The following is a 115,343-nucleotide window of genomic DNA, read 5'->3' on the forward strand; positions in this document are numbered from 1 at the left end:
AAAAAAGTAACTCAAGTAGAACTCGCTAAATTGCTCCATAAACCTAAACAAGAGATTACTCGTATTGTAGATCTACATCACTCAACAAAAATTGATACTGTTGTTGATGCATTAAAAGCCTTAGGCAAACAACCCCAGCTTATAATCTAAAAAAAGAAACCCGCCAACAAATGGCGGGTTTTTTGTACCACAATATGTATGGTTATTCACTTACTATAGTGAACGTGTCAAAAAACTCAGACACATTAATGTAATTCCCTTTAATCAATATCTTCAATTAAATCAATTGTATGGAGAAATAAATTAATTGATTATAAAAAGGCTTGCAATGCCACACTTTATGTTCAAAGTTTAAATCTCTTTGCGTAGGCGACGCCTCACTTTTCAGAGATGAAAAGTGACAAAAATCTTCTGTTTAACAGGGCTCTTGCGCTGCAAACAAAGCAGTGCTTTATTTTTGCTCATATACCCCCGCCCAACGGCGACATCCCTGTCGCCCCACGGTAGGAGCACCATCGATGATTCAAAAGTAAAAAAACGAATTGATAACCAATAGTTTCTAAACGTTCATACAAAATATAAGCTTCATTTATGATTAATGACTTGATGCAAATTAATTGTGTGAATAATGAGGTGGTTTCACTATATCTAATATATTAATAAATAAAAATATTTTAATTTTAACTTTTTTATACTGAAAAAATGGGTATTGTTTCCAATACCCATAAAACTTATGTCTTACTATTCAATTCAAATAGTGAAAACTATATCTAAACTAAGCTGCTGTTAATATTTAAATTTCACATTCAGACGAACCATCATAGGATCTCCCCAATTGACCAATTGTGCATTTGGTGTGGTCCCTGCCAGATACTCTCTATCAAATAAGTTTTTAATTGTTAAACCTGCGCCCCAATTCTTGGCTTCATAACCCGCATTTACATCAAATAAGGCATAACTTGGTAAGTAGACAAAATCTGTATTACGTTGCGCTGTTCGAGAACCTTGATAACGAATCCCTGCGCCAATATTCCAGCCTAATTTATCTGGGCTAAAATAGTACTGGGTGGATAATGAACTGGCATTTTTAGGTACATGATTGGTCCGTTTACCAATATCACTGGCAATCACACTTTCAGTGACTTTCGCTGTTGGGATATAGCTATAGGTTGCTGTTGCATTCCATTGATCAGTTAATGCCGCTGCGATTTCTGCTTCAAAACCTTTGGTGACTTGTTCACCTGTTTGGATTGAGAATTTCTGAGAGATATCTGTTTCAGTCACATTTTTACGGGTCAGATCATAATAGGCAATATAACCTTGTAGACGCTGATCCAGTGCTTGTAACTTGACCCCGACTTCGGCCTGTTTACCCTCTTCAGGATTCAGCAATTGACCATTTTCACCAGCATCTGTTACAGGCATAAATGAGGTTGAATAACTGATATATGGTGCAAACATATCATTGATACGGTACATCACCGATCCACTACCCGTAAATGCATTATCAGAGTTTTTGCTGTTGCTATTTTTTAATACATCGTCAATTTCAACCTGAGTCCAATCGTGTCGACCAGACAATCCAATAATCCAGTGATCATCTACTTTAATTGTATTGCGTAGATAGAGACCCGTAAATTGGCTATAGGTCAATTGCTGTGTTGGCGCGCCCAGTTTGGTACTGGTGATTCCATAGACTGGATGGTTAGCATTAAAAGAGTTGATAGTATCGTTTCTACGATAGTAATCACTACGCTCTCGCATCATATCGACACCCACCATCACATCATAGTTGATCTTTCCAAAATCAAAATTACGTTGCAGGTTGCTGTCCAAAGTATAGTTGGTATCTTGCTTATCTTGATTATTTACAGAACGTTTAATGTCTGGTAGAGGACTATTACCTGATGCCAATATCGGATTGCCTTGGGTATCAGTTTTGGTAACCGCAAAGTTTTGTTTAAACACCCAAGCATTATCAAAGTAGTGCGCATAATTTGCACCAAGACGATAAACATCGACATCATAACCATGATCAGGTTCACCAAAGAAGAGGCTTGAAGGGTATTTTTTATAATCGCCTTTGCTATAAGGAATGCCCTGTTGACGGATGTATTCACGGTGTTGATAGCTGGCAATGACGGATAAATCATCTTTATCGCCTAAATCAAAATTGTAAGATGGAGCAATATATTGATTTTTAAAATAAACATGGTCAGTCGGGTCATCTTGATCAGAGATCCGTCCTACTATACGAAAAGCGCCTTTTGCACGATTATCAGGGGCATAATTTAGGTCAAATGTACCTTCTTTTAAACCATAGCTTCCATAACTTAATGTGCCTTTGTAAGCGGTTTCTGCTTGTGGGCGTTTGGTGGTTAAATTGACTAAGCCGCCTGGCAGCGCCAAACCAAAACCAACTGAGGTGGGACCTTTGACCACTTCAATAGACTCTAAGCCTGAAATATCTTCCGCTCGTAAAACATTATCAGATGCTTGGATACGCAACCCATCAATATAAGTTTGTGAACTGGATATTTGTCCGCGAATAATAAAATCATCCCAGCCTCTTCGCCCATATTGACCAGAGGTCACGCCTGCCACACCTTCTAAAGCTTCTGCTACTGTTTTTGCTTGCTTTTGTTCAATTTGCTGATTGGTGATCGCACTAATCGACTGAGCTGTTTCAAATAAAGGCGCTTTAGATCGCAATACCGCGCTTGCTGTTTTTGCTGCATAGGCTTTTTTATCACTGTCTGCTTGTACGATAATCGTTGGCAGTTTATTGCTTACAGCATTTTGCGTTATATCTGATTCTGACTCAGCATGAGCGGTGGAGAGCATGATGGCAAAAACTGAAAATGCGAGGGAGGATTTATTAAACTGCATTAAACAATGACCTAAAAACTTGAAGCTTAATTATAATCATTTTCATTTAAATTTATCACTATTTTTTTACGCTTTCCTTTTAGTAACCTATGTATGAAAGGAATAACCCTTTAAATAAAACGTGCTTTATCTAATAATTCGACTGTATCAATCACATCACTGATAAGTTAGGCTTATTTTTTATAACGATTGGTCAAAAACAATAATGTATTTTATTTGGATGTTTTATTTTGCAGATGACTCATATATTGAGTCGGGCTTAAACCCAAAACGCGATGAAACATGGTGGTGAATGCAGCAGGATTTTTAAAGCCAAAATCATAAGCAATGTGCTGTATCGGCTGATTTTGAATTAATTTTTCCAGACTTAACAATACACAAGCATGTTGTCGCCATTTTGAAAAAGACATCCCAACTTCACTTTTAAACAACCGACTAAAATGCCGCTCGCTGATATAAAGTTGTGTCGAAATTTCTTCGGGTGATAAATGAATATTGGGCTGCTTTAAGAACTTTTGGCAAATTTCTAAAATGGCTTTATTTTCTGGCAAAGGTAAATGCAGTTCAATTTTTTCGGAAATAGCCAGCTCAGTTAAAATCAATTCTTGAATCAGCTCATCATGTCTTGAAAGCGGTTCATTTAACGCGGGTGCTTTTAAAAGTAATTGTCGAAGCAAAGGTGAAATTGACAGCACTTCGCAACATTCAATCTGCCTAGGGACATCTTCAGGAAGGATATACAAACTACAGGTTTTAACATTAAACAAAGTCAGTTGATGCGGAACTTGCGGTGGAATCCACACCGCCCTTTCAGGAGGAATGATCCAGTTTCCTTGTGGTGTTTCTACATGCATCACACCCTGAGCTGCATAGAGTAATTGTGCTCGTTTATGGCTGTGCATCTTTAACACATAATACTCAGCGTACTGCGTTTCTATCGCAATCATTTTATGGTTTAAATGCTCAACACTATGAATCGAGATTTGTTTCATACCCGTGTCTGATTTGAATAATTAAATGCGGAATATAACAAATTTTACCAATCGAGAAATCCTTAAACTGGTATTTATTTTCAAAGATCTCTGTGTATGGAACTCTATCTTATTTTATTGGCTGCAGGCTTTGTCAGTGGCATACTCACCATATTATTTGGTTTTGCCGGTGGCTTTGTTGTTGTTCCATTGGTTTATTCGACAATTCGTATGCAATATCCAATTCATTCTACCGCCTATGGTTTAGCTTTTAAAAGTGCAGTTGCCACCTCATTATTGTTGATGGTGATCAACTCTGGATTGGCAACTTATCAGCAATATAAACAGCGAAAAATACACAAACAATACCTCTTCCCAATTGCATATTGGATTGCTGCTGGCGCAATTTTAGGCACTCTACTCGCCCTAAATATTTCATCACACCTGTTAAAATGGGCTTTTGCGCTCTATTTGTGTATAACAATTTTTGATTGTCTGATTCGTCAATTTAAACAGCCCCACTCAAATCCTCAAGCCGTAAGATTACTCTCCAAAACAGAACAAGGTCTAGGCGGAATCTTTATCGGCGGAATTGCATCAGCGTTGGGTGTCGGAGGCAGTGTAATGACTGTCCCCCTATTCCGGCGCTGTGGTTTGGAGATGTCTTCAGCCGTTGCCCTTGCCAACCCTTTGAGTATGCCTGTTGCGATTGCAGGTTGTATCACCTTGATCATTGGGCAAATCATTCAGCCACAACATCTAGGCACGCATTTTATTGGCTATTTTTACTCCCCTGCTTTAATTGCGTTGATTATAGGCGGCTTTTTAGGTATGAAATTGGCAATACAATGGACCGGAAAATTATCTAATCAAATGCATGAACGAGGTTATATCCTATTACTCACGCTGGTTTTAATCAGTATTTTATTTCAATAAGGGAGACTGTGGCTTACAGACTTGAGGCTTATGTCTTGCGCCCAAGTGTTTTGGAGCTAGTGGGCGATTTAACAGACGCACAGCCAAGAAAAATGATTCAAATGAACAGAGCTTGCGTTGCCTAGAAATGAACAGTTAATCAACCTCTAATACATATAAATTAATCTGCGGTTTTGTTTGTATTGTTTAATCATACATGGTGGTTCTATCCTGTGGCGACATGGATGTCGCCGTTGAGCGGAGGTATATGAGCAAAAATAAAGCACTGCTTTGTTTGCAGCGCAAGGTTTGGCATCCCCTACGAAAAGTGAGGCATTGCCTACACAAATCTATTTAAACTTTAAATGTAAAGTGAGGCATTGCAAGCTTTATAATCATACAAATCCATTTTTATAGAACGCAGATACTTTTAAATTTGATCTATAGCTTAATCGAGAAACATTTAAAAAAACGCTAGCTAATTTTAAATATGACTATCCGTGAAGAAGTTTTGAGTTTTGGCACAATTGACATTAGTGTCGTGAGCATCAACCCCATTCGATGCCAACCTTTAAATTGATTAAACAAATAGGTCCGCACATGCTTAAGTTTGGGATGCCATGTTTCAATGTCTTTTTCATCATCCAAACCAAACTTAAATGTGGCTTTGGTTTTACTTACAGTATCGTGTAAAGCAGACTTAGTACTCATCCAAGCATTGAGCATGTCAAAATGAATTTCAGCACCTGAAAACCGTTCGGCTAAAGCGGTTAACACCTGTTGATTTTGTGCTTGATTGAAGTACATCAATACCCCTTCAATCACAAACATAAAATGACCATTGGGATGCGTTTCTTTTAATTGATCCATCCACGTGGTCGATAACATTGAACTTGCAATAAAGTGTTCATTTTTATGCGCGGGTATCAGTTGCTGACGTTGTTCAATCACTTCTGCAATATCCAATTGATAAAACTCAGCATGTTCAGCACTGTTACCGATACGTTGTATACGGCTATCTAAACCACAGCCTACAAATACAATAATCGGCTGATGATTAAGATAATGATGAAGTTGAATGAAGTCTTTAACCTTCTGATCAAAATGTGTTGAACGCAATGCAACACCAACAGACGTGGCCTTCTTGTTTTTATATTTTGAAAAATCATAATCAATTTTTTCCACCAACTCACAGGCTGTTTGATCATTGATTAAGGGATTTTTTTTCTGCGTTTCAACGGATTTGGCATATAAGGTAATCAATAGCGTGTCGGCAATGTCATCCTGTAAGTTAAGCGATATTTTTTTCATTACGCATTCCTCATGTCATTTAGATTTATTTTTTGCAAATAATGCTTTGGGTGATTTGCCATAATAACGAGTAAACGCAACTGTAAAATTATTGGGATATTGATAGCCCACCTGCCACGCCACTTGAGCCACGTGCAAACCTGACTCAAGGAGGCTGTGGGCTTGTTGCATCCTCAATTGCAATAAATATTCAGTCGGATTGACCCCATACAGCTTGATAAAACAGGCTTTGAATTTATATACATTCATACCGATCACACTGGCGATATACTGCATCGTCAATGCTTGATCTAATTGATTGATCATTAAAGCTTTGGCTTTTTCCAAATTTTGCACATCCTGCATACTCAAGTTTGCAGATGAGACTGCTGATTCATCAGGCGCAATGAACGGCAACTGTTCTGATAACAAACTCAGTGCATGAATATGTTGTTGTAAGCGATGTTGTGGTTGGTTGTCGCGCTGTACGAGTGAATGTGCCAATGCGCAAGCATGGACTTTACTGGTCCTTGAAACAGGCTGAAAAGCGATTGGGTTGATATGGTTTGGGAGAAATAATGCCTTGAGCTGTTGTGAGCTTAGATATTTACTCAAAAATTCCGAACTCATAATCAAGCGAAGTTGAGAAACCGTCTGTTGTTTTTGATAGTGACGTATTCCGTCAATAGATGGAAAAGTGTTAATACTGATATGGTCCGCTTTAAAACTGAGCTGCTCTGCATTCTTACTCTGATATTTTGAGCACCCTTGTAATCCAACCGTCAATACCATCACGGGGTTTGGGTGTGCTGCTTGGGTTTCTTCTTCTAATGCATATTGAGGACAATAGTGTAATTGGTTAAGTAGCAAGCCAGTTTCAATCTGCAAAGTGTCTGCATAGCAATGACCAAAATCTTCAGGCAAGCCAATACGGTGTTGCCGTGAAGAGATCTCTTGAACCGAACGCGCTACATCAACCCGCACACGATGATGTAATTGTGTCATCACTCAACACTCCATCTAGCTGAAAACTTCATTCCGCATACTATTTTCTATAATCCGCATATAATAAATAATAATCATTCTCATTTATTCTATCATCATATCGTATCTTTGGATCGAATGTCTAGACTGAATGTTCTCGGCATTCCCTATGTAATTTTAAAAGGTGCTTTTTAATGAATCTTTCTCTAAATCAAGCCGTACAAATACTGACTCAACCTCATCCTTTACATTTGATTTGGCAAATTTACCTGTCACAAATTCAGGCACAAGCCTTAGATTTTTCAATTGAAAAAAAGCTCTTTGCATCATTATTTCAATTTGAAGATGCCATAGCCCTAGCAAAGAAACATGCTTTGCATCCGCAAAATACCGAATATCTATTACAGCTCTTGGCAAGTTTACAGCTGTTAGATACCCAGTTTGACCCAACCAGACAGGCTATGCTTTATCGTATTAAGCCAGTACTTAAAGACTACTTTGATCCGACATCAGATCAATATTGTGCTGATGCGTTGTTATATCGCCAACAAGTGATTCAGTCTGTTGCTGGTCAACTTTCTGTGTCTTTTTCTCGTGATTTCCAAGCCCAATCTCGAACACCAGAAACAATCGGATCTGCATGGGCACAAGCGGCTCAAATACAAATTGCCCAAGAACAAAACGCTGTCACAGTTCACATTGCAGATGTGCTTTCTGATGTAGTCCGTGAATTTAAAACAGCAAGACATTTTCTTGATGTCGGTGCTGGCGCTGGACGGATCGCAATGCATTTGGCTGAAAAGTTTACTCAACTTGAATGCACCCTTTTAGAACTTCCGCATGTCATTGAGGCAATTCGTCCCACTTTAGCAAGTCATCCAGCACACCAACGCTTACATTGTTTAGCTGCGGACTTGCAAACGTTAGACTTTCAAACTTTAAAATCTCACCCTCAATACGACATTATTTGGTGCTCATCTGTACTACATTTTGTCGATGATTACGCGTTAATTTTAGAAAAACTGCTTGCAGCTCTATCATCAAATGGTGTATTGATTTGTTGTCATGCAGAAATTGCCCCATCTCAATATGATGCAGGCATTCAAAGCTATTATCTCAATATGCGTATGCAAGGCAATTACGTTCCACAAAAGGACGATATTTATCGCAGCTTAAAACAACTGGGTTGTCAGCACATTGAAACGATCGAGAATGTGCAGTTCCCGGTTGCGCCGGTTGATGTGCTGATTGCACGGAAATAGGTTATAAAAAAGCGAGAAGTAAAATTTAATCCTTAAATCAAATTTACTTCTCGCTATGTCAAATATTAAACACAGACCTATTAGAATTTCTGCGAAATACTCACCTTATAATCTCGACCTGTACCTGTCATATACTCCCCCAAATACATTTTGTAATCACGATTAAATAAATTATCAATCGAGAAATTCAGCGTTGGCCCTTTTGCACCAATTGGCTGCCAGTCGGCATAAACGCTATGTAGTGAATAGCCTTTGGTTTTAGGTAATGAAAATGAAGATGCCGCGATCGACTTATCATTATCTGAAAGGCTTCGGTCTTGCGCAGCCACAAATATCCCTCTCCACCCCATAGTTAAGTGATGTTCAGGCACATTCACCCCTAAAGTTGCAGTGGCTTTTTTCGGTGGGATATTGGTCATCCATGTTTTTTGATCAAACCATGGATTTACAGGAGAATTATCACGTTGCCCGCGAATATAGGAATAGGTTAAACCAGCAAACCAAGTCGGCTGATTATAGAAAGCTTCGGCTTCATAGGCTTTGATGGTGTAATCGGTCACATTACGATAAAAACCATGATCATAATTGCCTTTACAGTCTGCTACGCTACCTTTTCCAGTATTTGCATTGTTTTCTGCTTGTGCTTGACAAAATGTTGAGCGATTGCGGAATATCTCATCGCCCCCCCGATTATGATGATAGGTTAAACGCACTTGTAGATGATCTTCATCACTAAACACATCATCAAAATTCATCTCATTGCCGACACGAATCGCCAACATCTTTTCAGGAACTAAATAACGACTGGTCGAGGGAACAGTAGTTGCTGCGGATTGCACATAATATTGTTCATCAACGCGAGGCGCACGCCATGTTTTACTCACATTCGCAAACCATGTCATATAGTCGGCCTGTTTCCAAGACATTGCCAACCGTGGCGACCAGCCCGTATAGGTTTTACTGGAATAATCATGCCCTGCCGCTGGATCATTAAATCGTGATGCACGATTTGGCTTGCCGTTATTTTCAATATGATCATAACGGAGTGATGGGGTAATGACGAAATTGTTAATCTGATATTGATCTTCAATAAATGCACTCAGCATTTGCTGATCGCCAGCAGGCATATAGTTCGGTTCATAATAACCAAAATTATAATCTGGCTTTTTGGCATTGTTTTTGTCATAAATCAGCGAGTTTTGTTCCATTTTCTGGTATTGCGCGCCAACCTTTAATTTATGCGTGCCCAGTTTTGTTTCAATATCACTGATATTACTCATTTTTAATGCTGTATTGGTATAGGTTACCCAGCTTTCATTGCCTAACAGTGCCGCTGAACCCGTTACGCTTGGTAAGCGTAGATCATGTTGATAAGTCTTGGAATAGGATGCAACGGCTTTTAAATTTACATATGGGTTAGCATCAGGATTAAATTCATAACTTGCCGAGTAACTGGTATCTTCCTGATCACGGTCGACCAAACGGCGTTTCCAAGCTTCATCATAGCCATACTTAGCAATATCTGCCTCAGTCGGCACTGCATCTTGATCACGCATGGCTGCAAAAGGCTCCCAGCCTTCATGCCCACTGCGCATGGCATTTAAAGAAATTTTATGACCATCGGCAGGATAAAAGTTCAGTTTGGCTAAATAGGTTTCTTGCTCTTGCCCTGAATACAAAAACTCAGTTCCATCTGGTCGCTTTACATTGCCGCTGTCTCGGTTGGTATAGTAAAACAGCCCATCGACCAGCCCATTGTCGGCTTTACCATATACAGCGCCTGTATAGGTATTTTGACTGTTATTGGAAAAACGAGAATATTTTAAAAATGCGCCAATATTTTTACCATCATCCAGTAAATCTGTGGCATCTTTAGTTTCCAGTGTAACCTTACCACCAAAACCACCATTTCCGACTTCAACGTTATGTGGCCCTTTATCCACAGTGATTTTCTTTAAAATCTCAGGTTCAATAAAGACTGAACCCTGTCGATATTTATCAAAGGTTTTAACAGAATCGTCCAAGGTAATGGGTACATCGGCTACCCCGCCCATGCCGAGAATATTAATCGTTTGCCCTCCCGGACGTGGCGATCCTGCTGAACCGACACTGGGCATATGATCGAGTAATTGTGCAACATTATTGGCCTGATAACGATCAATCGCTTTTTGATTGAGTACACTCTGACCAAATTGTATGGTGTCTTTTTTTACCGCCTCGACCACAATCGGAGTCATTTGATAAATTTGGTTTTCAGCATTTGTGGTTGATGTTGCTGTTTTACCTGTTGCTGTTTTTCCCGTTGCAATATTTGCTGTATTGACTACAAGCGTTTGTGTAGCAACAGGCTTTTCAATAAGTAGATAACCTGCGGAAGTTTTTTGAATCTGGAATGGGGTATTCTGCACCAATAATGCAAAAGCCTGATCTAGGGTATATTTACCCTTCATCGTCTTTACCCGATAACGATTGGTTTTTGCTGGATCGAGTAACAACGATACATTGGCTTGCTGTGCCAAGCTATTTAAAGCTTGAGTCAATGAACCGCTTTGCACTTGATAAAAGCCAACAGGCGAAGCATTATTTGCATGCGTTTGAATACTGATTGCACTCATAGACAGTGCGATTGCAACAGCCATTGCAACTGGCTTTATTGCATTCTGATATAAAGATTGAGACATTCTCTACCCACCCAAGATTAAATGATAATCATTAACTTCACTCAGTTAAAATAATCTGTGTTTTCATGTGTTCTAAGTTATATGACGAAGCAGAAACGAAAAAACCGCAATGAAATGCAGTTTTTTTTAAATTTTAATTTTCTAAAGCAACAGCAAGTGCATGATTATCTACTTAGGCAACAGACAAAATTAATTATAGTGCATGGTATAGTTGACGACCGCATGCACATTTTGAGCATCGACAATGGCAGTCTTAGAAATATATGCTACATAATAACTTAAATATGCCACTGCATAAGCACCCTCAAAAACAGGACTTTTCGCCTGAGTTCCCCAAGGTGCTGAAAAATCTACAGGTATTCCATTTCTAGTCGTAATTTGAAAAAAAATAGGATTTGTAGTGGAAGCATCTAAGGCTTTGTTGACCAATAAAGTTTTATCCTCTGTATCCAAGTCAGTAGGTGGTGAACTTACACTCAAATGAATCCCTTTAAAGGCTCTAGATGTTGCTACATCACAAACACCCGTACCTGTAGCATTTAGTAACTCCATATAAATGAGTTTTTTACTTAACGGTACATTTGGATAAAATCCTGATTTAGGTACAGTGGGCAAGTTAAGCGTTAGATCTTTAGTACTGCTTGCATCACCGCCAGCACTATGTAATATACATGTTCCGTCAGTCACGACACCATTGACTGTAATGGTTCCATCTACAGCAAACGCGCGACTACATGTCAAACTTAAAGCCAAAGCACTCAATGTGGCTAAAGTCAGTTTCTGCATTCAATACATCTCATAAGATTTGAATAAGTTTTAATTTTCTCAACCCTCAATAAATCTAAACTTCATCAATAAAACCAACACACAAAATTTAATTATAGTGCAATGTATAATTTATCTTTGTCGTGAAATTTTGAGCATCAACAATCCCCGTTTTGGAAGCAACCGCGACTATGTAATATACATATGTTTCACCATCAGCACGGATACGTACTAAGCTTTTCTCCTGAGTTCCCCAAGCCGCAGAAAAATCTACAGGTTTACTGTTTTCAGTCTGCATTTGAAGAAAAATAGGATGTGCCTTAGAAGCACCACCTGCACCTGTGGCTTTATTCACGAGTAAAGTTTTATCTGTCTCATCCAAATCATCTGGTGAAATTGTACTCAGATGTATCCCCTGAAAGGCTTTACTTGTTGCCACATCACAGTGAGCTGTACCTGCTGCATTGGTTAACTGTAGCGTAAATCCATAACGCATTGGCACTGGAAGTGTAGGCGTAAACCACGATTTAGGTACAGTACCTAATGGAAAAACGATATCTTTTGAACCAATTGCATAACCACCATCACCTTGCAAGGTACAAGTTTGATCCGTGATAACACCATTAACGGTAATGGTGCCATCCACAGCGAAAACGTTTGTACATACTAACGTTAAAAGCAGAGTGCTGAATGTGGGTAAAATCAGTTTATTCATTGAATCAGCCTTATAAAGCTTTAATAAATACGATAATTTAACGATGCTGTTATTCACATTAAGAGACATGGTAATTTCAACGAAAATAGATAGATCTAAATATATAAACGCTGTTGTTGTTCACTTTAAAACTCTGCTTATTTCAAGCTGGAGTCTATTTTAATAGATGTTTTTATTTTAAATTTCCGCCAATTCAAAATAAAACTTCATGCTGACAAAAATATCTGCATATCACAATATTTTTAAGTTGACTTTTTATCATGCAAACTCATTACAAAAAATCATGTATAAATTTTATTGTTAAAATTCAACCATATAAGTAAAACAAATGATCAAAAATTTATTTTTATTTGAATTTTAAACACCATTTCCAACATATCAAAATATGACTAAACATCAATAAAATCATTTTCTCACTATAGATTTAATCCGACTAAAATAATATGTTTTATGATTTTGCAATCATATAAATGACCTCATCATCCAGCTTCCTTATTGAGATCTTTTATACGTATCCAAAGTGTTATCCATCAACATCATTGACTGAATATTCATTAAAGCACTTATGATTTTTATAAAATGATATTCAATCGATTTCGTTCATCAATCAAAAAATGATCGTATAGCGTAAATCATATTGCTATTCAAAGTGCCTTCTCTCTTTGTGAAAAAGCAAGGATGAGAGGATTTTTTATATTGATCTATGCTTTTAAAAAGACTTATACAACAAGCCAAGTGACAAAAAAACTGCAATAAATTGCAGTTTTTTTAAATTTTAACTTTCTAAAGTACCAGTAAATCTATACTTAGCAGCTAAAGTCCACATACCAAAGATTAATTATACATCAATGTATAATTGATCTTCGCATTTACATTTTGAGCATCGACTATCCCCGTTTTAGAGGCATACTGTACACGGTAATATACAAATGTATGATTACTAAGATGCTGCACTGTACTTTTTGCCTGATCTGCCCAAGACGCAGAAAAATCCACAGGTACTGAATCCACCGTATAAAATTGAATAAAAACAGGATTTGCAACAGAAGCGCCCGAGGTGTTGACCAATAAAGTTTTATCCTCTGCATCCAAGTGATCTGGTGAAATCGCACTGAGATGTATACCTCTAAATGCTCTTCTTGTTGCTATGTCGCAGAAGTCTGAACCCGTCGCATCTCTTAAATAGATATTAAAGCCCATAATAAATGGCTCTCGATTTGACGGTGTAAAGGTTGATTTAGGTAGCGTGGGTAAGCTAACCGTTAGATCTTTTAAACCACTTAGAATGCTATTTTCTTCTGCTCGTAAGGTACATGTTTGATCAGTGATAACGCCATTCACGGTAAGGGTTCCATCTACAGCAAATACGTTGGTAGACGCCAAAGTGAAAGCCAAAGTACTCAATGTTGCTAAAGTCAGTTTCTTCATTGGATTACACCCATAAAGTTTTAATTATTTTTAACTTGTTCAATCATCAGCTAAGCTATGTTTCTCTACAAAAACCAACAGACAAAAGTTAATTATAGTGGATGGTATAATTAACAGTTGCAGTGTAATTCTGAGCATCGACAATCCCTGTCGTCGAATAAACTAATGTCTGATAACTTACAAATACTTCATTACCATCTTTAATAGGGTTACTTCTTAACTGAGTTCCCCAAGGCGCAGAAAAATCGACAATTCTATTTGCCCCAACATGTATTTGAATAAAAACAGGATTTTTTTGCAGAAGCACCTTCGGCTTGATTCACTAATAAAGTTTTATTGGCTGTATCCAAGTGATCTGGCGAAATTGCACTGAGATGGATCCCTTTAAAGGCTTGAGTTGTTGCTGCATCACAAGGACCTGTATTGGTAGTATTTCTTAAGTTAAGAACCATTGGTACTGTTGCAAATTGATACATTGATTTGGGCATAGTAGGTAATTTAACCGTTATATCCTTCAAACCACTTACAAAACTACCACCACCCTGTAATGTACATGTTTGATCAGTGATAACACCATTTACGGTAATGGTTCCATCTAGCGCAAATACATTTGTGCACGCCAAAGTTAAAGCCAAAGTACTCAATGTTGCTAAAGTCAGTTTCTTCATTGGATTAACTCCATAAAGTTTTAATTATTTTTAACTTGCTCAATCATCAGTTAACCTATGTTTCTCTACAAAAACCAACACAAAAATTTAATTATAGTGGATGGTATAATTAACTTTTGCCGTGTAATTCTGAGCATCGACAATCCCTGTCTTCGAATAAACTGATACCAGATACAGTACGGATATATTACCACCGGCACTATTACGGATGGAACTTTTCGCCTGAGTTCCCCAAGGTGCAGAAAAATCTACGGGTTTACTTCCGTCCACTCCCGCACCTACAATATCAAAACCATCAGTTAAAAATAGTATAAAAACAGGATTTTTCGCAGAAGCACCACTGGCTTGATTCACTAATAAGGTCTTATCGGTTGCATCCAAGTGATCTGGTGATGCACTGAGATGGATCCCTTTAAAGGCTTTAGTTGTTGCTGCATCACAAGGAGCTGTACCCGAAGCATTTTTTAAAAAAAGACTCATACCCACGGCTATTGGTGGAACTGCAGGAGTAAACTTTGACTTAGGCCCTGTGGGCAAAGTAACTGTTATATCCTTCAAGCCAGTAGAAAAACCACCACCACCAATAGCTTGTAAAGTACAAGTCTGATCAGTGATAACCCCATTAACCGTAATAGTTCCATCTAGCGCAAATACGTTGGTAGACGCCAAAGTTAAAGCTAAAGTGCTCAATGTTGCTAAAGTTAGTTTCTTCATTGAATTACCCCTTTATAAAATTTTAATTATTTTTAACTTGCTCAATCATCATTAAATCTATGCCTCACCCATTAAGCCAACACACAAAAGTTAATTATAGTGCATGGTATAATTGACAGTTACCGTGTAATTTTGAGCATCTACAATTCCTGTCTTAGAAAACTTTCCTACACTATAATGTAGGTACGTTAAATTATTGACTGTATCTCTATAAACGTCACTTCTTAACTGAGTTCCCCAAGGCGCAGAAAAATCTACTATCCCATTAGAGCTAAACATTCGAAGGAAAACAGGATTTATACTAGAAGCACCACCTGCACCAGTGGCTTTGTTGACCAATAAAGTCTTATCACTGTCATCTAGGTCAGTTGCTGGTGAAGTTACACTGAGATGTATCCCTTTAAAAGCTTGAGTTGTTGCTGCATCACAAGGACCTGTAGCTGTAGCATTTTCTAAATGCAGATAAAAGTGTTCGTTCCATACTAATTGATTTGGAGTAAACCTTGATTTAGGCACAGGAATCAAACGAACGGTTATGTCTTTAAAACCACTTACTGCACTACCCACCGAAGGATAAACTTTTAATGTACACGTTCCATCCGTCACAGCGCCATTAACTGTAATGGTGCCATCTAGCGCAAATACACTTGTGCTTGCCAAAGTGAAAGCCAAAGTACTCAATGTCGCTAAAGTTAGTTTCTGCATTGAATTACCCCTTTATAAATTTTGTATCAAAAACATGCGATAAATATAATCTTATTCACATTATAGGAAAAAATTCCAATATAAATAAATGCAACTAAATATGGGTAAACTATGTTTATGATTATTTTAAGCCTATGCTGATTTAAAAAATTTAGCCACTCAATATCTATTTTTATTTTAAATTTAAGTTAATTTAAAATAAAACCTTATGCTGACAAAAATATATCTACACCACAATAGTTTCTAAGTTGACTTTTTATCATACGAACACATTACATAAAATCATGTATAAATTTTATTATTTAAATTCAATACTATAAATAAATTAAATGGTAAATTTCAAGTCATTATTTTAGTTTTAAACAGTATTTCCAACATATAAAAATGTGACTAAACATAAATAAATCGAATTTAATAAGATATTAAACCCAACCAAAATAACATTTATGTCATTTTGAAGTAATATAAATCACATTTTCACCAAGCTTGGTTATTTTAATCGGATATTGAGCTACCAGTAATCGTAGCGTTTGATCTAAATCCTGCTTCGCATTAATCACACCGCTGACTTTATAATCTTTTAAGCTCGAATAATTAAATATTAAATATTGATGATGATAACGCCCTAAGTTAGTCAGTAAATCAGCCAAAGGAAGTTGATCTGCCAATATCTGATGTTTGTCCCAAGCAAACTCGGTAGATGCAATATCCAACTCAGAAATCGGGCTTAAACCAAGTGAATCAGCGCTAATTTTTTCACCTTGCTTGACCACTTTTACTTGAGAATTTTTAGCCAATGAATGGGTTTCAACTTTTGAATGCAACATATTTAACACACTGCTGTTGGCGTACTGATAAACAATAAATCGTGTACCAAGCGCTTTAAAATCCGCTTGGGCTGTATGAACAATTAGAGGGCGTTGTGGGTCTTTGGCAACATCAATATAAATGTCCCCTTGGACTAAATTGATTTGTCTTTTTTCAGCGGTAAAATCGAGTTTAATGGCAGATTTTGCAGCTAAAGTCACTTTGGAACCATCCTCCAAGGTGATTGAATGCATTTGCCCAACCTCAGTTTTATAATCAGCCATGTAGTAAGACATCATTGTTGAATTCGCAGTGAAATAAACAACACCACCGATACTCACACAAAACAGCAAGACTTTGCTAAACAATTGTAAAATATGTTTTTTACTCTGCTGGCTGACTTTCATTGAGTTGCGAACGTTTTGGCTGGATATACCATGCGTTGTTGAAAACTGTTGCATCGTTTCAGAAAAATTAAGCATTTGATCAAGTTGATCATGATGTTCAGGATACTTGCTTCGCCATGCTTCAAACTCAATTTGGGCTTGTTGGCGCTCATGCAAATCATCGGTATTTAAACGAACAATCCATAAAGCCATTTCTTTCCGTAGCTGTTTAGCGTTCATCTAGCCCTAGCTCAAGCAAATTGTTTTTCGCCTCATAGCATAACTGTAAACATTCGGCTAAATAGAGCTGTGTCGTGCGTAATGATTTACCAATCTCAGTGGCAATTTCACTCTGACTATAGCCTTCAAAGTAATACATGATAAATGCTTTTCGAGTCAGCGCCGTCGTATTCTGTAAAGCGATAGTCAGAAAATCTAAAATAACTACAGCCTCTTCAATTTGATTTGAACTGATTAAAAGATCTTGATCATCTGCATGCTGTTTGAGTGTTTCTAAATAATTCTGCTCTAAAATATAGCGACGATGCTTATCAATCAGCACATGTTTTGCCACATTGACCAGATATGCACGCGGTTCCTGAATTGAAAAAAGCTGTTTGCTTTGCAGCAATTTAACAAACGTATCTTGAACCAGATCTGCGGCAGTAAAAGGATATCTGACACGCGAGTTGAGCCATTGTTTCAGCCAATCATGGTGATCCAAATACATCTCTTGCAGTATTTGTTGCCGCGACGGTGTGGGGAGAATTGGAATCATAGAATTAAATTAAAATTTATAAACAATAATAATTATCGTTTACATTTTGTGATTTGTAAATGCTATTCCTAAAGAACTTTTTTGTAGGCGCTGTTGCGGTTTTTATCCAGTTCATTCGTCATCTCTCATATAACCCATTTTTTCATAGACTTTTTTATAAGAGAATTACATGAATCAAGCACTGATCACTGAACCCAATGCCAATGCGCAACAAGAACTCAATTTAGCCATGCGCCTCAAATTACAGACCGCAGATGAGCATGAAAGAATGCACGCGCTAATGGCAAAGGCAGACGTATTTTCTAGTGTAGAAAAATACGCCTTATTCACCCTGTCTCAGTATTATTTTCAATTGGAAATCGAACATTTATTTCAACAGGATCAAGTGGCTTTACATATTACCGACCTTGATATTCGTGGTCGTTCTGCACAAGCACTGTTAGATCTACAGGATTTAGGTATTCACCCCCAAGGTCAAACTTTAGAAAGTTTAAATGTGACTTTCCCTGCTGCTTTAGGCTGGATTTACGTTTCAGAAGGGTCAACTTTAGGCGCGGCATTTTTATTTAAACAAGCGCAGCAACGTTTAGGCTTAAGTGCTGAAAATGGTGCGCGCAATTTGGCAGCTTATCCTGAAGGTCGAGCAAAGGTTTGGAAACGATTTGTTCAAGCTTTAGATCAAGCCGAACTCAGCCCTAGCCAGAAAGATGAAGTTATTCAAGGTGCACTGGATGCATTTAATTATTTTGGCAATGCCTTAATCAATTTAGAGCAGCTTAAGTAATTCTATTGCAGATAAGTTACTTCATCTGATGGTGAAGGCTTGCACAGCCACTTATTACAGTGAAAAGTTTTAATTCATTTGTGTAAGGAATAGACCTTTCATAAAGCAAAATATGATCATATGGCGTAAATCATTTTGCTATTGAAAGTCCCTTCTCCCACTGGGAGAAGGCTAGGATGAGGGGCTTTTATGTTGATTTATAATCTTAAAAAAGGGCTGATGAAAGAAGTCTAATGCCTCACTTTTGTAATGTCTTAATAAGGTTGTTGAGTATAGCGATTCATCATCTAACTATATGCTCATCGCATTCCATAAAATCAATTGATCTTCTATAAATCAAAAAATGATTATATGGCGTAAATCATATTGCTATTGAAAGTCCCTTCTCCCGCTGGGAGAAGGCTAGGATGAGGGGCTTTTATGTTGATTTATAGTCTTAAAAAGGACTGATGAAACAAGAGAACTGAGTCAATCTGTGCTCTTGTTTTATTTGGCTCTATTCGAGTCAGTGCGGTTGCACCATGCAAAGTGACAGTGAGAAAATTTAAATTGAGGCTTGTTTTTGGCTATACAGCATAAACAAAATAGACAGTAGAAAGAGTCCGCCCATCAACATGACTGTAGTATGGAAAGCCAGCAGTTCAGCAGATTGTAAGCTATTGCCCTGCTGTTGAGATAAAGTCGTCACAAAGGTCATCGCTGTACCTAATACTGCAATCCCAATTGTCATTCCCAATTGACGTAGTGTATTTAAAATGGCTGCGGCAAAGTTTGCATCTTGCACTTGTACACTGCCCATGATCAATGTACTTGAACCCGGCACGATCAATCCCATTCCTATGCCCATAAGCCCACTACAAAAGATAAATAGTGCAAAAGATGAATCGGTTTGAAAACTCATCATCGCCAACAAGGCTGTACCTGCAATTGCCAAGCCCAGCGTTAACAGACTTGCCACAGTAAAGCGTTGGTGTAGTTTAGAAAAAGCGATGGAAACAAATGCTTGCGTTAAAAATTGTGGTGCAATCAACCAGCCCGCCTGTGCTGCAGTTAACTCAATCTGATTTTGATAAAACAAGGCAAAGATAAATAAAGAACTATATCCTGCAAACCCCAAAATAAAAGAAATCGCGTTATAGGCTAAAAAGCGTTTATTTTTAAATAAATGATTGGGAATCAATGGATGGGTAGCATGTTTTTGTTGCCATACAAACGCCATACTTGCCATGATAAATAAGAAAATACTCAGCATAAACCAATGCGCTAAATGCACATGTTGTAATGCGATAATGCTATACGTTAATGTGACAATCGCTACAGCACTGTAGAGCAAACCTAAATAATCAAACGGTACAGGCACCGATTTCTGATCGGCCTCAATACCATAATAACCCAAGTAAATCGTTAGAATCCCAACTGGAAGATTGAGCCAGAAAATACTTTGCCAACCAAAATGATGTACCAGCAACCCACCCATCAATGGACCGACAATTAATGAAAACGCACTAAACGAACTCCAACGACCGATTTCACGTGCTTTGTCTTGCGGTTGATGAAAATGATGCACCATGATCGCCAATGCCAAAGGGATTAAAACTGCACCAGCCACCCCCTGAATCATTCGTCCAATAATCAATAAACTAAAATTGCTTGCCATTGCACAAATCAATGAACCCACAATAAAAATGATCACACCTAGCAACCATAATTTTTTACGCCCTATACGCTGGCTTAATGCCCCCACCGCTAACATTAAACTCGATAGACTTAAAGCATAGCTATCAATCACCCACTGTAGATCTGCCATGTCGCTATCAAATTCATTTTGAATGCTTCCAAGTGCAAGATTGACACTGCTTAAATCCACCAAACACAGAAAGGTACTGATATAGAGCGCTAAAATAAGATAAATCGGCTGGCGAGATGCATTCATACATCACCTAGATCTTTTAAATGAGAATCATTATATTATACATTGACCGACGGTCGGTCAATGTATAAAACCTACTCAAAACCCAAACCTTTCATTTTTTATAGACAGTCTTGAAAGCGCTTTTAAAGATCACTACTGATCACAACTTAAGCAGAATAGTTCGCTTTAAAATGCATCGTTTAGGGTTCTAATTAAAACTGATAATAAAAGAATATCAGACGAGAAGCGATTTATACGATTCAAGATAATGCTGAAAGTCAGCCTTCATGATGGAGCATTTTTAAATATTGCAGCGCAATTTGCTGAGAAAAATCTGTGCTATCGTGCAGTTGATTGGCAATTGCTTCATCTGCAACCCCATGCACACCAGAATAAATCAATAAAGCAGTCAATCTTGGCTGTTCTAAATGCCAAATACCCGCCTGCTGCCCCCCATTTAAGATTTGCAGCAATTGTTCCAATATCATATTTTTTTCATTATTTTTACGTTCATGGTGATGTGCACCAAAAACAATATCATGTATAGAATAACTTTCGAGGTAGGTTTGTATATTGGCAGAGACCCAAACCTTAAATTGACTGACCCAATCTTCAGCATCACATGTTGCAACTGCCCTATCTAAAGCCGCGATAAAAAAATCGATATAACGTTTTTTTAAGGCTTCAACAATATGCTGTTTCGATTCAAAATAATGATAAAAGGTCCCTTTAGCAACGCCCACACTGGCAATAATTTCACTAATCGTGGTAGCTTCCACACCTTTTTCTAAGAAAAGCGTTTGTGCAGCATTCATCAGCTCATCAATTCGGACTTCTGCTGGCTTGGTTTGCCTTTTTGTCACCTGAGTAGAAGCGACTTGAGATTGTGATGACATACTTCTCTATTTTCTACACACAAGAATTTAATTATAGAGGAGCCCTAGCTAATTCACAATTCAAGCCAATACGAGTCACTGATTACATCAATGTAGCTATAAGCATAGCGCAATATAAAATCCCCCTCATACTAAAATCGTCCACCCATACTAGCTTTATCTCAAAACGAGAAGGAATTTTTAATACCAATATGATTCACTGCACATCATCATTTTTGATTGATGAAACAAGAGCTTTTATTGAGATACTGATATAAAAAATGAGAGAACTTTGTCTATAAGTCCTCCCATTTTATTCAGCTCTATTGATTCAAGCCTAAACATTTAAGCTTCGTCATTTTCCCCTAACCATTTGGTCGAGTCACAATTGGGAAAATTGAATCTGGACGTTTAAACATTGCAAAGAATTTTCCAATTTTCAATGGATTACCTTTGACTTTACTGTCTTTAGAAAGCAGGACTTTTACCCCTTCTATTTGACCTGTAATCATTTTTAGATATAAGGGCTTGGTTACGGTTAATGTTGGGCAATCCGATGCCAAACCATTACTGTCATCATGACGTTTAAACTGCATGACTGAATTTTCTATCCATAATGAAAAATTCTCTTGGGTATCCGACAAAATCAGATTGATACACTGGTTTTCATTTTTTAAATTTTCCACATCTAAATTTGTCGCCATGGCTTCAAGAAATCTTTCAGTTGGTGTGTGAATCAATAAATCACTTGGATCAGATGTATTTTGTAGGGGTACATTATTTTGTAGCTCTTGAGCACCCACCAAAAAGAAATTACGCCAAGTCGAAGCCTCAGCAGCATAGCCCAATTGACGATACGTATTTGCCAATAAGTCTTTTGTTTGCTGGTTTTGAGGGTTATTCAACACAATATGTTTTAAAATCTCGGCCGCCCATCTATAGTCAGCTTGAGCATAAGCATCCTGCGCATTTTTCAATGCATTATTCTCCCCGCCTGCCAACTCAATATATTTTTTTGCAACAGCTTTAGGCGGTAATGGATCTAAATTGGAAGGATGAGCATCAAACCATCCCATATAGTATTGGTATACCGCTTTTACATTATGTTTAAGGGTTCCATAATAGCCATGCGCATATAGTTTTTGGTCAAGTGCCGCTGGAAGCTGAATTTTCTCGGCAATTTCAGCACCATTAAAACCAGAGTTCATATATCTCACCGTCTGATCATGCGTAAACTTATAAACATCTCGCTGGGTTTTAATAAAATCTTGAATATTGTCATTGCCCCAGACAGGCCAATGATGCTGTGCAATCAATACATCGGATGCTTTAGCATGCTGCATTGCTTGGTCTAAATAGCCCACCCATTTTAAGGCATCACGGACTTTAGCACCGCGGAGGGTATAAAGATTATGCATGGTATGCGAAAGAATTTCTGCGCCATTATAAAGTTTCAGTGATGGAATAGAGAATGTTAACTCTGCAGGCGCTTCTGATCCCGGCACGTTATAGAACACAAAATCCAAACCATCAATGCTCATTTTCTGTTCTGCTTGGGTGATCAGTTGTGTAGGCTCAAGGATGCCCATTTTCCCCACAGCAACAGCCTTACCTAAACCTGTATCCACCAATCCTTCCGCATTCTTTGGTAGAAAAGTTCCATACATATAAGTCGCACGACGTATCATGGCTGAACCTGCCATCACATTTTCACTGGTCGCTTCTTCCATAAAGCCTTGCGGCGCAATAATTGGAATTTTTCTAGCGTTAATTTCTTCTGTTGAAAGAACGCCTAGAGCCCCACCAAAATGATCGATATGGCTATGGGTAAAGATAATGGCTGAAATTTTTTGCTCACCTAAATGCTGTCTAGCAAATTTAAGTGCTGCTTCAGCCGTTTCTTTGGAGGTTAATGTATCCACAATAATCCAGCCAGTATCACCCTGAATAATGGTCATATTTGCCAAATCAAAACCACGAATTTGCCAAACTCGATCTGTCACTTTAAATAGACCAACATTATTGTTGAGCTTTGCTTGTCGCCATAGCGCAGGATTAACAGTATTTGGTGCTGGATCATTTAAAAAATTAAACGCATCAAAATCCCAGATCACATTGCCTTTTTCACTTTTAATTTGACCTGTTGGCTTGGCAATAAAGCCTTTTTGCGCATAATTAAACTCTGTCATATCGTCTAAATTATATTTGGTTTTATACGCATTATTTGATTCAATGACCGCTTTTTCGACTTGTCCATTTGCTGCAAAAACAGAAAATGGCAAAATAAACATCAATGAGACCGTTAAAAATTTAATTTTCATTGTCGTTCCTTCTTCAAAATATCCATAATTTTTGATTTTCTGATCTGTACTGTTCTTTTCATTCGGCATCTAATACGATGACTTAATCTCGCTATAAAAATCCTTTTTCCTCCATAAGTTCATTCATGATCGTTAATTAATTCATGATCGTCTTTAGCTCACATCATTTTTGACTTACATCGTTTTTAGTAGCAACATTTTTAATCAATGATCAGTTTAGACTAATCATAACGTTGATTTACCTTAAAACGGATTCCACCTTCAATATAGTCTTTTAAATATTTACCCAATAGCTTGTGATCTTTCACTTTGGTTGGCCAAAAATGCTCAAGACCAATATCACTGACCACATTGAGAATGGTATTGAAGGTAAACAGTACTTTTAATGCAATCGCATCAGGCTCAGCATCGGGCAAAGCCAGTTGTAATAAGTCGACCGCTTTATCTGAAATCGGTACTAGCGTTTTTACAACAATGATCCGCCCTTCATCTCCAGCACTAATGGTTTTAGAAAAGAACTTTAAATAATGTATGCCATTTTCCTGTAAAAGAATCTTCACCATCGGTTTCATCAAGGCATCGACCACATCAGACACTTGTACCTGTTCAGGTTGAATTGCATTTAATAGCGCTAGACTGTCTTTGACATAGGGTGTCATGACATGATCTAGTGCAGCTTCAACCAATCCCCATTTCGATTTGAAGTGGTAATATAAAGCTGATTTGTTGGCTACTTTTGCAGTTTCATTGATTTTCTGTACAGACAAAGTTTCGATATTGTTCTGAGAAAACAGAACAATCGCTGCCTCGATAAGCTTTTCTTTGGTTTGATTACTCATCACATTCCATAGAGAAAATAAAAAGAGAGGTCTCTTTTATATCAAAAATGATAAAAAATAAACCAATCCTGAATCAGATTGGCTTATTTTTAACGGATGAATTACGAACAACCTTTGGCTTCAAATTCCTCTTTAGATGTATAGTTAAGCTCTGGTAAATAATCACCCATCACTGTTTTTTCATCTCCCCAAACTTTCGTGTTCTGGATCGCTTGATTAAAGCTTGAATACGGTAATAAATTTCTCATAATCAAGAAACCGACATCATTATGCCCTTTCTCCACAGCATCTGGACCAGTATAACCATCACCACGCGGGCTTAAAGGCAAATAAGAAATTCCACATTCATCTGTAGCATTCTTTGGACGATCTTCGGGTAATGACACAACAAGGGTATAAAAACCATTTTTGTCTTTATGCTTCATTTGCTCGTCATAAATACAGAAGTTGGTTGCTGTCGAAATCAGCTCATTGGTACAAATCGACCAATAACGAATATCGCCTTTGGCTAAAGTGGTCTCGTTACCAGAGGTTGCCGCGATTTGTGGCAATTTGCCTTTTATCACGACCACCTTACCAAGTTTGCGGCTAATCACAGAGAAGGTATATTCGTTATCTGGCGTAGCCCACTGGTTTAGCTTACGTTCAGTTTTAAATCCTTCACACTGCTCTAAGTTATATTTATAAATACAACTAATATTCGCAGGTCCGTTATATGCGGTATACCATGTTGGCTTCAATTGTGCAGGGAAACCTACATAAGGTTGTTTATTGTATAAACTTAAAATGACGCTCAAAGGTGTTTGTACATTATCCAAAGCTTTTTCTTTGACTTTAAGGACTGTACAGACTTCTGGACCTGTTTTGATTTCACCATTGGCTAACTGTACTTTATAGCGTGGGAAATTGACGCCGCCTTTCTCATTAAAGCCTTTATTCGGCACATAAACACGATAGATTAACGCCACTTCATTGCTGTCTGTTTTAGGCGCATATAAGGTATTTTCTTTAGGCGATGCAGGTAGATCACCTAACACCAACTCAGCTTTAAATCCTCTTTCTTTATTTAAGCGGTTATTACCCACAATGAAGGGATTGGTCACACCTTGATTGGGTTTAATATTGACATCTACCAGAGAATTAACACGCTCTCCTTTGGCTGTATAGCTAACCAGAGAGGTGTGACGAGCGTAAGGATAATCACCATCGATGAAAACTTTTGCACCTTCTGGCACTGTAAATTCACTCGACCAGTAATTTACATTGGAGTCTGGAAGCGCATAATTCATTGGATTGGCACCACCTGTTCCATCCTTACTCGAAACAGCATTTTGCCACATACAATCCGTCAGTTCTGCTTTAGGCGGTTGAGTTACACGTTCTGAATCATCATTGTCGTTACAAGCACTTAAAGTGATTGAACCCATAACCGTCGTCAGCAGTATCCCTACTTTTAATTTATTCATCTTTTCCATAACTTATGTTTCCTATGTACCATGTCCTTCAATCCTAGAACCATGGCTGCTTCATTTTAATTTTAATTGATCACTTCAATGGACTGGCTTTTAATCCACTTAGATTAAATATAATAATCCACTTAGATTAATTTTCAAGCGGTTTTTTTCTGATCGATTCAAAAAGTGCTTTTTGACATGGATCAACAGCATTTCCTGTTGGTGTTTAAAGCGATTAAAAATGAGGAGAACCTAACAGCTACGATCTTTTAATTCTTCATCCATTGTTTAGACAGATGAAGGAAAACCCTTGATAAATTGATTAAAAATATCGGCTCTCTTGAATTCTTCATTTTAAAAGAAAAATAAAATAGGGAAAAATGGCGAGAAAGTTTCTTTAAATTAAAAAAGAATAAAAATATATTCGATCTTTTTCATGAATCACAAAATGATCATCTGGAGTAAATCATATGGGTATTGAAAGTCCCTTCTCCCGTTGGGAGAAGGCTAGGATGAGGGAATTTTATGTGAATTTATGCATATTCAGTTTAAAAATCATCCATCCAATATATTCACCATAGCGTACCCAATAACATGATTTTTACTGGATACTCTAAGTATAAACTGCCCTCAATTCAGGTTAATAAAATAAAATCGGATTAAAATATATTAAAATAAATAGGAAAAACCCCTAACAAGCGAAGCTCTTCAAACAGTTGTACAAACGCAGCAACCCAGAAAAACCAGATCACCTGTGTGAGGAACAACCTAAAATGTTTGGATGACACTTGGCAATATTGCGGTTCAGAATAGTTTTTAAAACTCGGCCAAAAGCGTGGTGTGGTTTGAGTATAATTCAAATACAATTGATCAAATTTTTTCCTCAAAAAACGCTCTTCTTGACGTATGACAAAGTAATAATAAACTAAAAACAACATGCTAAAAGCCACAGGAAAGAACAAGGTTTCGGTTAAAAACATAATCCCTAGCGCAGCTAAAAAACTAAAAAGATAGAGTGGATTTCGACAGATGGAATACGGACCATCCATAACTAACTTCGCGTTTTTATGGCCTAAAATATAGATACTGCACCATATCCGCCCCATCGCACCAATTCCCACTAAAAACCAACCGAGCAACCATAAAAGATGCTCAACCAGTGGGAAAGTGTCGTGCCATAGACCAAAACTACAGGCAATAATAAATGCCAATACAAAACCAATAACCCTTGAACCCATAGTCCTTATTCTGGAAGAAAATATAATGCTCATACTATTTTCTCCCACAATAAATTGAATGCTTATTTTCTTCTAAATAAAGTTCTAAGTGGTTGCGCATTAGAATTAAATAATGCGAAACACTTATTTTAAAAACAGAGTTTAAAGATAATAATTTCACAAAATAACATATATATTTTTTTTGACTAAACATTTAAATACTCCTCAGCATATACGAAAAATATAAAATAGTGGGAGCTGTTTTAGCTAGCCACCGTATAGCTGCTTGAATTTAGGAGGAGGAGATAAATTATTTAATTCAGGGGATTGATATAAATTCAACCATCTGTATCTCTGAAAAGTCAGAAGATTAAAAAATGGGTTGAATGTATTTTCAAATTTACGCTCAATTTTTAAATCAGCAAAGTTCGATATGAAATTACATTTATCATTTAAACAAATATTTTGACAAAACTGATTTATTTCATTGTTATATCTTATTTTTTCAATATTTCTTTCAACATCACTCATGGCTATAAGTAATTCTTTATCATTGATATTTTGTTTTATATGGGTTTGCGTTGAAATTTCATTAAGACATAAAGATTCAACAACATACCAGACATTCTGAAATGTAAATTGAAACACCAATAGCCAAACAAAAAACAGCTTCTTTCCCATTACAATTTTCTGTAAACAATATTCATAATATTTAAAAACTCAACCAAGTAAGTTACTGCTCTACAAAGATAAAATAGATTTCAATACATTAGTTTAAAATAATATTAAGGTGATTCAGTATCTGTATAAATTTTCACAATTCCACTCTTTTTAAAATTAATGATTAATTTTATATAATAGTTTTTTAAATTTACAATTACATTTACACAAAAAAGAAACAAGATATTGGTAAATGTTCGATAAAAGCATTTTTATTACAAAATTGTCATTAATTAAATGTTTGATTAGAACGCTTTTATAAATCAAAAAACAATCATATGGAGTGATTCATAGTCGTATTGAAAGTTCCTTCTCCCGCTGGGAGAAGACTAGGATGAGGGGAATTTTATGTTGATTTATGGTTTAAAAAAAGACTTCTGAAAGATGCCTATAGATCAAAACAAATTAGATTATCGATCTAAAATAAACACTAACCATTTTCTCGTTCATATTCTGCAATCGCTTCTTTGGCAATACGGAAGCTATCTACACCAGCAGGCACACCACAGTAAATTGTGACTTGCAATAGGACTTCTCGAATTTTGTCTTTTGGGACGCCATTACGTAACGCACCTTTCACATGTAGTTTCAGCTCATTTGGGCGGTTAAGTGCAGAAATCATAGCGAGATTAATCAGACTTCGTTCAGGTTTCGTCAGCCCTTCTCGCCCCCAAACCGCACCCCAACAATACTCAGTAGCTAACTCTAATAATGGCAAGTTAAAATCATCAGCATTGTTCATAGAATGATTGACATATTCTTCGCCAAGTACTTGTTTACGGATCGCCAGTCCTTTTTCAAATGTTTCATTACTCATTTGCTTAATCCTCACAATTAATTATTTGCTTAATCCAGCGAACAACACATATTTAATTTCCAAATAATCTTCTATTCCATATTTGGAGCCTTCGCGTCCCAATCCAGATTGCTTTATCCCACCAAACGGCGCCACTTCGTTGGATAATATTCCAGTATTCAGTGCCACCATGCCGTACGCTAAAGCATCAGATACACGCATTGCCCTACCTAAATCCTGAGTATAAAAATAAGATGCCAAACCGAACTCAGTATCATTGGCATAGGCGATAACCTCTTCCTCTGTTTCAAACTTAAATACAGGCGCTAATGGACCAAAGGTTTCTTCTTTGGCAACTTGCATTTCAGCCCTAACATCTTTGACAATGGTCGGTTCAAAGAACAGTGCCCCGCATGGATGAGGTTTTCCTCCCAACACAATCTGGGCACCTTTACTTACTGCATCGTCAATATGTTCTGTCACTTTGCGAATCGCTGCAGCATCAATGACCGGTCCAAAATCTACCCCAGCCTGCATACCATTACCGACCTTGAACTGTTTTACCGCCGCAACTAATTTTTCGATAAATACATCATAGACCGCTGATTGCACATAAATTCGATTGGCACAGACACAGGTCTGCCCTGCATTACGAAATTTACTTGCAATCGCACCTGTTACAGCCGCATCAAGATCTGCATCATTAAATACAATAAATGGAGCATTGCCACCCAGCTCCATCGACACTTTTTTTACTGTTGATGCACATTGCGCAATCAACTTTTTACCCACCTCAGTTGAACCGGTAAAACTAAACTTTTGCACACGTTCGTCTGTAGTCAGTACCTCACCGATTTCGCTAGAGCTTCCAGTGATAACATTGAATACCCCTGCTGGAATACCTGCGCGTTGTGCCAACTCAGCAATGGCAAAGGCAGATAATGGCGTTTGCGAGGCTGGACGGACAATTATGGTACAACCTGCCGCTAAGGCCGGTGCAACTTTACGGGTAATCATGGCATTGGGGAAATTCCATGGGGTAATTGCGGCACAGACCCCGATGGGTTGTTTGTTGACTAAAATTTTCTGATCCGTAGCATTTGACGGAATAATGTCGCCATAAATCCGTTTGGCTTCTTCTGCAAACCATTCAATATAAGCGGCACCATATGCAATTTCGCCCTTGGCTTCAGCAAAAGGTTTTCCTTGTTCCAAGGTTAAAATATAGGCCAGATCATCTTGATGCTGCATGATTAAATCAAACCATTGACGTAATATCTGACTGCGTTGTTTGGCAGTTTTTTTACGCCATAACGGTAAAGCCTGTTCAGCCGCTGTAATAGCATCCAAGGCTTCCTGCTGCCCCATTTTCGGTACGGTGCAAATAATTTCACCTGTAGCAGGATTGATCACATTAAGAGTTTGTTTCGTATCAGCATCTCGCCACTGACCATTGATCAATGCTTGTGATTTTAATAAACCCACATCGTTCAGTTGTGCCATTTTATTATTTTCCTATTTTTAAATTTTTTGCCAAACACCCAACTTTTTACATCGTCAACAATACTTTCCCGATTTAAATCACTTGCAACGAAAGCTTTTGCCCAAGCACTGAAAAATCATATTGCCCTATGTTTAAATCCATCGGACGAATGATGGAACCTGTTAAAATCACATCACCTGCGTTTAAACTTTTAGCCTGTTGCAAGAGGGTCCGAACCAACCAAAGATAGTTGCGGATTGGGTGATCTTCAGGTTGTGTGGTCACGATGATGTCTAGGTTGGTATGTTCAATAAGCGGGTGAATATCTAAATCAGCTATAGCGACCTCTATTTCATCACCCAGTATGTAAAACTGTGCCGCAGCATTGTCTGCCAAGAATTGAGCGAGATTAAATTGCCAGTTTTGCCAGCGCGTATCTGCGATTTCAATTGCTGGGCGTATTTGCCCAACTTTCGCCAACAACTCAGCATCAGTTAAATCCGTACTGCTAATGGCCTGTTTTAAAATAAACGCCAATTCAACTTCTAATTTCGGCTGGTACAGATTTGCCAGCGCTATACAACTTTCATTTTCCAATTGCATATCTGAGCAAAGATGACCATAAACAGGATGTTGCAAAGCATATTTGGCTTGAGCAGGCGCACCCGAAAGAGCCACTTTCCAACCTGAAACTGTAGTGTCAGTTTCCTGACAATAGTGTTGGATCATTTGAGCCTGACTAAGATAAGCCTGATCGGTTTCAAGAGATTCAAACTCATTGGCATCCAATACATGTCGCACAATACGCGCATCTAGTAAGCGATGTTGTAACTCGGTTAATTGATCAACTGACATGCCAATTTCTCCAGAGTTTCTTCAAGCTTTTCCAAAGCACAGGTGGCTGCAATAAAGCGGTCAGGACGTACAATCACTACTTCATCACGGGCAAAATCAAACCAGTCTTCTAGTTTACGTTCCACATCTTCTACACAGATCACCTGCTCAGAAGCATGTAAAGGTTGCTTACGATTTAAACCACTTTTAGCGCGATTAATCTGAATAAAACGCGTCTCACGACTTTGCCAAAATTGTCGCGTCTGCTCAGATAAATGTTTCAGTGGATCTTTTCGGAATGCAATCACGGCATACCATTGACCCAGAATCTCATCAAATTTCAGCTTAATGGCTTGAGCATCTTCGACATAGGGTTGAATAAATATTTTCCCAACCACATCGGTTTCTTTGATGTGCGGACGTGGATGATAGACCAAACCTTTATGAATAAAGGGTTTCGGTTTAAATTTAAATTCAACTAGATGGCTGCGTAAAGCATCGACATTGTTAAAAGCCTGAAATAACCAATCACGCACCCCTGCCATAAGTGGATTGGTCAAACCCAAAACCATGCCCATATTGTCTGCCAAGGCAACTAATTCTGTCGCATGAGTACGGCGCTCATCATCATAACTGGTGATGATTTTTTCCGAGGCGTAGTTTTTTAAGACCGCAGCCAATTTCCATGCGATGTTCCCTACATCTCGAATGCCTGAATTTAAGCCTTGCCCTGCCCAAGGTGGCGTAATATGTGCCGCATCTCCAATCAAGATAATTCGCCCTTGAATAAATCGGTTGGCAACCCGTGAATTATGGGTATAGGCACGAATTCGAATAATTTCCAGTTCATCTACAGCATCACCAATATGATTACGGATCAGTTGTCGAATGTTGTCTTCCTTACACATGCTTTCTTCGTCTTCACCATCAAACAGCATAAATTCCCAACGACGCTGCTGATAAGGCAAATATATACACACAAATGGACGGTTAGGATCGGCATGTAAGGCGGTATATGGTGCATCCAGAGAATCATGTGCAGCATCCACCACAATCCATTTATGTGGATGAGTTAAACCCTCAAGCTGAATCCCAGCTTTTTTACGCACACAGGAACGGCCACCATCTGCACCAATCACATATTTGGCTGAGATTTGGTAAATTTCACCATCGCTGTCTTTAACGTTGACCGTTGCCGATTCTTCGGTTTGGGAAACATCGAGCATTTCATGCCCAGAACGTAATTCGACCTGTGTATAGGGTTGCAACATTTCCCGCATGGATTTTTCTAAAAGCTGCTGCATAAAGATATTGCGCATCGGCCAACCATAATCAGCAACTGACGGTTTTACTTCAGCAAAACAAATTCCACGAGCATTGTAATAACGCAATGGCACATTTTGGATCATGTCTTTTACAACTTCATCAGCCACGCCTATAGTTTGCAAGACACGTAAGGCCTCATCATCCATGCCCACTGCACGAGGGTACGGTAAAATATCTGGACTCATTTCAAGCACAATGCTTTGAATTCCATACATTCCCATATAATGCGCCAGCGCAATTCCATTTGGCCCCCCACCAACAATAACAACCTGTGTGTGTTCCTGCTTCATCCCTATTGCTCCCTTGCTTTGACTTCCTACACCGCTAAGCAAACTGTTTTAAAAAATCCTGTACGGTCTGATTAAATTGCTCAGTTTGATCATCATGGACATAATGTGATGCCCCTGCAATTTCCACTGTTTTTACCAGTTTGTTGTTTTCCTTAATTTTTTCGAGTATCTCAGTGGTTAAGAAATCTGACAAGCCGCCCTTGATAAATAGCGTAGGACAAGTCAAACTTTTAACCGCAGGCCACAGGTCGATCGATGGAAAACTCAAACGTGCCTTGGCAATCCCTTCCTGATCATGGCGCCAATGAATCAGGCCATCTTTTTCCACTAAGGTATGTTGCAAACGTGACTGAATCCCCTGCTGATCGATCAATGGGCGTAGCTTTTGCCAAAATACTGTGGCCTCATCCCATGAAGCAAAAGATAATGGAGTAGTCTGCATTTCATGTCGAATCCGCGCTGCACCATCGCCTTGTATCGAGGAGCCTGGACCAATATCCTCAACAATCAATGCCTCAACCTGCTCAGGATGCAAACGGGTAAATTCAAGTGCATTCGTTCCACCTAATGAATGACCCAATAAGATGATTTGATCCACCTTTAATTCAGCAATCAAATCTTCAAGATCATGTACATAATATTCAGTTTGGTAGCTTGAATATTCCGCCCAATCACTTTGTCCACGTCCCCGCTGATCCAGTGCCACCACATAAAAATGCTCCGCAAGCAGTGGTGCAAGCAGGTGCCATGTTGCGGCGTAGGAACGCAATCCATGCAGCATGATTAAGACAGGCTGCTCAGGTTCGCCCCAAGTTAAATAATGCAGACCAAGTCCACTGCGGTTTTTAAAAAAATGGCTTCCTATTCGCATAATCTCATGTCCTTATATGTATGCGCGATGCCTAAGATTGAGCTGCGTTATCGCTGGCTTAATTCAGACCATCTTCACCTTTAATTTCAGAGGCTTTTAAGCCACCTAAGCGGGCATGTAAGCGTCCACGAGTCGCAAAAGCCCAAATCACGATAATTTCATCGTTATTGGGTGCATCATTAAAAGATAAAGAAAATGTGTCATAGTGCGAACGTACATAAAGCGCATCTTTATGTGCTAAAGGAACATCAATAATGGTTCCTGCAACACCGCGCTTACCTGTCGATGGCACCCACGATTTTCCACCACCAATGGCCTCACGTACTGGGTTGGCCGCAGGATTGGTTAAAAATGCATTGCCATGTTCATATTCGCTATTCATCCCGACCAAAATGGCTTTGCCATAACTTTCAATGGCGCGACCTTGTGCCAAAGCCTGTATACGGCGACCAAATTCACGACCCAGTTCGGGTGATTTTTCAATCAGTGCATTGAGGTCTTGCTGAAACTTGCCTGCAAATGGATTATGGATCGCAACAGCAACCGCATATTTATAAACCGGTTCACCATCTGCCAATATACCGCTTTCATTTGCCAGTGTTTCTTCTACAAAGCTGTACCATTTACGAATATGATATTGTTCAAAATTTGCTTTTTTCATATCAGAACCCTTTAAAAAATAGGTTTAATTTCAATCGGATTACTTGGAGCGCCTGCATCATGGAAGGCTTTAATCGCTTCGGCATCGTCATGAATGGTTTCTAAAAAGAACTCTAAACGATTGCCATCTGGGTCATTGAAATATAGGCCATTGCCTACGGTATGGTCTGTGGTTTTGACCACTTCCACGCCTTTTTGGATCAGCATGCCATGTAATTTCTGCAGGGTTTCAAATGTTCCCTCTATTTCCAAACCGTAGTGCTGCAAGCCGAGTCCACCTTGCTGTGCATCAGGCGCCGCCTTGATCAAGGCAATGTCATGATGCTTTACACCAAAACTCATCATGATCCATGCTGGACCACGCGCATGCTCAACCATCCCTAAGACATCGGCATACCATTGCGCTGATGCTTCAGGATCTCTGACAAAGAGTGAAAGATGCGTCCGTAATACTTTTATTTTCATCTTTAGCTCGCATTATTTTTCGATCACAGATTGATGTAGCGCCTTGATCTCAGTATTTGCAGGGGTCCATAACACATCTGCAATTTCACTAAATTCACGCCAATGTTTAATCCAGCTATTACCGCCATTTTCACTGGTAAATAGATGACCATACTTTGTGCCAGCAACCATCTGCGCTGGATTGTTAAAGTTTTGCTGAATCGCCCAGATACATGAGTTGGGTTGTTGCGGTAAAGGCAAGACTTCCCATGTAGCTGCTGCATCTTTAGAAACCAGGATCTTACTGGTGGTTCCCGGTGTCCCGTCCGAAATACTGATATACACAGAACTTTGACTGTGATGATGCGCTGACATTGCACGCACGTAATACAAACCAAAAGTTTCTTTGGCAATAATTCCTGTCCATGTCTGTCCGTCATCAAAACTGCGATACACCGCATTGACACAGACCACCACCACTACTTTTTGACCGTGATTTGGCAACACTGCAATCGCATGCACGTCAGAATTAAAATCCCAAAGCAAACGATCATCTAGTCGTTGCCAAGTATCACCACCATCTTGTGAATGAAAGAGCCCACCTTCTTCTAAACCAAACCAAATTTTATTGGCATCGGTTGGATCATAAGCAAAAGCCAGTAAGCGTGGACGACTGACCCCTGCACAAAATTCTGGAATTTCAACAGGCGCAGCATCCCAAGTCTGACCACCATCTAAACTACGCCAAAGCACAGCACGTGAAGGCGCTCCTGTTCCAGCAAAAATTCTTTGTCGGTTTTGCGGATCAACAGCAACTTTCCAAACGGTTTGACCTTTAAATGGCGTATCCATTTGCTGCCATGTCCCACCACAATCATGGCTGACACATAAGCCAATATCTGTGCCTATATAGATGGTGTTGGCTTGCTCAGGATCCTGTGATAAAGCGCGGGTAATCGCATCAAACTCTAGATCTTGCCCGACACCCAAACGATGCCATAACTTGCCATCATCCCCACTACGGATCACGGCTTGCCCAACGGTCGCCACTAATAATGTTCCATTTGACATAATGCCTGCTCCTTAGATAAAGATGCCACGGGTCAAACCACCATCAATCCCAATCGACTCACCTGTGATTGCACCCGCTTTCGGTGAAGCAAGGAAACCAATCAAGTAGCCCATTTCAATAGGCGCAAGTGTCCTGCGAATTGGGGTGCTGTCGATATAGCCCTGACGAACTTGCTCAGGTGTTTTGTTCTGTTTAACCCCTTCACGTTCATAAAGCTCTTGAATATGCGGTGTATCGACAACCCCAGGATGAATCAGATTTACCGTGATACCCGATGGACCAAGTTGGTCGGATAAGGTCTTGGTCAAATGGGCAATCGCGAGATTACGCATCCCTGACATGACCTTACTGCCGCGACCTGTTAAGCCACCAATATTGATGACCCGACCAAAACCAGCCTTTTTCATATAGGGTGTAACGGCTTTGATACAACGGAAATAGCCAATAACTTTGGTGTCTAAATCACCCAATAACTCATGATCTTCTGCATGTTCAATATCATTACGTACCACACCAGACGGGGCTGCTGCACCATTGACCAAAATATCAATTCGTCCAAAATGCTGCATGGCCTGATCAACCATAAACTGCACCGCTTTCATATCCGTGGTATCACAAAATAATGGCAACACCTCATTACCCGTTTCAGTTGCAATCTCTTTGGCAGCTTCATTTAGATAACTCATACGGCGCGCGCAGATCACGACTTTACAGCCTTCTTGCGATAAAAGACGGGCTACATCTTTACCAATTCCCATCCCGCCACCAGTAACGATTGCAACTCGATCTTTTAATTCTAAATCCATTTTTTAGTCCTTTTTTGAGTCAAAAATCCCCCATTCCCACGTTGAGTGGGAAAGTGACGCCCTTTTTCAAGGGAGTTTCACAGGGACCTTAATTAATACAAATTCACGCAAACATTTTTGGTTTCAGTATAAGCTTCGATCACATCATGGCTCATTTCACGTCCCCAACCTGATTGTTTATAACCACCAAATGGAGAAACAGGGTCCACCACGTTATAGCAATTTACCCATACGGATCCTGCTTCTAACTTGGCCGCAATCTGATGCGCCTGAGATAAATCCTGTGTCCAAATTCCAGCAGCTAAACCGTAAATTGAATTATTGGCACGCTCTATCAACTCATCCGTATCTGACCAACTCATCACCGTTAATACAGGGCCAAATATTTCCTCTTTGGCAATACAGGCTTTTTCTTCACGATCAAGGAAAATGGTTGGCTCAACAAAATAGCCTTGATCAAAACCAGCTGGACGTTGACCACCTGTCAGTAATTCAGCACCTTCCGCTAATGCCTGCTGAATATAACGATTGACTGTCGCATATTGGCGTTCAGATACCAGTGGCCCCATGGTTGAGCTTTCATCTAGACCATTGGCAATCTTCATGCCCTGCGCCTGTTTGCATAAACCATCCAACACTTCATCCAGCACTTTTTCATGCACATACAAACGGGAACCTGCGGTGCACACCTGTCCTTGGTTATAAAAAATGGCTTGCACTGCGCCAGGAATCGCTTTACTCAAATCTGCATCAGCTAAAATAATATTGGGTGACTTACCGCCTAACTCTAAAGTAACACGTTTCATATTCGAGGTTGCTTGTTGGGCAATGGCTTTACCCACCACTGTTGAACCGGTAAATGCTACTTTATTGACTTGCATATGGGCACTCAGCGGTTCACCAACATCACGCCCTGTACCTGTGACCAGATTGACCACCCCTGCTGGGAAACCCGCTTCTTCAAACAGTTGCATCAAGCGCACAGCGATTAATGGTGTTTGTTCAGCAGGTTTTAAAATGGCGGTACACCCCACCGCCATTGCAGGTGCGAGTTTCCAGATACACATGGTCAGTGGAAAATTCCATGGCACAATCAAAGCACAAACACCCACAGGGTCACGCAAGGTATAGTTTAAAAACGCACCTTGGGGCGCACCTGAAACTGGCACTTGTCGACCTTCAACCTTGGTCGCAAAACCCGCAAAATAACGTAAAATATGCGCTGCACCACCGCATTCATGACGTGAATACAATAACGGCTTACCATTATCCAGCGTTAAAATCTGGGCCAACTCTTCAGTGTGTTTTTCCACTAAATCTGCCAATTGATACAACAATCTGGCACGTGTTGCTGGGATCTCATAACGCCAGGTTTTAAACGCTTGATTGGCAGCATCGACTGCCAAATCAACATCCGCTGCAGCGCCTTTTGCCACTTGAGCAATCACCTCTTGCGTTGCTGGATTTTCAACATCAAAGGTCTGTTTACTGACTGAGTCCGTCCATTGGCCGCCAATAAATAATTGTTGTGGTTTCGCTAAAAAACGATGCACTTCTGGAAAAATCACATTTATAGCCATGGGATACACCTCATAATTCCATTACGATTAGATGGGGCTGCATTGCTTGATTGGTTTGAGTCAATGCAGTTTGTAGTTCTTGATTGGTTCGCGTCACAGTAGATGCTAAGCCATATGCCTTAGCCAAGGCTGTCCAATCTATTTTCGGTTGATTGAGTTCGGTTAAAGACAATGCCGTTTCACTGAATTCTTCGACACCAAAACGTCTTAATTCATTTTGCAAAATGGCATAACGATGATTGGCAGCAATGAGAATTGTGACTGGTAAATTTTCACGGGCAATGCTCCACAATGTTTGAATGGTATATTGCGCACTGCCATCAGATTGTAAGCAGAATACCCGTGTTCCGCGTTCAGCCAATGCAGCACCAAAACCAGCAGGAATGCCCTGTCCAATTGCGCCACCGGTATTGGTCATGACCCGATGTTTTAGCGCATCATTCGAAGCAGTAAAAAATGGATAACCACAAGTCCCGCCCTCAATCGAGACAATACAATCCTCGGTCAGACTTGCAGATAGAATTTTCGCAATAGATACTGGACTCAAGGTTGCTTGTGCGGGTGGTAAGTCGATTGGATTCGTCGCAACAGGTACAAAGGCAGGCGCATTCAGTTCATCCGCCAGTGCATTGAGTGCCGCAGGTACATCCTCACCCACATCAGCCAGATAAAGTAAACGATCTGGTTCTGCCAAACGCGATGGCAAACCCTCATAGCCAAAATAGCTAATTGGATCAATCACACCTGCACACACCACGTAATCATAGTGTTGCAATACATCAATCGCCTTTTCAGGAAAATAGGGCAAACGATCCAGATCTGGCAAACCACCACCTCGATGACTGATCCGTGGGAATGTTTCAGCAAACATATGTACATGTGCTAATTGCGCCAAACGTCCAGCTGCTTTTAAACCCTCATCATTTACACCAGTATCTCCCACAATAAATACCAGCGATTTACCTTGCTGATAATACCGAGCGACTTGTTCAACTTTACTGGCGACAAAGTGACGTTGTGGTGCGGCAACCTGAAAATGCTTCCCAACACCCTGAATCTGTTGGGCTTGAAAATCCATCGGTAAGATCAGCGTAGCGATTTGTCCTTTTGCCTGCCAGGCGGCTTTCATCGCATCCTGTAAATCATCACCAATACTGTTGGCATTGCGGGTCATGCGTACCCAACCTGACACGGTTTTTGCCATGCTTTCAATATCACTGGCAAGTGGTGGATCATAGTTCACATGCCATGAAGCATGATCTCCAATGATATTGACGATCGGTGTATTGGCACGGCGCGCATTGTGCAAATTTGCCATGCTATTGGCAAAGCCTGGTCCCAAATGGGTCAGAGTCAAAGCTGGTTTTTCGGCCACCCGACCATATCCATCAGCAGCGCCAGAACACACACCCTCAAATAGAGAAAGGATAGGTTTGATTTTAGTTTCCGCTTGCATCACCGCAACCATCGGAATTTCTGTTGTTCCTGGGTTAGCAAAACAATATTCAAAGCCAAGTTGCGCAGCCGTTTTTACAAAATATTCCGCACCGATCATCTTCTTCACCAGAAAAATTTAGTTATTCCCTTATTAAGAGATTTATAAAACATAAAATTTATTATTTCAATAGTTATTTTCATAATACGGGATTTTTTACAATTTTAATATTTCAATTGACCAGATCGCATAACTCGTGAAAGATATAAAAAGTAATTTGCCGTTTTAATCGAGAAAATATGAATAGCAGTCTGGCCAGAATACTGAATGTACTCAACCTCTTTGGTCCTGAACAATTAGAAATTGATGCTGAACTCATCGCACAAAAGTTCGATTTATCAAGAACTTCCTCTTATCGCTATATCAAAGAATTATGTGATGCTGGGCTGATTGTAAAGCGTGGGCCGGGCGGGTATGCCCTTGGCCCTCGTGTCATTGAGCTTGACTGGATGATGAGAAAATATGATCCAGTGCTAAGTACAGGCCGTCCATATCTAGAAAACTTAAGCCAAATTACTGGACTCACTGTTTTTGTCAGTGCTTTTTATGACAGTAAAATTATTAATACTTTTATTTTAAGCCCCAATAATGACATGCATTTTAGTTTTGGACGTGGACGACCTCTGCCACTGTTTAGGGGTGCACAGGCCAAAGTTTTGACTTCATATCGAAGTATAAAAAAAATTAAGCAACTCTATGAAACCCAAATTTCCAAAGATCCACTGAATATTTATTCACTTGAAGATGTATTAAAAATTTCCAAGAACATTCGTAAAAATGGCTATTGCGCAACCAATAATGAATTAAACGTTGGCAATATCGGGATCGCGGCCCCGATTTTTTCAGATTTTGATTCGAAAGAAGTGACTCATAGTGTCTGTGTTGTGGGCTCTGATCAACAATTTAATTTATTACGCCAAGAAACCATTATTGAGATTTTATTGGAGACTGCAAAAAATCTAACTCAATCGATTGTCTCATCTCCAAAACCGAAGCATCACTCAATCGAAGTGGATGAAATCCAAATTCAACGAGAAGAAGTTGAGCATCTAGAACAATACTAAAACCCCAAATAAGCATAAATTTTTAAATATACGGCGTTATCAGCGTAAGCACATAGCGACCATATATTCCAGTTTTAAATGAACCGTTCATGTCTGGGATCTAGCGAGACTGAATTAATAAATCAGCACCTTTTTCAGCGATGGCAATCGTGGGTGCATTGGTATTGCCACTGGGTATACAATCAATCACGCTTGGTCGATCAACATCACTCACCAGTCAAACCTGTACCACAGATATTATAATTGAATTCTTTTATTTGCATAGATTATGCCCTCATGCAGCTTGATGATTAATTCATTAAATCCATATTGAATACTGATGCAATACTTTGTGACATTAGTTTCTTAGCAGAAATGAAAACAGATCTCGCTAAATTGATACAACGCTACCTCCTAAAAAAACAATACGATTGTTTAAAAATTCTTGCTCACACTGACATATAAGCGGTCATCAAATATATCCATTTGACTGTCAATATTATTGCCGACCCAAGCCAGCTCAGTGGTTACCCCTTTGTAGTCACCACGTACCCCCACTTTATAATCAAAGTAGCTGTCTTTCTTGCTATCTGGGACTGAGCCTAGCTGAAATTCAGCCACACTGTCCTGCTTGGTATAACCTGCCGAACCAAACAGTTGTACATTTTCAACAACAGGAAAGCTGTATTCACTACTAAAATAATATTCGTTGCCTGAACCAAAAAGATAATTCGGTGAATAGTAAACCGCTGCATTGAAGTTATCTTGCGCAACAAATGTACCTGCACGTTTGTACATCACCCCATATTCACCAAAATCAGCCGATTTTCCATTTGGGCTAAAATTTCCGCCGGGATAATTCACATCTGCATAAAAGAAATCCAGACTGTTTTTATCATCGATACGCCATGTATAACCCAGTATTGCATCTGCTTCTATGCTGCCCTCATTCGGTGTTGTTGCACTTGCCCCCCATAGCATTAAATAAGCACCTGATTGATGCGCCAAAATCAAGCCCCCTTGTACTGACAGTTTTTGATCCGACTTGGAAAAACCACGACTGGGATAATCAGAGGATAAGGTTAATGTTCCATGTACAGAAAACTGATCCATAAAGGTTTCTGGCTTGGATGTCCCTGTCTCTGCTTGAACTGTCTCTGCTTGTACAGCCTGTACACTTGCTATTGCCAGCATGGCAGCTAAAACTGAATGTTTCATATTGTTCTCCTTGCGTCCTTGTTGTTTTGCCTCATCACACTTCATCCTGAATTCCTGTGAGACGGCACCTTTACGATAGGTACATTTAAAATAATTATTCCCTATTAAGGGATTTTATATATTTAAATCATAAAAAAGACAACAACTATTTTAAAATATTTTCATATTACGGTATTTTTTAATATTCAATCCAATTAAATACAACAGCATAGGGCTTTAACCTAGCAACCCCACAAAAGTCTTATTTTTTAATTTTTATCAAAATAAAAGATTTTTACTTATTTACTATTGTTTTTTTTAAATTTATCAATATTAATACCACATTATGGGTTTTTTATTAAAAATGGATTTTAAACATGAAGCGAAAGAAAACCGGATTTTTCACAGATGAATGGTGCTTTTGGCACACCACAAGATTGCATGCATCAGTATTACCTGTAGGCGGATGGGTACAGTCCCCAGCAGCTACAGCGCATGGTGAATCGCCAGAGTCAAACCGCCGTTTTAAGAATTTATTGGATGTCTCTGGTTTAACCAAACAGTTGGAAACTCTTTCAGCCCTCCCAGCCAACGAAGAAGACTTAGCTCACATAACATAAATCTCATTCATTGTAGTTAGCCAGTCAATTGACTGGCTTTGGTATTTTTATTGATCTCAATGGAATTTCTAAACATTTCTTATGCTTTTTTATTGTGCGTGCTTTATTTTAAAATTCAGTAAAGTACATCAACCACAGCTCACATATTTTTATTTACACTGTGCCAATGTTTGCGATGGGGTTTCACCAAACAATTTTTTATAGTCTGTGGCAAATTGCGATAAATGCCAAAAGCCCCATTCACTTGCCACTTCACTGACAGAAGCAGATGTAGCATTTTGAATAAAGCTGCGTCTTACCCCATTGAGTCGCAAGTGTTTTAAAAACTGTGCAGGGCTTTGTCCTGTAATCAATTCAAAACAATTTTGCAAGGTACGCCGTGAGGTATAGGTAAGCTGACACAACTCATCCATGGTTAAGGGATTATCCTGATAGGATTGCATCGCATCAAGTGCGCGTTGCACCACAATTTTTGCCTTACGCGCTGATAGACGAATCTCATTTTTTTGCTGTTGCAAGGCTTGAACATACCGAAAACCCAGATCTAAAATCTCGGACTTTACCTGTTGCATACAGACTAAATCTGCCCCATACGGATGTTTAGATACATGATTTAATAAAGCAGTCAGTTTAAAATAAATTTCTTGTGCCAAGGGCTGATGCGTCAACATACTTGCCCCTTGTGGAATCTCTCCTGCTTCTTCTAACAAAGACATGGGCAAACTCAAGGATACAAACGAAGATTGTTGTGGTGTTCGCATCATAATTTCACCGCCTTGGCATAATGAAATAATTTCTGCACCTTGTAATTCTTGCCCCATCCACAGTGCGGGGTCAGATAAATTGGAAAAAACACCTAAACACAATGAGTCGGCTTTGCCTTCTCCACTTTGGAAAGTTGAGGGACTAATTTTTTCTTCATAGATTTGAATATCATCCAGCCATAGTTCATTTAAATGACTTTCAAAATGACCTGACGAAAGTTGATCATAGGATAAAGACCAGTCCTTTAAAATCTGGGTATGTTGTAATGACTCTCTTATTTCAAAGCCATGCAACAAACCTGTCTTTACATCTGGTTCAACGACTAACATCCATGCCTCGCTTTTACCTAAAAATGCAAAAATTTTATTTTTAGATTTCAATTCATTAAATTTTAATCAAAAAATGAAATCTAACTTTTATTTTAAGTTGAATCGCTTAATTGGCAAGCCCTTAAATGTAACGTTTTCAATATTATATTTATAGGTTATTGAACAGATAAAACAGGATCAAAGTGTCACATACAGACATTTGATCCTGTTTTTAAACCGACAAATTTGCAGTGTTATACATCAACCTGTTCAAACGCATTCTGTAATGCATTGAACAATAGATCACAGCCTGCTTGATCAATCACTAAAGGCGGAGCAAGCACGATTTTTGGCCCAACAGGTCGAACCACTGCGCCCGCATTACGGCAGGCTTCTGTAATACGCCAAGCCAAATTATTATCAGGTGCAATAGACTCACGGGTATTCTTATCTGAAACCAGATCAATTGCCAGCATCAAGCCTTTGCCACGCACATTACCAACGGATGGGAATTTGTCTTCAAAACTTTTTAATTGATTGAGTAAAACATCTCCCATTTTGGCAGCATTGGCAGGCAAGTCTTCTTTTTCAACAATATCGAGTACTGCCAGAGCTGCCGCACAACCCAATGGATGTCCACCATAGGTATAGCCCTGCATCAAAATACCCCGATGATCTTTATTGTGTAAAAAGGCCTGTTCAATTCGATGATTGATCAAAGTTGCTGAAAGCGGGACATAGCCTGCGGTTAACGCCTTGGCAAATACCATAATGTCAGGTTTTACCCCCCAGCCTCTTGAACCAAACATATTGCCACTACGACCAAAGCCCGTAACCACTTCATCAGCAATCAGTAAAATTCCATATTTATCACAAATCTGCCGCACCAAAGGCCAGAAGTTTGCTGGAGGTACAATTACACCGCCTGCACCTTGCACAGGTTCCGCAATAAATGCCGCCACACTGTCTGGACCATAATATAAAATGTCTCGTTCCAGCTGTTCAGCCACCAACTGCCCTAATTGCTCAGGATCATCACAATTCCAAGGATTACGATACAACCACGGCGATTCAATCTGTGAGCAACCATCCAAAACATGACCATAATTCATCCGATAAATAGATAAACCACCGACAGATGTCCCCCCGAAATGCACACCATGATAAGCATTTTTCAATGAGATAAAGCGGGTACGCTGCGGTTGTCCCTGTAAAATCCAATATTGACGCGCTATTTTTAATGCGGTTTCAACACCATCGGAACCACCTGTACCATAAAGTACCCGGGCCATATCTTCCTGAGCTGTCATTTCAATCAGTTTATTGGATAAGGCTTCTGCTTTGGGGTGGCTCACACCATCGAATAACTGATAGTAGGCCAGTTCATCCATTTGTTGAGTAATGGCCTGTTTGACTTCAGTTCGGTTATGTCCAACATTGACACACCATAAACCAGCAAAGCCATCTAGCATTTTACGTCCCTGATCGTCCCAAATAAAAAGCCCATCGCCCTTGACGATTCGTAATGGCACCTTGTTTTCCCAATTATTGGGATGGGTCATTGGATGCCAAAATTGATAATCTTTTGTTTGAACCATTGGACTATTCATACAGAAACTCCTTGTCTATTCGGACATTAAGAATGGGTGACAATATTTGCGACATCTTCATATTTTTTGCGGATTGATATGTTTTAAGACACGGGCTGTGATCATGCCAAAGATCATACAAGCCAGTAGTAGCCACGGTAAAAACAGCACAACGGGAGAAGATGAACCACTCAGCATTTCCAGATTTGCAATTACTACATAGAGGATGACCAACATGCCCAATGCGGAAATAATGGGTGCGATCAATCGACTCCACAGTGAAACCTGAAGGTGTTTATGTTGACGAAAATATTTAATCACAGCGCATGAAACACCGAACTGTAATACCATAATCGCCATACTTCCCAGAACAGATGCCCATGCAAAAATATTGATCATTGGGTCGAGTTTAAACAGCCCAAAAGTCACCAAGGCCGCAATCATAAAAATGCCTTGTGCAATACTGGCCATATAAGGTGTTTTATAAACAGCATGCGTTTTGGCTAATTTGGACCACAGCAAACCATCACGACTAATGGTAAATAGGTAACGGGATAATGAATTATGGAAAGCTTGTGTTGCGGCAAATAAACTGGTGATCAATAAAATTGAAATGACTTCAACCGCCCAACCACCGAGCAACTGCTCAGCCACGTTGTAAACATAAACACCGGGATCTTTGGCTGCTTCTGCGGCAATCTGACTTGCACCTGTATATTGCACAAATACCCATGATGTGAACGCATAGAAAACCGTGATTAAAATCACCGCAGTAAAGGTTGCTTTCGCCACAATTTTTTTAGGTTCTTTGCATTCTTCGGCATAAATTGCGGTGGCTTCAAAACCAATAAAAGAACAAATTGCAAACACCATAGCAATACCAAAATTGCCATTTAAAACAGTGCTTGGTTGAAAAGCGCTAAATTCCCATGTTCTTGGTTGAGTCATAAAGACGGCATCCATCAACAAGACAATGGCGATCTCAAGCAACATCAATACACCGAGGACTTTTCCACCAATTTCAACTTTAGCGATACCCAGACCAATGACCGCCATTTGCATAAATGCTGCATAGGCCCACCACGGTAAACTGCTACCAAAATGTCTGGTGACAAAGAGTTCGGTAAAGAAACCAAACATTGCACTACAAGAGAGTTGCATCGCTGCATAGGCAAGTAAAGCGACATTAAACCCTGCTAAACCACAGGTAAGCCCTAAGCCTTGGACAATATAAGAATAGAATGCGCCTGCATTGACCACATGACGGCTCATGGCAACCAGACCAAAACTAAAAATAAGTAGTAACGCACCTGCAACAACAAAAGTACCCGCGACACCTGCTCCATTGCCTGCCATAAAGGCCACGGGTAGGGCCCCAACTACACCAGTTAAGGGTGAAGCTGCAGCCACCACAAAGAACACAACGTACCACAGCCCTAAACTTCCTTTTTGTAATTTATATTCTTTTGACATGCTGATCTCCTTCCTTGATCATGTCTTGAGTCTATAAAGGAAAAACTTAAGGGTGTTATCAAAATATGGCAATTTTAGCGACCAAATTATCATGAGGTTGCTTGGAATGGGATATCCCTATTTTTGAAATAACAGTAGATAAAGTAAATGGTTAAAAAGCTAAGGCAAGATTAAATGTGGAGATCTGGTCATTTCTAATCTAACTTAATTTCTATTTGAGCTAATAAATATAGAAAAATGATAGCTATAAAAATGCCCTTTTAAAAAGACTTTCCAAAATATTGAACAGAATAAATAAAAGTTAAATTCAAATAAAAACCATTCATTTTAAAGAGATCAATTAAAAATCTCTGCCACGTTTTTACTCTCTTATATTTGCTTTTTCCAATTATTTCTCACTAACAACACTGCCATTTACCCAGACTCAAGCTTGCTTTCGAGCTTATGGTAACGCCATTTCTCTAACTGATCTTGGCGCAATACTGTTGACAATTTCGCCAATAAAAATTAAATTGAATTCAATTCAGTTTTTTCTAAGAATAAAATCATGGCCGAAAAAAAGATGGCGACTTACCAACGCTTGATCAGCGCAGCAGAACAGGAATTGATTGCTAACAATGGACATATGGAGATCAGTGCCATCGCCAAAAGAGCGAATACATCAGCTGGACTCACCTATCATCACTTTGGCTCAAAAACAGGTCTGATTGCCGCTGTTGTGGATCAATTCTATGAACCATTGAGAGCACTCGCTTTGGGTGACAGCATTCCAACAAATATTGAATGGAGAGAACGCGAAAAAACCCGTACCAAAGCAATCATTGACTATTTCTATAATCACCCTCTGGCGCCTTTAATTGCTGGGCGACTTGCCCGTGAACCTGAAGTGCTTGATATCGAACGTGCTCATATGGAGGCATTATTAGAAGCGGGTGCACGTAACATTGCTCAAGGACAGAAGTTGGGAATAATTAGTCAAGATCTTAACCCCAATACAACAGTAGCAATGCTGATGGGAGGTCTGCGTATGGCGATTGATCAAGCCATCCTTGCCAAAGAAAGGCCCTCGAATGTGGAACTATTCGAACAACTCTGGAATCTGACAAGCAATACCCTACAACTCAGCCCACTTTCATCTGGAGAAACAAGTAAAAAAACCAAGGCAGGAAACAATATGAACTAACTGTTCCGTTCTGCCCAGCACGTTAAATCAAGGAGCTTGCAATGTCTAAATTAGATATTCATCAATATAATAAAAAGGATCACGCAAAGACCCATCGACAATTACAACCAGGGCCTGAGCGAAATACGCCAGAAATCCAACGAGATTTCCAAAGCTTAATGCGTGATGGTTATGTCATCATCAACAACCTGATCAGCAAAGAAACCTGCCAGCAAATTAAGCAAGAAGGCCTTGCCTTACTCGGTCAAACTGGACGTAACCCATTTGAAGGTCAACAAACCCAGCGTGTCTATAACGTTCTCTCAAAAACGCGAATCACTGATCAACTTGCCGTACATCCTCACATTCTTGGTCTTATGGATCGGCTATTCCAACCCAACTTCTTACTCTCTCAGAGTCAAATTATTAATATTCTTTCAGGTGAAGTCGCTCAAAGTCTGCATTATGATGATGCTTTTTATCGCCTCCCACGCCCTCGTCAGCCACTTGGTGCTGCAACTGTCTGGGCAATTGATTATTTTACTGAAGACAATGGTGCAACAGTGATTATTCCTGGCAGCCATCACTGGGGAGATGATCGATTTGCACAAAGATCAGAAGCGATACCCGCAGTGATGCCTGCAGGTTCAGTGATCTTTTTCCTCGGTACGACTTGGCATGGTGGTGGTCAAAATCATTCGAAATCCTCACGCTTTGCGATTACTCATCAGTACTGTGAAGCCTATGTCCGACAACAAGAAAACTATTTGCTTGAACTTTCCAAAGACACGGTACGGTCGATTTCGCCTGAACTTCAAGCCTTGGTTGGTTACTCAATATACCCACCATTTATGGGAATGGTTGAGGGTATGCACCCACTGCGTACATTAGAGCAATCTGAATAAGCTTGTTTTATAAGTCTTTTTTAGACGTATAGATACCCCTCATCCTAGCCTTCTCCCAAAGCGAGAAGGCTCTTTCAATAGCAAAATGATTCACTCAACATGATCATATTTTGATAGATGGAAGCGTTCTAATATTCCAGTGTTCAATATCTTATAAAATTGCCTCAACAACATCGTTTTCAAACTAGGTTATCTATAGCCAATCTATTACAATGGCTTCTTTTATTCAGCACAGTATATTTTGAATCGCTCATCTTCCCAATTAAAACGTGGACTTAAAAATCGTCATATCCAATTGATCGCTATGGGTGGCGCTGTGGGTACAGGATTATTCTTAGGTTCTGCACAAGTCATCCAATCTGCTGGTCCTTCGATTATTTTAGGCTATGCCATCGTCGGTTTGATTGCATTTTTAATCATGCGTCAAATGGGTGAAATGATTGTAGAAGAACCTGTTGCTGGTTCATTCAGTTATTTTTCACAAAAATATTGGGGGAAATTTCCTGGTTTTTTATCAGGCTGGAATTACTGGGTGATGTATATATTAGTCGCCATGACTGAACTTACAGCAGTGGCTAAATATGTGCATTATTGGTGGCCGCATATCCCCGCTTGGATCTCCGCTTTATTTTTCTTTGTCATCGTGACTGGTTTTAATCTGGGTAATGTTAAGTTTTATGGTGAATCAGAATTTTGGTTAGCCATTATCAAAGTTGTTGCTGTGATTTCAATGATTGTGTTTGGTTTATATCTTTTGCTCACAGCAGGTGCTGATTCAACTGCAACTGTGGCAAACCTCTGGCAACATGGTGGGTTTTTCCCACATGGTTTTTCAGGGTTGTTTTATATGCTGGCCTTTTTAATGTTTGCATTTGGCGGCATTGAATTGATTGGGATGACGGCTGCCGAAGCAGAAAACCCTGACAAAAGCATACCACAAGCTGTCAATCGCGTGATTTTCCGTATTTTGGTTTTTTATGTGGCTTCTCTTGCCATCATCATGTCATTAATTCCATGGAATCAACTTGATCTGGGCGGTTTAGATAAAAGTCCCTTTGTGATGATTTTCAGCCAACTGGGCTTAGGTTGGGCAGCACATTTACTCAATTTTATTATTTTGACTGCCGCACTTTCGGTATATAACAGTGGTATGTATGCCAATAGTCGTATGCTGTATGGGCTTGCAGTACAAGGCAATGCACCGAAGATGTTTGCAAAAGTCAGCAAACAAGGTGTACCAATCACTGCGGTGATCTTCTCTTCTATACTGATTTTTGGTTGCGTGTTACTGAATTATTTTGTGCCTGAAGAAGCTCTAAGTCATCTGATGTATTTGGCTGTTGCTGCTCTGGTTTTAAACTGGGCACTGATTAGTTTTACCCATTTAAAATTTAAACGTGCTAAAAAGCTGGAAGGGACAAGGGTAAAATTCCCCTCATTGTTTTCACCCGTAAGTAATTATATTGTTTTAATTTTTATCAGTGTGATTCTATATATCATGTGGGTGCAAAACTTTAAAGAATCGGTCATTTTGATTCCAATCTGGATTATTGTGATGTTTGGATTATTTAAAGTGTTGAGTTGGAACAAATCACGTTGATATTTAAAGGCTTATTTAGGATCTGTTGACATTTCATATCTATAACATTCAAATGATAATATCCATAAGCTCAAGTGGGTATGAATGAAGCAGGGTCTTTTGGAAAATTTTATGACACAAGATACAAAACGAAATAAAGGTTCATCGATCACACGAGTACTTGAGATTTTAGAAGCCATTGGTGAAGCAAAACATCCCCCTTCTCCACTTGATCTCTCTTTAGCCCTTGATATTCCAAAGCCCAGTATTCATCGACTCATCCAACTATTAGAAAAAGAAGGTTATGTCAAAGTAGATTTACATGGTGGCTTGTTGGTAGGTGGAAGAGTCAAACAACTACTATTTAATGTTTGGGAAAATGAAAAATTTAGAATTGAGCGGTTTTCTATTTTAGAAAAACTGTCAAATAAGATTGGTGAAACCTGTGGTATAGCGATCTTACAAGATAATCATATGCTGTATGTAGACCGTATACAGACGAACTGGCCATTACAAGTATATTTACCTGTAGGCTCAACAGTGCCTGTCTGGTGTACATCGAGTGGCAAACTTTTTTTAAGCCATTTATCCGCAGAAAAAAGGAAAAATATTCTAAAAAATATTCCAATCACCCAGTACACAAAAAATACCATTACAGATCTTAATTTGCTGGAATCTGAAATTCAGCGTATTGGCGTAACAAATTTAGGCACCGATAATGAAGAGTTTATCGCAGGGATGGTGGCCTGTTCAGTACCTATACTCCACCCCAATGGTGAAATTATTGCTTGCTTATATACCCATGCGCCAAGTATTCGAAAATCCTTAGATGACTTAATCAGCTATCAAGATGCATTAAGAGATGCAGCCAATGATTTAAACACTTATATTAAAAATTCAATCGATTAACTAATAAAAGCTAGCGACTTCGAATACCCAAGTCTCTAGCTTTAAAACTCAAGCATTAAAATGATCCAAAATAAGTACCCAGCGTAATCACCCCGATCAGTGCAAGCAGTGGAAAAATAACTGCGACCATAAACATGTCGTAATAGGACTGTTTATGCGTGAGACCGCAAAGCGCAATAATGGTAATCACAGCGCCGTTATGAGGAAGTGAATCTAAAGATCCAGAAGCCATAGAAGCAACTCTGTGCATTAATTCAGGTGAAATGCCAAATTGATGCGCCAGATTCATATAGGTTTCACCCATCGTATTTAATGCGATACTCAACCCTCCAGACGCAGAACCTGTGATCCCAGCCAGTACATTGACCAAAATTGCTTCGGAAACCAGCGGATTACTTGGCGCTAAACCAATTAAAAAATCTTTTAAAATGACAAAACCTGCCAAAGATGCAATAACTGACCCATATCCCACTTCTGAGGCGGTATTAAAAATAGGTAAAAATGAAGAAGAAACACCATTTTGAATACTGTCTCGAATATCGTTAATCCGTTTCCAATTGAGCGCAATAATGGCAATACATGCGATCACCAATGCTGTAATGATTGACCAGAGACCAATCACAGAATTTAGACTGGTGTGACCAAATTGAGCCGTTGCCAAATATGAAGTATCCATATTTGGAAAAATCACTTTAGATAATACTAAATTCGATAAAATCACCAAAACAATCGGGATCATTGCAATCAGTAAATTAGGATCTGAATGGGTTAAAATTTCTTTATGATTTTCAATATGATTACCATAGCCTTCGCCTTGTTTTATCGAATGTTCGACTCTTCTATTTAGCCACCACATCCCCGTGATTAACATAAAAATCGAAGCAATGATGCCAAGTACAGGTGCAGCATATAGATCTGTTTTAAAATATGGCATTGGAATTGCGTTTTGAATCGCAGGCGTACCAGGCAATGCGGTCATTGTAAAGGTTAATGCCCCCAACATAATTGCCGCAGGAATGAATCGTTTAGGAATACCTAGTTCTTTAAATAATGCCGAAGCAATTGGAAATACAGCAAAGCCCACCACAAAAAGCGAGACACCGCCATAGGTTAAGATTGCACAGGAAATCACGATGGATAACATCGCGCGCTGATGCCCTAAACGTTCAACAAAAAAAATTGCGATTGTGCGAGCTGATCCACTGTCATCCATGAGTTTGCCAAAGACAGCGCCTAACAGAAAAAGTGGAAAATATTTAATGATGTACCCACCTAGACCACTCATAAATACTTGCGAATAAAACCCTAATAATTCATGCGTCATCCCACTCCAAATGACCGCAAACAGTGCAAGTACAGGCGCCAAAATAATGACACTAAAACCTTTGTAAGCTAAATACATCAGCAATACCAAGGACACTACTATTCCAAATAGTCCTATCATTCTAAACTCCATTTATTTAATTATATTGATACATAATGTATCGATATATATGTATAGCTAATTTTTAATGATGAATCTAGACAAAATTCTTTTCCACTTTAAAAAACAGATCAAACCACTGTTATTTATAAATAAATAATTTTATTTAAATAAAAATCGTAAAAAACCTGTTTACATATAATTTTATATTGATACGATACATATCAATATACAAATATTATAAAGCCAATTTACAGCATGCAACTTGGTCTTTTTTTAAATACAAAATGCATGTAAATGGAATGAAACTAAAATGGAGTTCGCTCATGTCACATACGATTTTGTTGCCCAGATTTCTTGAAGTCGGAAAAAATGCCCGAGAGAAAATTCCTTATATTTTAAAAAGCTTAGGCTGTAATAAACCACTGATCATCACTGATCAAATGATGGTCAAGTTAGGCTATATCGCCGATATTCAAAAGATTCTTAAACATGAAAATATTGAAGCAGAGTTTTTTGATCAAACCATTCCAGAACCCACCTCAAGTTCTATTGAAGCTGGGGTTCAGTTTATTCAAGCACATCAATATGATTCAATTATTGCTGTGGGTGGCGGTAGTCCAATTGACAGTGCAAAAGCCATTGGCATATTAGGTCGCTATGGTGGAAAAATCCGAGATTATAAATTCCCTAGACAGGTCAATGAACAGGGATTACCAATTATTGCTGTTCCAACAACAGCAGGCACAGGTTCTGAAGCAACCAAATTCACGATCATTACTGATGATGAAAGTAATGAAAAAATGCTTTGTGTCGGTGCTGGTTTTATGCCCATTGCTGCGATTGTAGATTATGAACTGACGTTGAGTTTACCTGCCCGTACCACAGCAGATACGGGTATAGATGCTTTAACCCATGCGATTGAAGCCTATACCAGTAAAAAAGCCAATTTATATAGCGATACTCAAGCATTGGAAGCTATGCGCTTAATCGGCCCAAACCTTAAAAAAGTCTATTTTGATCCAAATGATAAAGCTGCCCGAGAAGCATTAATGCTGGGTGCAACATTGGCTGGTGTGGCTTTTAATAATGCATCTGTTGCCTTAGTTCATGGCATGAGTCGCCCTATTGGCGCGTTTTTCCATGTCCCACATGGCTTATCAAATGCCATGTTATTGCCCATGATTATTGAATATTCAATTCCGGCTGAACCTGAAAAATATGCAAACTGTGCCAAGGCCATGGGGGCAGCACAACAAAATGATTCTATTGAATCTGCCAATGCCAAGTTAATTGAAGCATTAAAAGACATTAATACATCCCTTCAAGTGCCAACTTTAGAAGCTTTTGGAGCAGATAAGCAATATTTTGACGAAGTTGTAAATACTATGGCAGAACAAGCACTTGCTTCAGGCTCACCAAGTAATAACCCTCGTCTTCCAACCAAACAAGAAATCGTAAAACTTTATCAGCAATTATGGTCTTAATTTTTAACCAAAATAAATCAGGAGATATCAATGAATACAATCGGACATTTTATTAATGGACAGCTTTCAACGGAAGCAAGTCGTAGCCAAAAAGTATTTAATCCAGCAACAGGTGAATCAAATTCTGCAGTGGCCATTGCCAGCCCAAAAACGGTACTTGATGCAATAGCAGCAGCAGAAAATGCCTTTCCCGCATGGCGTGATACCCCAGTGATCAAACGTGCACGAGTTATGTTTAAATTTAAAGAGTTACTTGAAAAAAATGCCGATAAAATCTGTGAGCTGATTGGTTTAGAACACGGTAAAATTTGCCATGATGCGGCTGGGGAATTACAGCGCGGGATTGAAAATGTTGAATATGCTTGCGGTGCACCCGAATTTTTAAAAGGTGAATTCTCCAAAAATGTCGGGCCGAATATTGACTCTTGGAGTGAATTTCAACCTTTAGGTGTCGTTGCAGGGATTACCCCATTTAACTTTCCTGTGATGGTGCCACTTTGGATGTTCCCAATGGCAATTGTCTGTGGTAACTGCTTTATTTTAAAACCTTCTGAGCGTGATCCATCTTCAACATTATATATTGCTCAATTACTAAAAGAAGCTGGACTTCCCGATGGTGTCTTTAATCTGGTGAATGGCGATAAAGTTGCAGTAGATACTCTTTTAAATGATCAGCGTATTCAAGCGGTTAGTTTTGTAGGCTCAACACCAATTGCTGAATATATTTATAAGACTGCAACGGCTGCGGGCAAACGTTGTCAAGCTTTAGGTGGGGCAAAAAATCATGCCATTATCATGTCTGATGCGGATGTTGATAATGTGGTGAATTCCCTACTTGGTGCTGCTTTTGGTTCCTCAGGTGAACGGTGTATGGCGCTTTCTGTTGCGGTTGCAGTCGGTGACGAAATTGCAGATACCGTCATTGCTAAACTTCAAAATGAAATCAGTAAATTAAAATTCGGGCATTATGCTGATAAAAATAATGATTTTGGACCTGTGATTACGGCTGAACATAAAGCTAAAGTGATTGGTTTTATCGACAGTGCTGAGCAACAAGGTGCAAAAATTGTTGTGGATGGCAGACAAGCAAGCGTTGGCGATTATCAAAATGGCTTTTTTGTGGGGCCAACCTTAATTGATCAAGTTACCCCCAATATGCACAGCTATCAACAGGAAATTTTTGGCCCTGTCTTACAAATTATGCGGGTAGAGACCATGCAACAAGCCATGGATCTGATTGATAATCATGAATATGGTAATGGAACATGCATCTATACCCGTGATGGAGAAGCAGCTCGTTATTTTTCTGATCATATAAAAGTGGGGATGGTCGGTATCAATGTTCCGTTGCCTGTACCTGTTGCTTATCACAGTTTTGGTGGTTGGAAACGTTCACTCTTTGGTGATTTATATGCATATGGCCCAGATGGTGTACGTTTTTATACACGCAGAAAAACCATTACCCAACGCTGGCCTTCTGCCAACATTCGTGAAAATAAACAGTTTGCAATGCCGACTTTAAATTAGGATGGTTAAAATTAAAACGATTAAAATTAAAGTGGCTCAAATTTATACAGTATATTGATCTATAAATTTAGACTGATTATTTGGGAAGTATCAACAGTATTTTTGATGCTTCCCAAATGTTTTAACCTCTAATTTTTAAAATATGCTTTTGACTTTAAAAAATCACATACAGATATTATTTTCATATAAACATTTTAAATTTAACAAATTTAAAATCCTTAAAATATAATCAACCAAATTTAAAAAAATAATCAACCAACCCTCCTTCAATATAACTTTACACCAAAATTAATTAAAATTATTTAAAACACACAATACTTCAATAGCAATATTTTAAATATCATAAATACAAAATAAAAGCCTCAACTTATAAAATAAATCTAGCTAAAATAAATAAATTATAAAAAATCTTCACCATACCTCAAAAAATCAATACTCTTGATCAAATAATGATTTATTTAGATCCAAATAATATAAATCAGAACCATATAAAAAAATAATCATTTTTCCCTCATTTTTAATTCCTTGAACCCTATAGCTAATCAAACCATTTATCGACTTAATTTCAATACTATAATGACTCATCAAATTTTTTGTATTTTTTTGATTTACTTGTCGCAACACATAAACCAATTGGACAATAATTGTTTTCTTAAAATCAGATCTTTTTTGCGCAATTGCAAATCTACTTATATGATTTTTTTGGAATTTTACGCCCCTCATTTACTTATCATCACTATTAATGACATCAGAGGATTTTAAAATTAAGCGTTGGATTACTGTTCGAGTAACTGAATAATGCTTAGCAATTGAATAAACTGTATGCCCTTTTTTAAATTTATCCAAGGCTTCTTTTTTTTGCTTATCACTTAAAATTTCTGGACGACCAACACGTTTTTTTGCTTTATTCATTATACTTTTTTTAGAAAAGCTAGATTTCTCTTCAAAATCAGAACATAACTTTAAAAAATGCATAAATAATTTCTTAAGATCTCCCACAATTTCATTTTTAGAAAACTCCAAACAAATTAATCGAATTTTTTTTTAAAAATCAAATTTACACTTGAAGATACTTCGTTAAAGTTACCACCTAATGAATCAATTCCATTGATTAACAATAAATCTCCACTTTCCATTGCATAATTCACTAAATTAATAAATTTATTTCTATATTTTAATGATATACCCGCTTCAACCTCTTCAAAAATCACTCGCTTACTTGGTATTTCATAACCAGCGTTTGAAATACAGGAGGCATAATTATTGCCTTTTATAGACAGATCATCAACTCTAAAATATGCATAGACTCGCACAACAAACAACCCTCTTATAATTAAAAAATTATTATAATCTGATATTAATAAAAAAACATGTGTTGAAAATTATATTCATGTTTTAAACACCGTTAATGATTTAAAAACATAAAATCAGAATGAAAACTTAAAAGCACAAAGAAACAGCACTATTAATTTAAGCACACGAAATATAAAAAATTATTTAACAAACAAATACAAGAAATTAGCGACAAAACAAATAATACAATGTAAGAAGTTTTTTAAAAAAATTAATCATTCACTTCAGCAATATTTAATATAAAAAATATTTTAAATAAATAAAAAAATATAGCTTAGGTATTTTCAATAGTGTAAATTAATAATTTAATTATATATTATTTTTATAATTAACATCATGATAAAATATCATGATGTTATCGTGGACATATTTTTAAAATTCAACCTGTACAGTTACAGTGTCACTATATTGACCAGCAGGCAGACTCAGTGAATTCGTTTCCAGAATTTTTGTTGTGAAAGCATAACCTTGCTGCGTATTGGCATCATAAATACCAGGATTTGTAGTCGCAACATCGCTCAACCACTGCTCGTTATTTCTTCCCCAACGTTCTGTGCTTGAGTTTTTATAAATCTCATAACTCATATAGTTATTGCCCGTTCCTGACTTCATTGCACGTTGATTGCCATTTTGTGGATAGAGACCATCATTCAGGCTCACTTTATAAGGTGTCTTGACTGAACAGCGTATTCCCATCGAGGTTTTCACTGGTGTAAAGGCATCTGCAAAAGCTGCTGTCCCAAAGTTAACATCATTGGTCGAAATTCGGCAATCTGGTAAAACTTCAATACTCAAATTTAATGAAGCATCACTACCAGTCCCCCACCTAAAACCTCCAATTATTGGTAGACCTCTAGAAAATCCTGGACTTTCAAAAAAGAGTCCGATTCCAATCACAGCAAGTGCAGGCACAGAGTAATACCATTTAACTTTAAATGGTGTTTCAGCTCGGTAGATCCCAGGTGATACCGCTTGTCCTGGATTAATTTTGGCATAAAATGGTAACGCACCATTAGGTCCTGTAAAGAAATTGATAATTGTAAAGCTACTCAAATCCCTTTCTTGCCCAGATTAATTGGATTACTATTGGTATCCAAATAATTTACAGTAAGGCGTTCACCAGTAACACTATTGATATAGTTTGCTGGCATTTGATCGACCCGATATTTCAAATAAGTCGTATTTGCTAAAGCCAAACTAAATCCACTACAGGATAAACCTGCACTGAATTGCGAAGATTGAACTCCATTTTCTGCCAGAGTAATGGAAGGAACCTTACCAATGGACACATTGCCACTTGAGTTAACACTACAATCTGCATAGCTCTGAGCAGTAATCAATATCAACCCAGAGAATAATAGACCTGCTGGTATTATTTTTTTTAAAGTAATCATGGTTGAGCCACCTCACGACAAACAACTGACTTAATCACAGCAATCTGTTGTTGCGCTTGTTTTAAATCCAACGAAAAGTTTGCTTCACATAGGCTTTGATCTGGCAGTTGCACCCGAATGCTATTTTCTGCACTCAAATCTTCAAGATAAGCAATCCCGTCCATTCCCACATAACTCGATTCTTGATCGGCACGATGTACCACTGCACCCACTGGAATCGCTTGCCCATTGCTTTGCACTAAATACACATTCGCCGCATAAGACTGTTTGATTGGGAAGCCAATCACCACACCTGAACCGCGTTTTGCCGCAATCCGATTTTCAACTTGGGTTGCATTAAAGTTGGAAGGTAAATCGATCGGGTTAATACTGTATTTAGCCGCGTAATAAGGCGTCACTGACGGTACAAAAACATAGCCCTTGGCGTTACTCCGCCCCACTAGACTGTTTTCATAATGTACGGGTACATCTGCAACTTTATTGGTATCAATCAAAGCAAACGACTCACCCAATCGGTTGGCAGCGAAGACATTGCCTGACATCAACACCACCGAACCGGAAAGTCCAAACCAATAGTTGTAATCATTGCTACCCGACATGCCGACATCGCTATTAAAATATTGGTTACGGTAGCTCACGCGCGCTTGATTAAAATCATCGCTGTTTTCATTAAAGCGTCGAGTTAAATCAACACCAACGCCACCATCCAATGGCACACTGCGGTTATAGTTGATATAACCATAATCACCACTGGATTGTTGGCTATAACCTAGATTGGCTGTGGATCGGCTCTTGGAGAATGGAACCGATAACTGAAATGCAGCACTCCACTCTTTTTCTACAAAATCCCGATTGGCACTTAACGACACTGTCGCACCACGCAGATAGGACGGTAATACCGGTGCCCAAGACAGGTTCATCAGTTTATTTTCAATGTCTCGGCTCTTGGTTCGGATATAGGCCACCCCAAAAGTACCCGACTTTTCTGTGGCAAAATAAGTATTGGCAACCAAACTTTTATGGCTGTTGGCTGAAATCAAATCTGTATATTGTAAGCGTGAAAGATCATAATAATCTTGATCGCGCTGAGTATGATTGAGACTAAATCCAAAGCGTTGTTGGTTATAGCTATAACCTAGCGTGTATTGATTTCCCTTAAGGTTTTTATTTCCGTTCAAGTTATTATTTAACTGATTAAGCTCTCCATCAGCCCAGCTCTGGGTTGCCGAACCACTTAATACCCCAAACCGATTCAGCTTAAGTACTGAACCTAGTCCAGCCAACTGAATTGAATCGGAGAGCTCAACCCGCCCTTCAGCCGTGAGCCAATCGTTAATCCCGTAACGTGCATCCGCTGAACTGGCAAATTTGCCATATTCAAAGTTCTTAATCCCATAGTCTTCTCGAATTTGTCCCATAGACACCGAATAATCCAATAACCCTGGTTTAAGCAAAGTATTCGAAATATAAAACGGCACTGAGGTTGCCACCTGACGACCAACACTATCCGTGGTGACAATCACAGCTTCGCCTTTACCATTGATAAACGGAACATTATTGAGAATAAAAGGACCAGATTGAACATCAGTTGAATTGGCTTTCTGTCCGTTAATCAATAAGTCCACGGTGCTCGGTAAGGCCGCTTGTCCTTTAAACTGAGGTAAAGGATAGGTAATCAAATCTGGACGGGTACCAAAATTACGTTGTAACTGTAATCCACCTAAACGCACGGAACTTCCCCAAGCGTTTTTACTTCCTGTAATTACATCACCCGCTAAAAATGAAAGTACCCTGACTGGGTCATCATATTGCCAAGTGGTGTCATAACGACGATAACCATCATTATCTTGATTTGAGTCGTCTCCAATCCCCTCAGATTTAAAATCAGTTTTGCTATAAACCCCTGAATTTCTCAATACGCCATAAGGGGAGAAAAAACGTTGCTCTGTAAACAGCGTGCTACTGTACCCGCCATTCTCTGGCCGATAAGTATAAAAGTCATAGTTATTTAATAAACCAATACCCGACTGCGCTGTTTCAGGTTGATACCAAGAGTCCAAGCCACGTATCTGCACTGGCATCCAACTGGCAGGAAGATCTAGACTAAAATACTGTTGAGCTGAATTGTACTCATACTTTAATTCTGGGATCTGATTAAGGCTGACCCAATCCAAGGCCTTGCCCGAAAAGCCTAAAGTAAATACATCCAGATCGGTCAGGTTTTTTTCTGACTGTTGCTGAAGTGCATCCGCAGGCAGCTTAATCTGTAACTCATCTAGTTTCGATTGCTGAATAAAGTAATGATCCCCTTTGACAATGACCGGTATCACCTGTCGTGTCGAATATTGATTGATCACCAAGTCCAGATAAAGCTTAAATAAGCTATTCACTTCTGAAACATCTCGTGGTGGTGGGGGTAAACCATTTGCATACACGTTACAGCTCAGCAATGGGATATTCGCAACCAATATCAATGTCAGGCTTTTGCATAAAAAAGAAGGGGGATTTAACCCTGATAAATAACCCATTTACCCCCCTCCTTCTTTTTTAATCTCAACCAATTCCTGTTTCACTCCTGAACTGTCAACCCCGTACAAGCTGGTTTGACCACTCAGGCTATTCACAAACTTGTTGTCCAAATCAAACTTCATGGTGCTGTTTGCCAACACATAGCCAAAGGCGGTTTTGCCAAAAGCCATTTGCTCTGAAGTCGGGGTTAATTTAATGCCCGAAAGTCGTGAAAATTTTGAACCGGTATTTTTAATATAAAGTTCAGGTTTGCCCTGTTCATTATTCTTGACCCACCAACTTAATATCGGTTTAGCCAAAGGATTTTTAGTATTGGCTTTTTGTGAAACTTCAGTTAAACCACTGCCAAGTCCTTTGCCATAGCTAAACAAGGGAATGGAATAACGCATTTGAAAGCTGACTGTCGATGTTTCTTTATCCGTTTCTGGATTCACCTTGATGGGTAATTCATCGACAATAATTCGATAGGCAAGTTCTTTTGCATCAGGTACAGCAGCCGAGCGGGTCAAACGCAACATATGCTTTTCACCTGCCTTAATCTTTGCTACGGGTGGACTCGGAATAACCTCAGTTTGCTCCGCATAAGCATCTTGCTGATTATTCTGATCCCATTTAAATACCCGAATCTGTACCATGGCATCAGAGTTACCAGTATTTTGTAGCCATACTGCAGTGGCTTTTTCATTTTCTTCAATTTTTGGATAGATTGGCCAGATTAAAAAAGTGGCTTGTGCGAATACCGGTGAAGTAACCATCAAAATCGCAACCGCAGAGAGAGTCCTGCCCGACCATATTTTCATTTTATTTAAGCTCATAGAATCACCATGTAATCGTTATTGCGACCGTATCTTTATAAAGGCCTGCTGATCGTGGTTGATTGTTATTATTCAAGTCTGCAACACCGTAAACTGCAAAACCCAGTACGGTGTCCAAAGCAGTTGTTGCCGTGAGTGGATAAGTGTCTCCACTGGTATATTCACGCTGAGAATTACTGTCTTGATAAAGCTGATAAGACACAAACTCATTCTGCTGTTCATGTTTCATCCGCCGAGAGTTATTTGAAAAGTGATCACCACCATTCAACATCACCTTTACCGGTAGCCGTGCAGTACATTGGATATTCCAGCTTTGCGCAGTATTGATGACGGATCCTTTTAACTGCCCCTGCGCCACAACAGGATGACGACCAAAATCAAGTAACTGTTCGACATTGCTGAGTTTGCACCCATTTTCAATGGTCGCCTGCACTTTAAAACTTGCCGAAGTTACAGGATCAACAGCAAACCCACTTTGAACAATCGAAATCAGCAGAACACTTAAACCTATTTTTTTCATGATTTTGTTCTTTAAAATTCAATGGTAATTGGAATAATGTCGGTATATTGTCCAAGCGAGACTGACCGACCATTATTAACAGTTTGCCCCATGAGATTAAGCGTTTGCGGCTGACCATTATTGGTCAAAGTAATGATTTGATTAGGCCTTAACGCTTCGCGAGCAGTTCCATATAAGATGTTGTAGGCAAGAAAATCTGTGCCATTACTGATTGCACGAAAATAATTTGCGCCAAAAGGTGCTGGTACCTTGCTGTCATGTTGCCCCGCACCAAAGGTAACTTTTATTGGGGCATTGCCAGGGCATTGAATGGTCAAACCTGATGTAGAACCCTGACTTAAACTGGTCTCTATCACCTGATTAAATGCAGCTGTGGTTTCTCCGAAATCCAACTGTCCAAAATTCAAGCCATTTGTTCCGTTATTCACGGTCTCATTGTTGATCTTGCAGGATGGCTCTAGTTCAAGTTGAATATTTAACTTAGCGCCCAACTGCCCAGCACTGGTGAGTGACGATACAATGCTACAAAGTAGCAATCCAACGCATTGTTTAAGTAACAGGTGCATACGTTCCTCCTTAAAACAGGCCTGTTCAACAACAAACCTGTTCACTGTTACGTATACTGATTAGAAATTAACAGTCACCAATAAAGTGTCTGTATAATCACCCTGTGCTTTTGCAGTGCCGTTGTTTGCAGCAATTGCACCAAAGATTGGAACTTCTTGCGCTACACCTGCCGCAGCAGTGAAAGTCTGAGCTGTATTAATGACATATGGGTTGGTACGTGCTGCATCACGGTAGACGTTATAATTCACGGTATCCGCAGCAGTCGTATTTTTAAGGCTACGATCAGCACGTACACCACCATCAATTGCAACAGTAAAGTCAACAGGATTTGCACCGTCACATTCTACAGCGAGATGACCACCTGTCGCTGAAGAAGCAACTTGCCCAGTCAAAACGTTTGACCACTGACCAGAAGTTTTACCAAAATCTAATGTACCAAATTGGTTCATATTTCCAGTAACAGTAGAACCCTCAACAGTACAACCTGTCGAAACATTCAGCTTGACATCAACTTGACCAGTAACAGCGGCTTGTGTAGTCGCGATATAACCCGTGCTCAACAATGCAGTTAGTGTTAGTTTTGTAAAAATATTCATATTAATTCCCATGATTTGTATTATTTGTTAACTTTTACACGAGAAGTGTGAAAGTATTTACATAATCACATGTGATGAATAAGTGTTCAATAAATCAACTAATTACCAGCACAAAACAAGCTCAACAACTTGTATTAATTTAAATTTTTATTGGAATTATAGAATTAAATTATTATTATATTTAAAACACCAAAAAAATACATTTCACTTGATAAGTTAAGAGAACATAAAGTAAAAAATTAATTTTTTTGTTTATAAAATTCAAGAATATATGATTTAAAGATAAACTACTGCGCTTATATGATGATTTACACTTGATGGACAACACGACTGAGCTTTGAAAATAATGCTTGAGACCTCAAAACGTTAACTTACTTATTGAAAAATATCCCATCATCAGGAAAACCAGAAACATTTTAACAATACTCCAGCATAACGTGTGAATGAATTATTCAAAGTTTGAACCGAAATTAAAAGAGAACATTATTTTTATAAATTAAACTGTGTTGAGATTTTAAATATAATGCTAATACGTTAAGCGTGTGTAAAAATACTTTTATCAGTTATTGTGAAAAAAATAGCTTTTAAAATTTTTGGTATTAAAAGCTATTTTTAAAGATAACTTCATCCTATACAGCAAAGATTAGCAATACTTATCACAAGTTTAAAAAAGGGATTTAAAATATTATTCTCGTCGTTAATCCTAAAACCAAAGCATTATCAACATAATTTGTAGCACCGGGATTGATCACATATTGAATATTTGGGCGAAGCATTGCCCATTTTGTCGGGTAGTATGAATAATTTAATTCAACATTATATTCTGCTGATTTATTTATTATATCGCTATGTTTACGATAACGATCACTGACATGAATACGATTTAAACCAAGCCCTAAAATATCGTTCTCACGATTTTCCAATAACCCGATATATTTTAGCCCCACTTGCTGCATATTATCAATTTTATTGGTCGTATCATCATGAAAACTTAAATTCATAAACCCATGTAAACCTTGTTTACCTGATCCTTGACGAGTGAGCTGCTGTTCTGCCACAAACCACATTCCATAAGTATGATCTTGAGCTTGACCTGTCACAATATCTTTTTGATTTTCAATATTATCTGCAGTGTTATACATCATGCCTATGCGGTAGCTTCCTGCTAAATTATTTACAGCATTTTTCGGTTGCCAAACCAGCTCAATTGGCGCTGTTATCCCATCTGCATTTGAGCTACTTAAATTCCAACCTTGATTTTCTTTAATATTGGTTGGATTAAATTCAAAAACGGCAAATTGAGCATAGAGCTCAGGATTAATTTGATATTTCAACATACCTACCCATTGGCTAACTGGTATGTTGTACCATGAACTGCCCTGCCATTTGCCCATTTGCGCTGTACAAAAAGAGGTATTTTGGAAATCACAAGACATTACATTAAAATAGGTTCCCATACCAAATCGACCTAAACGGACACTGATTGATTGATCTTTAAATTGTTTTTCTATAGACAACTCACTTAAACGACTTTCCTGATTCCCTCGACCATAACTTGCCTGCACATTTCCCAGCTGAGGAGCAAGTGGATCCGATAGTTGTTGAACTGAAACACTTTGACCTTGTCGTGCAGTCACAATCGTCCGTAGCGAAACACCATCCCAACCCAATAATTTTTCCAAATCTAAAGAATTTCCTAGCCATAATTGACTGGTATAGGTTGGATCTTGCTGGTCGTTATATCCACCTTGTGCCAAATAGGCAGTGTCTACAGTAATGTTGGCATCAAACTTAACACCTTGCTCTGCTAAACGCTCTCTACTGCCATTCCAATCTCCCAGTAAATAATCACCTTGTAAATCTAAAACTTGTGCAGCATGGCTTTGTGTAAGCGTAAAAATCAATCCCGCACTACTAAATAACATCTTCATTGTTTGTTTCATTCCATGATCCCTTTGACTTTTTAGACATGCAAAAAACTGACTCCTATCATTTTAATGATACAAGCTCCAATCTATGCCTTTGTTTTTAATTAAATTTAGCGATAAACAGCTACACGGTTAGATGTAGGTTTACGCCAGCTTTTCCCTGTAGTATTTCATCGTTTGATAGCGATCCATTTGACTCGTAATTTAACGACAATCTCTGATCAATTACGCCCATGGCAACTCGATCTGTACTGACTTAATCGGTCTTTTTACTCAATTCATTGGAAATAAATACAACTCTTTGTTATACAATATATTTTAGCTTAACAATTTAGCTGTATATGCTTTTACAAAATGTGATTTATTTTCTCGTTGAAGCACCGATGTAATATAGTTACTTGCTTTTAACATTTCAGAAATATCGATTCCTGTTTTAAAGCCCGATTGTTCCAATAAATACACCACATCTTCTGTAGATACATTTCCTGAAGCCCCTTTTGCATAAGGGCATCCCCCTAATCCAGCAATCGAAGAATCAAAAATTCTAAGCCCCCAATTTAACGACTCTGAAATATTGGCTAAGGCCATACCATAGGTGTCATGAAAATGTCCTGCTACCCTGCCAGCAGGTAAAACATCTAAACAATGTTGCAACAGTTTCCGGACACGTATTGGACTTGCAGTACCAATCGTTTCTCCTAATGAAATTTCATAACAACCAGAGTCAAAGAGTTGTTTTGCAATACTGGCGACTTTCTTTGGAGCGATGGCACCTTCATAAGGGCAATCCACGACACAAGAAACATAGCCACGTACTTTAATCTCATGATGCTTTGCCATTTCAAAAATGGGTTCAAAACGTTGAATACTTTGTTGAATTGAACAATTTATATTTTTTTGAACAAATGATTCAGATGCAGCAGTAAAAATAGCGATCTCTTTACATCCCACTTGAATCGCAGCTTCCAATCCTTGCATATTGGGAACCAATAAACTGAAATCCACCTGCTCAGGCTTTTCAAGTGCAGCATATAAATCTGCACTCCTATCCATTTGCGGAACCCAACGTGGTGAAACACAAGACCCCACTTCAATCGCTTTAAAGCCACTACGGACCAGTAAATTTAAAAATTCTAAGCGTTGGTTAAACTGAATTACAGATTTTTCATTCTGTAATCCATCACGTGCACCCACTTCTACAATTTTGATCAAGTCATTCATACTTAGCCCACCAAAGCAATCAATGTTGGAACCGAAAGAATCGCCATGTAATAGCCCATAAACTGGCAACCTGTATTAAAACCAAAATGCTTTGATAATAACCCACCGACTAAGCCCACTGTGATAATCACCAATACACCGAGAAGAGCCCCTTCCCATAAACTGATCACTAAAATAAGCCCCACAAATGTTGCAATAATTGCCTCATGACTAATGTATTTTGTCACGAATAATGCTGCGCGACGGGCATAATTCATCGCAAATGGATAAGAGACAATCGACGCGATAAAAACTGCGAGTAAGCCATAACCTAAAAACTCCCACTGGCTTAATAAGTGATGTAGATTGTGTCCTTGTGCCCCATTTTCACCTACGGTAAATACAGGAGGCGCATTAAATAATGGTGCAGCTGGTCCAGCAGCAACTGGACTTAATGGTAGGCCAAAAGCGATCAAAGGAATAAGCGCCTCAGCAATGTAGGTAGATTCTGTAACACCATTTTTTGCGCTGAGCGTGGTGGTTAAACGTTGATAGACTTGCTTAAAGCGAGAAGATACAACTTCACCAAGTGCCACCGTCATGGCTACTGGACTAAACACAAAGGTTGCGCTTGAGATCACCGATGTTGCCGCAGTCCATTTTAATTGTTGTTTGTCTAAGACTTTAAATGGATTTGGAAAATAACCCGACCAACTCTTAACTTCAGGGGCAATCGTAAGTTGATTAACCGATTCACGGCGCATTTTTTTCCGCCCTAAAGGTGAACTCACCATAAATAAATCAGCAATCAGTGGTCCAACAGCAATCCCTAAAAAGTAACTAATCGCTAATTTTGTTTCGAAAATTGCGGTAAAACTTTGTAGTGCTATGATAAGTACAACAAAAGGAATAAGCAGTAATGTTGATGCCAATTTACCGGGTGAAAAATAAGTAATTAAGATGGCTGCTATTGCAAAAATCCAAGGGGCAAAAGATTTAATTAGCTCTCCAAATGGTGCTAATAATGAAGCAAATAATACAGCACAAGGTACAGCGATAAATGCAGATACAATTGCACCAGAAATCATTTTACGCAATGCAATATGTGGTGCACCAAGCCTACGCATGGCTTCACATTCTGCCATGAGCGGTGCGGCTAAAGTATCGCCCGGGATCCCCAATAATGCGGTTGGAATAGCATGGGTCATATGTTTGGCGACCACTGCCGCCATCCAAAAAGTAAAGACACCAACGGGAGGTGCGCCAAGTAAAATAATGAGCAATGTTAATGGGGCAATGGTTGCTGTTTCATCGGTTCCTGAAATTAAGCCAATTGCTGCAAATAAAACTGCACCAAATAAACCGAAACCAAAAGCAATAAATACTTGATCAAATAATAGTTCCATTTTTATTTACCTTCGCTTTGCTTGCTTTGTCGTGCGTGCTCAACAAATGCTTCGTACAAATTGAGCTCCTTGAGTTCTTGAACAATTTTTTCAGGTAAATCATGAACTGAACCGATTGATTTTTCTTCCATTTCCCATTGTTTTATCAGTGTTTCAAACCATTCCATTGATTCATTGTTCGATTCTAAAATCTCACGTTTTGGTTTAAATAAAATAGAGCAAATAAAGCCAGAGAGAATACATCCTAATAATCCACACAACATGCTATAGGCATGGGCAAGATTTTTATCGTCAACCCATTGCCCCAATAGCCATTTCGAGAGATAGAAACAGCTAATACTTAAAACAGCGCCGATAAAAATAGACTTTAATAGCGCAGGAAAACTTACCGTATCTCCCCATACCTCGACCAACTCATCATTATCTTCATGGGATACTCCCAATTGACAGTGGTGAGTATCCTTCACTGATTTTTTGTTGTCTTGTTGCATAGCACTATCCATTGCTATTTACTCCAATTGTTTCTAAGGTCTAGAAACATAAATAATTAACTGCGTAACGCTGAAAGTAGCTCTAGTGCTCTATCATTCCTTACATCTTGTTCTGCAACCATTTTTTGCACAACAAAATCAACTTCGTGTACTTGAGCGCCAGCAACCACAGCAATGTTTCGTGCATGTAATGCCATATGACCTCTTTGAATACCTTCGGTTGCCAATGCTCGCATTGCTGCCATATTTTGTGCTAAACCCACAGCAGCAATGACTTCTCCAAGTTCACTTGCAGATTCAATATTCAGCATCTGTATTGCGAGTTGTGCCAAAGGATGGGTTTTGGTTGCTCCACCGACCAATCCCACAGCCATAGGTAATTCTATACGGCCAACCAAATGGCCTTGAGCATCTTTCTCCCAGGTACTTAATGAACCGTAGTGTCCATTTTTAACTGCATAAACATGTGCTCCAGCTTCAATTGCTCGCCAATCATTTCCAGTAGCGACAATCACAGGGTCAATACCATTCATAATCCCCTTGTTATGTGTTGCAGCACGATAGGGATCAATAACAGCAAATTCGTAAGCCTCTAACATTCGATCAATAACCTCATGACCCGACAATGTTGCTTGCTCAAGTTGATCTGGACGTACAATCAGCTCAGCCCTCACTAAACGTAAATCCGCGAGATTCGATAAAATGCGTAAACGAACTTGACCACCAGTGAGCTTTTCAACCAATGGTGTAACTGTCTCCGCCATTGTATTCACAGTATTTGCACCCATTGCATCACAGACATTCACAATGAGATGCATAACTGCCATAGGACCAACTTTGCTGGATTCAAACAAATGAACTTCAATATCTTTACAACCACCACCCAAACCAATTAGAAATTTGTCTTTGCTATTTGCAAGTTGAACAATGTCATCTTTATGCGCTAACAAAATTTCTTTTATCTTTTCGGCAGAGTCGATACCCAAAATTTGTACTTGTGCGCGCATGAGGGGTTCTGTGCTAGAGGTTGTAAAACCACCATTTTCACGAACGAGCTTGGCCATATAAGATGCTGCGGCGACGATAGACGGTTCTTCAACAACCATAGGTATTAAGTGATCTTTACCATTAATTTTAAAGTTTGTTGCAATACCGAAAGGTAATTCAAATTTACCAATAACATTTTCAATCATGCCATTGGCTAAATCACCATTTAATGCGCCATCTTTCTGCAATAATTGTTGTTGTTGTTCATTTAAACCTGCTATTTTTGCAATCTCATGGAGTCGTTCTGATACGGTTAATTTACGAAAATCAGGTAGTTTAGAATTCATATTTGCTGTCCTATGCTCGATATGTTCATAGCCGCAATTTAAATGCTCAAATGATTTCTCTCAAGGTACAGTTTTCACGGACAGTTTTTTAGGAAAATTTAAAAAGATGATGGACTCCAATTCAGCACCTCTTTTTGATCAAATCTATCAGATTTTAAAACATCAAATAAAATCACAGTTATATAAGAAAAATGAAAAAATCCCCTCAATACGAAAACTATGTATCCAATATAATGTTTCGAAAAATACCATAATATATGCCTTAGAACGCCTAGTAGATGAAAATCTCATCTATTCAAAACCTGCATCTGGTTTTTTTGTCATGGAACAAAAAGAATTGCCCATGTTTAAAAAATCGACAATAGAAATGCAAAATATAGATGAGCTATGGCTAATGCGTCGTCAACTAGAAACCTTTAATGGCGTGATAAATGTCGGTGATGGTTTTCCAGATTCTTCTTGGTTTGAAGGATTACCTTTAAATAAACTTCTGCAAAAATCACTTCAGGAAAACACCTCGAAACGATTACGTTATGGCTCTAAATATGGGCATGAAGCTTTAAGAGAAACGCTTTCTTTACGACTAAGCCAGCTTAATATTAAGGCCATTCCTGATAATATTTTGCTCACCAGCGGTGTAAACGATGCAATTGATCTGATTATTCGATATTTTGTAGAATCGGATACAATCGTTTTAGTAGATTCCCCGATTTATTATCCATTATTAAAAAAACTACAGCTGACAAAATGCAAAATCATTGAAATTCCCAGATTGATTGATGGACCAGATTGCCAAATCCTCTCAGAATATTTACAGACAATAAAGCCTAAACTTTTTTTTACCCAAAGTATTTCACACAATCCGACAGGCACCCACATCAGTGTAGATAAAATAAAAATAATCAACAATTTATGCAAAGAAAATAATTGTTTAATCATAGAGAATGATGTGTTTTCTGAATATACGGATATTAAACATCGGTTAAGCTCGCATAGTGATTTTTCAAATCATCTTTATATTGGAGGGTTTTCCAAGATTATTAGTCCTTCAATTCGGGTTGGTTTTATCGTTGGAGAATATCATTTGATCGATAAGCTCTCAGATTTTAAAGCAATTTTACATGTTAATAGTTCTGAATATGCTGAACAATTTATTTGCACTATTTTACAAAGTAAGTTTTATGACCAGCATCTTAATTTTTTTAAGGAAAGTTTAAGGTTCAATAGTTCAATTGCATTGGATAATATTAAAAAATTAGGAGGAACGGTTTTTCACGAAGCTCAAGATTCCTTATATTATTGGACTACTTTTGAAAATCTAGATTTCTCACATAACATTATGAAGAAGTCGATTGAAAACCAGCTTGTGTTCGCGCCTGGTTACATTTTTAGCTTAGATGGGAATAAATATAAGCACTGGACTCGTATAAATGTTGGTATTGCATCAAAGCCAAAGTTTTATGAAAAACTTGCTCTTTTTTTAAATAGTTAAATATTTTTATATCAAATAACGCTTAGTCTTTTTAAAGTATCATCTCGTACTTACTCATCAAAATAAAAAAATCCCATTCGTTCTGGGGTGAAGAATGGGATACGATATGACACTTTAACATGTCGACCGAAAATCGTGAATCTCTGTATACAGTTTGGATCATGACTAAGTCTGAAAAGTATTTCCACTCGGTTTAAGAACATCTCGTTCTTTAACTCTTAAACAAATGCATTGGTCAAATGTAGCAATTGCATCACGAATAAATTCAGATTCCATTTTATCTACATGGAAGTGGCTTTCTTTATGAACTTCTTCAAACAATGCTTTTAAATCATACTGATCATCACTTAGGCATGTCATCTTAAAATTACTCAATTCAGCATCAATATCTAAACGTATTAATTCGATAAAATGCTGACGTGAAGCATAGCTATTTTCACTATAAAAAAATGAGTGCTTTCATCTATGCCTTTATGAAACACCATTTCATAAACTTTCATTATTTATTTATATCCAACATTCATATTTCTATTCTTCAATATATCTGTAGGAACCCTTTAAGTTATTCAGATAATGTACATTTTTTATCATTACTCACCATGTTTTGCAAACTTTTACACTTATTTTAATTATAATTAAATACATAAATTGTTGAAAAATATTCATTAAAAACAATAATTTAAATTTATATTATTTTTAAAAACCAACTTTTAAATAGAATGCAAATATTGTTATTTAATGCATATTTCATGTAATTTATCATTAAATAAAAAATGCAATTTTTGATCAATTGAACTGATCATATTTATAGTGATAATAAAGCCTATGCCCTTCAATATCCTTAGCAGCTCCAATACATCCATATCGACAAGATTGAATAATCTTACGCCATCCACAACAGAAAAGTCAGCTTATTACCAAAGCTATATAGCCGTTTCATCTATTAATAAATTAAATATTTATTATTAAAAAGATGCGCTTTATGTTGGATGCCAAACGATCTAATAAACATGGCATCCAATTTCTCAATGTTAAAAACTAGCTTTTAATACCAACGAAGCAAAATCTCGGTCATCAAGTGTACTAAAATCATTCGAACCAAAAAAATTGGTATAGGCAAGTTCAGCTGTATATTTTTGCTGATAATTCACTGAAATAGTGGCTGCAATACTCATTTGACCTTCTTGAAAGTTTTGGCTAAATCCAGCTATATCATGGCGAAAGATTACACTTGGGGTGATGACGGTCGCAGGTAAAATATCTTGATAACTTAAAGCCCCTCGTAAACGATAGCCATATGACCATTGCGTAAAAAAACCATCCCGATTACAAAAGCGCTCATTCATACCATCAATCACATCATTTGCAAGATGTGCGGTGCCATAAGGCGTACATTTATATTCACCTGTTTCAGGATTATAAGCACCAGATGAAAGCTCACTCCGCCCAAATGCACCGACCCGTCCAAAACGATGATTACCAATATCTGCAATATGATTCACTGCAAACTCTGCCGCCCAATTCAATGCGTTTGCAGCCAATATATTGTTTAAACGATCACTTGCACCCAGTGAAAATTGGGTTACGGGGCTTCTTACATAACCTTGCAAATATTGTCCAAATTCAGCTGCAACTCCAGGCGCTGTCAGTGGCGTATCCTTATCTAAAACTTGTGCATAGACAATATCGGTTCCATTTAATTGCAAAGGTTGATTGGGTTTATGCGTTAATTCGCTAAAAACTGAGGTTGTCCCTACTTTTCCTGCAAGACTTAATCCATACATTTTAATATTTTCTGGATAAATTGAAAAAAATCGAGCTGTATTAAAATATGCAGGCCCTGATGCAGTTACCGCTGTACCGTCAAAATTAGCATTGCGACTGTGATAGTTGGCAAAATATGCGCCAAGTTCAGCATTATTCCAACGGGGTAATGTTTGCTTTAAAGAAAAACCATATTGTCCACTATTCTTGGCATATCGACTTTGTGAACGTGGAATATAAGTCTGTGCATCTAAAGCACTTTCAGACAACTTATCCCCTGGTGTAACGGTCAAAATAATGGGACCACAATTTTCTGGAACAAAGTCAGAAATTGCAAAAAACGTCCCACACCCATCCACCACAGAAGGTCTAAACTTAAACTGATAAAAACCGTCCAGTTTAAGATTTGGTGTTATTCCAGCCTCAAATGAAAACATTTCGACAGGAATGATTCGCTCTTTTGCCTCTCCTCCCGGCCGATTGATTGCAGCATAATCCAAGGCACTGACTGAATTTATACCATTTTGTAAAAACTGCGATTTCCCCCAATTTAAAGTATGTTTGCCTAATTTTAGATTGGCATTTTGACCATTTTCTAAAGCAAAATTTTTCCAGATATAGGCATCCCAAAGATCAATGCCCTTAAATTTGGCTAATCTAGGCCAAGTAGAATCATCAAAGGCTTTTAAATCTCCACGACCTGTTTCATAAGCATGGTCATACCAATATTTAGTGCTGAGTACTGCACCCTGTTGTTGTCCTTTTAAACGAAACTCAGTCAAACCTTTTATAATTTGGGAAATGTTATCGTTTTGGCTAAAGTTCACATGCCCGTCGTCGCCATTCACATCAACGCTTAAACCGTCCTTTCCGATATGATTTGCATCAGGTTTATACACCAACTGATTTGAAGCATCTTGAGTACTCCAATTTGCACCTAGGCTGAGCATGGTACTGGTTTCAAATTTCCAATCCTCATTGATCTCAACACTTGTTGCGGACACTTTTGAAATACTTAGGCACAGCACTAAACAGACACCCAGCTTTTGAGTGAAAATAATCGTGTGTTTCACGTTATTGCTACATATCACATTTTGCATCATTCGATCTCCATATCGATATGATTTAATTCGATTTAACTCCATAAATAGCCATATTGACTATTTTGAAATATGTTTGTTTTTTTAATTGTTTAATCTGTTACCTATACTGCTGAGCAATGTTGTCTTAAAACGGCGGGTAAATTGAACCAAGTCAGTTCTAAATAAATTCCACTATAAAAGTCTAAAAGCTAAGCGATACATATCGAATCATCCACTTGGTCTAATTGTTGAATAAATTGTTCAGCTTGTGCCCAATACCCATATCCAGCAGCAGGATTGAGATGCCCCACTTCACCTAAACTCACCAATCGGCTGCCCCATGTTTTTGCCATAGTCCTAACAGCCTCGTAACTGGCTAAATGGTCATTGGTACTTGCGACCACAATGCTTGGAAAAGGCAAAATCTTGTTAGGTAAAGGATTCCATCCTTGCTGTTTTAGCATTGCAGAACTTGGATAGTTTTCAGGCCATTGGGCCGATAAATCGGGTGGTGTCACCAACAAAGCCCCTTGAATATTGTGTTGATACAGAGCTGCCCAGTGAACGGTCATTAATACCCCTGCACTATGTGCAACTAAAATCACAGGACCATCAATCTCTTCAAGTTGTGCTTGGATCGCTTTAACTCTTTTTATGCAGTTGAGTTTGTCTGTTTCTAATGCAGGGACAGATCGTACCTTGACCAGCCTTTGCTCCAATAAGGTTTGCCAATGTTCAGCAACATGGTCACGTAAACCAGGAACAATTAAAACGGTTGCCTTTGTCTGTATTTTTTCCATTGATCTACCTTTAATTTTAAGTGAATGAATGAAGATGAATTCTATAAATTGCTTATTCACAATACGGTTTAGTTGATTTTGGTGATGTACATTTGATGACAACCTCTTTTCATTTGATGACAAATGACCGATGCAATACAGCATTCGAGCATGTGTAAAAAAATTATAAGATATTGATTTTATTGTTTTATTTTAAATTTCACTGATTTTTCATTAAAGTTTTGAATATTATTGATGAAATCAGTGAGATTGCTTTAACCAATGCCAACTTTAATAATGAGGCTGTGTTTCAGAAAGGATCCGCTGAAACCATAAAAAAAGTGAACTACAAGGGAATTAAAATGAATCAAATTTGTAGAATAGCTATGCCATTGGCATGTCTATTAACAACTCATTTATGTTATGCGGATTCTACAACTTATAAACGCTGGGCTGTCAGCGCGGGCTGGATGCATGTCATGCCTCAAGGCAAAGCCAACTCAACACATGTAACGACCAGTGTTATAGAAGGTGGCAGCTATGGCGTTGGATCATCATTATGGGGAAGTGATATTGCCAACTACGAAACCAATGCATCTGAAATTAAGGGAATGGGCGGACTTTTATTAAATACTTTTATCAAAAATGGTAAAGCAGACCCCAATTATAAAGTTCCAGCAAGTCTCATGACAGGAGCCAGATCGGATATCACAGGTATTTCTGATTATACCGCTCAAGGTGGGATGGAAGTCGCGGATACCGATACATTAGGCTTAACCTTAAGCTACTTTGTAAATGATCATGTATCTCTTGAATTAGTCGGTGGTATTCCACCAAAAATTGATATTGACGGCGTTGGAGAAATTAGAGCTTCGGCACTCTCCACTGCCAATACCCCCGGAAAAGGTACACCACCGACCTATTTAAATGGTTTAAAACTGCTAAAAGATACCTTAATTACCGATCTTGGTGCACATGGCAAAGTTGCAGAAGTGACTGCATGGACGCCTGCAGCAACAGTCAAATATCATTTTGACGCTTTAGGACAAACTAAGTTCCGACCATTCGTTGGGGCGGGTGTTGTATATGGTCACTTTAATAAGTTAAAGCTCAATGGCGGTGTAGAACAAGACCTTATTCAAGCAGGTTATATGATTGATAATATCCTCAATGATCGAGCGGGTGAAGCATTGCACGGTGGTCAAGGCAGTTCAACAGCGACACCAAAAGTTAAAGTTAAAACCAGTGATGCCTTTGCACCGGTACTCACAGCAGGTTTTACCTTTGATTTAACCGATCGTTGGTTTACCACTGGATCTTTAAGTTATATGCCAAACTTTAATAATGTCGCTACTGTGACTGTCACAGATACATCGACAGGTACCCAATTGATCAAGTCCACGACAAAAATTGATTTGGATCCTTTGGTCACATATCTTGGGGTAGGCTATCGTTTTTAATCAAATGGATTGATCGTAGCCCAATATCTACCAACCATTTAATTTTAAAAATATTGTGTACTGAATATCTACAATCCGATATGAGTCGCAATGCCCCATCTAAAAGAATTAATGTGTAAGCAATATCCCTAAGTTGTATTGCACATTAATACGTTTTAAAAGGCTGTTCTTTACTCCATAAAGTGCAGTCCTTTTAAAACACTCCTCTTTGTTAAACAAATTTGATACTCTATTTTTATGGTCTCAATGTGTAATGAATTGAGATACTTTTTAAGAAATTTTGATAAAATTATTGAGATTAGACATACGCAAAAACTTTTTATAAATGCGTATTGGTAAAGTCTTCAAACAATGATGTATTGACCAGGATGGTTAATAAAAAGACAAGGAGAGTGTAAATTGGTTCCTCTTGCACATACAGCGGTACTCAAGAATTATCTAGATGTTAGCCGACAATTAGACCTCAATCCATACCATTTATTATCTGATGCTGGAATTTATTCTGCTCAATTAAATGATTCAAAACAACGCATTTCTGTCGATAAAGTCATGGCATTATTAGAGCAATCTGCTCAAATCAGTGGTTGTGAAGTGTTTGGTCTACATATGGCCGAACAACGTCAAATTGCTGATTTTGGTGAACTAAGCTTATTATTAAGCTATCAGCAGACGTTACGTGATGCCTTAAAAACCATTGTAAGATACCGAAATATCATCAATAACGCGCTTGAAATATATATAGAAGAAGTTGGAAAAACGGTGATTATTCGGGTAGAAGTGATTTCTACTTCAGCAAAGTATAGTCGTCAAGCGATTGAATTGGCTTTGGGGATTACCCATCGTTTTTGTGCTGCATTATTAGCTCAAAAATGGCATCCATTAAGTATTCATTTTACCCACGATGCACCAAAAGACTTAACAGTGCATCAACGTGTCTTTGGAAGTTCACTTGAATTCGGTAGCGAGTTTAATGGTATTGTCTGCTCATCATCAGAACTTGATAAAATCAATCCTCAAGCAAATACAGCAATGGCAAACCATGCACAGCGCTATCTCGATATTGATATCTTACAAAAAGACAATGAGTCATCACTTATTTTTGATATCCGTAAAAGTATCTATCTGCTTTTACCGATGGGACGTGCCACAATTGATCAAGTCGCGCAGACCCATGAAGTCAATGTCAGAACGCTGCAACGGCGTCTAGAAGCTGCACATACAAATTTTAGTGAATTAATGAATGATGTCCGCAGAAATTTGGTATTTCGCTATTTAAAAAATATCAATTATTCACTGGCACAAGTTTCAGATATTCTCGGCTACTCTATGCCAAGCTCTTTTACCCGATGGTTTATTGGTCAATTTGGCATAACGCCGAATGCTTGGCGTACCCACAATAAGACTGAGATCATTGATGAGCATACGATATAAATTCAATCAAGGTACGACTAACTTGGTATTAACATCAAAACAATAATACGAAAAGCGACTTAAAACAAAAGTTTTGCGGAAATTAACTTTAACGTTGTATCCTGCAAAACTTTCGTTAAATCAAAGCCCGACTAAAATAACCAATGCATCAGGCTGAGTACTAACAATACCAGAAAAACGCTTTCTCCAATCATTAACAGTATCGGTTTAATACCCACCGTTGCTAGCTCTTTTAATTGTGTTTTCATCCCTAGCGCACTAATCGAAATAATCAGACACCAACGAGATAATTCATTCATTCCAGTTTGAACAACTGTAGGGACCCATCCAGTACTATTTATACAGGCAAGAATTAAAAATCCTACTGCAAACCAAGGCAATAATGGCGGTCTTTTGCCCGTAGAGGGTACGCCTTGCATACGGGTAATCATGGCTGCGCAGATGATGACAGGTAAAAGCATGGCAACTCGCATCAATTTCACCACTGTTGCAGTATCGCCTGTTTCCGTAGACATGCTATAGCCTGCCCCCACCACTTGGGCGACATCATGGATGGTTGCACCTAAAAAAATCCCCGCATGTTGTGGTGTTAATTCCAACCATCGTGCAATCATGGGATAAACAATCATTGCTAAAGTTGAAAGTGCAGATACTCCAATGACGGTGAATAAGGTTGCTTTTTCTTTTTGTGGATGACTGGGTAAAGCTGCAGACAAGGCCAATGCTGCGGAAGCTCCACAGATCGCTGTCGCGCCACCAGTCAGCATACCGAAAAATTTATTAAACCCGAGCACTTTTGCTGCGATGACTGAAGCAAAAATGGTAATGACGACCAATGAAATGACCAAAACAATGGGTTGCCAACCTAGCGCAGTCATTTGCTCAAGGGTAATTCGCATTCCGAGTAAGGCAATCCCAAAACGCAATACTTCTCGCGCAGTAAATTCGATACCCGCTTTACACTTGCCTTCTGTTGCAAGAAAGTTCACACCCATCCCGAGCAACAAAGCGAATAACATCACTGGCGCACCATAATGCTCAGATAAAAAACAGGCCGCAGCTGCAACCACAGTACTGACAATAAATCCGGGCATAAGCGCACTTAGCCGTGGCTGCCAAGCCATAAAATCTAACTTACTCATCTAGCGCTACTCCACAATCCAAACCAATAAAAACATTTTCGCCAATCACTTCTACTGGGTATGATTGAACTTGTAGCTGTGTTGAATTGAGTAAATAACCATTTGCCAAGTCAAAACGTAAACCATGTGCGCAACATTGAATTACCTTGCCTTCTAATTTCCCATTGAGTAATGAGGCACCCTGATGTGGGCAACTGTCATTAATCGCATAAAATTGTTCGGCAATATTAAATAAAATTAGGGATCGGTCACCGATCATCAAAAAGGAGCGATTGCCTAAAGTTGGGATTTTTTCTTGAGGAACTTGAAAACGCAAGCTCATACCATTTGTCCTTGTGCTTGAAGGGTATCCAGCATTGCTTGATAAAGTGCACTTGCATGTTGTGCCCCTGCCATTGCAAAACCACCATCAAAAACAAAATACGGTACCCCTTTACCCCCAGTATCTGCTGAGATAAAAGGAACAAATGGTTTTGCTAAAATATCTTCAACCACATCATCCGCAAAACCGCAATACATGGCTATTTTCTGCAATGTTGCTAACTCGCCTATATTTTCCGAATGATGAAAATAGGCTGTGAATAGCGCATCTAAAAATCGCTCACTTTGATCTGAATGATATACTTTTGAAATATTTGCAAAAATATGATGTGCCATAGCTGTGTTTGGCATACGCCGAATTCGATCAAAATCAATATCGACATTGACTGCTTTGGCGGCTTGATGAACTTGAGTTTGGCGCATTCGAACAGCAGTTGAACTGCCTAATCTTTGTAAATAAAAGGCATCAAAAGGAACACCCACCAGCGGAATATGGGGTAAAAGCTGTACACCACGCCACTGGATATTGACCACAACATCTGGATCACTTTGTTTTAATTTTTGAATCGCAGTCTGTAAATGACGTTTTCCAATCAAACACCAAGGACAGATAAAATCAAAAAAAACTTCAATATTCATTTTACGTGTCATTACTGATTACCCATATTGCATGACTGTGCTTGTACTGTTTGACCTTGTCGTGCTGCTTGTGCATTAAATTTTTTAATATCATGGGCATAATGGCGTTTTGCATAGAAGAATACGGCAGCAGCCACAATGCTCATCAGAGGCATCAATTGAAAAGCTTGGTGTAAACCAATCACGTCAGATAGCTTTCCAATCACTAAAGGTCCTAAAGCCAAGCCGAGAAAATTATTCGCCAAAGTTAATGTTGCAAATGCTGTGCTATGTACAGAATGATGTGTCAGGTTGGCAACCATTGCGCTGGATGGTCCATTGGTACCCAATGCAATAAACATCCCAATACAAATCATAAGCAGTTGAGCATTTCCAACAGATATCGCAAAAGCGATGGATAGCAACACACAACCGATCAAACAAAATGCAATCGCCAAACTGACTTTTCGGTCTGGTCGATCTCGTCCTAAACGATCACATAACATCCCACATAAAATCGTGCCAACGGCACTACTGAGTACAACCATTGCCGCGACCAGCCCCGCTTTATCAGTCCCCAATCCGTAATATCGATTGAGATAACTGGGAAGCCAAACGATGACCGTGCCACCCACAAACAATTGCAAGCCACTGCCAATATAAGTGGCGATCACAGACCGACTTGAATAAATCGATCGCAAAGGACTTCTCGACTTATCCTGTTTCTGTTGGGTCTTAATTTTGCCTTGAACGGTTCCTATCTTGTTTTCTTTAACCACAATAGGATATAAAAATGCCAGAATCAGCCCAAAGACTGCCATTCCACCAAATGCCCAACGCCAGCCAAAATGTTCAGCCATAACACCGCCTAAAGCCATGCCTAAGAATGAGCCAAACACACCACCTGCCATAAAAGCACTTGCTAAAGTTGCACGCATACCACGCGGAAAAACCGATACAACAACAGCAATCCCGACACTGCCATAAGCAGCTTCGCCAACACCCACCATAAATCGGGCAATAAACATATGTTGATAACTTTCAGCAACTGCACAGCCTAAGGTTGCCATACTCCATAACACAGCCATCAAAGTTAAGCTTTTTACTTTGCCAAAACGATCTGCCAAGATCGACAAAGGTAAGGTTAATAAACCCACCATCAAGGCCACAATCCCACTTAATAATCCAAGTTGGCTGTCTGTCAAAGCCCATTCACTTTTGATCAATGGAAATACTGCATTTAAGACTTGCCGTGACATATAGTCAGAAATCAACAAACCAAATGTCAGTGCAAAAACCAACCATGCATATTTACGTGGAATGCCAACCGAAGTATCTACACCGTCCGCAGGACTTGAATATTGATGCGCATCCATACGTTCTCCTTGTGTTTTTATAATTTCTCATTCAGTTTTTGATGACTACCCGACTTCACAGTAACGTAATCATCTTTTTCTCACCGTTTGAATCAAAAATCCTTTTGGCTCAAATCATTATTTACGCTGTGGAACACCCTTTTGACCTGCTTTACGATTGGGCGCCATACCATTTTCCAACAAAGTTTCTTCAATCGTGTCGTATTGCACGCCAATACGATAAATTTCACGTGCTTCTTTACCTGATGCAACTTCACGACCTAATTCATGGGCAATACGCACGGTCTGTTGAATTTGCTGTACTGAAGAAAAACGCTGACCTTGATGATCGATAATGGTGTCTTCATTTCCGACACGTGCATGTAAGCCCATCGCCATTGACATGGTGTTAAACGGCAAAACATTTTTAAGTAAAGACTCTGAAGTTAAAGTACAACCATCAGGTACGCGATGAATAAAGTTAAAGAAGTTAAAAGGATTTGGCCCATCAAAACCACCACCAATTCCAATCCAGGTTAGATTCAACGGACCTTTATACAGCCCTTTACGCACCATACGTTCCAGCGTTTCTAAACCATGCATCCCAGTTAATTGGAAATGCGGTTGAATGCCATTTTGAGTTAAACGCTTTAAATGCTCTGCAACCCAAGCTGGACCTGCGGGTACTGTCATTTCTGCATAAGCTGCCTGAATTGCAGGATGTGCCAAAGAAGTGCCTTCTAAATATTCAGGATAGAGCAACTCCATAATATTCATTTGAGTGGTATTGATCGCCACGGTTACTTGGTCTGGTTTTGGCATTAATTCAGCCAGCATATGACGCGTATCATCGCTTAACCAAATTGCAGCTTCACCTTCACTTTCTGGGGCAAAAGAAATTGATCCACCCACTTGAATAATCATATCAGGCACCGCTTCGCGCACACCGGCAATGAGTTCATTAAACTTAGACAGACGTTTCGAACCTTTCCCATCTAGTTCTCGAACATGCAAATGGAGGACTGAAGCACCTGCTTCATAGCACTCTACCGCTTTTTGAATTTGTTCTTGCATGGTCACGGGGATATCTTCAGGAAAATCCTCAGGCATCCATTCAGGCCCATAAGGTGCTACCGTAATTACCACTTTGTCCATGTTTTCAGGGTGCAATGAGTCATCAAAGAATCGCATAAACATCTCCATATGTATTTTAAAATTAGGGTTTGGATAAAATCGTTAACTGCTACGCTTAGTAAGTTGCATCACCAATAATGCCTGCCCGTTCCATTTTTCGATGACAAGGTGGATAGTCCATTACGGCATAATGTTGTGTACTGCGATTGTCCCAAATTGCGATACTATTCGGCTTCCAACTCCAACGAACTTGGTACTCAGGAATATAGGCTTGGGTAATTAAATAACGCAGTAAATCGGTTGCACCGGGATTGGCATCTTGTCCAAAACGGACATGTTCTTTGGTATGGTAATTACTAAAATGAGTGGTAAAGGCGTTGACATACAGAATCTTCTCACCTGTCTCAGGATGAGTACGTACCACAGGATGTTCTGCATCGGGGAACTGTTCTTTTAATGCCAAACGTTTTTCAATCGGCATCATTGCGCCAAAACTGGCTTCAATACTGTGATAGGCGCGTAAATTTGCAATTTTTGTTTTGATTTCTACGGGTAGATTTTCATAGGCCATCACCATATTGGTCCACATGGTATCTCCACCCACTGTCGGACATTCAATACAACGTAGTACACAACCCATTGGCGGAACTTTGCGCCAGCTTGCATCGCTATGCCAAGCATTTTCATAACGATCAATTGGGCTCTCTGGGCTTTTATAAATTTGTACCAGTCCAGGATGCTCTGGATGACTTCCAACAGCAGGATGACTTTCTAGTTGTCCAAAGCGCTCAGCAAATGCCACATGTTCAGCTCGGCTTAGGTTTTGATCTCTTAAAAATAAAACCCGATGCTTTAACAAATTCTGACGAATTTCAGTAAATAGCCCATCATCGTCAATGGCATCTGCCAGATTGACGCCCAATAATTCTGCACCGATATTGCAACTTAATTGTTCAACTTGCATAAGGTATCCCTTCAAATGACAAAAATTGATGATCCTGTGGTTTTACGTGCTTCTAGATCACGGTGAGCTTGAACTGCATCCTTGAGTTCATAGTGTTGATTGATTTCAATTTTGATGCGTCCATGTCGGACATGATCAAATAACTCATTGGCAAGTTCTTGTTTTTCTATAGGATCAGCAATGAAATCTGCCAGTGCTGGACGGGTCATATATAGAGAGCCTTTCATTGCCAACAAAACGGGATTAAATTCTGGAATGGCACCAGAAGCAGTCCCCACACAAACCAATAAGCCACGGCGTTTTAACGAATCAAGCGATGCCATAAACGTATCTTTACCAACACTATCAAAGACCACATTCACACCGACCCCATCGGTTAACTCTCGTACTCGTTCTGCAACATTTTCATAGCTATAATTAATGACGTGGTCACAGCCATGTGCACGGGCAATTTGCGCTTTTTCTTCTGAAGAGGTTGTACCAATCACAGTTAAACCGAGTAACTTTGCCCATTGAGAAACAATCAAGCCCACACCACCAGCGGCGGCATGTAATAAAATGCTGTCCCCTTTTTTAAAGTCATAAATACGACGCATTAAATAAGCCGAGGTTAAACCCCGCATGGTCATTGCTGCAGCTGTTTCACAAGAAATTTCTTCAGGTAGTTTGATTAATACATCAGCCGAGATTAAACGTGCAGTGCTATAAGCACCTAAAGTATTTAAAAAACCAGTATAAGTGACTCGATCACCCACTTGAATGTGAGCTACACCCTCACCCACAGCTTCGACTACACCAGACGCTTCTACGCCCATACCGTTTGGCAATGGAATTTTATATGTGCCGTCGCGAAAATAAGTGTCAGCATAATTTAATCCAACTGCCACATGACGCAGACGTACTTGCCCTGCCACTGGTTCACCAACATCGATGTCTTCATATTGCAAAACATCTGGTGTTCCTATTTCATAAAACCGTATTGCTTTATTCAATGCCATTTCCCTATCCATGCCGTATTTTTATCAATATTTAAAAATCATGATTAAAACTACAACACAGCAGATGCAGCTCACTTTACATAAGACGACACTGACTTAGCATTTTACGACACGCTTGTGGTTAAAATTGTAAGCTAGTTTAGTAAGGCACTGTTTTTGAGTTGTTTTATTGATTTGAATATTTTTTATGGTTTATCTTGAGTGGATTTTTTATCCCAAATTTTAATGTGTTCTATCTATTGAACGTCAAAATTTTAGTAATCCACTTTTACAGTCTGCAGGTCAGCATGATTTACAGATTTGGTGTGGACGAGGTGGCTTTAAGTATACCAATTTAATCAAAGCGAATTTTGAAGCAAACAAAGCATATCAAATTGGCTATGAAATGAATCCAAATAAACAAGAGGGTTGTGTATTTTGGATAACTGATTTAACAACAAAAAAAACCTATTACTGAATTAATCACAGGTATTGAAGCAGGTGAGTATGCTAATCCAAAAAAACTTAGACCATTAAAAAACTTTATTGAACCTCGTCCAATAGTCAGACAAGGCTATACTGTCCCAATCCGTGTAATTAATAAAATGGGTCATAATTAAAAATTTCTATTGGTTTCCCTTAAATAGGTACTAAGCATTCAACCTACAATTAGTCAGTTTTTCTGCCTAGTACCAAAAAGCACATCTGCTATGAGATCTAATTGTTACGACTAAACAAATTTCCATCAACCGCTTAACACCACGAGAAAAATCTACTTGCTACATGTTCCCTTTTCGGCTAGATTTAATTTTTTTATAGCTTTTTGACCTTCAGCATTATCTACCAATTTCAAACCTGCTCCAGCAACTACAAGACCTGGTCTTAGATATTGTTTAATAAAATAATTCTCCCCACTCTTTGCTTGAAGCTTAAGGTCATTAGGTGAAAATTCGGATTCTGTAGAAATTATATATTCCTGATCACCATTAACTTCTTCATGGAAGAAAACATTTGGCGCCGTTTCACCAATGCAGTTACCATTGATTTTGATATCTTTTTTAAGTGCACCACCAAACCCACCAGTACGGTAAATATATAATCCAGATTTTCCTTGTTCTGGCTGCTTAAATTGTTTAGCAGATGCCGTTAGTTCCTGATTTGCAACGGGTACTGATGCACAACCTGTAAAAAGAAGAGCTGTTGTAATTGCAGTAAATAACGTTTTGTTCATTTTCCGTTCCTTTAAAATTTAAATACAGTTCTGATGAGCATAAAATCAATCTAAAATTTTTCAAACTTAATAAATATCAATAAATTCAAAATCTGTTAACTGATTTAAACTAAAGGCAATAATCTTCCAGTCGTTAATTCATCAAATAAAGTTGGATATTCATCACCACGAACAGTACCTCCTGTAGAATATGAACCTAAACTTTTTCTATATCGAATTAAATACTCAAACAATGTTCCAAATTTTCTTACGGTTTTATTGTTTTGATCCCATTCATAAACAATATCGTTATGATCTTTTGTATACATAAAGAAAATGTTTGTATGTTCATTTTCGCCACATATCTCAAAATACTGCTTTTCAGCTAAATCTGATACACCACAATTTTCTAAAAACTTAACTGTTGGATCTGTTTCATTCATTAGCTCTTTTTGCCTATCAATACCCATTATTAAATGATAATCATATATATAAAAATCATCACCAAATAAAAGCCCGCCTGAACATTTCCCCATTGTCATAAGAAGCTCCTTAAATTGGCCATGTACAGAAATGTTATGCAGCTTTTCAATTTTATTTATTTCTTCTTCCATATACCCTTTAATTCGACCTAAGTGTTCAATAAAGTGGTTTTTTTCGGTTCTTATAGAGGCAAGTGTTGCAACTAAATCATTCATAATATACACCTTATGGATTTTGACGGGTAGAACCATGATTAACTAACATCGAAAAGTTAGGGTTTTTCTCAACAAAAATATTAAATGCATAAATTACTCTACTCAATAAATTAACGAAGATACACCACTAAGACTTAGCACCAAAACTTAGCTAACTTAGGAAATATTTAATTTATAAACATCTAATTTTTAAAGACTTATATAATAAAACCATTGAATCAAAGGTAGAACTAAAACAGCTTATTTTCTTATTTCTATGATTTTTCTCGGAAACTTTAATGATTTTCCTCAGCTATTTTGTTCATAAAATCCGTTAAAGGCATTGGACATCCCCATAGATAGCCTTGAAATTCAGTACAACCATTTTCTTGAAAGCGATTAAAGTGCTCAACGGTCTCAATCCCCTCTGCTAAAACACGCAGGTTTAAATCAAGGCCAATTTTAACAATCCCATAGACCAATTTATTACACCGCTCATCTTCTAAAGCCGCTTGCACAAAACTCTGATCAATTTTGATTTGGCTAATGGGCATTTTCTGCAAATAGCTTAATGATGAATAGCCAGTACCAAAATCATCTAAAGAAAGCTGAATGCCATTTTTATGTAGAAAACCCATTTTTTCTATAACACTTTCAATATTATTTAACGCAACCCTTTCAGTTATTTCTAATATGAGTTGGGATGGAAGCACTGCATTTCTCTGCACCAGAGAGGTCACGATTTGCTCAAAATTCTCTTGCATAAAATGATCAGCACTTATATTGACTGAAAGTGTAAGATCTTTTGTAGATTCATTTTCACGCCAGTCTTGTAATACCTTGCTTGCCTGAATCAGTATCCAATCTCCAATTTTAGGCATTAACTCCAAAGTTTCCGCTACAGGAATAAAATCTTTTGCAGGGATATAACCAAGTGTCGGGTGACGCCAACGTAACAAAATTTCAGCGCCTATAATTTTTTCAAAAGAATTTACTTGAGGTTGATAAAAAAGCTCAAACTGTTGTTTTGAAAGCGCTAAACGTAGATCCTGCACCAACTTGTTTTCAATTTGCAACTCCAATTGCATCACAAAAATTGAGATACAAATCATTAAAGTGGCAACGGATATTGCAATCCAACCACCATAAGCTCGAATGCTTTCAGCTAAAGGGATTGCTCCATCTAAAGTAAACGCACTCCCGCTAAAAAAGATAAAAGCGGCAATGGATAAGATAATTAAAATTAACTGTAATGCATTGGGATCTCTTCGATAATTCAAATATCCCAATATGGCTCCTGCTGGAAGAAATAAATGCGCAACTCTGGGGTGATCTATTGTAGCGACATCAAATATTAAGCAAAAAACCACAGGAAAAACAAAGAGGACAATTTGTGAAACCAATATGCCCGCTGAAATCCGATGTATATAAATCAAAAATAAGCTGAAGATCGACATTGCTGTAAAAAAAATATCAATACAAACAATGAACCACATCTCAGCAAAGCTAAAATATATTGTCCAAAATAGGCAAAATGCGATACAGATAATAATGTTTGCTTTAGCTGCAATCGTTATTTGTTGGTTTTTTACGGCGTTGAAATGTTTGTTTTGGTTTTTTAAATAGGATAAAACGACCATAAATACCCCCATTACAAATATTTATTGATCAAGTATCCGCATTGTTTTTATACACAATTTCAGAATCACATCAATAAACACTAAACTATTAAAAATACTTATAATTTATAAATATCTGACTTGTTAATATGCTTGATTAGCTTTAAAAAAACGAATGTCGTCTTCAATTTAGTCCCTTAAATAATTATCCATCTAGTAATCCATCCATTTATATTTTTTGACATTTATAGCGCAAAAGTGTTCAAAATCAATATTGTGAATAATATTAAAGATAGTCATGAAGGTAAAAAGTATTTTTTTAATGAAATTGTATCAGCTCCTGCCTCCTACTAAGCGAGTTGTACTCAACAGACCGATTTAGTTGAAAATCCATTTCAGATACAAATGAAATATAACATGTTTTTTCACATGATATAGCACCAACAGATGAGTAGATAAAGTAAATATATCCGCAAGCATTGTGTAGTTAAAACCCCGCAATACTCATTTTTATTCACTTAAATAAACAACCAAATTCACGTGAAAAAACATATTTTCTAAAATATTTCATAAATCCTACAAAACCCAATATAAAAACAATATAAGTTTTACATCTGAATAATTTTTTGGAAAAATATCTCACGACTCGCAAGTAAAACTTACCTATTTAAAAACAAATAGATCATCATTTTTTATTGATCAAATGATAAGTTACATAGAAGTACTCGACTCTTTTCCTGCTTAAAAACCTAAAAATCAAATTAAAATTAACGTATTAAAATACTTATAATTTAACTAAATTGTTCGAATAAATATTTAAGAATTTCTTTAATATTCAGAAAAATTTATCATTTGTAAAGCTGATATAGAGTTTCTTTCATAATCTGTTGTCATTTGGTCTTTATTAAATTTTACCGACACATTCTCATCTAACTTAGGCAAGTTTGGTGTACAGCGTGAAACAGGCTGTATCCGAATGCATATCAAACTTATAAATTTGCCGAGAATATTTATGCAACAGGAATTGGTTCCCAGAAGAAAGTTTTATACAAATGATTTGCTCTCAGGTTTAGTTGTTTTTTTAGTTGCTCTACCGCTCTGTTTAGGTATAGCCAGTGCCTCAGGTGCACCCTTGATTTCCGGTATTATTGCGGGTGTCATTGGTGGAATCGTTATCGGTTATTTGAGTGGTTCTCATATCAGTGTATCAGGTCCCGCTGCTGGACTTACCGCTATTGTTTTAACACAGCTAGATAAGCTTGAAGGCAACTATCAAGCTTTTTTATTTTGTTTGGTTTTAGCTGGTCTCATCCAATTATTTTTCGGGTTATTTCGGTTGGGAACCTATTCAAATTTTATCCCAACCAATGTGATTATGGGGCTTCTTGTTGCCATCGGGTTAATCTTGATTATCAATCAGCTTCCTCTGCTCTTTGGAATCAAAACTGAAATCCTTCAACAACGTTGGGGCGAAGGGATAGGCCTATTACAGCATTTTGATTATGGTGCGGCAATCATTGGTATCTCTAGTGTATTCATTATTTTATTGTGGGATAAAACACCTTTAAAAAAATTGGTTGTACCCTCTGCACTTATTGCGGTTATTTTTGCTGGACTCTTAAACTATTTTTTTATCAGTACCCATTCCAGCCTCGCAGTCAGCACTGAACATCTGGTCAATCTTCCCAATATCTTTTCAGGTGTTGAATCAATTATCAGTTTCCCTGACTTCACTCAATGGAATAATCCTATAATTTATACAGGTGCTATTACGCTTGCGATCGTCGCCTCGCTTGAAACACTATTAAATCTAGAAGCTGCGGACAAAATGGATCCGCAAAAGCGTGCCTCTCCGCCAAACAAAGAGTTAGTGGCCCAAGGTATCGGAAATACCATGTCTGGTTTAATTGGAGGTATGCCGATTACCTCAGTGATTGTTCGAAGTTCAGTCAATGCAGCAAGTGGTGCAAAGACTAAATTCTCTGCAATTTTTCACGGTGTTTTATTGATTATTGCGGTTTTATTCCTGACACCATTAATCAATGTTGTTCCATTATCTTCCCTTGCGGCTATTTTAATTTTAACTGGTGTGAAATTAGCCAGCCCTTCACTTTTTAAACGAATCTATGGTCAGGGATGGAAGCAATTTCTACCCTTCATTGTAACGGTTGTTGCAATTATCGCGACGGATCTACTTATTGGTATTTTGTTAGGGCTGTTGATTAGCTTTATCATTGTATTAAAAAATAATTTATTCCGTGGTGTTCGTATCATCCACGAAGCACATTTGCATGGAAATATTACCCGTATTGAACTGGCACCCAATATTAGTTTTTTAAATCGTTCAGCGTTGGTTTCTGCCTTAGAGAAAATAGTCAGTGGTGATACTGTAGTGATCGATGCGTCGAATACCTATTATATTGATCCGGATGTATATCAAGTAATTAAAGATTTTAGGGATGAAACAGCTGCAGAAAATGGTATCGATGTAAAACTAATTGGCTTTAAAATACATTATCCTGAAATTAAAGAAGAAGAACTGGATATTGATGTCAGTACTCAGGAAATTCAACGACAACTTACGCCTGCACAAGTGTTTCAGCTACTCAAAGAAGGCAATCAACGATTCGTTAACCATGAGCGGATTTATCATAATATTGCCCGTCAAATTCAAGTTACTGCACAATCTGGACAGCATCCATTTGCAGCCGTTCTAGGCTGTATGGATTCACGTGCACCAACAGAACGGATTTTTGATGTCGGTATTGGTGACTTATTTAGTCTACGCATTGCTGGAAATATTGCGGGCGAAAAAGTATTGGGTTCTCTAGAGTTCGCCTGTAAGAGTAAGGGTTCCAAATTAATTTTAGTATTGGGTCATACAGATTGTGGTGCAGTGACAGCAGCTTGTCAGATGTATGAACAAAAAAAGGATATCACTCAACTCAACGAAACCCCACATGTACAATATTTTCTTAAACCGATTATGCAGGCGGCAGAAAACGTACATAAAGAAATGACTGATTACCAACTCACCAGTAATTTCATTCAGGCGGTGACCATTGCAAATGTACAAAATAATATTGCCTATATCTTAAGAAATAGTCCAGTACTGAAAAAGATGGTCGAAGAAGGTGAAATTGGCATTGCAGGTGGTATTTATGATGTAAAAACAGGAAAGGTGGATTTTTTATAAAGTCTATACCTGCATGATTTCGTTATGATCTGTATAAGGATATCAGCATAAAACTGGTCTTAAAGACAAGTGTAATGATCGACATGGATGTCATCTTCCCCTTTTACAAAGATCTCTAATAAATCTTTATCAGCTTTCTATTCATAGATAAAAAAATCTAAATTTTTAGAAAAGATTAAACCTAAAGCCAATCATTGTGTTCTAAACAAAAGAAGCCTGAATATTCAGACTCCTTTATGATGTGCTTAGGGTCTATTGCTTATGATATACCCTTATAACCCTTCAAGTTTTAGACGATTGACCTGTTGACGATAAAGTGACACAGGATCTGGTCCAAACCATGCTTTTAACCCTAAAATCTGATTGATTTCATCTAGGTGTGTTTGATTATAGTCGTCTCGAATCACCTGGCCGAAATGTGCATTGCAACGGTTAACCAAACCATCATTGTCATTATTTTTATAAGATCTCGGTGCCATGGTGGAAATGGCAACATCAATGACATCAAGTATATTGGTTGCTTGAGCTTTACCTGTCCACGAATAATGATAAACCCCATTACTGGTAATCTTCTGACCATTGCCACAATCAGATGGAATTGCTGCAGTTGGGAAACGCGCATTGAATTCAGCAGAACCCTTTTCACTTAATGATTTCAATGAGCGATCCAGACTAATTGGCAAATCAGGATTACCTTGTAAGAGTAGTTCCACTGGCGCAACGATATACTGTCCTAGGATTGTAAATAAAAATTTCTCACTAGGATTATCCAACATATCATCTCCCACTTTGGACCCTTTAAACGTTCCAGCAACAGCAGTGAGTGAAGCGACTTTCTCAGGTGCAATGGCTTCAATATAACGAATGGTCGGTCCACCATGACTATGACCAATTAGATTAACTTTTGACTTTCCTGAGAGTGCCAAAACTTCATCTACTTGTTGTAGCAACTGCTCGCCACGAACTTCGGTGGATTCTAGTGGAGAAACCTGTGTTGCATAAACCGTCGCGCCATTACGTGCCAAATCGGGAAGAACCTGATAAAAATAATCCATACCAAAAGCTGTAGGACCGAGTCGAGTAAAACCAAACATCCCATGGTTAAATACAACTGGATATTTGGTTTTTGCATAATCAGAAGCCACATAGTTGCTGCTAACGCTCTGTAAACCAGAAGCAAAAACTGGCATAGCCAATGTGGCCAAAGCCACAATACTGGCGGTGAGTAAAGTCTGTTTCATATATTTCCCTGTTAGCTGAATTTCTTTTTATTTAGAAATCAGCATCATTCACGTTATAAATCCTCTATAACCATGCATTTTTTGTTTTTTTGCATAGTGCTCCTCATAAATAAAGCTGTCATCTAAAAGCCTTATTTACTCAATCCTATTTACCCTCCTTGGTTATGGATATATTCAAAGTTGTGTAGGCACATTTATTCTGGTTGATTGCGTAAATGAAATGACTGCATTTGTTTGACTAAATCACGCAGTGTCCTCATATCTTTTAGTTTTGACTGTTGCTGAATTTCTTCTTTTCGGCCTTTCTAAAAGCACATTAAATTATTTTTCCAGTTTTGAGCTTACTCAGTAGCTGAAAGATTTTCATGATCTATCACGTTTATTCACTTAACTGTGTAAATTTTGTAAGTCGCTTACTTATCTAATTAGATCGCTAGCCTCTTCACCCAAAAGAAAGAGGTTTTGCAGCTTTCTCATATTCAAGAAAGCCCATTGATAATATTTAAAATATTCCTCAATCATATTACGGGGCGTTGATGACTTTGTTGTTTTGGATATGAAAAGAATGAAAAGTAACTCATCAGTTCATTTTACTGAAAAAGCTGAGATACAACTTTAGAGATGCTGTGTGAAGCCAAGAAAATCGTCCCGTTGGTTAAATACCACCTAAACAAATACATGTGAATAGTCATCACTATTTGTAGGGCAGCTTACATTGCAAAACATTGAATGGAAGCTATTAGGCAACATAAGTTTTATAAGAATAATTTTGGAAAACCGTACTCGCTTCCTTATAAAATCGATTTAACTCATAGCTTGGTCTACCACAAACAACCAAGCAAACACTCAAGTTAATTAAACAATTTCTCATGGATTCATCATTTTCATGCAGCATGAGGAAATTAAAAAAATAATTGATATTTCAGCTTTAAAAAAATACCAGTCATAAAGACTGGTATTTATCATCTATTAAGGCTTTTCACCATTTGCTAAACGCTGTTCAATCGCATCCAATACCGCAGGTAAGTCAGCAATACTATCAATCACATAATGTGCACCTGAAGCATTCATTTTTGCGTATGCTTTTTCTTTTAAACTTAGTTGTTCAGACGCTGAAAGTGCAGACCACTCTTCGAAGCTTAGCCCCACTTCATTCCCACTGATGGCCAAGCCCACAGTCCAACAACCAGCGTTTAAACCTTCTTCGATGCCGATCACTGTATCATCCACTTTCACCACAGTTTTAATATCTAACACATCAAGTTCAATTAAGTTTTTCCACAATATTTCAGGATATGGACGACCATGTTTCACATCACTGGCTGTGATAGTACAGTCAGGCACATAACCTTGATCAGCTGCATCTTGCACCAATTGACCAATCATCATCGAAGCATAACCAGTATTACTGCCAATTTTTGCACCACGGGCACGAATATCAGCAAATGCCTCTAATGCCCCCGGAATCAATTTTGAGCAGCTTGGGATGCTTTTCAATTGGTATGGAATAAAGTCCTGATATAAACGGTCAATATCCGCCACAGTCACTTCAGCACCATGTACCTGTTTCCACGCACCTGCAACACGCGGCATTTTCAACACTGCCGCAATGTGATCACGTTTTTCCAAACCCATTGGCGCACGTGCTTCTTCAATTGAAATTTCAACTTTATTGTCTGCAAATAAAGCCATAAATGCCAAAATGGGTGCACGTGAACCAAAATCTACTGTTGTACCTGCCCAATCAAAAACCACGGCTTGTAATGCTGAATTTGAAGTGTTCATAAGTTTGTCCTTTTCATTTCTCAAAGTTAAAAATAGCTGTCATGCGTAAGTTGAGTGTTGCGTAATATTTAATTTCTAATGGAAGTTCGCTCTCCTTTTAAAAGGAGAGAGCTAGAGAGAGGATTTATAATCTCCCCATCCAAACCTCCGCCCTGAGCCATAAATGGCACAAGAAAAGGAGCTGTGAATTCCAATCAAATACGATAGTGCTCAATCGCTGTTAAAAGCCGTTCAATATCATCTAAATAAATCTCTCCGATATTGCCGATACGGAAGCAATTTAAGTCGGTGACTTTGCCGGGATAGATCACAAACCCTGCTTGTTTCAGATTTTCATACAAGGCTTGGAAACTAAAATCGGCTTCATTTGGATATAAAAATGTGGTGATAATTGGAGATTGTGGTGCGTCTTGCTCTAAAACCATTTCAAAACCAAGCACTTGCATACCTGCGGCTAAACGTTTTTGATTATTGAAATAACGCTGATAACGTGCGGTTACTCCGCCTTCTTGTTCTAATTCTAAAAGTGCTTGATAAAAAGCACGCACCACATGAGTGGGCGAAGTAAAACGCCATTTACCATTATGCTGTTCCATGGTGTTCCATTGGTCATATAGGTCCAAACTGACTGAACAAGCCAAGCCTTTGCACGCTTGTAATTGCTCACGTTTTGCCAAAATAAAACCAAACCCTGGTACACCTTGGATGCATTTATTGGCACTTGAAATCAAGAAATCAATTTCAAGCTCTGCAATGTCCATTGGCACGCCACCAAAAGAACTCATCGCATCGACAATCCACACTTTGTTTTTGGCTTTGACAATGCGTCCAATCGCTTGAATTGGATTTAATAAACCGGTGGTGGTTTCGCAATGCACACATGACACATGAGTGATGCTGTCATCTTCAAGTGCTTTTTCGATATCAGCCAGTTGGGGAATTTGCATTTCAGGGTAGCGTAATTCCACCACGTCAATGTTCAAACATCGAGCCATTTGCACCATGCGTGCGCCATATGCCCCGTTATTGATAATTAAAATTTTGCCATTCTGTGGAATCGCCGAACCTAACACTGCTTCTACAGAGAAACTCCCACTGCCTTGCATCAACACAGCACTATATTGTTCAGGTTTTGCAGTTGCCAACGCCACCAAACGACTGCGTATCTCCTGAACCAATGCGTTATATTCTTTGTCCCAAGTACACCAATCACGTTGCATCACACGACGCACACTTTTCGAGGTAGACAATGGTCCCGGTGTCAACAGTAAGTATTCATTTTCAACATCGTTTTCAATTGTGTTTGCAAATTCAATTTGTGCGTTCATTTCGCCTAACCTTTGTTCAATTTCATACAGTATAAATAAATCTGGTTTAAACCAGATTAAAAAATATAATTTTCTAACATTTCTTTCATAAATCCTGCGCCTGTGGTCATGCCTTTGCCTGCAATCGCACTGACAAGGAAAATATTGGTTTCAGCTTCCATCACACATGCCAATTCCGTAGGATGAGTCAGATAGTAACCATTCCAACGAGATTCAATTTCAGGTAGTTCTAAGCCAATATTTTCTTTGCAATATTGCAAAATGAATTGGTTAATTTCTTCACGTTGATTAAATTGTGGTATATCATCAATCGGATAATATTCATGGCTATCGCCCAAAATAATTTGTCCGAATTCATTTTGTTTAATCAGGATATGAATACCGTATTTTTCAACTAAACCAATTTGTGATTCATTGCGTAAATCTTGATGACTTGGGCAAATCTCAAAAGCGGGATAACGAGAGATCGACAATCCTGAATAAATCGAAGCTTTGAGATTGACTTTTAGCGGTTTGGTTAATGCCATTTGTAAAGTACAACGCAATAAACCTTTTTGTTGTAAGAGCTCGGGATACAACAATTGTGTCTCTTCACCATGACAAATCATGACTTTATTTGCGGTAAATGTTTGACCTGACGCCAAGCGAATATGCGCCATGCCTTGGTTAAATTGCGTCAGTACCACAGAGGCATTGCAATGAATTTGTACACCAAGTTTTTCGGCATATTGCAACAAACGCAGTCCCACCAAATGTGGCTCAACTGAATAATCTTCATGAAAAACCATACCACCACGTAGCGCAGTTTCTGGATTTAAATAAGCATATTGATCAAACAGTTGCTGCTTAGACAATAGACTTACAGGAATCTGATAATCAGCTGCAGCTTGAGCAAACTCGTTTAATACTTGCCATTCAAGTTCAGTATTCGCAAGATACAAGCCATTTCGCTGTTGAAATGAAATATCAGTTTGTGCCTGAATCCGTTGATAAAATTGACGGGTTGCCAAAGCATATTCACGCCATTTCGCATCAGGATGGCTTAGCGTCGAAGTCCCAACCATGCCAAAGTTACGGCGAGTCGCACCTATAGGTTGTGCATATTTTTCAAAGACTTGTACCTTTAAGCCTTGCTCTGCCGCTTGGATCGCAGCCGATAATCCTAAAATGCCTGCACCGACAATAATTAAGTCAAATTGTGCTGTATTCATTGTCTTTTCCACCTTATCTACTTTTTTTAGCACGCAAAATCCCCAGCGCCTAAAAGAAAGCGTTCAATTCAAATGGTTTAGTTAATTAAAAGATTGACTGAAAGATCAATTTGTTATGAATGTGTTTGCTCACGCCAACGTTGTGTTGACACCATCATTTTCCGAGTGAATAACCAATGCAGCAACTTGACTGCACATGAGGTGAGTAAAATCAAAATACTCATCGCCACAGCTGCCACGGTATCACCTGCATCATCCATATTCAGCACCGCCACCGATGCCAAATTGGTATCAGGTGAATAAAGGAAAATCGCAGCTGAAACAGTAGTCATGGCATTGACAAATAAATACACCAACACATCACACAGCGCAGGAAAGGTTAAAGGCAAATATACTTTGCGGAACATTGTCCAATGTGAAGATCCTAAACTTTGTGCAGCATGATCAAGTTGATTCGGGATCTGTTGAATCGCATGCGTTAAGGTCAAATGTGGCACAGTGTAATAATGAATAATGGTTGAAATCACCAACAGCGTCATCGTACCGTAAACGAAAGACACAGGATTTTGCGGTGCATTAAAGAACAAGATATAAGCAATACCCAACACCAAGCCAGGCACAGCCAAAGGTAATAACACCAAGACTTTTACATAGTTTTTAAGTAAAGGATGTGCTTTAAAACGGGTACTAAATAAGGCAATGATGAAAATTATCATCGTACCGAAAACTGTACTGAACAATGCCAATTTGATTGAGTTAAAATAACTTGCCCAACCACCACCATCAACATAGTCAAAACGATAATGATTTAAGGTCATTGACAAATCATAGGGCCAATAGCGAATGAATGATGCGAGAATCGCAGTCACAATAATCAGTAAAATGCCGCCTGAAATCACCCCACAAAATACAGTTAATGCTTTTTCAATTCGAGGATTGGCACGCAAACGATAAGGCTGAATTTGGAAATTTTGATAACGTTCCTGATGACGACTTTGGTATCGATCAAAAATGAATGCCAACACCGCAGGACAGAGCAATAAAATCGAAATGACGGCACCCATGTTCATATTTTGTTGACCAATGATCTGCTTATACACATCCAACGCCATCATATTGAATGAGCCGCCAATCACTTTGGGAATCCCGAAATCGGTAATGACATAAGTAAATGCCACCAGACAGGCACTGACTAAACCATAACGAATCGCAGGAAAAGTCACAGCCCAATGGGTTTGTAGTGTATTTTTTCCTAAAGCATGAGAAGCCTCAATCAAATGTTGGTCAATATGGCGAAATGCGCCCATCATCAACATGACCATGGCAGGAAATAGCCAAAAGCAATAACTGATCAAAATGCCTAGTGGACCATAAATTTCCACCTCTCCCAGCATGCCCTTAAACACACCTTGCTGACCAAACAAATACACCAAAGCCAATGAAGGCAAAAGTGAAGGCGCAAGAATCGGTAAAAATGCCACGGTTTTAAAGAAAGCTTTGCCTCGAATATTGCAATTGATCAATGCAAAAGCATAAACACTTGCCAAGCTCACCGTAATCAACATGGCTGTAATGGCGATCCACATCGAATTAAAAATCGATGAGATTAAGGCCGGATTGGAAAAATAAGCTGTAAAGTTATCCAACCCGACAAATTGATGCTGTTCATTTAAAAATGCGCTTTGCATCAATACGATTAAGGGTGCAATCAAACTCAAGGTGAATAGAATTGCTGCGACAAACAACACCGCACTTGAACGCAATGAATAACGAAAACGATGTGCTGTTTGACTACTTAATAAAGCATCTGCGGCAGACTGATTTAACATCTCGCATGCCCTCGTGAATCAAACACATGTAAGTCACGAATCGGCACTTGCAGATACATTCCATCTTGCACAACCGCCATATGTTGATGATCCACATCAACTTGCAACATATTGTCATCGACCTGATTTTGGTTTTGTACCATGCAGAATAAACGACGTTTTGCGCCTAAAAACTCAGTATTGACAATACGTACAGCTAAATTTAAATATTCAGTAGAAGATTCATTTCCAGCAACTAATTTGACATTTTCAGGTCGAAAAGCAATTTCATAATGTTCATCTTGGGCAAAGTTTAAATGTAGAAATTCAATAAAAGAATGCTCATTCATTTTTAAACGATGCGTATCGACCGCCACTGTCTGTATAAAATTCATCGAACCAATAAACTGTGCTACAAAACGGGTTTGCGGTTTGTAATAAATATTATGTGGTGTATCGAGTTGTTCAATCACACCTTTATTCATCACCGCCACACGGTCAGAAATACTTAACGCCTCTTCCTGATCATGCGTAACCATGATCGCAGGCAAATTTAATTGACATTGAATGGTACGAATTTTTTGGCGGAGGTTTAAACGTACCAACGCATCCAAAGCGGACAAAGGTTCATCCAACAATAAAACATCAGGATTGGGCGCAATCGCACGGGCTAAAGCCACACGCTGTTGCTGACCACCTGACAATTGATTGGGATATTTTTCTGCAATATTGGGCAATTCAATTAAGTTTAATAATTCATTGATACGAAATTGAATCTCTTGCGCTGACCAGTGTTTTTTATGCAAACCAAATGCAATATTTTCCGCCACTGTTAAGTTTGGAAAGAGTGCATAGTTTTGGAAAACAATGCCACATTTACGTTTTGCAGTATTAAAATGAGTAATTTCAATTTGTTGTTTAATCACTTTGCCATAATCAGGCTGTTCAAGCCCAGCAATGATGCGTAGCAATGTCGTTTTACCACAACCTGATGGACCTAAAAAGCTAACAAATTCACCTGCTTTCAGGTCAAGATTAATGTGTTCCAAGACACGGCTTGAACCAAAAGATTTTTGAATATCCATCACTTCAAGCACTGTTTTTGATTCTGCCATTTTAAACGTTCTTAAAGTTGAGAGCAGATGCCCTGCCGAATTTGGCATGGCTTGCCCTGTCCTACTATTTTGTAAATGCGATGGAATTTGCATACTGCACCTAGTTTTTAATCGTTAATTTTGAATAACTGATTCTGAATAGCTTGTTGTGTACATGGTTCAATTACTTTTCAAATTTTGCTGACCATTGTTTTAGAATTGATTCACGCTGTTCAGCTGCCCAATAAAAATCATTCTTCACCAATTGCTGCGCAAGATTTTTTGGGAAGTCTTGGTTTTTGCTATGAACATTTTGATGTGCCACCACTGAAAAGTTTTGTGCATAAGCTTCATTGGCAGCTTGGCTAACACTCCAATCAATAAACTTCTCTGCACTGCTGAGTTTTTTCGTACCTTTGACAATGGCTGAGGCTTCCATTTCCCAACCTAGCCCCTCTTTCGGATAGACAATTTCTAAAGGCGCACCACGTGATTTCAACTTAAAGCCCGGATAACCAAACGAAATTCCAATGACCGTTTCACCCTGAGCCGCCATCTTGCAAGGCTTCGAGCCTGAATGCACATATTGAGAAATGTTTTTATCGAGTGCCTGCATATATTGCCAAGCTTGCTTTTCACCAAAAATTTGCATCCATGCAGTCACATCCAAATAGCCTGTACCACTCGATGCCGGATTTGGCATCACGATTAACCCTTGATAAATTGGTTTAGTCAGGTCTTGCCATGTTTGCGGAATTGGTAGTTTTTTCTTTTCCAATTCAACAGTATTGACACAAACAGCCGACTCCCAAGCGGTCATGCCTGTCCATGTTGGAATGTCTTTTTGGCTATAAAAATCAGTTTTAAGTTGTTCGACATGCTTCGGGCGATACGGTTGCAATAAGTCTTTTTTTTCCATGACCAATAAACTGGTCAAAGCAAGTCCCATCACCACATCGGCTTGTGGATTCTTTTGTTCTGCTAATAATTTTGCGGTGATCACACCTGTCGAATCACGCACCCATTTTACTTTTAATTCAGGATGTGCTTTGCGTAATTCCCATTGATAACGCTTTAATTGATCAGCTTCAACCGCGGTATAGACCGTGATTTGCTCAGCATCATTCGAGGTTGAAGACGTGGTGCATGCCGTGCTGACACAAGCAAATAAAATACTTGTGCCCATGGCGAGGAGCTTTTTTTGCTGCTGTTTTAGATCCGGGCTCATTATGACATTCCTAACGAATGCTGCTTCTTGATAGCCTGTATTTCAACAAAAGTTTATGACAATTTAATTAATCTGGTTTAAACCAGATTAATTATTTTAATTCTTTATCATGACGCTTCAAAATGCAAATCGAGTACATCATGTAACCAATATTCTTGGTCAACATCGGTAATTACTCCATTTTGATCGCAGTTGGTACGGCAAATATATAACCCCATACTACCAACATTGACATGCAAAGCTTTGGCTTGTTGTTCTGATAATACTGTTGGATAGAGATTAATATGTGCTCGGGTCAATTGCCGTTGATAATGCTCTGCCATCAATATCGTAATAGAACCTTCTAATTGTTGTTCTAAGAATTGAGGAAATAAACTTGCATTGATACGTAAATGTTCAACTACCGCAGGACGACCATTGATACTACGACGTCGCCACATCGAATAAATATCATCACCCACCGAAATTTTTAAATGTGCTGCATCCCAAGAGGTCGCTTGCAGCAATTCCGCAGAAATCAATTCCGTACTTGGTACACCCCCTTGCTCAGTCACATATTGGTTAAAACTTTTAGTCGATTGCGGACGGTAAATAATTCGTGGTGCACGAACAAACCAACCACGGCGATCTAAACGATAGATGAGACCGTCCATTTCCAAAGCCAATAATGCTTCTCGAACTGCGACACGTGTGGTAGCAAATTGTTCCATCAACACACGCTCTGAAGCGAGTTTGGTATTGGCACTCCATTGCCCAGACTCAATCTCATGGGCAATAGCATCTCGAATGGCAATATATTTGGGAATACGTGGAGAAGTCGTTTCTTGAACAGGCATACACATTTATTTTGTGAAAATTTCTTCTAATATACTCAAATATCATGTCTAAGCGATGACATTTTTAAAATAAGCATAGTCCATACACAAGTTTTATGTTTTAAAAAAGCTCATCTTTTGATGAGCTTTTGGAGATCACAATGAAATGTGTTGAGTCTAATAGACTCATCTTTTTTCTCAAAGAATCACTTATTTGTTTTGTTTGGCATCTCCATATTTGAATGATCCATATCTTTCATTGAAGAAGGCATATTGGTCATTTTTGAATGATCCATTTGTGACATTTCTGAAGCGTTTCCATGCTGATGTTGCGTTGAGTTATTTGTTTGAGTTTTAGGATCAATGTTTGTTTTACAATTTTTTTCACATTTCTTTTGTTTTTTGTCTATTGGCTGTTCATCGACTGTTCTAGTCAATACTTTATCTTCATCCTCATGTGCCCATGTTTGAACTGTGGTCATTAAAGCACCCATACAGATTAAAGCTGTTACACTTCGACTAAGTACATTTTTCATGAGTTTCTCTCAGATTAAGTTTGTTGACTTTTACAATAAAATAATTTGCCAAACTTTAAAGTGACGTGAAAATGATATTTTAGTCAGCCATAATTATATGAGCATTTATAAAGCGATCTACAGCATATGATCACCGTATAAGGACTTTGGTGTTCTACTCATTTAATCAACTCAAAATGGGGGTTTTCCGAACAATTTGATTTTTTCTATAAAAAGAAAGCCAATGTTCATTTTAATGCCACATCAATTCGCTAAATTATTTCATTAAAAGACGGAACTAAAAAATTTAGGTGCTATCCTTTCTACCGAGAATGCACTGACATTTAAAAACACAAAAGAACTTATTATCATTTTAAAATATAGGAATTATATAGAATAATTCATAGCTTTCCTTATTATTAAGCAATGATTTTAAAGGAGTTTATAGAATGATATTGACAAATAATCAGATTTTTAATTTATCTATTTTCTTTATTTTTATCATTTATTTAACTATTGAGAATGTACATGCTGAAGGGAATTGTCCTTCAGGCTATTATCCTGTAGGTGGACAAGGTGTTCAAGGTTGCGCACCTATTCCAGGTGGAGGAAGTGGTGGATATACGAATCAAAATCCAACTTTGTATCCTATGATTGAAACATTATGGGGTGCGATTGCAGAGGATAAAAGTAAAGGCTTAAAAGGGCGTCCAATTGGTTTTACAAGAAATTTTAAATCTAAAGATGAGGCACAAGCAAAAGCATTAAAAGCGTGTCAACAGGATGGCGGACAAAAATGTGAAGTATCTAAAACCTATTCTAATCGCTGTGTTGCTATAGCTGATCCAATTAATGATGGTCAAAAATCAAAAATTTTACTGGATTTTTCAGAGGATGGGGCTAAAAAAGGTGCATTAGTGTTTTGTTTAAGTGAAAATTTACAGCCTTGTCGTATTGTATATTCTGGTTGTAGTCTCGGATACTAGCACTAACAAAAACATAATTTACTGGTTCATACCCCAAATGATGATTTTGCCTTTATTAATCTGCATAAAGGCAAAACAACTGTATACCAGAAACACTTCTTGGACTTTAAACCACGGCAATTTTTTTGTTGCAGAATCTATTTTCAGTAATTTGGCTTATCAACTCGAATTATAGCTATTGCGCTCTATATGTAATTAAAAAATAAAATGATAATTGATCTATTCCATTTCTTAATTTCAACGTATTCGTCATGTTAGTCCGATGTATCATTAAAATGGTTAAAAATATGAGCGATATCCAATTTCCATAAAGGAAATCAATAAGTAATACATTTTGAATTACGAGTTCCAAAAAGGAACTTTACTATGTATTATAAACTTTGAAAAATATTGGATAACCAAAATGAAAAAAATTGCTCACCAAATTCTGCGAAAGCCATTTTTTGGAAGATTCGAAGTACCTTGGATTTGGCCTCAAGCTATTTCTAAAGAAGACTGGGAGGCTGTCACTATTCCCTTAACTGGCCAGCAAACACTCGCAGGCTACTGGAAAAGTGCACCAGCAGCAAAAGCAACTTTAGTACTTGCTCATCCAATGGGAAAAGCGGCTAAAGCATTTTGGCTTCGTTACGGACATGCGGATCTATTTTTAAAAAATGGCTATAACGTACTTATTTATGATGCTAATGGTTTTGGAGAAAGTGAAGGATTCTCATTTGACTATCCCAATGATGTATATCATGCAGGGATATATGCTCAAAAGCGGACACCCGAATTAAATGTAGGTTTAATTGGTGCGTCATTTGGTGCGGCTTGGGGACTATGCTCATTAGCAAAAGATGGACACCCATATAAAATTGCAGTATTTGAAGGCGCATTTCCCACCTTACCAGAATTCTGGAAACATTATCCAGTCGCTCATGCAATACTCAAGGTATCAAATACAGTGCTACCAAAACTTAATCAGGAACTCAATCCGTTAGCAAAATCTACACAGGTAAAATATCAACCACCCATCTTATTAATGTATGGAGAAAAAGATATCTATACCCCACCCGAGTTTGGCCACCGGCTTAAAGTAGGGCTCGACCATGTAACACAAGTAGAAATTAAAATCTTCGCGGATGCAGAACATACTTATATTTATCGAGATTTCCCTGAACAATATTCAGAATGCGTAATACCCTTTTTAAAGCAGCATTTTGCTTAGAAACGGTTTTATTACAAACCTATCTCTAAAGGCTTATTCAGCACGATGATTCTTATATGAATAAGCCTGCAACTAAAATCGATGGAAAAATATTTTGTCCAGTTTGGAATGGCTCTGGATGCCGCTATTCGCTGAGATCGCGATCAATACAATAGCAGACAAATGTTGTGTAGCACCGTCAATGGACTTGAGTAGTCATCAGCTAAAATTTCGAATAGTGCCAAATTTGTGCCAAATAAAAAGGGAATCAAACTATTCGTTTGATTCCCTTTTTATTTGGCGGGAGCGGTGTCCGTATAACACCTGTATTGCACCGTCCAAACCAATCCAAAATAAATTTATTTTTCAGCAACTTAACAAAATAACATTCCAACCACGTCTTGCCTAATCCAATCATTTCCAATATTCTATGTGGGTTATTATGTGGGACAAGAACACCCCTATGCCTAAGAAAGCCAAAGAACTCTCTGCACTCAGTGTAGCAAAAATCAAAGAAAATGGTAGGCACGCTGTAGGCGGTGTCGATGGCTTACACCTGCGTATTGTGAATGACTCTCGTGCTTGGGTTCTACGTGTTGTTGTAGGTCAACGTTTTGATGAAAATGGTAAACAACAAGTCCATCGCCGTGATATTGGTTTAGGTTCATACCCTGAGGTATCCCTAGCTGAAGCGAGAACCAAAGCTCAAGAAATGAAAGCTCAAATCCGAAATGGAATCGATCCTATCCAACAAAAGCAAGATCAACTTCAGGCTTTACGTATTCAAAAACTTCGTGATCGTACTTTTCGTGAATGTGCTCAAATTGTGATTACGAATAAATCGCGTGAATTGAAAAATCAGAAACATATTGCACAATGGTCAACTACATTAGAAACTTATATCTACCCTATTTTAGGTGATCGTGTGATTGGCTCAATAACTAAAGTCGATATTGCCAAAGTTTTGGAACCCATTTGGACTGAGAAAAATGAAACCGCTAAACGGCTTCGTGGACGTATTGAAACTATTTTTGATTATGCCAAAGCCATGGAATATTTTGAAGGTGATAACCCTGCTGAATGGAAAGGTAATCTTGAACCTATTTTAGGTTATTTAAAACAGGTATCACGCCCTCACCCTTCTTTACCTTATGATCAGGTCGCTGAATTTATTCTGCACCTTCGTCAAAAAGATGGTATTTCACCAAAGGCTTTGGAATTTGCAATTTTAACAGCTTGTCGCTCTGGTGAAATCTTTGGATCCAAATGGCAAGAAATTGATTTTGGAAATAAAGTGTGGACTATTCCGAAAGAACGTATGAAAGCTGAAAAGGAGCATTGTGTTCCATTATCAGAACCAGCCATCGAATTATTAAAATCTATTCAGGCGGATACACTATCACAAAGCTACATTTTCCCTGCACCTCGTGGTGGTGGCATGCTTTCCGATATGTCCCTAACGGCTTTAATTAAGCGTATGCATGAACAAAAATTTAAAGAAAATGGCTTAGGCTATATTGATTCTAAACAAAATCGAGTCATTACAACACATGGCTTTCGCTCTTCTTTTCGTGATTGGTCAGCCGATAAAACTGACTATCCTCGTGAGGTCTGTGAGCACGTACTTGCTCATAAACTGCCTGATGAAGTTGAAGCTGCTTATTTAAGAGGCGCATATCTTGAGAAACGTAAAAGTTTGATGACAGACTGGGCTGAATTTTGCGAGAAATAATGGCATAAAGTGGCTTTGTTGCACAAACCTATCTCTAAAGGCTGATTCCACACTATAATGTTCAAATGAATAAGCCTCGCCCTAAAGTTTACCGTACTCTTAATTGGTCTTCATACAACCGAACTCTCATTAATCGTGGAAATATTGCCATTTGGTTTGATCCAAATACTCAGTGGTATGAACAACCGCATGGCAAACAAGGTCGAAATCAAACCTATTCAGATACAGCAATCCAATGTTGTTTAATGATTAAATCATTATTCCGTCTGTCTTTACGTATGGTCACTGGCTTTATTCAAAGTCTCATTCAACTTTTTGGCTTGGATTGGGCAGCACCAGATTACTCCACCCTTTGTAGAAGACAAAAGCATATAGATATTTCGATTTGCTATCAAAGAAGTAGTGGTGGACTCCATCTACTCATTGACTCTACTGGTTTGAAATTTTTAGGTGCAGGTGAGTGGAAACGTAAGAAACATCAGCCTGAATATCGTCGACAATGGCGTAAATTACATATTGGTATCGATGCTGAAACCCTGCAAATACGTGCAGTTCAGCTCACTACAAACAACGTCAGTGAATCCCAGATACTCGGTGATTTACTTAATCAGATTCCACCAGCTGAACCAATTGATTCCGTTTATACTGATGGAGCTTATGATACGAAACAATGTCGAGAAGTGATTTCCGATCGGCAAGCTCATGCAGTAATCCCACCCAGAAAAAATGCTAAACCTTGGAAAGATACAAAGATTAGCGCGTTAGAACGCAATGAACTGCTTCGAACAGTTAAACATTTGGGCAGGACTATATGGAGAAACTGGTCTGGCTTTCATCGCCAAAGTTTGGTTGAAACCAAGATTCATTGCGTCAAATTATTAGGGGATAATCTGACTGCAAGACATTTTCAAAGTCAGGTCAATTAGATTCATGCACGTATAGCAGTATTAAATAAATTCACGGATTTAGGAAAACCTCATACCCGAGTTGTATCTTAAATTTAGATAACTAGGGGAACTTTAATTTTAAATCTTTGTGCAACAAAGCCTTTTAATCATATTAGTCCACTACAATTTTCATATACGATTTTGCAACTATCTTTAGGAACACCTTCTTTTTGGCATTGCATAAATACGTTTGCTCTGCCATCTAACTTTCTACTCCACTCCTGAATGTCTCTACCTGTAACTCGACTATACAGCTTAGTTGTTCCTTCAGCTTGAGCAACAGTTGCACATTGTGACTATTGATAAGTAAACCAAACATTACATTCAGTTCCACCATTTTTTGACAGTCTTTAATCGCATTTTCTTGTAGTTTCCCACGGAGTACTTTGGCAAACGAAGTCCCTACTGTACCATTACTCCCTGAAGCAATTGCTCCTACAAAATTCGAATTACGATAAGTAGGCGCTTCTTGATAAGCAACACGTTCTTGAACTCCATCACTTTCAAATGCTCTAAGAGGTACTCTTATCTGCATACCCCACCAAATCACCAGCTTTGGCAATGTTCAAGCACTTTAAGTGTTCTTGTGCTAACTGTGGTCATCTTGTAGTGGCTCACTTCCTTTCGGAAGCTCAATTGCAAGTGTCATATTGCCTCCTTTTCACTTTCCTCTAGGCATTAAAAAACCCCTCGAAAGGGGTTCCTTAGAATCATTAAGAAAAAACTAAACAGGGATAAAGTTTTCATTTAAATCATCATTTAGCTATTCTTACAGGTTATATATTAATTTCAATCAATTTGGTAAATATTTTTTAGGTAGCATTAAAAAACCTCTCGGAAGGAGTCAGATCTTAAAGATGAAATGAGTAGCAAACTTAATTCTCACATGTGGCGGTTGAATGCGTATCGTCATATCTCATCAACTCAAATTAAGCCAGCATGCTTTAAACAGTGGTACTGACGTAATATTACTAGCCTACTGCTTTTTTATTCACTTCTCGTTAAAATCTAAATAGGTTTAGTTTTCCCTCACTTCCGACATTCCTTAACTGTGAAATAGTCACCAAAGCCTATCCAATAAAAGGTTCAGTTTTAAAATACGGGTGCGTGGCTCTATACAAAATTAATCTTCTTTTTTCAATTTCTAAAAATAATTTAGGCTCATCAGACCATGTTGATTTACCTGTGTCTAGACCTGAATGCATCAAAGCCCATTCTGAAACACCTCCATAAATAAACGTATTATCAGCGAAAACCCATTTTGCCTTATCACCTTTACTTTTAGTAAAAACCTTATATGTTGGTAAAGACCCAAATATACTAATTTGTGTGTAACGATATTTATAGATTTCAGGCATTGAATAGATTACTTAAAGAATAGATCAATATATTATGTTATATAGCTGAACAAATTGAGCAGCGTCACAAGCACCTTAATAAAATTTAAACGTAAAAATACCCCCCTAAGCGGTCTTTGAACTAAATGGTTTTCTTTGCTTGTTTGACCATAGTCAAATAAGGTTTAATTAATTCAAATGCCTCATCATCCGACAACTTAGTTGATACCCAAAAAATACAAACCTCATCACTTATTTTAACTATTTTTTTTATATATATAGTTGAAACTGAAGTAGGTCTGTCATTTATTTTAAAAATCTCTTGATGTTCTCTTGTCGCCAACAATCTACTACCATGCCAAGGGCCACCGATACAAATATTCATATGTTTTCCTATTTAACGATAGGATTCTAAACCTATTTTTATTGATTGGCCTAATACGTAAAACCCCCACTTATCACAGTGGGGCTTTATGTCTCTTGCTCTACTTGATAGTAAATTATTACTTTTACTTAAGTAATAATTAAGATTAACCATAAATAAGATTTACATCAATAAAATTCAGACATATGGTAATTAGGTTAAAAAATATCCGCGAGATTGAGTTGGTTGGTATATAAAGCTTACATTTAATTGAGCCTTTCTTTCTCTTAAAATCTTATTTAAATACAAACAAATGTTAATTATAAGTATCTTGTCTTTTCAACTGACTCTATATTTTTTAAAATTCCCAATTCTTTTTTCCGGCCATTAATTTCACCTTCCGAATAAGGCAGCATTTCCAATAGAGCTTCCATACTGAAATTTGCTTTTTCTATAAGTAAGCAATCCTGATCATTTGACCAACCAGTTTCGCTTTTAATTCGTTTTCGTCTATTAGGCACTTATAATCTACCTACAAAATTTCTTGTTGATGATTGAACTGAATGTTTAACCAAGATAAAAACTTATTCTTATCTTTGAAATTAGGTGCTTGTCGAATATTAATAAACTCATGTTCTCCAAAATCTCCATATATTTTGTATGGTGAAACAAATTTAAAATCTGAATCACTCCCCTTGTTCAAAGTTGCAAAGTAATCCAAGATTTGATCTAACTTTGATTTTTTGAAAAAATTAGATCTTTCGTTCACAAAATCATAAATTTGCGTTAATACGTGTAATTCAAAGCCGTTGGACATTTTTTTAATCGCTGAAATTAGAGCTCACGGTTATATACTACACATATTTGTTACTAATTCTTAATAATATTAATCAAAAAACCCAAAATACCCTAGTTTTTTGTAACTGTAATTAATAATCATTATAAAGAAAACAAAAATAATTTTTAAATATACCTAAATCTAGGTGCCTTTGAAAAATAAAAATTTTAATTTTGTCTCGCCAGCATCATAGCCCTACTATAAGAATCCTTAAAACTTTCACTTTTTGAAAACCAAAACCTATATGTCTTTCCACCAATTTTGATTAACTGCTGATAATAATCATTACTTGGTTTTTTTTCTGCAACCTGACCGTTTAGCTCTCCACCAATGCAAATATTCATTATTATCTCCTTTTATTTTTAGTAGAAGTTTAACCCTGATAAACGCTTTTGGTATAGCAGAAAAGCAAAAAGCCCACTAAAAAGTGAGCTTTTTCGATAAAGTTGCTAAGAACAGACGTAAACCAAGGCTTTTACAGCAACTCGACACACTCAATGTTTTGAATGCCTCGATCCACCAAATCACCTAATGCAACCAACAAATCATTTTCAAAATCAAAACCAATTTCGTTTAACCGAGATCGATAAAAACAGTACTGAGTAACTTTGTCATACTCGGGACAATACCGTTGCTGAATCCTTTTTTAGCAGCTTGAAGAAGGAAACAATTAAAAAGAGAATCTATAAAACTCGATAAATGTCCCATGCAGATGCGTTTTACAATCGAATCAGGCGTCAATTGCATCTCGATCGGATAAGTCCAGCAGCATTTGAAGCAGCTTCAAAATGAGGCTGTCTCATATCTAGGATATTGGGAACAGTCCATTTTTAAAAAACTCTTAACAGTTTTGGCAGTCAGTTCAGGTTGCATAAGAATAAACAAATGCCCTCCACCTTTGATAATATGTAATTGTGCATTTGGCAATATCCTAACTAGAATACGGGCATTAATTAAGCGTACAATTGGATCATCATCTCCAGCCATAACTAATACAGGACAGCGTATTCTCCATAACCACGGTAAGCTACTAAACTTTGAGCCTGCAATCAATTGTTGTACATATGCCAATACTGTTGGTGGTTTCGTGAGCCTAGAAATTTTTGCTGCGTTCTCAGGGTGACCACGTAGCTCTCCACCATAAATGTGAGCTGCATTCCTCTTCATAAAATTTGATGATAAATATCGCTGTGGAGTCGTCATATGAAATATTGCTGATAAACGCCCAGGAACCATTGTTACACCTGATGTAGTTGCTATCAAAATCATACGCGATATCAGATGAGAATAGCTATGTGCAATTTGTTGAGCTAAAGCCCCTCCCCAAGACACTCCAGCTACACTGAATTTTCCTTTGTAGCCGATCGCATCAAGCAAACCAATTGCGTAACTAGCATAACCTGCATAACTAGGCCAAAAACAATCCCCTTCAGAATCACCTGTACCTGGAATATCAAATATAATAACTCTTTGTCCCTGCATTGCAGTCATAAAGTCAAAAGCTAACTCAAGATTTGCTCCAATCCCGTTACAAAGTAATAATGCCTCACCATCAGATTGATTTTGAGCATAGCGAATCCTTAACCCATTTACATCCGCATAACCAATTTCTATATCGTGATTCATAGTTACTTCTAGTTTTACATTACTCATGAACATAACTTCCTGGGGCAGCATCTTGAATTGGATAATCTTCGCTTCCTAAACTGTTTGGTGAAACACGTACATCACCAGAACGTCGTTCAAGCCAATCATGCCAATGTGACCACCAACTTCCTGTATAATGCTTTGCAGACTTTAACCATACATCTGGATCATTTCCTATTTTACCATCACTCCAGAACTCTGCTTTAGGATTGCCAATAGGATTAAGAATACTTTGAATGTGACCACTGTTAGATAAGATAAAAGTATTTTTGCCCTTAAATAACTGAGTACTGCGATAACAAGCTTTCCATGGCGTAATATGATCAGTTGTCCCTGAAACTAAATATGTATCACAACGTACATTACCTAAATCAACAGGTACACCATGTAATCGTAAAGTCCCTGATTTTGTTAAGGCATTGGTCCGATATATATCTAGAAACTCTGCGTGTAGGCGTGCAGGTAGTCTAGTACTATCATTATTCCAATAAAGCACATCAAAAGCAGGAGGTTTTTTACCAAGCAGAACATTGTTTACCCAATAACTCCAGACCAAATCATTTGGACGCATCCATGCAAATGTATTAGCCATATCTCTTCCATCTAGCACACCATTGACTTGAGAATAACGTTTCGCCGCTTCAATAGCAGCTGGGCTTGCAAATAAACCCAATGGAGAATCACCAATGGCGTTCATATCTAGCACATTCACCAGTAAGGTCAATGAATCTACTCGTCGATCACCAGACACTGCTCGAGCCGAAACATAACTTGCAAGTGTTGTACCTCCAGCACATGCACCGACTAGATTAAGTTTAATTTGTTTAGTTAAAGCACAAACTGTTGATACTGCAATATCAATTGCAGCAGCATATTCAGCTAACCCCCAATCACGAAAATCACCGTTAGGATTACGCCAGCTCACAACAAATACTTGAAATCCTTTCTCTAATAATCCACGGACCAAACTTTTTTCAGGACTAAGATCAAAAATATAAAACTTATTGATTTGTGGCGGTACAATCAATATCGGTATAGTTTTGACATTTGGTGTTAAGGGTTTGTATTGAATTAACTCAATAAGTTCAGTCTTTAAAATAACTGCACCTTCCGTACAGGCCAAGTTTCCACCTACTTTAAAGCTGCTTTTATCAACTTGTGCTGGCATTCCTTTATTTTCACGTATATCTCGGATTAAACTACGAATCCCATTACGAGCACTTTGACCATTGGTTTCCTTAAATTTACGTATAGCTTCAGGTTGCCATGGGAAATTTGATGGCGCTATAGCATCACCAAATAATTGAGTTATAAAGCTCAATCTAGCACGATCATGAACATTTACATCCTGTTGAGCGACCCAAACTGACATTGCATTCGTCAATGCTAAATAGCTTTGTAGCCAATGATGATAAGCTTTTTTCTCTTGCCAAGCAGGATCTTTCCAACGCTTATCTTTAGGCGTTGGCTGTAAGGTAGATTCACCCCGAGAGATTTTGAGTAATTCCTTACCAAAGTCAATTGCTACTCCAGCAGTCATCCGAGGCTTTCGCATAACAAGCCCTAGAGCTCGCCAACCATCTCGCATTAAATCTTTAGGTCGAAAACCCACAATTGGATTGGGGCCTAAAATAACATCTGCACTACGAGCCGCAATTATTTCTTCAGAGTTTATATTCTTAGAATCAGACATCTTAAACTCCTTTTAACGATATATCATAGCGGTTATATCGCCAGAGACTACAGGTTCACTATCATGCTCAACTTCTAACAAACATGAAAAAACCAACATCATATGCTTATCACTTTTGGGTTCAGCCAAAGTCAATGTCGCTCTTGCTCGCACTCGGTTATTTACACATACAGCTTTACGAAAGCGTACATTATTTACACCGATATTCATTGCACGACTGACATCTAAAGGAATAGCACCTAGTTCCATCAACATATTTGCCAGTAATGATAATGTTAGGAAACCATGGGCTATAGTTGTTCTAAAGGGGCTTTCAGCACTAGCTCGTTCGACATCAACATGAATCCATTGATGATCCCCTGTGGCGTTAGCAAAGCCATTAATACGTTCTTGGTCAATCTCTAACCAGTTTGAAACACCTATCTCTTGACCGACAAAATCTTGAAGATTTTTATAATGATATTGATTACTCATAATACCTTCCTATTTATTCAATAAAATCCACATTTTTAATTAGTAAATTTTCTATGGGTAAACTTAATACTCTAAAAAATTCTAATATTTGATTTTATATCTAAAATCCCTTTGTTTGTTTTTTTCAAATTTAAATATAATACAACTAGTAATGTATAACAATTAAAATAAAAAAACACCCCACTTTGTAAAAAAATATACTCTTATTGTGACTACCAACAAATCATAAAATTCAACTTTAAAAATTACCCAAATATAACAATCAATTAAATATAAATTAAGTCAAAAATCTCATTATAAATTTCTTATCTATGATTGTATCGTTTCAAAATACAACAAAAAGTAATAACCTTTGTTGACTAAAAATCAATATAAATATTAAATTTTACACAGTATAATAAGAAAATATTTAATTTTGATTTTTTCTTACATCTCTACAATGAATTGGAAAAATATTCAACAGATACTTCTTTATCTTACTCACATTTCCAAGTGAAAATTTTCATACAAAATATTAATCTCTCCACATATAAAACCAGATATTATTTTCATGTAGAAGATTATGATCCACCTAAAACAATCCAAAGAAAACAATAGCCCCGTATTACATTTACTTTCATCAACACAAAAATTAAATTTTTTATTTAATTATATTCATAGAAATCAAGTAATTAGAAGCGATCTTAAAATATCCATCAACGATAAAAACCTAAAATCTTTATTACCACTTACAATCTAGCAGCAAATATCAACATATAGTAAAACTTTGAATCATCAATATAAATAATATTATCATTAATATATTTTCCGATAAAAAATATAAATTAAATTAATAATATTACACATAGAGAAAATTATAAATCAGGTTGTTAAGATATTTTAATTAAATATTTTTTCAAACAAAAAGTAGTTATACTTAATAATTTTTTTATTTTCCTCAACCTTCTACCATTTATAAAGCTTTATATATTTATATATTTATATATAGAAAATTAGTCTAGCATACGAATTTTAGAGTAATAGCCTCTATAGGTTTTAGACAACATATAAATTAATTAATAGGCAGTTCCAATATATTACAAGCCTTCTATCGGAAATTTGCAAACTAAATGAGAATTTTTTAGAACATAACAAAGCTTTTTGAAAGAAGGTAAAAATATCACTAAAGAGTTCGTTTTAAAATAAGTTAATAGTCTTCACCCTCAATTAGGAGTTAATATACTTCCTTTCCATCTTAAAAAATAAAAGCCTTATCAATAAAAATTAAAAAATAGGCTCTTATAAACTTTCTTTTCGTAATTTTAATGCTACCTGAAATTTTGCAATCCAAATAGGATCTTCTAAACTTCCGCCAGTGATCTCTTTAATACGATCAAGCCTATAATTCAAAGTATTTGGGTGAATACCTAAAATATATGCTGTTTGCTTACGCCGTAACATTTGTTCTAAGAAACATTCCAGTGTTCGTAACAAATCTTGCTCATGGGATAAACGGTCTAACACAGATTCCAAATACTGAAGAACATTATCTAATTGCCGAGCTCCCTCTTGTAACGCAATATCTGAAAAGTAAAAAATATCCGTTTCAATTTTATCTTCTCGTTTACCAAAATCCAATGCTTTTACCGCGTTGCATAAAGATTGAAACCAGCCCTTAGGACCACTTCCCATGAGCCCGATACCTAACTTTTTAACTTCAGATACTTCTTTCAATATCTGCTTTGCAAACTTTGCAATACGTAAATCTGTATTGAGAGAATTATCGCCTCTGATACACGGAATCCAAACTGCGAATTGAGAATGATACATTGTCCGAATTAAACTACTCTGTTCGACACTGATAACCTTTGAAATCTTATTTAATAAAATATCAAGATCACTTTCAAGTCTCATTGGACTTGAGTTAACTATCTGTATATCCATGACGATTGCTACGCGAGCTAAAGTCGGATCATGACCCAGTGATTCTAATAACTCCTCAAATTTAAAAATATCATTAACACCCGAAAAAATAAGATTACAAAGTTCATGAC

98 protein-coding genes and 5 pseudogenes (2 of these 103 cut by a window edge) are annotated in these 115,343 nt (G+C 38.0%); 21 read left to right on the forward strand and 82 right to left on the reverse strand.

From position 1 onward, the window contains the following. Positions 1-150: the final stretch of a type II toxin-antitoxin system HicB family antitoxin gene (locus AC07U8_RS13760; protein ID WP_096734630.1), read on the forward strand. The gene continues 270 nt to the left of window position 1, outside the view; 150 of the gene's 420 nt are visible here — the last part of the coding sequence; its start codon lies off the left edge, out of view; the stop codon is at positions 148-150. 636 nt (positions 151-786) lie between these two features. Here the strand turns inward: AC07U8_RS13760 and AC07U8_RS13765 are convergent. Both AC07U8_RS13765 and AC07U8_RS13770 read right to left on the reverse strand, forming a co-directional pair. Next, positions 787-2,889 carry a TonB-dependent siderophore receptor gene (locus AC07U8_RS13765; RefSeq protein ID WP_494738073.1) on the reverse strand — a complete coding sequence of 701 codons (2,103 nt, stop codon included), beginning with the start codon at positions 2,887-2,889 and terminating at the stop codon, positions 787-789. Positions 2,890-3,101: 212 nt separating this feature from the next. Then, positions 3,102-3,881, reverse strand: coding sequence for an AraC family transcriptional regulator (locus AC07U8_RS13770; protein WP_419312856.1), 780 nt, complete (start codon positions 3,879-3,881; stop codon positions 3,102-3,104). 96 nt (positions 3,882-3,977) lie between these two features. On the opposite strand from AC07U8_RS13770, the gene AC07U8_RS13775 reads away from it, so the two are divergent. Continuing rightward, a complete protein-coding gene (locus AC07U8_RS13775) occupies positions 3,978-4,796 on the forward strand; it encodes a sulfite exporter TauE/SafE family protein (RefSeq protein ID WP_494738074.1) in 819 nt (272 codons plus the stop codon). Positions 4,797-5,249: 453 nt separating this feature from the next. Here the strand turns inward: AC07U8_RS13775 and AC07U8_RS13780 are convergent, their stop codons facing one another. Then, positions 5,250-6,086, reverse strand: a complete 837-nt coding sequence (locus AC07U8_RS13780) for a class I SAM-dependent methyltransferase (RefSeq protein WP_494738075.1) — start codon at positions 6,084-6,086, stop codon at positions 5,250-5,252. Between the two features lie 15 nt (positions 6,087-6,101). Beyond that, positions 6,102-7,070, reverse strand: coding sequence for a helix-turn-helix domain-containing protein (locus AC07U8_RS13785; RefSeq protein ID WP_494738076.1), 969 nt, complete (start codon positions 7,068-7,070; stop codon positions 6,102-6,104). Between the two features lie 173 nt (positions 7,071-7,243). Between AC07U8_RS13785 and AC07U8_RS13790 the strand changes: the two genes are divergently transcribed. Beyond that, positions 7,244-8,311, forward strand: coding sequence for a class I SAM-dependent methyltransferase (locus AC07U8_RS13790; protein ID WP_494738077.1), 1,068 nt, complete (start codon positions 7,244-7,246; stop codon positions 8,309-8,311). 80 nt (positions 8,312-8,391) lie between these two features. Here the strand turns inward: AC07U8_RS13790 and AC07U8_RS13795 are convergent, their stop codons facing one another. The 9 genes and pseudogenes from AC07U8_RS13795 to AC07U8_RS13835 form a co-directional block, all read right to left on the reverse strand. Continuing rightward, positions 8,392-10,992, reverse strand: a complete 2,601-nt coding sequence (locus AC07U8_RS13795) for a TonB-dependent hemoglobin/transferrin/lactoferrin family receptor (protein WP_303577178.1) — start codon at positions 10,990-10,992, stop codon at positions 8,392-8,394. Between the two features lie 189 nt (positions 10,993-11,181). Then, positions 11,182-11,778 carry a fimbrial protein gene (locus tag AC07U8_RS13800; protein ID WP_494738078.1) on the reverse strand — a complete coding sequence of 199 codons (597 nt, stop codon included), beginning with the start codon at positions 11,776-11,778 and terminating at the stop codon, positions 11,182-11,184. A gap of 88 nt (positions 11,779-11,866) precedes the next feature. Continuing rightward, positions 11,867-12,472: a fimbrial protein gene (locus tag AC07U8_RS13805; RefSeq protein WP_303577177.1), complete on the reverse strand. Its 606-nt coding sequence runs from the start codon at positions 12,470-12,472 to the stop codon at positions 11,867-11,869. An 834-nt stretch (positions 12,473-13,306) separates the two neighbouring features. After that, positions 13,307-13,900, reverse strand: a complete 594-nt coding sequence (locus AC07U8_RS13810; protein ID WP_494738079.1) for a fimbrial protein — start codon at positions 13,898-13,900, stop codon at positions 13,307-13,309. A gap of 88 nt (positions 13,901-13,988) precedes the next feature. Further along, positions 13,989-14,568, reverse strand: a pseudogene (locus AC07U8_RS13815) (fimbrial protein). 87 nt (positions 14,569-14,655) lie between these two features. Beyond that, positions 14,656-15,282, reverse strand: a complete 627-nt coding sequence (locus AC07U8_RS13820; protein ID WP_494738080.1) for a fimbrial protein — start codon at positions 15,280-15,282, stop codon at positions 14,656-14,658. 90 nt (positions 15,283-15,372) lie between these two features. Next, the gene (locus AC07U8_RS13825) at positions 15,373-15,987 is read right to left on the reverse strand and encodes a fimbrial protein (RefSeq protein ID WP_494738081.1); all 615 of its coding nucleotides are present in this window, start codon (positions 15,985-15,987) and stop codon (positions 15,373-15,375) included. A gap of 449 nt (positions 15,988-16,436) precedes the next feature. After that, positions 16,437-17,420, reverse strand: a complete 984-nt coding sequence (locus AC07U8_RS13830) for a FecR family protein (protein ID WP_494738082.1) — start codon at positions 17,418-17,420, stop codon at positions 16,437-16,439. Continuing rightward, positions 17,410-17,958, reverse strand: a complete 549-nt coding sequence (locus tag AC07U8_RS13835; protein ID WP_494738083.1) for a sigma-70 family RNA polymerase sigma factor — start codon at positions 17,956-17,958, stop codon at positions 17,410-17,412. Before AC07U8_RS13835 ends, AC07U8_RS13830 begins: the two co-directional genes overlap by 11 nt. Positions 17,959-18,127: 169 nt before the next feature. On the opposite strand from AC07U8_RS13835, the gene AC07U8_RS13840 reads away from it, so the two are divergent. After that, positions 18,128-18,742: a biliverdin-producing heme oxygenase gene (locus AC07U8_RS13840; RefSeq protein ID WP_494738084.1), complete on the forward strand. Its 615-nt coding sequence runs from the start codon at positions 18,128-18,130 to the stop codon at positions 18,740-18,742. Positions 18,743-19,286: 544 nt separating this feature from the next. On the opposite strand, the gene AC07U8_RS13845 is transcribed toward AC07U8_RS13840, so the two are convergent. The 18 genes from AC07U8_RS13845 to AC07U8_RS13930 form a co-directional block, all read right to left on the reverse strand. Beyond that, on the reverse strand, positions 19,287-20,675 hold the full coding sequence (locus tag AC07U8_RS13845) for an MFS transporter (RefSeq protein WP_494738085.1): 1,389 nt from the start codon (positions 20,673-20,675) through the stop codon (positions 19,287-19,289). Positions 20,676-20,932: 257 nt separating this feature from the next. Beyond that, a complete protein-coding gene (locus AC07U8_RS13850; RefSeq protein ID WP_494738086.1) occupies positions 20,933-21,550 on the reverse strand; it encodes a TetR/AcrR family transcriptional regulator in 618 nt (205 codons plus the stop codon). 344 nt (positions 21,551-21,894) lie between these two features. Further along, complete coding sequence (locus tag AC07U8_RS13855) at positions 21,895-23,850, reverse strand: alkyl/aryl-sulfatase (protein WP_494738087.1); 1,956 nt, start codon at positions 23,848-23,850, stop codon at positions 21,895-21,897. Positions 23,851-24,071: 221 nt separating this feature from the next. After that, positions 24,072-24,689, reverse strand: a complete 618-nt coding sequence (locus AC07U8_RS13860) for a TetR/AcrR family transcriptional regulator (RefSeq protein ID WP_411171032.1) — start codon at positions 24,687-24,689, stop codon at positions 24,072-24,074. 101 nt (positions 24,690-24,790) lie between these two features. Further along, complete coding sequence (locus AC07U8_RS13865) at positions 24,791-26,164, reverse strand: hypothetical protein (protein WP_034618135.1); 1,374 nt, start codon at positions 26,162-26,164, stop codon at positions 24,791-24,793. A 638-nt stretch (positions 26,165-26,802) separates the two neighbouring features. Next, on the reverse strand, positions 26,803-27,414 hold the full coding sequence (locus AC07U8_RS13870; protein WP_494738088.1) for a methyltransferase family protein: 612 nt from the start codon (positions 27,412-27,414) through the stop codon (positions 26,803-26,805). 213 nt (positions 27,415-27,627) lie between these two features. Beyond that, positions 27,628-28,041: a hypothetical protein gene (locus AC07U8_RS13875; RefSeq protein WP_096734667.1), complete on the reverse strand. Its 414-nt coding sequence runs from the start codon at positions 28,039-28,041 to the stop codon at positions 27,628-27,630. 469 nt (positions 28,042-28,510) lie between these two features. Next, positions 28,511-28,897: a carboxymuconolactone decarboxylase family protein gene (locus AC07U8_RS13880; RefSeq protein ID WP_419263186.1), complete on the reverse strand. Its 387-nt coding sequence runs from the start codon at positions 28,895-28,897 to the stop codon at positions 28,511-28,513. 21 nt (positions 28,898-28,918) lie between these two features. Further along, positions 28,919-30,379: an NAD-dependent succinate-semialdehyde dehydrogenase gene (locus tag AC07U8_RS13885; RefSeq protein WP_494738089.1), complete on the reverse strand. Its 1,461-nt coding sequence runs from the start codon at positions 30,377-30,379 to the stop codon at positions 28,919-28,921. 73 nt (positions 30,380-30,452) lie between these two features. Then, positions 30,453-31,214: a 2-keto-4-pentenoate hydratase gene (locus AC07U8_RS13890; protein ID WP_494738090.1), complete on the reverse strand. Its 762-nt coding sequence runs from the start codon at positions 31,212-31,214 to the stop codon at positions 30,453-30,455. Beyond that, positions 31,196-32,809: a bifunctional 3-(3-hydroxy-phenyl)propionate/3-hydroxycinnamic acid hydroxylase gene (locus tag AC07U8_RS13895; RefSeq protein ID WP_494738091.1), complete on the reverse strand. Its 1,614-nt coding sequence runs from the start codon at positions 32,807-32,809 to the stop codon at positions 31,196-31,198. The genes AC07U8_RS13890 and AC07U8_RS13895 overlap by 19 nt, the downstream gene beginning before the upstream one ends. 34 nt (positions 32,810-32,843) lie before the next feature. After that, entirely contained in the window at positions 32,844-33,680 is an 837-nt protein-coding gene (locus AC07U8_RS13900; protein ID WP_494738092.1) for an alpha/beta fold hydrolase, read from the reverse strand. A gap of 58 nt (positions 33,681-33,738) precedes the next feature. Beyond that, positions 33,739-34,341: an amino acid synthesis family protein gene (locus tag AC07U8_RS13905; RefSeq protein WP_151803052.1), complete on the reverse strand. Its 603-nt coding sequence runs from the start codon at positions 34,339-34,341 to the stop codon at positions 33,739-33,741. A gap of 11 nt (positions 34,342-34,352) precedes the next feature. After that, positions 34,353-34,805, reverse strand: coding sequence for a VOC family protein (locus tag AC07U8_RS13910; RefSeq protein ID WP_151803051.1), 453 nt, complete (start codon positions 34,803-34,805; stop codon positions 34,353-34,355). Between the two features lie 12 nt (positions 34,806-34,817). Then, on the reverse strand, positions 34,818-35,855 hold the full coding sequence (locus AC07U8_RS13915; protein ID WP_494738093.1) for a WD40/YVTN/BNR-like repeat-containing protein: 1,038 nt from the start codon (positions 35,853-35,855) through the stop codon (positions 34,818-34,820). A gap of 12 nt (positions 35,856-35,867) precedes the next feature. Continuing rightward, positions 35,868-36,662, reverse strand: coding sequence for an SDR family NAD(P)-dependent oxidoreductase (locus tag AC07U8_RS13920; protein WP_494738094.1), 795 nt, complete (start codon positions 36,660-36,662; stop codon positions 35,868-35,870). 92 nt (positions 36,663-36,754) lie between these two features. Then, positions 36,755-38,242, reverse strand: a complete 1,488-nt coding sequence (locus tag AC07U8_RS13925) for an aldehyde dehydrogenase family protein (RefSeq protein ID WP_494738095.1) — start codon at positions 38,240-38,242, stop codon at positions 36,755-36,757. Between the two features lie 10 nt (positions 38,243-38,252). Continuing rightward, on the reverse strand, positions 38,253-39,797 hold the full coding sequence (locus tag AC07U8_RS13930) for an acetolactate synthase large subunit (protein WP_494738096.1): 1,545 nt from the start codon (positions 39,795-39,797) through the stop codon (positions 38,253-38,255). A 179-nt stretch (positions 39,798-39,976) separates the two neighbouring features. Between AC07U8_RS13930 and AC07U8_RS13935 the strand changes: the two genes are divergently transcribed. Further along, entirely contained in the window at positions 39,977-40,801 is an 825-nt protein-coding gene (locus tag AC07U8_RS13935; protein ID WP_096734678.1) for an IclR family transcriptional regulator, read from the forward strand. Positions 40,802-41,215: 414 nt separating this feature from the next. Here AC07U8_RS13935 and AC07U8_RS13940 read toward each other — a convergent pair whose 3' ends face one another. Next, a complete protein-coding gene (locus tag AC07U8_RS13940; protein ID WP_494738097.1) occupies positions 41,216-41,998 on the reverse strand; it encodes a TorF family putative porin in 783 nt (260 codons plus the stop codon). A gap of 356 nt (positions 41,999-42,354) precedes the next feature. Between AC07U8_RS13940 and AC07U8_RS13945 the strand changes: the two genes are divergently transcribed. Then, positions 42,355-42,597 (forward strand): hypothetical protein, encoded by a 243-nt coding sequence (locus tag AC07U8_RS13945; RefSeq protein WP_419263193.1) that lies wholly within the window; start codon positions 42,355-42,357, stop codon positions 42,595-42,597. A 149-nt stretch (positions 42,598-42,746) separates the two neighbouring features. Here the strand turns inward: AC07U8_RS13945 and AC07U8_RS13950 are convergent, their stop codons facing one another. The 3 genes from AC07U8_RS13950 to AC07U8_RS13960 all read right to left on the reverse strand — a co-directional run bounded on the left by AC07U8_RS13950 (position 42,747) and on the right by AC07U8_RS13960 (position 46,732). Continuing rightward, positions 42,747-43,691 (reverse strand): helix-turn-helix domain-containing protein, encoded by a 945-nt coding sequence (locus AC07U8_RS13950; protein ID WP_209827129.1) that lies wholly within the window; start codon positions 43,689-43,691, stop codon positions 42,747-42,749. Between the two features lie 233 nt (positions 43,692-43,924). After that, positions 43,925-45,280, reverse strand: coding sequence for an aminotransferase class III-fold pyridoxal phosphate-dependent enzyme (locus AC07U8_RS13955; protein WP_494738098.1), 1,356 nt, complete (start codon positions 45,278-45,280; stop codon positions 43,925-43,927). A 57-nt stretch (positions 45,281-45,337) separates the two neighbouring features. Next, positions 45,338-46,732 (reverse strand): APC family permease, encoded by a 1,395-nt coding sequence (locus tag AC07U8_RS13960; protein WP_494738099.1) that lies wholly within the window; start codon positions 46,730-46,732, stop codon positions 45,338-45,340. 547 nt (positions 46,733-47,279) lie between these two features. Here AC07U8_RS13960 and AC07U8_RS13965 point away from each other — a divergent pair. From AC07U8_RS13965 to AC07U8_RS13980, 4 genes are all read left to right on the forward strand, one after another. Next, positions 47,280-47,915, forward strand: a complete 636-nt coding sequence (locus AC07U8_RS13965; RefSeq protein ID WP_494738100.1) for a TetR/AcrR family transcriptional regulator — start codon at positions 47,280-47,282, stop codon at positions 47,913-47,915. Positions 47,916-47,956: 41 nt separating this feature from the next. Beyond that, positions 47,957-48,799, forward strand: coding sequence for a phytanoyl-CoA dioxygenase family protein (locus AC07U8_RS13970; RefSeq protein WP_494738101.1), 843 nt, complete (start codon positions 47,957-47,959; stop codon positions 48,797-48,799). Positions 48,800-49,040: 241 nt separating this feature from the next. Next, the gene (locus AC07U8_RS13975; RefSeq protein WP_494738102.1) at positions 49,041-50,399 is read left to right on the forward strand and encodes an amino acid permease; all 1,359 of its coding nucleotides are present in this window, start codon (positions 49,041-49,043) and stop codon (positions 50,397-50,399) included. 111 nt (positions 50,400-50,510) lie between these two features. After that, entirely contained in the window at positions 50,511-51,287 is a 777-nt protein-coding gene (locus AC07U8_RS13980) for an IclR family transcriptional regulator (protein ID WP_004822909.1), read from the forward strand. Between the two features lie 55 nt (positions 51,288-51,342). Here the strand turns inward: AC07U8_RS13980 and AC07U8_RS13985 are convergent, their stop codons facing one another. Further along, positions 51,343-52,731 carry a GntP family permease gene (locus tag AC07U8_RS13985; RefSeq protein ID WP_494738103.1) on the reverse strand — a complete coding sequence of 463 codons (1,389 nt, stop codon included), beginning with the start codon at positions 52,729-52,731 and terminating at the stop codon, positions 51,343-51,345. 305 nt (positions 52,732-53,036) lie between these two features. On the opposite strand from AC07U8_RS13985, the gene AC07U8_RS13990 reads away from it, so the two are divergent. Together AC07U8_RS13990 and AC07U8_RS13995 are read left to right on the forward strand one after the other, a co-directional pair. Further along, complete coding sequence (locus tag AC07U8_RS13990) at positions 53,037-54,197, forward strand: iron-containing alcohol dehydrogenase (protein WP_494738104.1); 1,161 nt, start codon at positions 53,037-53,039, stop codon at positions 54,195-54,197. 30 nt (positions 54,198-54,227) lie between these two features. Continuing rightward, on the forward strand, positions 54,228-55,724 hold the full coding sequence (locus tag AC07U8_RS13995) for a CoA-acylating methylmalonate-semialdehyde dehydrogenase (RefSeq protein WP_096734687.1): 1,497 nt from the start codon (positions 54,228-54,230) through the stop codon (positions 55,722-55,724). A gap of 429 nt (positions 55,725-56,153) precedes the next feature. Here AC07U8_RS13995 and AC07U8_RS14000 read toward each other — a convergent pair whose 3' ends face one another. From AC07U8_RS14000 to AC07U8_RS14065, 14 genes and pseudogenes are all read right to left on the reverse strand, one after another. Beyond that, positions 56,154-56,447 (reverse strand): hypothetical protein, encoded by a 294-nt coding sequence (locus AC07U8_RS14000; RefSeq protein WP_494738105.1) that lies wholly within the window; start codon positions 56,445-56,447, stop codon positions 56,154-56,156. Continuing rightward, complete coding sequence (locus tag AC07U8_RS14005; protein ID WP_494738106.1) at positions 56,448-56,699, reverse strand: hypothetical protein; 252 nt, start codon at positions 56,697-56,699, stop codon at positions 56,448-56,450. Between the two features lie 53 nt (positions 56,700-56,752). Further along, complete coding sequence (locus AC07U8_RS14010) at positions 56,753-57,037, reverse strand: recombinase family protein (protein WP_494738107.1); 285 nt, start codon at positions 57,035-57,037, stop codon at positions 56,753-56,755. Between the two features lie 412 nt (positions 57,038-57,449). Next, positions 57,450-58,471, reverse strand: a pseudogene (locus AC07U8_RS14015) (Csu type fimbrial protein). Next, entirely contained in the window at positions 58,468-60,999 is a 2,532-nt protein-coding gene (locus tag AC07U8_RS14020) for a fimbria/pilus outer membrane usher protein (protein ID WP_494738108.1), read from the reverse strand. Before AC07U8_RS14020 ends, AC07U8_RS14015 begins: the two are co-directional and overlap by 4 nt. Continuing rightward, entirely contained in the window at positions 61,000-61,800 is an 801-nt protein-coding gene (locus AC07U8_RS14025; protein WP_494738601.1) for a fimbrial biogenesis chaperone, read from the reverse strand. It abuts the gene before it with no gap. A 19-nt stretch (positions 61,801-61,819) separates the two neighbouring features. Further along, the gene (locus AC07U8_RS14030) at positions 61,820-62,335 is read right to left on the reverse strand and encodes a Csu type fimbrial protein (protein WP_494738109.1); all 516 of its coding nucleotides are present in this window, start codon (positions 62,333-62,335) and stop codon (positions 61,820-61,822) included. Positions 62,336-62,346: 11 nt separating this feature from the next. Beyond that, positions 62,347-62,901: a spore coat protein U domain-containing protein gene (locus AC07U8_RS14035; protein ID WP_494738110.1), complete on the reverse strand. Its 555-nt coding sequence runs from the start codon at positions 62,899-62,901 to the stop codon at positions 62,347-62,349. A gap of 60 nt (positions 62,902-62,961) precedes the next feature. Then, positions 62,962-63,498: a Csu type fimbrial protein gene (locus AC07U8_RS14040; protein WP_096734693.1), complete on the reverse strand. Its 537-nt coding sequence runs from the start codon at positions 63,496-63,498 to the stop codon at positions 62,962-62,964. Positions 63,499-64,175: 677 nt separating this feature from the next. After that, positions 64,176-65,441, reverse strand: a complete 1,266-nt coding sequence (locus AC07U8_RS14045) for a carbohydrate porin (protein WP_494738111.1) — start codon at positions 65,439-65,441, stop codon at positions 64,176-64,178. A gap of 303 nt (positions 65,442-65,744) precedes the next feature. Next, positions 65,745-66,647 (reverse strand): hydroxymethylglutaryl-CoA lyase, encoded by a 903-nt coding sequence (locus AC07U8_RS14050; RefSeq protein WP_494738112.1) that lies wholly within the window; start codon positions 66,645-66,647, stop codon positions 65,745-65,747. A 2-nt stretch (positions 66,648-66,649) separates the two neighbouring features. Further along, positions 66,650-68,032, reverse strand: a complete 1,383-nt coding sequence (locus AC07U8_RS14055; protein ID WP_209827159.1) for a tripartite tricarboxylate transporter permease — start codon at positions 68,030-68,032, stop codon at positions 66,650-66,652. A 2-nt stretch (positions 68,033-68,034) separates the two neighbouring features. Continuing rightward, positions 68,035-68,535 (reverse strand): hypothetical protein, encoded by a 501-nt coding sequence (locus AC07U8_RS14060; RefSeq protein WP_096734697.1) that lies wholly within the window; start codon positions 68,533-68,535, stop codon positions 68,035-68,037. A 44-nt stretch (positions 68,536-68,579) separates the two neighbouring features. Further along, positions 68,580-69,857, reverse strand: a complete 1,278-nt coding sequence (locus AC07U8_RS14065; protein ID WP_151803451.1) for a hydroxymethylglutaryl-CoA reductase, degradative — start codon at positions 69,855-69,857, stop codon at positions 68,580-68,582. Between the two features lie 106 nt (positions 69,858-69,963). On the opposite strand from AC07U8_RS14065, the gene AC07U8_RS14070 reads away from it, so the two are divergent. Further along, the gene (locus AC07U8_RS14070) at positions 69,964-71,349 is read left to right on the forward strand and encodes an aminotransferase-like domain-containing protein (protein WP_227548084.1); all 1,386 of its coding nucleotides are present in this window, start codon (positions 69,964-69,966) and stop codon (positions 71,347-71,349) included. Positions 71,350-71,514: 165 nt separating this feature from the next. Here AC07U8_RS14070 and AC07U8_RS14075 read toward each other — a convergent pair whose 3' ends face one another. The 3 genes from AC07U8_RS14075 to AC07U8_RS14085 form a co-directional block, all read right to left on the reverse strand. Continuing rightward, positions 71,515-71,709, reverse strand: a complete 195-nt coding sequence (locus AC07U8_RS14075) for a hypothetical protein (RefSeq protein ID WP_494738113.1) — start codon at positions 71,707-71,709, stop codon at positions 71,515-71,517. Between the two features lie 671 nt (positions 71,710-72,380). Then, positions 72,381-74,216, reverse strand: coding sequence for a DUF1302 domain-containing protein (locus AC07U8_RS14080; protein WP_494738114.1), 1,836 nt, complete (start codon positions 74,214-74,216; stop codon positions 72,381-72,383). Between the two features lie 188 nt (positions 74,217-74,404). Next, the gene (locus AC07U8_RS14085; protein WP_494738115.1) at positions 74,405-74,995 is read right to left on the reverse strand and encodes an RBBP9/YdeN family alpha/beta hydrolase; all 591 of its coding nucleotides are present in this window, start codon (positions 74,993-74,995) and stop codon (positions 74,405-74,407) included. Positions 74,996-75,336: 341 nt separating this feature from the next. Between AC07U8_RS14085 and AC07U8_RS14090 the strand changes: the two genes are divergently transcribed. Both AC07U8_RS14090 and AC07U8_RS14095 read left to right on the forward strand, forming a co-directional pair. Then, the gene (locus AC07U8_RS14090; protein ID WP_494738116.1) at positions 75,337-76,434 is read left to right on the forward strand and encodes an OmpW/AlkL family protein; all 1,098 of its coding nucleotides are present in this window, start codon (positions 75,337-75,339) and stop codon (positions 76,432-76,434) included. 399 nt (positions 76,435-76,833) lie between these two features. Then, positions 76,834-77,865: an AraC family transcriptional regulator gene (locus AC07U8_RS14095; protein ID WP_494738117.1), complete on the forward strand. Its 1,032-nt coding sequence runs from the start codon at positions 76,834-76,836 to the stop codon at positions 77,863-77,865. A 131-nt stretch (positions 77,866-77,996) separates the two neighbouring features. On the opposite strand, the gene AC07U8_RS14100 is transcribed toward AC07U8_RS14095, so the two are convergent. The 10 genes from AC07U8_RS14100 to AC07U8_RS14145 form a co-directional block, all read right to left on the reverse strand. Next, positions 77,997-79,007, reverse strand: coding sequence for a YeiH family protein (locus tag AC07U8_RS14100; protein WP_494738118.1), 1,011 nt, complete (start codon positions 79,005-79,007; stop codon positions 77,997-77,999). Beyond that, the gene (locus AC07U8_RS14105) at positions 79,000-79,329 is read right to left on the reverse strand and encodes a Rieske (2Fe-2S) protein (RefSeq protein WP_034611527.1); all 330 of its coding nucleotides are present in this window, start codon (positions 79,327-79,329) and stop codon (positions 79,000-79,002) included. Before AC07U8_RS14105 ends, AC07U8_RS14100 begins: the two co-directional genes overlap by 8 nt. Continuing rightward, complete coding sequence (locus AC07U8_RS14110; protein ID WP_494738119.1) at positions 79,326-79,979, reverse strand: DsbA family oxidoreductase; 654 nt, start codon at positions 79,977-79,979, stop codon at positions 79,326-79,328. The genes AC07U8_RS14105 and AC07U8_RS14110 overlap by 4 nt, the downstream gene beginning before the upstream one ends. Beyond that, on the reverse strand, positions 79,979-81,322 hold the full coding sequence (locus tag AC07U8_RS14115; RefSeq protein ID WP_494738120.1) for an MFS transporter: 1,344 nt from the start codon (positions 81,320-81,322) through the stop codon (positions 79,979-79,981). Before AC07U8_RS14115 ends, AC07U8_RS14110 begins: the two co-directional genes overlap by 1 nt. A 117-nt stretch (positions 81,323-81,439) precedes the next feature. Continuing rightward, positions 81,440-82,492: a beta-keto acid cleavage family enzyme gene (locus AC07U8_RS14120; protein WP_494738121.1), complete on the reverse strand. Its 1,053-nt coding sequence runs from the start codon at positions 82,490-82,492 to the stop codon at positions 81,440-81,442. Between the two features lie 58 nt (positions 82,493-82,550). After that, on the reverse strand, positions 82,551-83,399 hold the full coding sequence (locus AC07U8_RS14125) for a TauD/TfdA dioxygenase family protein (RefSeq protein WP_034611521.1): 849 nt from the start codon (positions 83,397-83,399) through the stop codon (positions 82,551-82,553). 11 nt (positions 83,400-83,410) lie between these two features. Further along, positions 83,411-84,397, reverse strand: a complete 987-nt coding sequence (locus AC07U8_RS14130; protein ID WP_494738122.1) for a quinone oxidoreductase family protein — start codon at positions 84,395-84,397, stop codon at positions 83,411-83,413. A gap of 751 nt (positions 84,398-85,148) precedes the next feature. Continuing rightward, on the reverse strand, positions 85,149-85,607 hold the full coding sequence (locus AC07U8_RS14135) for a DUF2846 domain-containing protein (RefSeq protein ID WP_494738123.1): 459 nt from the start codon (positions 85,605-85,607) through the stop codon (positions 85,149-85,151). Between the two features lie 104 nt (positions 85,608-85,711). Next, entirely contained in the window at positions 85,712-86,284 is a 573-nt protein-coding gene (locus tag AC07U8_RS14140; RefSeq protein WP_494738124.1) for an SMI1/KNR4 family protein, read from the reverse strand. Between the two features lie 275 nt (positions 86,285-86,559). Next, the gene (locus AC07U8_RS14145; RefSeq protein WP_494738602.1) at positions 86,560-87,903 is read right to left on the reverse strand and encodes a putative bifunctional diguanylate cyclase/phosphodiesterase; all 1,344 of its coding nucleotides are present in this window, start codon (positions 87,901-87,903) and stop codon (positions 86,560-86,562) included. Between the two features lie 991 nt (positions 87,904-88,894). Here AC07U8_RS14145 and AC07U8_RS14150 point away from each other — a divergent pair. Continuing rightward, on the forward strand, positions 88,895-91,078 hold the full coding sequence (locus AC07U8_RS14150) for a solute carrier family 23 protein (RefSeq protein WP_494738125.1): 2,184 nt from the start codon (positions 88,895-88,897) through the stop codon (positions 91,076-91,078). 272 nt (positions 91,079-91,350) lie between these two features. Here the strand turns inward: AC07U8_RS14150 and AC07U8_RS14155 are convergent, their stop codons facing one another. From AC07U8_RS14155 to AC07U8_RS14195, 9 genes are all read right to left on the reverse strand, one after another. Continuing rightward, positions 91,351-92,319, reverse strand: a complete 969-nt coding sequence (locus AC07U8_RS14155) for an esterase/lipase family protein (protein ID WP_096734715.1) — start codon at positions 92,317-92,319, stop codon at positions 91,351-91,353. A gap of 969 nt (positions 92,320-93,288) precedes the next feature. Then, on the reverse strand, positions 93,289-94,104 hold the full coding sequence (gene phnX / locus AC07U8_RS14160) for a phosphonoacetaldehyde hydrolase (RefSeq protein ID WP_494738126.1): 816 nt from the start codon (positions 94,102-94,104) through the stop codon (positions 93,289-93,291). 194 nt (positions 94,105-94,298) lie between these two features. Next, the gene (phnW, locus tag AC07U8_RS14165; RefSeq protein WP_494738127.1) at positions 94,299-95,432 is read right to left on the reverse strand and encodes a 2-aminoethylphosphonate--pyruvate transaminase; all 1,134 of its coding nucleotides are present in this window, start codon (positions 95,430-95,432) and stop codon (positions 94,299-94,301) included. 56 nt (positions 95,433-95,488) lie between these two features. Next, positions 95,489-96,643, reverse strand: a complete 1,155-nt coding sequence (locus AC07U8_RS14170) for a TIGR03364 family FAD-dependent oxidoreductase (RefSeq protein ID WP_494738128.1) — start codon at positions 96,641-96,643, stop codon at positions 95,489-95,491. A 113-nt stretch (positions 96,644-96,756) separates the two neighbouring features. Beyond that, complete coding sequence (locus AC07U8_RS14175) at positions 96,757-98,472, reverse strand: putative 2-aminoethylphosphonate ABC transporter permease subunit (RefSeq protein WP_244013450.1); 1,716 nt, start codon at positions 98,470-98,472, stop codon at positions 96,757-96,759. Continuing rightward, positions 98,466-99,659: an ABC transporter ATP-binding protein gene (locus AC07U8_RS14180; RefSeq protein WP_494738129.1), complete on the reverse strand. Its 1,194-nt coding sequence runs from the start codon at positions 99,657-99,659 to the stop codon at positions 98,466-98,468. The genes AC07U8_RS14175 and AC07U8_RS14180 overlap by 7 nt, the downstream gene beginning before the upstream one ends. A 70-nt stretch (positions 99,660-99,729) precedes the next feature. Continuing rightward, entirely contained in the window at positions 99,730-100,731 is a 1,002-nt protein-coding gene (locus tag AC07U8_RS14185; protein WP_494738603.1) for a putative 2-aminoethylphosphonate ABC transporter substrate-binding protein, read from the reverse strand. Between the two features lie 149 nt (positions 100,732-100,880). Further along, positions 100,881-101,615 carry a UTRA domain-containing protein gene (locus tag AC07U8_RS14190; RefSeq protein ID WP_419314418.1) on the reverse strand — a complete coding sequence of 245 codons (735 nt, stop codon included), beginning with the start codon at positions 101,613-101,615 and terminating at the stop codon, positions 100,881-100,883. A 179-nt stretch (positions 101,616-101,794) separates the two neighbouring features. Then, positions 101,795-102,124, reverse strand: a complete 330-nt coding sequence (locus AC07U8_RS14195; RefSeq protein WP_096734723.1) for a hypothetical protein — start codon at positions 102,122-102,124, stop codon at positions 101,795-101,797. Positions 102,125-102,552: 428 nt separating this feature from the next. Here AC07U8_RS14195 and AC07U8_RS14200 point away from each other — a divergent pair, with 428 nt between their 5' ends. The 4 genes and pseudogenes from AC07U8_RS14200 (at position 102,553) to AC07U8_RS14215 (ending at position 107,008) form a co-directional block, all read left to right on the forward strand. Continuing rightward, positions 102,553-103,089 carry a DUF4189 domain-containing protein gene (locus AC07U8_RS14200; RefSeq protein ID WP_004822976.1) on the forward strand — a complete coding sequence of 179 codons (537 nt, stop codon included), beginning with the start codon at positions 102,553-102,555 and terminating at the stop codon, positions 103,087-103,089. Between the two features lie 403 nt (positions 103,090-103,492). Continuing rightward, entirely contained in the window at positions 103,493-104,299 is an 807-nt protein-coding gene (locus AC07U8_RS14205) for an alpha/beta hydrolase (RefSeq protein WP_244013458.1), read from the forward strand. Positions 104,300-104,741: 442 nt separating this feature from the next. Then, complete coding sequence (locus tag AC07U8_RS14210; protein ID WP_494738604.1) at positions 104,742-106,010, forward strand: tyrosine-type recombinase/integrase; 1,269 nt, start codon at positions 104,742-104,744, stop codon at positions 106,008-106,010. 65 nt (positions 106,011-106,075) lie between these two features. Continuing rightward, positions 106,076-107,008, forward strand: a pseudogene (locus tag AC07U8_RS14215) (IS5 family transposase). A gap of 151 nt (positions 107,009-107,159) precedes the next feature. Here the strand turns inward: AC07U8_RS14215 and AC07U8_RS14220 are convergent. The 6 genes and pseudogenes from AC07U8_RS14220 to AC07U8_RS14245 all read right to left on the reverse strand — a co-directional run. After that, positions 107,160-107,492 (reverse strand): hypothetical protein, encoded by a 333-nt coding sequence (locus tag AC07U8_RS14220; RefSeq protein ID WP_494738130.1) that lies wholly within the window; start codon positions 107,490-107,492, stop codon positions 107,160-107,162. 535 nt (positions 107,493-108,027) lie between these two features. Continuing rightward, positions 108,028-108,315, reverse strand: coding sequence for a hypothetical protein (locus tag AC07U8_RS14225; protein WP_494738131.1), 288 nt, complete (start codon positions 108,313-108,315; stop codon positions 108,028-108,030). Between the two features lie 121 nt (positions 108,316-108,436). Then, positions 108,437-108,679, reverse strand: a complete 243-nt coding sequence (locus AC07U8_RS14230) for a hypothetical protein (protein ID WP_494738132.1) — start codon at positions 108,677-108,679, stop codon at positions 108,437-108,439. A gap of 299 nt (positions 108,680-108,978) precedes the next feature. After that, positions 108,979-109,179 carry an acyl-CoA thioesterase gene (locus AC07U8_RS14235; protein WP_494738133.1) on the reverse strand — a complete coding sequence of 67 codons (201 nt, stop codon included), beginning with the start codon at positions 109,177-109,179 and terminating at the stop codon, positions 108,979-108,981. 484 nt (positions 109,180-109,663) lie between these two features. Continuing rightward, positions 109,664-109,840 carry a hypothetical protein gene (locus AC07U8_RS14240; RefSeq protein WP_494738134.1) on the reverse strand — a complete coding sequence of 59 codons (177 nt, stop codon included), beginning with the start codon at positions 109,838-109,840 and terminating at the stop codon, positions 109,664-109,666. A gap of 134 nt (positions 109,841-109,974) precedes the next feature. Beyond that, positions 109,975-110,076, reverse strand: a pseudogene (locus AC07U8_RS14245) (metallophosphoesterase); the annotation flags it as partial. Between the two features lie 41 nt (positions 110,077-110,117). Between AC07U8_RS14245 and AC07U8_RS14250 the strand changes: the two are divergent. After that, positions 110,118-110,288: pseudogene (locus AC07U8_RS14250) on the forward strand (IS3 family transposase); the annotation flags it as partial. Here AC07U8_RS14250 and AC07U8_RS14255 read toward each other — a convergent pair. The 4 genes from AC07U8_RS14255 to AC07U8_RS14270 all read right to left on the reverse strand — a co-directional run. Then, complete coding sequence (locus tag AC07U8_RS14255; RefSeq protein ID WP_494738135.1) at positions 110,280-111,149, reverse strand: alpha/beta fold hydrolase; 870 nt, start codon at positions 111,147-111,149, stop codon at positions 110,280-110,282. The pseudogene AC07U8_RS14250 and the gene AC07U8_RS14255 overlap by 9 nt on opposite strands. Then, positions 111,142-112,836, reverse strand: coding sequence for an alpha/beta fold hydrolase (locus AC07U8_RS14260; protein WP_494738136.1), 1,695 nt, complete (start codon positions 112,834-112,836; stop codon positions 111,142-111,144). The genes AC07U8_RS14255 and AC07U8_RS14260 overlap by 8 nt, the downstream gene beginning before the upstream one ends. Positions 112,837-112,848: 12 nt before the next feature. Next, positions 112,849-113,310: a MaoC family dehydratase gene (locus AC07U8_RS14265; protein WP_494738137.1), complete on the reverse strand. Its 462-nt coding sequence runs from the start codon at positions 113,308-113,310 to the stop codon at positions 112,849-112,851. Between the two features lie 1,278 nt (positions 113,311-114,588). Continuing rightward, positions 114,589-115,343: the 3' portion of a PucR family transcriptional regulator gene (locus AC07U8_RS14270; RefSeq protein WP_494738138.1), read on the reverse strand. The gene runs 493 nt beyond the window's last position; 755 of the gene's 1,248 nt are visible here — the last part of the coding sequence; its start codon lies off the right edge, out of view; the stop codon is at positions 114,589-114,591.

The sequence above is a fragment of the Acinetobacter sp. GW821-FHT01E09 genome (genome assembly GCF_059422385.1).

Bases quoted from the DNA above. Each gene is read 5' to 3' on its own strand.
- AC07U8_RS13970 (WP_494738101.1), top strand. From the start codon at position 47,957: ATGTCTAAATTAGATATTCATCAATATAATAAAAAGGATCACGCAAAG.
- AC07U8_RS13865 (WP_034618135.1), bottom strand. From the start codon at position 26,164: ATGGAAAAGATGAATAAATTAAAAGTAGGGATACTGCTGACGACGGTT.
- AC07U8_RS13765 (WP_494738073.1), bottom strand. From the start codon at position 2,889: ATGCAGTTTAATAAATCCTCCCTCGCATTTTCAGTTTTTGCCATCATG.
- AC07U8_RS13895 (WP_494738091.1), bottom strand. From the start codon at position 32,809: ATGAAGCAGGAACACACACAGGTTGTTATTGTTGGTGGGGGGCCAAAT.
- AC07U8_RS13890 (WP_494738090.1), bottom strand. From the start codon at position 31,214: ATGTCAGTTGATCAATTAACCGAGTTACAACATCGCTTACTAGATGCG.
- AC07U8_RS14135 (WP_494738123.1), bottom strand. From the start codon at position 85,607: ATGAACAAAACGTTATTTACTGCAATTACAACAGCTCTTCTTTTTACA.
- AC07U8_RS13980 (WP_004822909.1), top strand. From the start codon at position 50,511: ATGACACAAGATACAAAACGAAATAAAGGTTCATCGATCACACGAGTA.
- AC07U8_RS14210 (WP_494738604.1), top strand. From the start codon at position 104,742: ATGCCTAAGAAAGCCAAAGAACTCTCTGCACTCAGTGTAGCAAAAATC.
- AC07U8_RS14070 (WP_227548084.1), top strand. From the start codon at position 69,964: ATGATGGACTCCAATTCAGCACCTCTTTTTGATCAAATCTATCAGATT.
- AC07U8_RS13790 (WP_494738077.1), top strand. From the start codon at position 7,244: ATGAATCTTTCTCTAAATCAAGCCGTACAAATACTGACTCAACCTCAT.
- AC07U8_RS13965 (WP_494738100.1), top strand. From the start codon at position 47,280: ATGGCCGAAAAAAAGATGGCGACTTACCAACGCTTGATCAGCGCAGCA.
- AC07U8_RS13920 (WP_494738094.1), bottom strand. From the start codon at position 36,662: ATGGATTTAGAATTAAAAGATCGAGTTGCAATCGTTACTGGTGGCGGG.
- AC07U8_RS14075 (WP_494738113.1), bottom strand. From the start codon at position 71,709: ATGACATGCCTAAGTGATGATCAGTATGATTTAAAAGCATTGTTTGAA.
- AC07U8_RS14220 (WP_494738130.1), bottom strand. From the start codon at position 107,492: ATGCAGATAAGAGTACCTCTTAGAGCATTTGAAAGTGATGGAGTTCAA.
- AC07U8_RS14230 (WP_494738132.1), bottom strand. From the start codon at position 108,679: ATGAATATTTGTATCGGTGGCCCTTGGCATGGTAGTAGATTGTTGGCG.
- AC07U8_RS13915 (WP_494738093.1), bottom strand. From the start codon at position 35,855: ATGTCAAATGGAACATTATTAGTGGCGACCGTTGGGCAAGCCGTGATC.
- AC07U8_RS14190 (WP_419314418.1), bottom strand. From the start codon at position 101,615: ATGTGTATGCCTGTTCAAGAAACGACTTCTCCACGTATTCCCAAATAT.
- AC07U8_RS14110 (WP_494738119.1), bottom strand. From the start codon at position 79,979: ATGACACGTAAAATGAATATTGAAGTTTTTTTTGATTTTATCTGTCCT.
- AC07U8_RS13960 (WP_494738099.1), bottom strand. From the start codon at position 46,732: ATGTCAAAAGAATATAAATTACAAAAAGGAAGTTTAGGGCTGTGGTAC.
- AC07U8_RS14180 (WP_494738129.1), bottom strand. From the start codon at position 99,659: ATGCAAATTCCATCGCATTTACAAAATAGTAGGACAGGGCAAGCCATG.
- phnW (WP_494738127.1), bottom strand. From the start codon at position 95,432: ATGAACGCACAAATTGAATTTGCAAACACAATTGAAAACGATGTTGAA.
- AC07U8_RS14125 (WP_034611521.1), bottom strand. From the start codon at position 83,399: ATGCAAGTTGAACAATTAAGTTGCAATATCGGTGCAGAATTATTGGGC.
- AC07U8_RS14170 (WP_494738128.1), bottom strand. From the start codon at position 96,643: ATGAATACAGCACAATTTGACTTAATTATTGTCGGTGCAGGCATTTTA.
- AC07U8_RS13885 (WP_494738089.1), bottom strand. From the start codon at position 30,379: ATGGCACAACTGAACGATGTGGGTTTATTAAAATCACAAGCATTGATC.
- AC07U8_RS13810 (WP_494738079.1), bottom strand. From the start codon at position 13,900: ATGAAGAAACTGACTTTAGCAACATTGAGTACTTTGGCTTTCACTTTG.
- AC07U8_RS14145 (WP_494738602.1), bottom strand. From the start codon at position 87,903: ATGGTCGTTTTATCCTATTTAAAAAACCAAAACAAACATTTCAACGCC.
- AC07U8_RS13800 (WP_494738078.1), bottom strand. From the start codon at position 11,778: ATGCAGAAACTGACTTTAGCCACATTGAGTGCTTTGGCTTTAAGTTTG.
- AC07U8_RS14140 (WP_494738124.1), bottom strand. From the start codon at position 86,284: ATGAATGATTTAGTTGCAACACTTGCCTCTATAAGAACCGAAAAAAAC.
- AC07U8_RS13850 (WP_494738086.1), bottom strand. From the start codon at position 21,550: ATGTCATCACAATCTCAAGTCGCTTCTACTCAGGTGACAAAAAGGCAA.
- AC07U8_RS13955 (WP_494738098.1), bottom strand. From the start codon at position 45,280: ATGAATAGTCCAATGGTTCAAACAAAAGATTATCAATTTTGGCATCCA.
- AC07U8_RS13905 (WP_151803052.1), bottom strand. From the start codon at position 34,341: ATGAAAAAAGCAAATTTTGAACAATATCATATTCGTAAATGGTACAGC.
- AC07U8_RS13995 (WP_096734687.1), top strand. From the start codon at position 54,228: ATGAATACAATCGGACATTTTATTAATGGACAGCTTTCAACGGAAGCA.
- AC07U8_RS14260 (WP_494738136.1), bottom strand. From the start codon at position 112,836: ATGTCTGATTCTAAGAATATAAACTCTGAAGAAATAATTGCGGCTCGT.
- AC07U8_RS14200 (WP_004822976.1), top strand. From the start codon at position 102,553: ATGATATTGACAAATAATCAGATTTTTAATTTATCTATTTTCTTTATT.
- AC07U8_RS13825 (WP_494738081.1), bottom strand. From the start codon at position 15,987: ATGCAGAAACTAACTTTAGCGACATTGAGTACTTTGGCTTTCACTTTG.
- AC07U8_RS13835 (WP_494738083.1), bottom strand. From the start codon at position 17,958: ATGATTCCAATTCTCCCCACACCGTCGCGGCAACAAATACTGCAAGAG.
- AC07U8_RS14050 (WP_494738112.1), bottom strand. From the start codon at position 66,647: ATGAATGACTTGATCAAAATTGTAGAAGTGGGTGCACGTGATGGATTA.
- AC07U8_RS13795 (WP_303577178.1), bottom strand. From the start codon at position 10,992: ATGTCTCAATCTTTATATCAGAATGCAATAAAGCCAGTTGCAATGGCT.
- AC07U8_RS14240 (WP_494738134.1), bottom strand. From the start codon at position 109,840: ATGAATATTTGCATTGGTGGAGAGCTAAACGGTCAGGTTGCAGAAAAA.
- AC07U8_RS14195 (WP_096734723.1), bottom strand. From the start codon at position 102,124: ATGAAAAATGTACTTAGTCGAAGTGTAACAGCTTTAATCTGTATGGGT.
- AC07U8_RS13990 (WP_494738104.1), top strand. From the start codon at position 53,037: ATGTCACATACGATTTTGTTGCCCAGATTTCTTGAAGTCGGAAAAAAT.
- AC07U8_RS14000 (WP_494738105.1), bottom strand. From the start codon at position 56,447: ATGAGGGGCGTAAAATTCCAAAAAAATCATATAAGTAGATTTGCAATT.
- AC07U8_RS13930 (WP_494738096.1), bottom strand. From the start codon at position 39,797: ATGATCGGTGCGGAATATTTTGTAAAAACGGCTGCGCAACTTGGCTTT.
- AC07U8_RS13910 (WP_151803051.1), bottom strand. From the start codon at position 34,805: ATGAAAATAAAAGTATTACGGACGCATCTTTCACTCTTTGTCAGAGAT.
- AC07U8_RS14185 (WP_494738603.1), bottom strand. From the start codon at position 100,731: ATGGGCACAAGTATTTTATTTGCTTGTGTCAGCACGGCATGCACCACG.
- AC07U8_RS14175 (WP_244013450.1), bottom strand. From the start codon at position 98,472: ATGTTAAATCAGTCTGCCGCAGATGCTTTATTAAGTAGTCAAACAGCA.
- AC07U8_RS13880 (WP_419263186.1), bottom strand. From the start codon at position 28,897: ATGAGTAATGAAACATTTGAAAAAGGACTGGCGATCCGTAAACAAGTA.
- AC07U8_RS14130 (WP_494738122.1), bottom strand. From the start codon at position 84,397: ATGGCATTGAATAAAGCAATACGGTTTTATGAAATAGGAACACCAGAT.
- AC07U8_RS13940 (WP_494738097.1), bottom strand. From the start codon at position 41,998: ATGAAACATTCAGTTTTAGCTGCCATGCTGGCAATAGCAAGTGTACAG.
- AC07U8_RS14090 (WP_494738116.1), top strand. From the start codon at position 75,337: ATGAATCAAATTTGTAGAATAGCTATGCCATTGGCATGTCTATTAACA.
- AC07U8_RS14155 (WP_096734715.1), bottom strand. From the start codon at position 92,319: ATGAAACAGACTTTACTCACCGCCAGTATTGTGGCTTTGGCCACATTG.
- AC07U8_RS14055 (WP_209827159.1), bottom strand. From the start codon at position 68,032: ATGGAACTATTATTTGATCAAGTATTTATTGCTTTTGGTTTCGGTTTA.
- AC07U8_RS14150 (WP_494738125.1), top strand. From the start codon at position 88,895: ATGCAACAGGAATTGGTTCCCAGAAGAAAGTTTTATACAAATGATTTG.
- AC07U8_RS14065 (WP_151803451.1), bottom strand. From the start codon at position 69,857: ATGAATTCTAAACTACCTGATTTTCGTAAATTAACCGTATCAGAACGA.
- AC07U8_RS13985 (WP_494738103.1), bottom strand. From the start codon at position 52,731: ATGATAGGACTATTTGGAATAGTAGTGTCCTTGGTATTGCTGATGTAT.
- AC07U8_RS13805 (WP_303577177.1), bottom strand. From the start codon at position 12,472: ATGAATAAACTGATTTTACCCACATTCAGCACTCTGCTTTTAACGTTA.
- AC07U8_RS13785 (WP_494738076.1), bottom strand. From the start codon at position 7,070: ATGACACAATTACATCATCGTGTGCGGGTTGATGTAGCGCGTTCGGTT.
- AC07U8_RS13855 (WP_494738087.1), bottom strand. From the start codon at position 23,850: ATGAAAATTAAATTTTTAACGGTCTCATTGATGTTTATTTTGCCATTT.
- AC07U8_RS13775 (WP_494738074.1), top strand. From the start codon at position 3,978: ATGGAACTCTATCTTATTTTATTGGCTGCAGGCTTTGTCAGTGGCATA.
- AC07U8_RS13780 (WP_494738075.1), bottom strand. From the start codon at position 6,086: ATGAAAAAAATATCGCTTAACTTACAGGATGACATTGCCGACACGCTA.
- AC07U8_RS14020 (WP_494738108.1), bottom strand. From the start codon at position 60,999: ATGGGTTATTTATCAGGGTTAAATCCCCCTTCTTTTTTATGCAAAAGC.
- AC07U8_RS14115 (WP_494738120.1), bottom strand. From the start codon at position 81,322: ATGGATGCGCATCAATATTCAAGTCCTGCGGACGGTGTAGATACTTCG.
- phnX (WP_494738126.1), bottom strand. From the start codon at position 94,104: ATGAACACTTCAAATTCAGCATTACAAGCCGTGGTTTTTGATTGGGCA.
- AC07U8_RS13770 (WP_419312856.1), bottom strand. From the start codon at position 3,881: ATGAAACAAATCTCGATTCATAGTGTTGAGCATTTAAACCATAAAATG.
- AC07U8_RS13900 (WP_494738092.1), bottom strand. From the start codon at position 33,680: ATGCGAATAGGAAGCCATTTTTTTAAAAACCGCAGTGGACTTGGTCTG.
- AC07U8_RS14085 (WP_494738115.1), bottom strand. From the start codon at position 74,995: ATGGAAAAAATACAGACAAAGGCAACCGTTTTAATTGTTCCTGGTTTA.
- AC07U8_RS13945 (WP_419263193.1), top strand. From the start codon at position 42,355: ATGAAGCGAAAGAAAACCGGATTTTTCACAGATGAATGGTGCTTTTGG.
- AC07U8_RS13925 (WP_494738095.1), bottom strand. From the start codon at position 38,242: ATGGCTATAAATGTGATTTTTCCAGAAGTGCATCGTTTTTTAGCGAAA.
- AC07U8_RS14205 (WP_244013458.1), top strand. From the start codon at position 103,493: ATGAAAAAAATTGCTCACCAAATTCTGCGAAAGCCATTTTTTGGAAGA.
- AC07U8_RS14225 (WP_494738131.1), bottom strand. From the start codon at position 108,315: ATGCCTGAAATCTATAAATATCGTTACACACAAATTAGTATATTTGGG.
- AC07U8_RS13820 (WP_494738080.1), bottom strand. From the start codon at position 15,282: ATGAAGAAACTAACTTTAGCAACATTGAGCACTTTAGCTTTAACTTTG.
- AC07U8_RS14045 (WP_494738111.1), bottom strand. From the start codon at position 65,441: ATGAAACAAACAATGAAGATGTTATTTAGTAGTGCGGGATTGATTTTT.
- AC07U8_RS14025 (WP_494738601.1), bottom strand. From the start codon at position 61,800: ATGAAAATATGGTCGGGCAGGACTCTCTCTGCGGTTGCGATTTTGATG.
- AC07U8_RS14105 (WP_034611527.1), bottom strand. From the start codon at position 79,329: ATGAGCTTGCGTTTTCAAGTTCCTCAAGAAAAAATCCCAACTTTAGGC.
- AC07U8_RS13860 (WP_411171032.1), bottom strand. From the start codon at position 24,689: ATGAGTAATCAAACCAAAGAAAAGCTTATCGAGGCAGCGATTGTTCTG.
- AC07U8_RS14005 (WP_494738106.1), bottom strand. From the start codon at position 56,699: ATGCATTTTTTAAAGTTATGTTCTGATTTTGAAGAGAAATCTAGCTTT.
- AC07U8_RS13840 (WP_494738084.1), top strand. From the start codon at position 18,128: ATGAATCAAGCACTGATCACTGAACCCAATGCCAATGCGCAACAAGAA.
- AC07U8_RS14100 (WP_494738118.1), bottom strand. From the start codon at position 79,007: ATGAGTAAGTTAGATTTTATGGCTTGGCAGCCACGGCTAAGTGCGCTT.
- AC07U8_RS14040 (WP_096734693.1), bottom strand. From the start codon at position 63,498: ATGAATATTTTTACAAAACTAACACTAACTGCATTGTTGAGCACGGGT.
- AC07U8_RS13830 (WP_494738082.1), bottom strand. From the start codon at position 17,420: ATGAACGCTAAACAGCTACGGAAAGAAATGGCTTTATGGATTGTTCGT.
- AC07U8_RS14265 (WP_494738137.1), bottom strand. From the start codon at position 113,310: ATGAGTAATCAATATCATTATAAAAATCTTCAAGATTTTGTCGGTCAA.
- AC07U8_RS14255 (WP_494738135.1), bottom strand. From the start codon at position 111,149: ATGAGTAATGTAAAACTAGAAGTAACTATGAATCACGATATAGAAATT.
- AC07U8_RS13870 (WP_494738088.1), bottom strand. From the start codon at position 27,414: ATGAGCATTATATTTTCTTCCAGAATAAGGACTATGGGTTCAAGGGTT.
- AC07U8_RS13950 (WP_209827129.1), bottom strand. From the start codon at position 43,691: ATGTTAGTCGTTGAACCAGATGTAAAGACAGGTTTGTTGCATGGCTTT.
- AC07U8_RS14030 (WP_494738109.1), bottom strand. From the start codon at position 62,335: ATGAAAAAAATAGGTTTAAGTGTTCTGCTGATTTCGATTGTTCAAAGT.
- AC07U8_RS14060 (WP_096734697.1), bottom strand. From the start codon at position 68,535: ATGGATAGTGCTATGCAACAAGACAACAAAAAATCAGTGAAGGATACT.
- AC07U8_RS14035 (WP_494738110.1), bottom strand. From the start codon at position 62,901: ATGCACCTGTTACTTAAACAATGCGTTGGATTGCTACTTTGTAGCATT.
- AC07U8_RS14080 (WP_494738114.1), bottom strand. From the start codon at position 74,216: ATGATGCAAAATGTGATATGTAGCAATAACGTGAAACACACGATTATT.
- AC07U8_RS13935 (WP_096734678.1), top strand. From the start codon at position 39,977: ATGAATAGCAGTCTGGCCAGAATACTGAATGTACTCAACCTCTTTGGT.
- AC07U8_RS13875 (WP_096734667.1), bottom strand. From the start codon at position 28,041: ATGGGAAAGAAGCTGTTTTTTGTTTGGCTATTGGTGTTTCAATTTACA.
- AC07U8_RS14120 (WP_494738121.1), bottom strand. From the start codon at position 82,492: ATGCGATTCTTTGATGACTCATTGCACCCTGAAAACATGGACAAAGTG.
- AC07U8_RS13845 (WP_494738085.1), bottom strand. From the start codon at position 20,675: ATGAATGCATCTCGCCAGCCGATTTATCTTATTTTAGCGCTCTATATC.